The following is a 113806-nucleotide window of genomic DNA, read 5'->3' as shown; positions in this document are numbered from 1 at the left end:
AGCAACTAAGCGTGACATGCAAGTGCTTGATGTCGGTGATATGAACTGTGTCGGAGCTTTGACTAAGTTCGTCTATACAGATACCGGACGCCTGTTTGAGCATACTCAGACTAGATATGTCCCTAATCACTTTTCTATGGTAGACTTCAAGTCATTTTAACGGAGAACGGGATTGATGTCATCTTCAGGTTTGTAACCCCAGATGATGATCATCGTAAAGGTGATGATCAAGGTCACAAGGTGAGCCACGACATAGCCTAGTAGATTAGACGTCACACCCACATCGGGATTGATAAAGGCTGGGAAGCCGATGAAGGAGCCGGAAAGGGCATAGGCATCGACTTTGAAAAATCCAGTTAAGAATCCACCGATAGCACTACCAATGTTCGATAAGAAAAATATTCGCTTATATTTAATCGTGATACCGTAGATTGCTGGTTCAGTAACGCCACAGAAGGCTGAAATCGTTGCTGCCCAAGACAAATCACGGTATTTTTTGTCTTTAGTTTTCAAGGCGACTGCCATTGCGGCTGCACCTTGAGCGACCATCGTGACTGAGATCATAGCATTCAAATAGCTATGACCACTGATTGCTAAGTCGTTGACCACGATAGGGATGATGATCCAATGCAAGCCAAAGACCACGGCTACTTGGTATAATCCCGAAACTATCAGACCTGTCAGTGCGGGATTTACGAAGTATATCGATTCAATGCCATGAGATAGAAATCTACTCAATGACAAGACGATCGGTCCGATGCCGATGTAGATCAAGAGACTGAGAATAATGACTTCGATGATCGGCAGGAAGATCGAGCGGAGAATTGAAGGGATGATTTTTTTGAGCCACTTTTCCAAGTATTTCCCGACCCAAGCAGCGAAGATGATCGGAAAGACGGAGGAGGTATAACACATGATGTGTGCTGGAACTCTGAAAATCGTCAATTGAATCGACTCATGACTGGCAGCGATCATCGCTGGATAGGTCAGGACACTGCCGACTACCGCGATCGTGACTGGATTGGAACCCAGTTTTTTGGCAGCCGTGAATCCAAGAATGACCGGGAGAAAGTAATACAGCGAGTCAGCGATCGATGAAAAAATCAAATGAGTACCACTGTTTTTTTCCAAAATACCATAACCGACCAGTGCTCCCAAGATACCCTTGAGAATTCCAGAACCACCTAACAAACCAATAATAGGAATCATCGAGTCAGTTAAAACGCCAATGAAGGCACTGAAACCATTTCTAAGGTGATCCCAAATCGTTTTTGGCTCAGCAGGCGTTTCACTTGTGTCAGTAGATGAATTGTCAAACTTCGTTCCCAGTTCTTCCATTAGTGCATCATACACTTCAGAGACTGCCGAACCGATGACGACTTGATATTGTCCGCCAGCCCGAGCGATGTCGATCACACCATAGAGATTTCTTATGGCGCTGTCATCAGGCAATTGGTCGTTTTTTAAATAAAAGCGCAATCTTGTAATACAGTGGATGACTGACTTGATATTTTGTTTACCGCCGACATCTTTGATGATCTCAACGGCCATTTCTTGATAGCTGATCTTAATATTTTTTTCATCCTCAAGATCATCGATCTTAGGTTCAACTACTGCTGCTGTCGTCCCTGAGGAAACATCGCCCTGTTTGAGGGTGATACTTTTCAGATAGTCAGCGGTATTCGTCACTGCCACTACTACCGTCGTCTCTTTGCCAGCTCTAGTTATTGCATCCAGATCCATATTGCCGATAACTTGAGCGGCTGTGACATTATCGCCAACTTTGATCGTCAAAGAAAAGGGTTCCCCATTCAGTGAGATCGTATCGATCCCCATGTGGACCAGTATTTCTGCACCATCGTCAGTCGTGATACCGAAGGCGTGCTTAGTTTCGGCGATGAACGATACATTGCCTGCGACGGGGGTACATATTTGACCACTGGTAGGGTCAATTCCGAATCCTTCTCCCATCATTTTTTGGGAGAAGACAGGGTCATTTACAGTTGATAGTTCGATAATATGTCCCGAAACTGGGGCAAGAATGTCTAACGCATCTGCCATAGCTAATCCTCCCAATTAGTTAATAGAAATATCGTTATTTTGTTATAAAAAACAAAAAATATTTCAATTATTTACCCTATTGTATAACCTTTAAAGAAAATATGGTAGTAAAACATGTTTAAACAAAAATGACCGAGACAAATTAACATTTGTCTCAGTCATTTTGTAAAATTATTGTAATTTTTATTGAACCACTGGTGAACTACTCAACGTCCATGTAACCACAGCGTTGTATTTTTTAACAGTTCCATCAGAGGCGCCATCTTGATTTGGTAAGGTTAGGCTAGCTGAATCTGGTGTATTGAAGTTGGCTTGGATAACACCAACTCTGTAGGATCCAGAAGCCAAGTTGATCAATGTTTTGGACTCCGTATCTTCACTTGAAAGGTTTTGTTTTTGAGTTGAAAGGTCAGTTCTAGTAGTGTTAGAAATGTTGTTTTTGTCTTGGTCAAGCAGTGGCATTGAGCTTAGGTTCAAGATTGCGTTCAATGAAGCGTCACCGCTGATATAAGGATTTAATTGTGACATTTTGGCACTCAATGAGAATCCGGGTCCAGTACCGTCATTATTAACAGCAGTCCGAGAATCGATCATCTTGAGGACACCTTGAGAATTACCATCTTTTCCGTATTGAAGATCAGGATTATCTTCTAATTCTTCATCACTAATTGCGACGGTGTTGGACTTCAAGTCTGCAGTCCCGCCGAAAGTCAGAGAACCAAAACTGAAGTCAGGAACGGCTTCGAGTGTTAGGATGCCTGATAAGATCTGAACGGAGACGTTAGAGGTATCTGGTATGGGATCGGTCGTAGTCGTAGTTGTATTCTCTACTGTCAAAGCATTATTGGTGGTTTCTGCACTCACGGGGGTAGCGGATGCACTCAAAGCGCCAAAGATTATACTGGCTACAAATAATGATTTAGCAATCACTTTTTTGTATGATCTCATTTGTTTTCCCCCTTTTTATTATTTCAAACGTGGCAATATTATCTACTCAAATAGTATCAAAAAATCAGGCCGATATATTTCTATATTCATAAATCTTTCTTTCAAAATTTGGGCCGTTCAGTATTTACTTGCTGGAAACGGCTTAAAATTAGTTTTTTCATCCGCCAAATCGCTAAAAATTGGTAATAAAGGACAGAAAAATAAAAAAGACTCGTCACGAGCCCTTTTTTGGATGAAAGTCATAGTAAATTATTTTAACTAACAGATGGTTTGGAATTCAACGTCCAAATAATAGAACTAGAATATTTATCGACGGATTTTTGAGAGCTATCGGCATTTTGTGGAATATACAAATTAGCTGAGTCGGCAGTGGTGAAGCTCGTCGTGATCGTACCAGCTTTATATGTGCCAGCTGCTAGATCCATAACGGCTGTCTCGTGATTACTACCGGATGTCAATTTAGCTTTGTTAGTCATGAGCTTTTCAGATCCAGTGCTAATGTTTTCGCCATCACTACTAGATAGTTCCTGTGGGTTAAGCGTCATAATGAAACCATCCACGGTGTCGCCGTTGACAGTGAAGTTATTGAGACGTGCGAACAAACTGAATCCTGGTGTCTTGCCATTGTCGTCTTGGCGAGATTCGGTTACTTGCAGGATACCTTGGGAATTCCCGTCAACGATGATATTGCCGTTACTAGAATTGTCCTTGAGTTTGACAGTTGTATCAGCAGCTCCATTACCAAAGTTGAAATTAGGTACGGCGTCTAATGTCAATAGGCCAGTCAGAACGTTGACGCTGACGCTAGACTGCGCAGTCGCACTACCAGCATTGGCAATGGCGACATTACTCGAATCATCTAGCGATCCTACATCGACAGATATCGAGCCATCATTATTGATCGTATCACTAGTTGCAGCTTGAGCTACTGAAGGGAAGGCAAATGAGCTTAGACCGACTATTAAAGTAGAAGCTAGAGTTAAAAATTTCATAATACCCTCCCGTAACTCAATTAATAACCTAATAATATCACGAATCACAAAAATATACATTTTTTGTGTCAACTTTTGTAAAAATAATTTACAAAATGTGGGATACGTCCGAAATACATCGATATTTGAGTGTGATATTATAGGAAGAAATGGCAGAGGTGAATCATGAAATACGAATGGCGCAAGCAAGAAAAAGAGCTCTATCTTCCTAAAACTAAGGCGATTCAAGTCACTGTACCTGAGCAACGTTTCGTTTCACTGCACGGAGTAGGTGACCCAAATAAAGATGAGTTCAAAGAACGTCTGACAGTGCTGTATCCGATCTCTTATGGTATCAAAGCGGGTTACAAAAAGTATTGCCAAACACACACTGCAGATTATGATGATTACGTCGTCTTTCCGCTCGAAGGAGTGTGGTCGCTGACGTCGAAGGGGCAACAATTGGATCATCTCGATAAAAATGAATTCGAGTATGACGTCATGATGCGTATCCCTGATTTCGTTCCTGATTCAGTGATCGAAAGTGCGATTGCGACTGTCAAAGAAAAGAAATACCAACCACTGATGGATGAGTTGCAGATTATCGAGCGATCGAGTTATGAAGCGATCGAGATCCTGCATGTTGGTAGTTATGATACAGAACCTGGTAGTTTTGAATTGATGGACGAGTTGGCAGATAAGATCGGTCGAGTGAGAAAGTCCAAGATTCACCGTGAGATTTATTTGTCAGATGCGAGACGAGTGGATCCGACGAAGCTCAAGACAGTTTTGAGATATGAAATCAAATAATTTGATAATTGATTATTAATTTGTTAATGTGTAAAACGATTCTAAAAATACTAACGTTGACTTCCTATATTAAGAACTGACAAGAATATGGAAGGTTAGGTACAAGATATATGGCACGTAAAGCAAAAATCGAACGCGAAAAAAGATTGCAAAGAACGGTTGAACGTTATGCAACCTTACGCAAGGAATTAAAAGCGGCAGGTAATTATGAAGAATTGAGTAAATTACCTCGAGATTCATCAGCCACCAGATTACATTCTCGTGACTTGATCGATGGTCGTCCGCACGGATATATGAGTAAATTTCAGATGTCTAGACTGAATTTTCGCAAATTAGCTCATGCTGGACAAATACCTGGTGTAAAAAAAGCCAGTTGGTAGAAAAGTCGTCGTTTATTCGGCGGCTTTTTTGGGTACAATAGTAGTAAGGTGAGTGGTGAAATGACAGAGATAACGTATTATTCAATTTTAAAAAATAATCAGTTGTGTCTACCATGGAGTAACAGCGATCGTACGGTACAAGATAAGCTACAAGATGATAAAGAGGCACAACTCGCTACAATGTCCGGCAAGGAGAAACCAGGCGAAAAGATATTCGACACCGGGGTAATAACTATTTATACACAAGACTTATTGGAGAATTTTATCAATAAGCAAAAAAATAAAAGTTACTATCTCCAAAATGCTTTCTTCTTGATCGATGACTTAGATAAACGTTTCAAATTTAAAGATGCCAAGTATTTGCGCATCATCTATTTAGTTGCGGCTTTATCGCAAAAGAATGCCTTCACACAAAAAATGAACTGGTTATTAAATTTTGCAGCTATTTTTGATGATCTGAAGGATATTAAAATGTTAGTCAAAGAGTACGATCTCAAGGGTTGGACAGACTTTGACTATGATTTCTTGGGCACATTATTGAGCGGTTCATCTGAGGCTCCTAACTGGAAAAATCGAAGAGTGGATATCCAATTCACTTCAATGCGTTATCAATATTATTTTGAAGTTTCACAGTCATTTCAAGACATCAATGAACTGTTGAAAGTAGACACTGATGAATTAAAATTATCTAAATTACAAAATGAACATTCACTAGAATTACTACATATGAACTACGAATTATCCAAATTTTTTCCTGATACGAAACAATAGGATCATCTAAAAAAGATGATCCTATTTTAGTATTTTGGAGTGATTAAAGCGTAATTTAGTCTATCTGGATAATTAAGTAGACTTATAGCGGTGTATTTATTTATAGGAGAATTAATTAAATGATCAATTATCGAGAAGCAAAACTGACAGATTTGGAAGCAATCGCGGAGCTAGAAACGAATGCTTTTTTTGATTATCCGCTCTACTGGGATGTGCTACGACACAAGTTTCATAATGATGCTGAATATCGTAAGTTCTTACGATTGATTTTGACGATCGAACTGAAAGCCGATCTCAAACGTGGGCATGGGCAGGTCGCTCTCGTGGATGGTGAGATTGCCTGTGTGGCGTTCGGCCATTCTTTGACCGCCAAGCCAGTTGGTTTATTTGAGTATGTGCGGTCAGGTGCACTCAAATTACTTCCATATTACAAAAAACTTAACTTACATACTTTTTTAAAGGAAATGGGTCGGGCTGAGAGCGCAAGTCTAAAGCCATCAAGTATCCCATCCTGGTATCTGAGTATTTTAGCCGTCAGTCCGCAGTTTCAAGGAAAGCATTTAGGCAGCGGGATACTAGAAGATCTAATCTTTCCAACGTTGCAACAGCAGGGAATTAGTCGGATCACTCTGATGACTAACACAGCCGCCAACTGTCATTTTTATCAACAAAACGGCTTTGAGAGTTACCAACACATTGTTTTGGATTTTGATGGTAAAGCGATCGACAATTGGACTTTCAGTAAATCATTAGCCGATTAATCTTACAAAAATGTAAGACAGATGTAAGGAAAAATAAGCGACTATCAAAAAATAAAAACCTATGATAATAAATGTACTTTAATTCACCGAGGTGGACTAAGTAATGATTACTAACAAAATTAATTCTTAGTTAAGCAATCAAGATTAATGTTATCGAATTAATATTTCATGCACATGAATATTTTTAATTATCAAAATATATAAAATTTGTATATATAATTTTCGAATATGAACTTTTTAAAAAAATCACACTTCTGTGAATGACTCACTGAATAATATTTGAGCCAAAGTGGGACAGTGCGATATAAATTTACTATTTTCTTCTAAAAATATGTTTAAACAAATATACGATAAAACACTTATGGCTCTATGTTTTGGTCAAAAAGGATAAACTTTTTTTACAAAAATAGCTAAATATGTTTAAACATCCGTTATTATAATACTTATAAAAGTTATATAGATAAAAATGTAATTTATGAAGTCTATTAATTTTTTTGTTTGACACCCATATTTGGGAATGATTATATAAACCTTACGTAGCGAAATGATCCAAGAGGTGTAAATTATAATGAAAAATTTACTTATTTTTTTAAGAAATCCGATCAACTTATTTATAATTAAAACTATCGCTTTTTTCACTATCTTCTTAGTTCTCTTATACATCTATGGATACAACGGTGTAGGTAGTGCCAAATTTATTTACAACGATTTTTAATTGAAAATGAGAGAAGGAAATTATCATGAATTCAATTATTCAAAGGATTACAGAAGTCATTGATGAATCACCTGATAAAATTTGTTATAGGAACGGTCCCATAACTGCCACTTATCGTGATTTAGGACAAAAATCTGATCGCATAGCTAATTTCCTGCAGGATAAGTTTTTGCCAGAAAAAAGTCCGATCGTGATTTATGGCGGACAACAATTCGAAATGTTAGTGATGTTCATAGGTGCCATCAAGGCAGGACATCCTTATATTCCGGTAGACGATGGTTCAGATTCACAACGAATCATCCAGATCGAAGCAGTCGCAAGACCTTCGTTAGTATTGAACTGGAGCGGTGTTCAAGATTTAGGCGTTGAAACACCAGTTGTTTCTCAAGCAGAATTGATCACGACGATGAATTCCGAAAACGACATTTATGACGCAGATCAGAGTATCGGACCAACCGATGATTTTTATATTATCTTTACTTCGGGAACGACCGGAACTCCCAAAGGAGTGCAGATAAGCACTGACAACCTAACGGACTTCGTCACTTGGGTTCACAGCAAATTTGATTACTCTAATGAAACTAACTTGTTACTACAAGCCCCATTCTCATTTGACTTGTCGGTCTTTGATATTTATCCGGGTTTGACTAGCGGTGCCACATTGACGGTCGTTGATAAGGATACGACTAAGAACTTCGGCAAATTACAAGATGCAATCGTCGATTCTGAGTTTGACACTTGGATCTCGACCCCGTCATTTTTCGAAATGTGTCTCTTATTCAGAGGTTTCGACAGTATGAACATGCCTCATCTCCAGAAGTTCATCTTCTGTGGAGAAGAATTGACACACGCCACAGCTACTAAGTTGTTGAAGAAGTTTCCTAAGGCAAAATTATATAACACCTATGGTCCGACTGAGAATACCGTTGCAGTGACCTCGATACTGATTGACCATGCGCTATTAGCTAAGTACGACCGACTTCCAATTGGTTATCTCAAATCAAATATGAATCATATTATTTATAATTTTGAAAAAGGTCTCGACGGATATTTGACTGGAGAGTTGTTGGTCAGTGGTCCAGATGTATCCAAAGGCTATTTGAACAATCCAGTTCAAACTAAAAAAGCCTTTGAAGTTATCAATGATGAGACCTTCTATCACACTGGCGATATGGTCAGTGAGGCGCCGGATGGTCTGTTATTTTACAGAGGTAGAACTGATTTTCAAATCAAGATGCATGGATATCGGATCGAATTAGAAGAAGTCGACGCGATGCTAGGTAATTTGGATCAAGTCAAGCAATCATGTACGGTTCCGCTATATAACAACAAGAAGCAAGTAAGCAAGATGATTGCACACATTGTTTTGGAAGATCGCTTCAAGTCCGTAGATGAGCTTGAGTTGAATTCTGAAATCAAAAATGAATTGAAGACTACAACTATGGATTACATGATTCCAAACGTCTTGAAGTTCGTGGAACAATTGCCGATCAGTAAAAATGGAAAAATAGACAGAAAGGCACTAATAGGCGAGATTAATGCATAACATCACACCATACAGTTCCCCGCATTATTTCATCTATCTTTTTGTACTATTACTTCCAATAGTTATTGGTCTACTATACGGCAAACGTTTCAAAGTGTACGACTTCTTTGCGACAGTTATTATTTTGGCAATTACCTTTTTTGGAGGTGATGCTAGACAGGGTATTTCATTAATATTTTATATATTATTTGAAATGATTATTGTGTTTGCATACAAGCAGTATCGGAAAAAATACAATAATTTTTGGATATTCAGCCTTGCGGTAGTTCTAGCGATCATTCCACTGGTTTTTGTCAAGCTAGATCCAATTATGAATAACGCTACATTGTCGTTATTCGCATTTATGGGAATAAGTTATTTAACTTTCAAAGTAGTAGAAATCATCATGGAGTTGCGTGACGGCACGATCAAGGAGATCAAACCGACCGAATTCATCAGATTCCTGCTCTTCTTCCCAACCATTTCCTCAGGACCAATCGATCGTTTTCGTCGTTTTCAAAAAGATGTATTGAAAGTACCAAGTCGTGAAAAATATTTGGAATTACTACACCTCGGTACTAACAGATTAATGTTGGGATTAGTTTATAAGTTCATTTTGGGTTACTTCTTCGGGACCTTGCTATTACCGAAAATATCGATCTTAGCATTGTCATACGGAGAACAAGCACCACTTGGGATTTCCTGGGCATTACTTGCTTACATGTACACATATAGCATGTATCTATTCTTCGACTTCGCTGGTTACTCGTTGTTCGCCGTTGCCATCAGTAACTTTATGGGTGTAGAAACACCGATGAACTTCAAACAACCATTCAAGTCAGTCAACATCAAGGACTTCTGGAATAGATGGCATATCACATTATCATTTTGGTTTAGAGATTTTATTTATATGCGTTTGATTTTTATGATGATGAAGAAAAAATGGATTAAAAATCGCGTAACGATGGCTAACATCGGTTACTTTACGCTCTTTCTCATCATGGGATTCTGGCATGGTGTCACTTGGTATTATATTGTTTACGGTATTTTCCACGCCGGTGCCATGATCACTAATGACGCATGGTTGAGATACAAGAAGAAGCATCGTCAACAGATTCCTAGCAACAAATTTACTAAGGCTCTAGCAATCTTTATAACTTTTAACGTAGTTTGCTTCAGTTTCCTGATTTTCTCAGGATTTTTAAATACATTATGGTTTAGCTAATCGAAGGAGAATATAAATTATGAAAAACACAGATAAGATCGTAGACATTTTAAAAGACGTAACAGGACTAGACGATATTGGGAATGATTTAGATCAAGATCTATTCGCAACGGGTATCCTAGATTCAATGGCAACAGTTGAAGTTCTAGTGACTTTACAGGATGAATTCGGTATTGAAGTACCAGTTTCAGAGTTTGACCGTACACAATGGTCGACTATCAATAAAATTTCAGATCGTGTCACAGAATTGGCATAAACTATGAAAAAAAAGTTATGGATGATTTTTGGACCTGTAATAGTTGCGATTGTTGCGTTATTGATTCTTTTATGGACTCCGATTAATTTCAAAACAGTTACTTCACATAAGATAGATCAAGCATCTACTTCACTAGATGTGAGAGTTCTCAAGGGTGAAAGTGTTAAGAATGCGGCTGAAAAAGAAAATTACATTCCTATTATTGGATCATCTGAACTTTCTAGAATGGACCCATTTCACCCATCCTCAATGGCACAGAAATATCACTGGAAAAATAAGCCTTTTTTGTTAGGTAATCCAGGGACGGCATCGCTGACACAAGCGATGAATGTCAGTGGTATCAATGGATTGAAGAATCAAAAGGCGGTAGTTATCATTTCACCGCAGTGGTTTACCAAGACAGGGGTACCTGCGGATGCTTTCAAGTATTTTCTCTCACCACTACAATTGAGTGGTTTTATCGTTGATTCCAATCATGGTGATAAGAAGATGAACAAATATATCGCCAATAGGATCCTTGATTTAGATGATAGCTTAGGTACGATCGAAACCGACGCCTTACTCAGAATTGCCGATGGTAAACAGATCACTAGCTTTCAACGCTTATATATCAGCACGTTAACACGCAATAGCTTGAAGAATCAAGATAGCCTGTTTGGAACTATTTCATTGAATGATCATCAAGATAAAATCGATAAGGCAGTATCCAAACTACCAGATGATTATGACTACAAGGATCTGAACAAACTAGCGGTGAAGATGGCTAAGCATCATTCCCGTGAAAATGACTTGCAGATCGGTGATTCTTACTATAAGAAACAATTGTACCGACGGATTCATCGTTATAAGAATGCGCACCGACATGTGGATTACAAGCATTCTCCTGAATACAACGACTTTGAAGCCATGTTGTATTTGTTCAACCAGAATCATACTGAAGTCATGTTCGTCATTCAGCCAGTAAATCCTAAGTGGATCAAATATACCGGTATGCCGAAGAATGCTCTGTCTGACTTCGACAAAAAGATCAAGTACCAATTGCAATCTCAAGGATTCAACAACATCGTCGATTTGACGCATGAGAAAAATCCTAACTATATCGCTGAAGACACTATTCATATGGGATGGCGTGGTTGGTTGATCTTAGATAAGCATTTACAACCGTACTTCAAAGATAAAAAAGCCGATCATAATAAAACGAATTATAAGATGAACAGCTACTTCTTAACTAAGAAGTGGGCTGACAATGTTGACTTTTAAAACTTCCCAAACCTGGCAGGCGAGGGAAGTAAACCGTAATACCTTTTCCGTAGTACTGTTTCCCCTCAAAAAACAGTACATGCCCGCAATCGAGACTTCTACAATAAAAGTAGAGTCTCGATATTTTTTTGTCCAAAAATGTAAGCCTTATAAGTCTTATTGTGATAGGGGCTGAAGCCTTGTGAAAAAATCAGTCGAATGCCCGTATATCGGCATTTATAAGCCACATAGTTTGCAAAAGATAACTATTTTTGTTACGGTAAGTGATGTCTTTTAATTATTTTTATTTAATGGATAGTATCCTTTTTTGAAAATTTAATCGTTTTATATTGGCAGGCTCTTGAGTGTTAGATTTACTCAGGAGCTGATTTTATTCGCTATATACACAGTAAGGGCGACCTTACACTATTCTAGAATGGGGGATTTGATGACTGTAAAAGTTGAAGTTAAGAACTTGACTAAGATTTTTGGAAAACATATCAGTCGAGCTAAGGAATTAATCAAGCAAGGCAAGACTAAGCCAGAGATTCTCAAGGAGACTGGTGCCACTGTTGGTGTCGATCAGGCGAGTTTTGAGGTGAATGATGGTGAGATATTCGTCATTATGGGCTTGTCAGGTAGTGGTAAGTCAACGATGGTCCGAATGATCAATCGTTTGATCGAACCTACTGATGGTTCAGTGTTGATCGACGGTGAAAACTTGATGGAGATGGACAAAAAATCACTTCGTGAAGTTCGTCGTAAAAAAATGAGTATGGTTTTTCAGAATTTTGGATTATTACCGAATCGGACGGTTTTGGAAAACGCTGAATATGGATTAGAGATTCAAGGTGTCGATAAAGAGACCCGTGAAAAAAAGGCTAACGAAGCACTCGAACAAGTTGGTATCACAGGATACAATGATGAATATCCAGATCAATTATCCGGTGGTATGCAGCAACGTGTTGGACTAGCCCGTGCATTAGCGAGCAATCCACAGATCTTGTTGATGGATGAAGCGTTCTCAGCGCTGGATCCTTTGAACCGGACGGACATGCAAGATCAGCTTCTGGATATTCAAGAGAGATTACACAAGACGATCATCTTTATTAGTCATGACTTGAATGAGGCTCTGAAATTGGGCGACCACATTATGATCATGCGTGACGGTGAAGTCGTCCAGACAGGTACGCCTGAAGATATCTTGACGCATCCGGCCAATGAATACGTAGAAGAATTCATCGAGAATGTCGACCGGAGTAAAGTGCTAACAGCTGGAAATGTCATGATTCGTCCAGTTACGATCAATATCGACAAAGCTGGTCCAAGATTGACTCTGAAACGGATGAAGAACAATGAAGTTTCGACTGCTTATGTGGTTAACAATAAGCGGACATTGATCGGTATCGTTGATGCTAACGATGTTATTGGATTGGTACGAAAGGACAGTAGTGACCTCAGGTCGGTCATCAAGACAGACGTGCCAACGACACACGAAGATACACCAATCAATGATTTGATGGATGAAATATCTCAAACGGGGATTCCTTTTGCCGTGGTCAATGACGACAAGCAATTGAAGGGAATAATCGTCCGCGGAGCTGTTCTTGGTGCTCTAGCAGGAAATGAGGTGAGTGATTTTGAATAATATTCCACAAATACCATTAGCACATTGGATCGACAATTTTGTCGATTGGTTGGTTTCATTCACTGGCTTCTTTAACGGAGTGACTAATTTTATCGGTGGTATCAACAATGCCTTTCAGTGGGTCTTTGACCTCATACCTATCTGGTTGTTCATCGTCATTGTCTTGGCGCTGACTTACTATATGAATCGTGATGCTCAGAATTGGAGCTTATTGATTTTTGAATTGCTGGGATTATTGTTGATCTGGAATTTGGATTTCTGGCGTGATATGACCCAGACCTTGACCTTAGTCTTGACGTCGAGTTTGATCGCCTTAGTCATTGGTATCCCACTGGGGATATTGATGGCGAAGAGTCGAGTGGCAGAAATAATCCTGAAGCCGATCCTTGACTTCATGCAGACTATGCCAGCCTTTGTTTACTTGATACCAGCAGTAGCACTGTTTGGTATCGGGATGGTACCGGGAATCGTTGCCTCTGTTATCTTTGCCATGCCTCCAACGGTCAGGATGACCAATATGGGGATTCGTGAAGTTCCAAGTGAGTTGATCGAAGCGTCAGATTCTTTTGGTTCGACTGAATGGCAAAAACTTTTCAAAGTTGAATTGCCATTAGCCAAGACGAGTTTGATGGCCGGTGTTAATCAAAGCATGATGCTGTCACTGTCAATGGTCGTTACTGCCTCAATGATCGGTGCGATGGGTCTTGGTACCAAAGTTTACTTCGCGGTTGGTCGAAATGACGCTGGTGGTGGTTTTGCTGCTGGTCTAGCGGTCGTTATCTTAGCAATTATCTTGGACAGATTGACGCAGTCATTGACACATGATCGTAGGAAAGGATAGGAGGGATTGTTTGAAGAAAAAATTAAGATATTTAAGTCTTTTCTTTGTAGCATTACTGATTATTCCATTGCTTGCGGCATGTAGTTCACAAACACAACCTTATGACAGTAGTAAAAAACTGGGATCACAAATAAATTACACTATCACGGGGATAGATGCTGGTGCGGGTATCATGTCATCGACTCAGACGGCTTTGAAAAAATACGGTTTGAGCGATGCCAAGTGGCAATTACAAACTAGTTCGACAGCTGCGATGACTAGTACCTTGGACAAAGCAATCAAAGAAAAACGTCCGATCGTTGTCACCGGTTGGCAACCACATTGGATGTTCACTAAGTTTCCTATCAAGTTTTTAAAAGATCCTAAAAATGTTTACGGTAAAGCCGAGAGTATCCATACGATCGTCAGATTGGGATTGAAAAAGGATGATCCGGAAGCATATACCATCCTAGATCGTTTCCACTGGGAACCTGAGCAAATGTCGGACGTCATGTTGAAGGTCAATGATGGAATGGATCCACAAAAAGCTGCTAAACAGTGGATCAAAGCTAATCCTAAACAAGTGAGCGAATGGACTAAAGGTGTCAAAAAAGTTCATGGGAAATCACTCAAAATGACCTATGTAGCTTGGGATTCGGAAATCGCCTCAACTAACGTCGTTGCGCAAGTCCTCCGTGAGCAAGGTTACAAGGTAACGATTCAAGCCATGGAACAACAACCAGTTTGGGCTTCGATCGCTACTAAGGCCGCCGATGCGCAAGTTTGTGCATGGTTGCCTAAGACTTCCGGCCTGTATTACAAAGATTATAAAGGCCGTTTTGAAGATTTAGGACCTAATTTGAAGGGTGCCAAGGTTGGATTGGCAGTTCCAAAATACATGAAGAATATTAATTCGATCGAAGATTTAAAGAATAAATAAAATTCTAAAATAATATAAAAAATAAGCTGAAACAAAATAAAATTGTTTCGGCTTATTTTTTTCACAAACTTTACTTGAACAAATTGAATCTTTTGATAACGGTCACATGAATCCTTGTGAAAAAACATTATTTATATATTAAAGGAATATTTTTTATATAAAATAGTATTTACAAATTCGGCGAATCCTATTAGTATAGGAATATAATCAGCTTTGAAAATTACCAAAAAATTTCCTTATGTTGGTAAGGGGGGCTAGATGAGTATATAATTCTATTCATGAAGATATTTATATTTTATATAGGAGTGCTCTCATGAACATACAGAGTTTTGTGAATCGAAGAAAGCAATTAGGTTTGTCACAGAAGGAATTGAGCAACGGTATTTGTACTCAAGCTACCTTAAGCAAATTTGAAAATAATGGTAAGATTCCATCACTAAAGATTCTAATACAATTATGCAATCGACTCGATCTTTCACTTGATGATGTTATGGGTGTAAACGATAGTCGTTCTAAAAAAATAGTTATTGCGATGAATAAAGTTGAATTCAATTTAATAACTAGTGAATATAAAGAATCATGGGATATTATCAAAAAAATCGATCAAAATTTGCTCAAGGATGATGCCGATGCCTTGATGCAATATTATTATCTCAAAGGTTATTTGAATGTTTTGGATGGCGGAGATTTGTTCGAAGCAGTGTTTGATTTTAATCAAATATTAACGAGCTTGGATTCCGATGGAAAAACTATTTTTACCTTTTTAGCATACACCGGTATGGGGATGGTTTATGCCAAACAGAAGGATGCCGCCAAGAGTGAATATTATTTCAACAAAGTATTCAACGATATTTATGGAATGTCGATCGAAAATATCAATCAGATCTGGCGTTACATCAGTATTATTTTTTATTGTGCAATTTATTATTCAGATCAACACGATTATGAAACTGCCAATACATTGCTTAACTATGGGGTAAAGATTTGTTCAGATAACCACGTGACTTATTACATTGCTAGATTATACGCTCAATTAGCTATCAATGACTGTGCTGTGAATGGTTCTAGTGACCAAACGACAGAGTTTTTGACGAAGGCTCGTGTTTTTTCCGAGTTCAATAACAACCAAAATGAATTGGTAACGATCAAGGGGCTGATTAAAAACTGTAAGTAGGGGGAAATCTCATGACTTCTTACAAGAAGCTGAATAAGATTTTACTTTGGGTTTTAATCATCGCTTTCTCGATCTTGATTGCTGGGGGACTTCTGATTTTTAAGAACGAAGCCCCACGTCCGTCTAAGATTGTTAACGAATCTGGCACTACGGTCGTCACTAAGGGTGAACTAGTGTCAGGACAAGCTGTTTTTGAAAAATACGGTCTGACAGATTATGGTACTTATTTAGGAAATGGTACTTATTTTGGACCAGATTATACAGCTGAAGCATTACACATTTATTTGAAGGGCATGCATGAATACTATGCCCAAAAAGAATTTTCTAAAGATTTCAAATCCTTATCAACTGAACAAAAGTCAGGAATCAAAGGTGTCGTTAAAGAGGAGATCCGTAAGAATCGCTATAACTCTCAGAATGATCAATTGGTACTGACGGATGCTCAAGTTGCGGGACTGAATCATTTGACGAAATACTACCGTCATGTATTCAAGAACAATCCCGACGAAGCGGGACTGCCTGAAAACATGATCAAAAATATGACGAATGATTTCATGGAAAACGGCGACAAGGTCGACCAATTGACTTACTTCTTCTTCTGGGGAGCTTGGTTATCTTCGACTAATCGTCCCGGACAAGAATATTCTTACACGAACAACTGGCCTTACGACCTGGATGCCGGTAATATCATGACCTCAGATGCAATGGTCTGGACGGCCATGTCAGTGGCGTTACTAGTCGCAGGTGTAGGTCTAGTTATTTACGTGTACAAAAAGTACCACTTCGATATGCAATATACTGAAGATTTTTCGGAAATAAAAGGTATCAAAACAGATGAACCAATCACTAGTTCACAACGTAAGGCCGCTAAGTATTTCTTGATCGTTATGTTGATGTTCTTCGTGCAAGTACTGCTGGGAGAATTGCTGGCCCATTACTATGTGGAAAACTCCTTCTTTGGAATTCCACTGCAAAACATCTGGCCGTTCAACTTAGCGAAGACTTGGCATTTACAATTAGTGATCTTTTGGATCGCAACCGCTTGGTTGGCAACTGGTATATATATAACGCCAAGGATAATTGGACGTGAACCTAAGCGTCAAGGATTACTAGTCGACATCTTGTTCTACGCTCTGTTAGTAGTTGTCGGCGGCTCCATGCTTGGTGAATGGGGCTCAACTTTAGGAATCATCAATGATAAGTGGTGGCTATTTGGTCATTATGGTTGGGAATACGCTGAAATGGGTAAGTTTTGGCAAATCCTATTCATCATTGGTATGGTCTTGTGGGTTATTATTTTACTACGAGGCTTCCTACCTGCGATCAAGATCAAAAAAAATCTCGACCGTTCAAGATTGTTACAATTGTTACTCTGTGGTTCCATCGCCATTCCCGCTTTTTATCTAGCTTCACTATTTATTTTGCCTAACTCACACGTTACTTTCGCCGATTACTGGAGATGGTGGATCGTTCATCTGTGGGTCGAAGGTATCTTCGAATCATTCGCCGTCATCTTGATCGGTTACTTGATGGTCGATATGAAATTAACTACTATCAAGTCAACGATCAGAGCCTTGTACTTCCAGTTGATCCTATTACTGGGTACAGGTGTCGTCGGTATGGGGCATCATTATTTCTGGGAAGGTGACCATTCGATCTGGTTAGCATTGGGTTCTTGTTTCTCCGCCCTAGAAGTTATCCCACTCTGTCTGTTAGTTTGGGAAGCTTACACGCACTACCGCGTCTACAAGGATTCAGCCGTTGATTTCCCATACAAGGGGACCTTCATGTTCTTAGTTTCGACCGGATTATGGAATGCAATCGGTGCGGGAGCTTTAGGATTCTTGATCAACGCTCCAGCAATCAATTACTTTGAACACGGGACACAGTGGACTTCAGCTCATGCACACGGTTCAATGGCGGGAGTATACGGCTTCTTCTCTGTTGCAATCATGTTATTCGCCATGCGTCATCTGACGAAACCAGAGTTCTGGACTAAAAAAGTCGAGAAATGGATCAAATGGGCTTGTATCGTCATGAATATCGGCTTAGCCGGAATGACGTTTATTACCTTGATGCCAATGGGCTTCTTGCAACTTAAGGATGCATTGGAGCATGGATATTGGCATGCAAGATTAGCCAGTTTTTATCAGGATCCAGTCATCATGGGGTTGACGATCGCCCGTTCAGTACCAGACATTATCTTTACCGCCGGTGTCGTTATCCTTCTGGTAGTGTTCTTCAGAGGGATGTTCCACTTGAAACCAGCTTCTGAAAAGATCAATTCGATTGATTATGATATTAAATAAAAAAATTAAGACTCACATTTGTGGGTCTTTTTTGTTGCTATAAAGGCTTTCGTTGAGTTTTAAAATGTGAAGATTGTTAAGTAAATTAAAAAAAGATTTGTATATTCTAATTTTGAGTGCTAGTATTACCACTATCAAATCAAGGAGGTTACGTATATGTCTAATCAAAGTCGAATTAATAACAAAATGATCAACACATCCGTAACTTTCTTATCAGCCTTGCTGCTCTGACCTTAGGACTCTGACAAATTATGTCGAGCCCTTTTTGCGTTAGGAATGGGGCTTGGCGGATTACTTTCTTCGTAAACACCTCATTCAGTCGATGAGGTGTTTTTTTATATCCAAAATAAAAAAAGTTCGAGAGGAAGATAATTATGAGTAAGCAAATTCAATTTTTCGATACAACATTACGTGATGGAGAACAAACGATCGGAGTTAATTTCAGTATTGATGAAAAAATCAAAATTGCTAAGCAACTTGAAAAATGGGGTGTAGATGTGATCGAAGCTGGCTTCCCAGTTGCATCACAAGGTGACTTCGAGGCTGTCAGTGCAGTAGCTAGAGCCGTCAAGCATACTCGAGTGACGGGTCTTGCTAGAGCAAGGAAAGGTGACATCGACGCTTGCGTTGAAGCTACCAAAGATGCCGCACACAAACAAATCCATGTTTTCATTGCAACTAGTCCGATTCATCGAGAGTCCAAGCTACACATGACAAGAGCTCAAGTTATCGAATCTATTAAAGAAAATGTTACCTATGCGCATAAGTTCTTCAAGATCGTTGAATTCTCACCTGAAGATGCCACTAGAACTGAGCCTGACTTCCTAGTTCAAGCCATTCAGACAGCAATCGATGCAGGTGCCACGGTCATCAATATTCCTGATACGGTCGGCTACACCAATCCGGTTGAATTCGGCGAACTATTCAAAAATCTTCGAACTAACATCCCTCGCTTCGATGAAATCACATTCTCTGTTCACTGCCACGACGACCTAGGAATGGCGGTCGCAAACAGCCTAGCATCGATCGAAAATGGTGCTACTCGTATCGAAGGTACTATCAATGGTATTGGCGAACGTGCTGGTAATGCTGCACTGGAAGAAGTTGCGGCTGCAATGTATGTTCGTAAGGATTATTATGACGCGCAATCAAATATCGACCTTTCCGAAACCAAAGTAACTAGTGATATGATCAGCAGATTCGCCAAAATGCCAGTGCCACGCAACAAGGCGGTGGTTGGTGCCAATGCCTTCGCACATGAGTCAGGTATCCATCAAGATGGGATGCTAAAGAATCCTCAAACTTACGAGATCCTAACACCAGAGATCGTTGGAGCACATAAGACGACCCTACCACTTGGCAAACTATCCGGTTCGCACGCAGTGATGACAAAGCTACAAAAGATGGGGTATCAAGTTGACCGCGATACGATGAAGATCATCTTCCCTAAGTTCAAAGCAGTCGCTGATCAAACTGATATTGTTTCTGATAACGATCTACAACAAATCATGGAAGAGGTAAGTGCTTAATGAGTGACCAATACAAAATTGCAGTTCTTGCAGGCGACTATATCGGACCAGAAATCATGTCCGCCGGATTGGAAGTCTTGGCAGCAGTGAGTGAAGACCAAGATTTCAAATATCAAATTGACCAAGTACCTTTTGGAGGAGCGGCGATCGACCAAACTGGAGACCCCTTACCAGCTACAACCTTAGAAACTTGTCAAAACAGTGATGCAGTACTGTTAGCAGCTATTGGTGGTCCGAGATGGGACCAGGCTACAAAACGACCAGAAGCCGGATTGCTGGAGATTCGTCAGAAGCTGGGACTATTTGCTAACATCCGTCCGACCGTCATCAGTTCGGCGATGAAGCCATATTCACCAATCAAATTTGATGAACCAGTTGACTTCGTTATCGTTCGAGAATTGACTAGCGGGATTTACTTTGGTACTCCAAGATCCAAGACAGCGACCAAAGCAATTGACACGATGAGTTATACCGCTGAAGAAATCACAAGGGTCGCTAAAGTAGCCTTTGAAATGGCTAGTCATCGTAGACGACACGTGACGCTAGTCGATAAGGCAAATGTTCTTGCTACCAGCAAATTTTGGCGAGAGATCACGGCAACGGTTGCTAAAGAATATCCCGAAGTCAGGTTTGATGCGAGTTATGTCGATGCGGCGGCGATGAAGATCATCGCTGACCCTGGTCAATTCGATGTCATCCTAACCGAGAATCTGTTCGGTGATATTTTGAGCGATGAAGCGGCTCAAACGACAGGCTCACTAGGGACGATCCCTTCGATGAGTAAGGGTGCCACTGGTCCAGCACTATATGAACCAATTCATGGTTCCGCTCCCGACATTGCTGGTAAAGGCATCGCTGACCCGATCTCGATGGTCAAGTCAGTTGCGATGATGCTCGAAAACTCATTTGGACGAAAAGACTTAGCTCAACAAATCAATCAAGCTGTCGATATTGCGATCAATAACGGTATCACTACCCCCGACTTAGGTGGGACAGCTTCAACTGCTGAAGTAACAACTGAAATTATTAAATCAATTAAGGAAAGCAGGAACGAATATGTCACAAGATAAACCTCGTACAATGTTTGACAAAATTTGGGATCAACACGTTATTACAGGAGAAGTAGGCGACCCACAACTAATATATGTAGATCTTCAACTGCTCCATGAAGTAACTTCCCCGCAAGCATTCGAAGGATTGCGTGAAAATGGAAGAAAAGTTCGTCGTCCGGATCGTAATTTTGCGACGATGGATCACAACGTTCCCACGGTTGATATCTTCAATGTCAAAGATGAAATTTCTCGCAAGCAAATCGACACGTTAGCGAAGAATACCAAAGAATTTGGAGTTCGTTTGGCAGGTATGGGTGATGAAGACCAAGGTATCGTTCACGTTATCGGTCCCCAATTGGGATTGACACAGCCGGGTCAAGTCATCGTTTGTGGCGATTCGCATACTGCTACTCACGGAGCTTTTGGTTCGATCGCCTTTGGTATCGGAACTAGTGAAGTAGAACACGTCTTGGCTACACAGACTATCTGGCAAACTAAACCTAAGACGATGGGAATCCATATTCACGGTGAACTACCTAAGGGTGTATATGCCAAAGACATCATCATGGGGATCATCGCCCGTGAAGGGGTCGCCTTTGGAACTGGTTACGCGGTGGAATACTACGGTGATACGATTCGCAATATGGGTATGGAAGCGCGCATGACGATTTGTAATATGTCGATCGAAGGTGGCGCAAAGATGGGGAGTATCCAACCGGATGCGACGACGTTTGAATATATCAGAGGTCGTAAATATGCTCCTAAGCAGATGGATAAAGCGATTGAATATTGGCAACAATTCAAGACTGATGACGACTCGGCCTTTGACAAGATCATCGACTTCGACGTCAGTGATTTAGCACCATTTGTTTCATGGGGAACTAATCCAGGCATGTCAGTTCCAGTTGATGAGCCCTTCCCACAGATCGATAACCAAGACGATGAAAAAGCCTATAACTATATCGGCCTCAAACCCGGACAGACGGCTAAACAGATTCCGATCGGTTTCGTCTTCTTCGGTTCCTGCACTAACGGTCGCTTATCTGATTTGAAAGTGGCGGCACATGCCATCGAAGGTCACCACGTGGCAGATGGAGTCACGGCACTAGTAGTTCCGGGCTCACGTGAGGTCAAGGAACAAGCTGAAGAACTAGGTTTGGACAAGATTTTTAAGGACGCAGGTTGTGAGTGGCGTGAACCGGGGTGCTCAGCCTGTCTAGGGATGAATCCTGATCAAGTTCCAGCTGGCGTTCACTGTGCTTCAACCTCAAATAGTAATTTCGAAGGTCGTCAAGGAGCTGGCGCTAGAACACATCTAGCTAGTCCCGCTATGGTCGCCGGTGCAGCAGTTCATGGACATTTTATTGATATCAGAAAGGAAGCTATCTAATGAAGCCAATTACAACGATTACCAATACCACTATCCCGATCATGAAGGAAAATATCGATACGGATCAATTGATCCCTAAGCAATTTTTGAAAAATATCCTTAAAACAGGTTATGGTAGAAATCTTTTCTTCGATTGGCGCTATCAAAAAGATGGCTCGAATAATCCAGATTTTATTTTGAACCAACCAGAATATCAAGGCGCCAAGATACTGATCACTGGCGATAACTTCGGTTGTGGGTCCTCCCGTGAGCACGCCGTCTGGGCATTGAAAGATTACGGATTTGAAGTAGTCATCGCTGGTAGTTATAGTGACATTTTTTATATGAATAGTACGAAGAACGGTCTATTGGCAATCACCTTGCCAAAGGAGCAACGTGATATTCTTGCGGCGATCAAACCGGATGAAGAAATCACCGTCGATCTTCCTAATCAGCAAGTGCGTTATCAGGATCAGCAATTCGATTTTGAGATTGATCCTTTGTGGAAGCACAAGTTTGTCAATGGATTAGATGATATCGCCATTACGATGGGATATGAGAAACAAATTACAGAATATGAGGCTAAAATGCCTAATTTTAATTAACCAGTAATGGAGGGATGTATTGTGGAAATTCAAGAAGGAAGTCAACTACAAGGTCGCCTAGACCGTACATATGAATCACCGTTGTTTTATAAAGTCTTTGCATTAGTTTCAGGTGGTATGCTTCTGGACGCCGCTGACGTCTACATGGCCAGTGCCGTTGCCAGCACGACTTTAAAAGATAATTGGTCAACGATTCAACAAAACTCATACTTTTTATCGAGTGGATTTCTCGGACTGTTCATCGGTTCGATCATCGCTGGATTTATTGGTGATTTGAAGGGACGTAAAGTTGCTTATCAAATCAATTTACTTCTTTTTGGAGTTTTTACATTCTTAGGGGCATTCTCTCCTAATATGACTTTTTTGATCATTTGTAGATTGATGTCGAGTATCGGACTAGGTTCAGAGATCGTTACTGGATACTCGATGGTCAATGAATTCGCTCCGATCCACAGTCGTGGCAAGTGGTGTGCGACTGTTTCATTGATTGCAAACTGTGGTGCACCGATCACGATGCTCCTCTGTACTTTGATCATCCCCAACTACGGCTGGCGTCCGATGTTTGCGGCTATCGGTGTCGTAGCTGGTATCCTCTGGTATCTACGCCGTGATATTCCTGAATCACCACGCTGGTTGATCGCTCACGGTCGTACCGAAGAAGCTCAAGATATCATCGAGAGACTAGAGGTCAATGGTAGTAGTGATATCAATAATACTTCCAAACCGCATGAACAAGTTCATCATTCATTTGCTGTCAGTTTATTCGTTGCGACAGTTGCCGTTTCAGCTACTATTATCTGTCAGTACACTTTCACCTCATGGGTACCGACGCTATTAGTTCAACGCAATATCAATATCGGTAATTCACTTGGACTATCAACCATGATGATGCTTGGTGCTCCGGTCGGATGTGCCATTGGAGCATACTTGGTCGATCGGATCGGTCGTAAACTTACGATCGTGCCAGCATTTTTCTTCACAGCTATTTTTGGGATGATCTACGCCCAACAGACACAGGTTGCGGCTGTTGTCGCAATTGGTTTTCTTTTAACTACTTGTTTTTATGTTTTGATGGCAAGTGTCGTTGCCGTATATGTAGCCGAATTATTTCCGACGAAGATTCGTTTCCGCGGTTCTGGTATCGCCAATGGGATCGCAAAACTCTTCACTGTTGCGATGCCAATCGTTGTTGCTTGGCTATTGTCAGTCACATCGACTGATGTTATCTTTTGGATCATCAGTGCCATCGCCGTATTTGCTGGAGCAGTCGTGTGGTTCTTAGGTGATGAAACTAATCAAAAAGATATCAGTTAAGAATATTCCAATGGTGTATAGTGGAGGTGACGGGGCACGGTTACATGAAAAAAATTATTACGAGATCATTTTTTAAAAATCATTTTTGGGATAGGCTCAATGTTTTGCGAGCTGGTATTTTAGGAGCTAACGACGGTATCATTTCTGTTTCAGGGATCGTTCTCGGTGCAGCTGGGGCCAATTTTGACAACAACACATTGTTGATAACAGGTATCTCAGGCATGTTAGCAGGTGCCTGCTCGATGGCGGGTGGTGAATGGATGTCGGTCAGTACGCAACATGATGTTCAAGAAAAAAAGCTTGAGTCTCAATCTGAACAAGCCAAGACCAAACTTCAAAATGAAGACATGTTAGTCCCGTTACACGCTGCTACAGCCTCGTTTTGTTCGTTCATCCTTGGTGCGATCATTCCACTATTAGCCATGAATTTGTCTAACGACAGGTGGCGGATAGTCAATACTGCTATCGCTATGATAGTGGCCTTGAGTCTGAATGCGGTCATCAGTACATCCAATACTGATATTTCCACTAAAAAAACTATTCTCCGTAATGTGTTAGTCGGAGTTGCGACGATCATTATTACTTACTTGATTGGTAGTATCTTCAATGTTTCAGTTAAATAAAACAAAGCTCAGTTAGGAGTAATATCCTAGCTGAGCTTTGTTTTGATTGTTGAAAATTACCCTGACTGTTAAAATAAAACCAGAGGTAGTGATAATTATGTTAGAGACAACCAATATTAATATAACCGACGCAGAATGGCGTATCATGCGAGTCATCTGGGCCTTAGACACTGTCACATCGCGACAATTGATCGATGTCTTGGGTGATTCTATGGACTGGAAACCCGCAACGATCAAGACACTTTTACATCGCTTAAATGATAAGGGCATCATTAAGGCCGAAAAAAATGGAAACAAGTTTGTTTATTCAGCCGTGATGGACGAAAGCCGTACCGTAGACTTAGCTTCAAAAAAATTCTTCAATCAAGTCTGCGCTAAAAAAGTCGGCTCAGCTGTGGCCTATATCATTGATGAATCAGAATTGACTCAAGCCGATATCGACAAAATTCAAGATAAACTAAATCACAAGCAAGCGGTCGAAGAGATCAACTGTAATTGTGTTCCTGGGGAATGTGACTGCGATTAGTTGAAATTTTTACATTAATTCAGTATCGGTATGTATAATATAGAATGAATAGCTCTATGGGGAGATGATTTATATCAAAAAAACAGGGAAAGTTCTTACTGCAGCAGGTGTTGGATTCTTGGCACTGAAAGAGTTCCAAGCAATCAAAGAAAAGAGAAGCTTGAGAAGTTTATTGATTGAAGAGTCATTAGATGCTGTAAATATATTTCCAACTATTCGCTCAAGTGCAGATATGGAGCACTATGTGGGGACATATTACAGACCATTCGAATTACCTGAAGAAGCAAGATTGAGATATAAGTTCAAATATCTCAAAGATTCTGATGACACGTTAGAGTATGTTCCTAAGGAACAATCTAACAAAGTTATTTTTTATATCCACGGTGGTAGTTACTGGTTTCAACCAGTCAAGTATCAGTATGCGATGGCACGCAAACTGTCGAAGCTAGCTGATGCTAGGATCGTGATGCCGATCTATCCAAAAGCACCGATCCACAATGCACACGAGGCCACAGCCATGGTATTATCCAGATACTTATCGCTGATCAACGACGAGTTGGTCGATCCGGAAAATATCATCTTATTAGGTGATTCATCGGGTGGTGGGATGGCACTGTCCTTACTTCAAGTAATGCGCGATCGGAAATATCCATTACCAAGTAAGGCCATCTTATTGTCACCTTGGTTGGATGTCTCCACCAGCAACCCAGAGATGGAAGCATTACAGAGCGTTGATCCTATGCTCCACATCGCAGACTTACAATTCGAAGGCAAAATCTACGCTGACAACTTGGATGTGAAAGACCCCTTAGTCAGTCCGATTTACGGTGACTTGACCGATTTGCCACCGATTCATCTTTTTATCGGTACACATGATATCTTCTATGCGGACGCTAAAAAATTAAATGAGATTGCTTTTGGCAAGGCTGATCTGACGATGTACGTGTATCCGAATATGGACCACGTTTTCCCAGGTTATCCTATTCCTGAAGCTAAAGAAGTTTTAAAGAAGATTGCTAAACTAATCAAATAAAAAACTGACCGAATCCACTTAAAATGTGAATTTCGGTCAGTTTTTTTGTTAAGCCTGTTTGTAATTGTCAGCTTTTAAGTTAGTGACAGTCAACATCACAATCAAGCTGATGATGTAGAGTGATGAGATGAAAATCATAACCGTCATCACGTTGTAATTATCGAGGATCCAGCCGATAGCTAAACTGGAGAATCCACCAATACAGCGACCAGTATTCATGATCACGTTGTTGGCAGTGGCACGTATCTCGGTAGGATAGAGTCTACTTACGACAGCACCGTAACCAGCAAACATCCCGTTTGAGAAGTATCCGACGATAGCTCCGACGATGATAAGTGAAATCATATTGGAAGGTAGGGTCAGGACATAGACACCGATAGCTGAACATACTAGGAAGATTCCAAAGGCCATGCGAGGTCCCAATGTGTCGAGGATCCAGCCGAATGTCAACATTCCGGCACACATACCCAGTATGGTCGCAATCATCCAGGTTGAGCTGGCAACTGTCAAATTAAGTTGTTTTTGCATGATCGTTGGTAACCAGTTCATAAGTCCGAAGTAACCAGCAATTTGTACGATAGCCATAATCATTAAGCCGATTGTTTGATGAGCGATCTTTGGCGTTGCGAATAATTCTTTGATACTACCATTTTTTTCTTTGGAGGATTTGATGAAAGTGTCACTTTCTTTTAAGTGATGTCTGATGAAGAAAGTGATAACGACTGGTAAGATACCGAATAAGAATAGTGCGTGCCAACCGAGTGTTGGAATGATAAATGCGGCTAAGAGTGCTGCCATGATAGCTCCACCTTGTCCAGCCATTCCGACCCAACTCGATACTCGACCGAGTTTTTTCTTCGAGAAACTTTCGGCGAGGACGGTCATACCGATACCATATTCACCACCACCACCGATTCCGGCGAAGAAGCGGCAGATGTAAACTGCAGTCAAACTGTGAGCGAAGAACATTGCTCCTGTTGCGATGGCGAAGATGAAGATCGTGTATGTGAATGTTTTGATACGGCCGACTTTGTCAGCTAAAATTCCAAAAAAAATACCACCTATAAGCATACCGATATTTGTGATCGTGGATATTAATCCAGCTTGTGTTCCACTTAATCCGAATTCAGCAATGATGGAAGAGAGGGCGAATGATAAAAACATGACGTCCATATTCTCTAACCCAAAACCTGCGGCTGTGGAAGCGACCACTTTAGTGCGATAGCTATCTAGATGGTTTGAATTTGTATTGTTTTCGACTATTTTCATAGTATTTTCCTCCAAAATGGACGCTCTCTGTCGTCCCTTATTTTGCTTGTGTGTATAATATCACTTGCCCAAAATATTAACAAGGGTAGGAATTTTATTGCCCAGTGTCTAAATATTGATATATCAGTATTTTAGAGCTTAAATATTTATTCTTTAATTAATTTTGAATTATTTATTATTATTCCGGTAATGGTCAATAGTGTGGCGAAGACTGCTAAGACGATCAGGATATTGGAACTACGATTCAAGAGTCCAAAACTTACTGGACCGAAGGCGGCTAATAAGTAACCAGCTGACTGTGCCATACCGGAGACATCGGCGGTCTGATACGGATTAGTTGTTTTGTTCGTGAAGAAGAAAATGGCAGTATTGAAGGCGATACCTTGAGCAAAACCGACGAAGATCGTCCATAGGATCAGATAACTAGCAGAAGTAGTCTCGACTAAAAAGGCTAAGGGGGCGATGACATAACCCAATGCTACTAATGCAGTTAATATTCGCATCCCGACTTTTTTTGGTGCCAGCATCGGGACTACAAAGGATAATGGTAATCCAGCGAGTTGTAGGATCGTCAGTAAGTTACTGGAGAAGACGGACGAAACACCATGACTATTGAGAATCTTAGGTAACCAAGTCAGGATTGAATAATACACTAGTGACTGGAGACCAAAGTACAGAGTGATCAGCCAGCCGAGTGATTGATGCCAAACACTTTGATAATTGGGAAGCTCATCCCGATTGGTACTAGAAGTTGAGTCATCTTTACGAATGTTGGGAATCCAAAATACTAAGGCGACGATTCCCACGAGTGATAGGAGGGCCAAAGTAGTGCTCAGATTGAACTTAGTGATCAAGAGGCCTGAGACAGCAGTACCGATCGCCGCAATCAGGAGCATGGATAATGTATAGAGTGCAGTACCGACAGGTAGCCGATTGGCTAAGTGATCTTTGATGGCGGCTGGAAGTAAGACGTTACCACTGTCGATACCGATACCGACTAGGGCGGTTCCAATGAACAATGCCGCAGTAGATGGGATAACGCGTAAGTAACTACCGGCTATCAGTAGGATGAAGAATAAGAAGATAGTCATTTCATTACCCTTACTTTTGGATATTTTAACGATTATTGGCGAAAAAATAGCGAATGCGATCAATGGAATCGAAGTCAATAGACCCGCCATCGAGGCTGGTATGTGTAGTTCTTTCTCGATACTATCCAGTAGTGGCGGCATGATGGTGATCGGCAGTCGCAAGTTGGCAGCTATCAGCATCATACTGAAGATAAAGTAGTTTTTTGATACAGGTTTTGCAGAACTCAAAATAGGATCCCCCTCGTAATAAAAAAGTTACCATCACAGTGTAAAACAAAAAAGAAATTGTGACAAAAGTCGAATAAGTGCACAAAAAAGGAGCCTGAAACATTGTTTCAGACTCTGGACAACTACAAGACGTCGACATCCTCATAGCGTGTCATTAATGTATTGAAATTATAATCTTTGATTAGTTGGATATGGTCTTCACCTTTGAAGAAAGCCGTCAGACTACCGGCTAACATCAGATTCAACGGTTGATCTGGTTCGAAACGAACACCGATAACGGGGATGTTGTTGGCGAAAGCATAGCCGCATTCCCAAACCGTACCGGAATCAGGTTCGAATTCGCCAGTTTCAGTTTTGTAATCGAGCATGGCAACTACTAGATCTGAAGTATTGATATTATTGATGTCATGTTTGAAGACAGCAGTTTGCCATTCAAAAGTTCCCATTTTGGCAGCTTCGTATTCATCCACTCCGGGGCGGAAAATATCACCGATCGTCGAATTATTTTTGAGTAGTTCTTCGATCTCATCCAAGCGAGCAATTTGTTCTTTACTGAAGAATGGTCCAGCTAGATATACACGGTTTTTTTTGTCCATTAAACTATTAGTTTCTCCTTAATAATTTATATTATTTATTATACGTTATAACGGCGTACAAATGCTATGTTATCGTTACATAGATGAATATTTTTGGATGAATATTTGCTTTCAATTGCTTCGAAAAGATGGTATAACAATAGTAGGCACGGAGGACGATACCATGAAAAAACAGAAGAGCTTACGCGATGATAAACGCAATGTGAGCTATCTTGCAATTGTGGGGATATTAATAGCATTTTCGCTGTTGATCTTTTAGGTATAATACGTGCTATAGATGGGTTAGATTTAGAAATTATTTTTTTAGTTCTGATTACAGGGAATGTGTGGGAGCACGTTCCTATTTTTTTACTCGAATTTTATAAATAAAAATGATATACTTTATACTCTTTTTGGTGAAAAATTACGTATATTGGAGGTTCCAAATGTCTAAGAATCAGTTTATCGAGATAGTGAATGACCGTCAAAATAATCTAAAGAACGTTAGTTTGAAGATTCCTAAGAACAAATTGACCGTTTTTACAGGAGTGTCAGGTTCGGGTAAGTCTTCGATCGTCTTTGATACCATTGCACAAGAAGCCGGACGACAACTTAACAGTACCTATAATAGTTTTACAAGATTGTATTTGCCAAAGTACAAGCGGCCTGATGCTGATGAGATACACAATCTATCTACAGCGATTATTATCGATCAAAAACCACTTGGTGGTAATGCTAGATCCACACTGGGCACGATCAGCGATATCAGCCCTTTGTTTAGGATCCTGTTTTCAAGATTTGGAACTCCCAAGTACGGAAATGCCAGTAATGCCTTCTCCTTCAATGATCCCGAGGGAATGTGTCCGCACTGTGAGGGAATCGGTCGGAGCTATGTGGTTAGATTGGATGAGGCTCTGGATTACAGCAAGTCACTGAACGATGGGGCGGTACTTTTACCGGGCTACAATGTTAATTCCTACTACTTGCAGACGCTACTATATTCGGGATTATTTGATAATGACAAACCCGTTAAGGACTTCAGTGCTGATGAGATGGAGAACTTGCTCAATGGTGAAGCTGAGATCAAAGTGCCATACAAAGGCACTGAGTTGACGACCAAGTATGAAGGAATCATCAAGAAGTTTTATCGGACTAACATTCAAGAGAATAAGACCATGTCAGATGGTGCACGTAAGAAGATAGAAAAATATGCTAAAATGTCCACTTGCGAAATGTGTCAGGGAACTAGATTTAATCAAAAAGTATTGGATTCAAAAATAAACGAATACAATATTTTTGATTTGACCGATATGCAATTGGATAAGTTGGTGACGGTTTTAGATGGATTCACCGATGAACGGATGAAGTCGATCATCAGTGATTTAAAAATCAGGATTCAAGATCTGATTAATATCGGTTTGGATTATTTGACTCTAACCCGTGAAACGGCGACCTTATCAGGTGGCGAGAGTCAACGTGTCAAGACGGTCAAATACTTGTCAAACAGCTTGACTGATTTAATTTATATTTTAGATGAACCTAGCACGGGTTTGCATCCACGTGATGTCGGTCGCTTGAACCAATTGTTATTGAAGCTTCGTGACAATGGCAATACCGTATTGGTAGTTGAGCACGATCCCGATGTGATCAAAGTCGCAGACCATATCGTCGATGTGGGTCCGGGCGCAGGTATTCATGGTGGCACGATCGACTATGAGGGGACCTATGAAGGGTTATTACAATCGGATACATTAACTGGTAAATATCTGAACCACGAATTATCTATGAAGGCGAATCCACGAGAAGCACAGGACTTCATCAAAAGTTCCAAGTCGTCGCTCCACAATCTGAAGAATGTTCAACTAACCATCCCAAAGGGCCTATTTTCAGTTATCACTGGTGTGGCAGGTTCTGGCAAGAGCACGTTGGTAGAGCAGGTTTTTGCGGAGGAGAATCCAGATGCGGTAGTTATCGATCAAAGCCCACTGCATGCTAATAGCCGCTCTAATTCAGCGACCTATACCGGAATCATGAGTGAGATCAGAAAGTTATTTGCACAGGCTAATGATGTCGAAGATAGCTTATTCAGTTATAACTCCAAAGGTGCTTGTTCGGAGTGTAAAGGCAAGGGCGTCATTGAATTGAACATGTCGTTCATGGATAATTCCGAAGTTGAATGTCCTAAATGTCATGGTGGCAGATTTGAACCCGCGGTGTTGCAATACAAGTTTAAAGATAAAAATATCGTTGAAGTAATGGATATGACGATCGAAGAAGCATTTTCGTTCTTTGATGATAAGAAGATAAATACTAAACTCAAGAATATCCACAACGTTGGTTTAGACTATTTGGCTATGGGTCAAGCCTTGAATACTTTGTCAGGTGGCGAGAGCCAGCGCTTGAAGATCGCAAAGGAATTGAATAAAAAAGGCAATGTCTTTGTTTTGGATGAGCCAACTACTGGTTTGCATGTTTCCGATACTGAGAATTTGATTCGGATAATCAATGACTTGGTCGAAAAAGGCAACACGGTAGTAGTGATCGAACACAATGTCGATGTCATGCGCAGTGCTGACTGGATCATCGACATCGGACCTGACGGTGGGGCTCGTGGTGGTAATATCGTTTATGAAGGTCCAGTAGCAGGAATCGAACAAGTGCCAGATTCAGTCACTGCGAAGTACTTGTAGAAATATTTATTTAGTAAGAACTATTTATAGAAGGTTTAATTTAAAACAGCTTAAACTCTGTATTTTGCAGAGTTTAAGCTGTTTTTTTCTCTGGCATCATGGCATTATTTCATAAATAAGTATTTTACTTATAAAAAAATGACTAAAAACAAAAATATTTATTTCCGATGCGCTGTAATCAGGCAGTTTTAGAAAAAAGATACTACGTAAGGGGTGAATAGATGAGTCGGAGTAAAAAGATATTATACGGTTTTACCATTTTGACAACGGTAATCTATCTCTTGTGGCGGATGTTCTTTACTATACCTTGGCACACGCATATCTTAGTGTTGACCTTTGCACTATTACTACTGTTGAGTGAAATAATTTTTAATTTTACAGCCTCGATCTTTATTTGGAACAAGCAACAAGTGGTTCAAATCAAAAAACCAATAAAAACCAATCGTAGAGGACTCAGAGTTTCCAGATGTTGGTGGTTTTCCGACAGATACCATCACTGAAGATTTTGAGTTGAGCATGCGTATCAATTCTGCTGGTTATCGAAATATTTCTACCATGAAAACAATGGCTAGTGGATTGACGCCGACTGATTTTAAGAGCGTCATGAAACAGCGGGTACGCTGGGCTAGAGGGGTTATTCAGAGCATTTACAATCTCAAAGTGTTATTCAATCGGAATTTGTCCCGTTCACAAAAATTTATTTATATGAACGGTTGCTTATGCGAACGTTATGGTATCTCTGGATGATAGTTAGTGTCAACATGGCGATAAATAAGATTGCTAGTACGATGAAACTAAACATGAAGAGGTCATTTAAATTATTAAGGCTGAATATGTCCTGTAACCAGAGAGCGCTGTATGGTGATAATGCAGCACCGAGATTGTAAAAAATCAAGATCAAAGAAGTAGACCAACTACTACCAGAATTATTTTCATTCACGACATTCAGCATGAAGGGTAGGAATAATCGGAAGCCAAAGCCAGTAATAAATCCGCCGATGATCGTCATCACAGTGGTGTCAGCTAAACTAATGACCAACATAGCCGAGCTTAGTAGTAATAGCGATGCCGGCAAGATGAAACGATGCAATCTATTATAGATTCTGCCGAACAAGAAACCAGAACTCATAGCACCGACACTAAGACCTAAAATAACATAACTGGCATCTGTGGCTGTACCATAGCCATTGTTAACTAGTAGAGTTGGGACTTTGATGCCCATGGTCATATACAGTGTGGCTACGATAAAGGTCAATAATAGTAGTCCTAATAAGCGACTTGAAAAGTGAAAATTATTTGAACTTTCGTCAGTGACTTTAGAGGTTTCATCTCTATTTTCTTCTGCACGAGGAAGGTCAGGGACGAATAGTAGGAACAAGATTAGTGCGGGGATGGCAATGGCATATGCTAAAAATGACCAGTGCCAACCAAACTTCAGAAGTTGTCCAGCGATAAAAGTAATGGCAATGCCGCCAAATCCTTCGAATGCACTTTGATACCCGATCAGTTGAGAGCGTTCAGTACCTTGAAAAAAGTAAGTAACTATCGCAACTAGAAGTGAGTTGAACAGGCCGACGCCAAAACCAAATAGGGCACGTGAGGCCATGATGATCGCGAAGTTGTTACTGACGACTGGTACTAGACCACAAATCATGACTAGTGCTATGCCGATAGTAATGGTCGGTTTAACGCCGATTCTTTGGGCGATCAAGTTGCTAACTAGAAGTGAAATCATCAAGAAAAATGATGGAATGGTGGTCAGCATTTCTACTAGCGCCAAAGGGACATCTGGAAAAGCTTTTGCCAGAGCTGGGATGTTGGCGTTGATTGCTGGAGCTGAGGCTGTCAAAACCGAAACTGCCAACAAAGAAAATTTCATAATACCTTTTTGTTTATTCAAAATAAAAATCCTCCACTAAATAAGATTACTTGGAGATAATAGACCTTGGAGTTCAGTCCAAGGCAAGGGAAAATAAAAAAAGATTTCAGAAATGAAATCTTTTTTTAGTTCCATAAATCTATAGAGTGGTTTATGACAATTATTTTATCCAATTAGGGCGGTCGCCATCAGTATTTGGTTTGTTCAAGCCTACACTAGTGCGTGAATATTTTTCAGGTTTCACAATCAAATTCAGAATGAAGTCAGCTACGCTGGCACGTGAAACTTCCGTACCCTTGAATGGCTCGTCAATCGTTAATTCATAGTCGATTTCAGAATTGTTGGTCAACCAAGCAGGACGTAGTTCTGTGTAGTTAACGTCTGAGTTCTCAAGCAATGTGGCAGACTCTCTAAATCCGGGAAGAAAGTCAGAGATTGCTTGTTCATTCCATTCACCAAATTTACCAAGAACCTCGTGGTGTGCGCCGAGAGCGCTCATAAAGATGAGACGATTTTTTTGAGCTTTTTGCATAGCTGTAAGTATACTCTTGGTTTGGTCAGCTAGATTTGTACCACCGGCATTAGAGTAAATGATATCAACATCTTTCATCGCCGATATCAAAGCGGATGTATCAAGGTTGTCACCTTCAATGATTGTAACTCGTTGATTATTACGATATTGATTGAGACGTTCAGAGTTGCGTAAAAATAATACAATGTTGATATTCGTTTCATTCAACAAACGTTCAGTTACTATTCTAGCGGTGGCACCATGAGCACCAATAATTAATATTTTAGACATTAAGTATCCCTCTTCGAGTTTGATTTGTATATAAATCATAAGTCCAAGTAGTAGAAATGTATAATGCTTATATTTAATGATTCATTATTCGTTTTTGTTATGGATGTAGTGCGGCTATTATCCTCTGAGTGGTCCTCTATTTGTTATCTGATGTCGTATTATATAATTGTATGTATCTAGAAGCGTGTAATGGAGGAAAATTGATGGAAACTAGAATTCTCAAATACTTTGTTTTGCTCGCCAGAATTGGAAATATTACTAAAACTGCTAATGAACTACATATTTCACAACCGACTTTGTCACGCCAATTGATGGATTTGGAAGCGGAAATAGGGACACCGCTGTTTATTCGCGGTCATAGAAATATTGTTCTAACACCTGCAGGAATCAAATTTGAGCGCAGTGCACAAAAGATTTTAGAACAATTAGAAGTCGCAAAAGTAGATGCTCGTCAAGAGTTAGCGGATATCAGCGGAAAACTACGGATTGGTTGCGTGGAAACCGATGTTTCTCATTTATTTAATGACTGGATAGCGGAGTTTCAAGAACAACATCCAAATGTTTATTTATCTATTTATAGTGGAGATGGTAATTCAATCAAATCGGAACTTGATAGTGGTAATTTGGACATGGGAATTGTTTTACAACCAATTGAAGCAGCTAAATATTATGCTCAAACAATTCCAATCACTGAAACATGGGGACTTATAATGTCCTCAAAAAGCCCCTTGGCAAAGAAGAAAGTGATAGTTGACGCTGATTTAATCGGACTGAAACTTCTTGGCCCAAGACGTAGTATTGTTCAAAGTCAAATTGCTTCTTGGCTGGGGTTAAATTTAGAAGATTTAAATTTTGTGGGTGAGCGCAATTTAGAAAATAATATTGTGTCTTTGATAAATGATCATAATTATTATGATATAGGTATTAATGGAGTTCTATATTTTTATAATCCAAAATTATTATCGTTCGTACCATTTGAACCATTACAAGAATCACAGCATATGCTCATTTGGCGTAAGAACGGACAACTTTCATCAGTGGCTCAAGAATTTATTGATTTTGCTCAAAAGAAAATCAATGGCATGTATCCATAACTTATATGAATAGCCGCCTATTCAAAATAGATATTTTACATTGATTGCAACCGAGACTATTATTGCTGTACATAAAAAAATAAATGGAGATATATAAATGTCAGAAATAAAAAAGCCTATCGTAGCAATTGGAACATGGTCTTGGGGAAGCGGTGCTGCCGGAGGAGATCAAGTTTTTGGAAATCACTTAGATGATAAGAATTTACAACCAGTAGTAGAAGAAGCGATGAAATCAGGATTGAATCTCTGGGATACAGCGGCAGTCTATGGGGAAGGAACTTCTGAACAAATTTTGGGAGAGTTACTCAAACCATACAATCGAAAAGAGTATCAACTATCGACTAAATTCACTCCACAATTAGCAGGCGATGGTCAAGATGAAATGTCTAAAATGCTAGAAGGTAGCTTGAAGCGTTTGGATACGGATTACTTAGATATTTATTGGATTCATAATCCTGCTGATGTAGAAAAATGGACACCAGAACTAATTCCTTTAGTTAAGAGCGGAAAGATTAAACGTGTCGGTGTTTCAAATCATAATTTGGCACAAATTAAGCGAGTTCAAGAAATTCTCAATGCGGCTGGAATCAAACTTTCAGCTGTACAAAATCATTACAGCTTACTTTACCGTTCTTCAGAAGAAGCAGGAATCATTGACTATTGCCATAAAAATAATATTGAATTCTTCTCATATATGGTTTTGGAACAAGGAGCTTTATCAGGTCGTTATAATTCACAAAACCCCATGCCAGAAGGTAGTGGCCGTGGAGAAACATATAATGGCGTCCTCTCACAATTGGAAGACCTCACTACGGCAATGAAGTTAATCGGTGACGAGCAAAATGCTTCTGTGGCAGAAGTCGCAACTGCATATGCCTTATCCAAAGGGACGACACCAATTGTCGGTGTAACCAAAACTAAATACATTGCTAGTGAACAAAAGGCAGGGCAAATTCAATTGTCAGATGCAGATATTCAAAAATTAGAAAAATTAGCTGCTAGGGCTCACGTTGATACACGTGGTTCTTGGGAAGAATCTATGGTATAGCAAAAGAGACTGGGATTTCCAGTCTTTTTTTGATGGAGAAATTTAAATCAACTGACTTTGTGGATCTAAGACTAATGATTCAGCTAATAATATTTCACTGTACAGATCATAAATCACATCCGAATTAATAACGTGCCGTTGCGCAAGATCATAGAGATAATTTCGTTCTGCGTCAAAGGCATGCATCAAGGCTCGTCGTTGTTCTACACTCTTGAGCACCGTGATAACGTCCTTTTGAGTGGAAGCACTCGTCCACTGTCTGACGAAGGAACCCATGCCGTTGTGTTGATCTTGATCTTTTATGTCGTAAATAACTAGATTTTTGACGTCTTCAGTCAGTGACATGTTTTGAACTGTTTGGATCCCTACCAAAACCATATCATGCCGTAAATTTTTCAGTTGTTGGTCGCGATTTTGTTCGTCTAGATCCACCGGTAACCACCAATGGAAGATGAAAGTTGGAGTCAACATGCTCAAAATGATAACGACTGTTTCGACTAAGATTATCTGTGTGAAAGTATTTGAACTCAAATGATTTCCAATCAATGAAAAAGTCATGGCTAAGGTAACCGTCCCGTGAACACCACCGAGGGCAAACAACGTAGCAGTACGACTGGTACGATCGCCTACAAATAGTCGTGCGTATCCCCAGCGGCAGACAAATAGGCTGAGATAGGCAACGATCCCGATCAATAACCAGGTAAATGATTCGGTTGCTTGAGAATAATTGTTTACAAAAATACGTTCCAGATTCAATCCTAATATGACAAAAACTAAGCCATTTAGAATTTCGTCCATAAAATTAATGATCTGAATCCCAAAATGCATTTGTCGGGGTGCCGCAAAGCGTGTTCGACTAGCCTCACTATTGTGAATCAAGCCTGCGGTAACGACGGCGATAATACCAGAGACTTCCACGGCTTCAGCAATCAGGTATATTGCTAGTGGAGTTAATATATATAGAAGATTTTGTGATGAAACCACATTTGCACTACTGTGAACGATGTATTGTCGTGACAATGCAAATAATGTTGCCAGTAGAGCACCGAGAATGGCACCACCACCAGCTGACCAAAGTAATTTACCGAAGTTTTGTAGCAGCCCTAACTGATGAGTTTGTTGCCACAACAAGGCGGCCTGCAATAAGATCAGTCCAGCCGCATCGTTAAAGAGAGATTCCATTGAAAGAGTAGTCTTGGTCGAACGTGGGAAAACACGTCCACTAATAACTGAGTCTAAGGCTGTGGCGTCAGTCGGTGTACAGATAGCAATGATTATCAGCGACATCGGTAACGTTAGAGCAAACAAATTATGTAAAATAATCGTGGCAATAGCAGCTGAGATGATAGCTAAAAAGCCGGCCGTTCCTAAAATACTCTTTATCCGTTTTCCCACCATCAGCATTGGCGTATGCTGTGCTTCGAAAAATAATAATGGCGCTAAGATCAACAGCATGAAGACGTCGCTGTTTAAGGATAAGATCAAATGATTAGTATAGGGAATCCAAGCAATTATAATTCCGACCAATACATTGATATATGTTCCAGAAATTTTGGGCACTAATCGTGCTAGTAGATTACTAACCGCTACTGCAACCAAAATCACGAAGAAAGAGAAAAATAACTGCATAAGCTAACCTCTTTGTCTAAAATGTTTTCTGATATTCACTTTACACTAACTTTTTTATTGCGAAAAGATTAAGTTACTTCTACCCCTTATTTAAAAAAATCAGCAGGAGGCTAAAATAATTGTATCTGGTAACTTTAAAGGTGGCACTGGTAAAACAAGTACCGCTGCAATGCTGGGAATTGTGTTAGCAAAACTAGATAAAAGAGCCTTATTAATTGATTTAGATCCGCAAGGAAACGCCACGGATCTTTACTTTAAAATCAAACAAAATGTAACAGACAAAGTTGTTCCATTTAATCTCACATTGATGAAATCAATAGATAAAGATGATATTACTTTAGCGGTTGTAAAATTGGATAAAAATATTGATTTCATACCGTCAAGCGTCGATTTTTCATACTTCCCAAGATTCATGGAAAAAAAGTACACAAATTACATTGATCGTGTTCAATATTTAAATGAGTTGATCGAACCTTTAAAAGAAAGATATGATTTCATAATATTAGACTTACCACCAACTATTGGCTTGATTACAGACTCCGCACTATATGCTGCTGATTGGGCAATCATAGTATTACAAATCCAAGAAAGATCGTTGCAGGGCGCTGAAGGATTCGTTAAATACATGCAGGAAACGGTTATCAATGAATATCATGCTCCAAGATTGCAAGTAGCCGGTGTTTTACCAGTTTTGTTAAAAGAAGCAGCGGCCGTTGATAGAATGACAACAGCCGATTTAAAGAAAGTAAACAAAGAGCACAACAAAGAGGCTCCCACTATACAAAAGGTAACCTCCGATGTAACTTTTAGTTCATCTATACGGGTTGATAATCACATCAAGAATAAACTACAAGCTATGTCTATAATCGGTTTAGCAACGAATGCTATTGACACTCTTTTTGACAGCTGGTTTGAGGGTCTAAATGGCTTGTTTTTTACCCCATATGAAAGCGCTATCATAATTGATAGTGTTGAGTTTATTTAAATATTTTTTTACCCTTAATTTGTTGAATATACCTTCTCGAGATGCATACTTATTATTGTAGTAAAGAACAGAAAGGAGGTGGACGGCATCGGGTCTAGGGTCAAAAGAAAAGAACAAGCCTTAAACAAAAGACGTGTAACTATCGCGTTCAGACTATCAATCATTACTTCGATAATTGCAATTCTATCTTTTTTAAGAAGCTTATTCTAAAACAGTCAAGGGCAAAATCCCTTGTGTGTAACCCTAGTATACTATGTCACGTCATGATAAAAAACAAAGAAAAAGCAACTATTATATTATGTGTGTTCTCGCTTACACTATCAATACTATCTTTAATTATAAGTTTTTTATAACATCTAAAAAGGAAGGTTACAAATAATGTCATCAACTCCAGCTAAAATAGCAGCCAACAAACGTTGGACAGAAAAAAATAGAGATAAACAAAGATATTTAAACGCTCGATCTTCAGCACGTGGGTTCATAAATAATAAAGCCACCCTTGATGATTTAAAAGAATTATCAGAGCTGATAAAGCAAAAAACTGAAGCAATTAAATAACAAAAAAAAACATTGACTTCTGCGCATTGAATGCGTATTATAATAAGAGTAGAAAGGAGTTAATAATGCATGGAACATACAGCAAAAGAAGTGCTTCAATTGCTCAAGCGCAATGGTTTCGTTGAAACTCGTGTGAGAGGCGATCACCACAGATTTAAAGATTTAAATGGTAATTATGTTTCAGTTCCATACTCAAAATTAAAAGATAGTTTACCAGACAAAACCTATAATTCAATCTTAAAACAAGCGGGCTTAAAATAAGCCTGTTTGCGCCATGCATTATTAATACGGTAGTTTTATATATGAAAAAAAGACTTGTAGCATACCCCGCTATTTTTGATGATACAGACAATAATAACCAGGTGTATAGCGTATCATTTCCAGACGTTCCCTCAGCATTAACTTTCGGTACTGGAATGGCTTCTTCGATCGACCGCGCATCTGAGGTTCTTGGATTATCGTTATTTGATATTGATGATTTACCTGAAGTATCAGATTTAGAACAGCTCAGAAAAGATAATCCCGATGTTATAGTAAATATGGTTAGTGCCGACTTAGAAGACGCTAGAATACATTCGCACGCACCTTATATTAGAAAAAACACTTCATTGCCAGCAGATTTAGCACAAGAAGCGGAAGCCCGACATTTAAACTTCTCTGAGATTTTAGCCGATGCTTTACGAAAAAAATTACAAATATAAAAAAAGCCCCTTGTGTAGTAGCAAGGGGCTTTTTATCCAAGTATGTCGCTTGGTGTAATAAAGAACCACTATTATTATATCTTTAATTTTAAGTAAAACTTTTTTGAAAAACATCCTTGCCATGAAGTAAACTCCAAGGTTTATTATTTGTTTTGTTGAAATAAACTTAAAAAATATTGAGGTGAGGTCAATGAGAAAAGGTACTTTAGCGACGATCATCATCGTACTTTTAATTATAATAGGCGGAGGGTATTATTTTATGAATCATAATAATAGTCAATCAGAAATATCAAGTAGCAAAAAAAGCAATACACGTTTATCGGATGTAATAGAGCAAACTAGCAATAACAAGTCTTTGATTCTTTATTACTCTAACTCAGGAACAACTCGTACTGCTGCAAAAGAGATTCAGAAACAAACTGGCGCAGATCTAGTGGAAATGAAAATATCATCTAATTATCCATCAAACTATAATAAATTAGTTGAAATAACTAAACGTGAAATCGACACGAATGCTCGACCAAAGATCACTAATAATATCAATATCGCAGATTATGATACGATTTTCATTGGTTTTCCCACATGGTATCATCGACCACCAATGTTTATTAATACATTTTTTGAAACATATGATTTGAAGAATAAGACAGTCATACCTTTCACGACTAGTATGAGTAGCTCGATAAGCGAAAGTACACCGTATCTAAAGAAAATGGCTGAAGGTACTGGTGCAAAATTACAAACTGGTTTCCGTGCCAATGAAACTACGAATATTACAAAATACTTGAAGCAAAATAATTTAATTAAATAAAATATCCTTGCCATGAAGCCAGCTCCAAGGTCTAAAATATGCGTTGTGACCAAGAACATATGCAAGGAGATAACATTAATGAATATTAAGCAAGCCGCCGAAAAATTTGAACTTTCAACTGACACTCTGCGTTACTACGAACGTGTAGGTGTGATTCCTCCGGTTAATCGTAATTCCAGTGGTTACCGTGATTATACGATTGCTGATCTGAATTGGATCTATTTGGTTAAAAACCTCCGTTCGGCAGGATTATCAATTGAATTATTGATCGAGTTTGCACACTTAGCGCAGATACGAGGAAAAGAAGATGTCGCCGACGCACAGAAACAAGTCCTCTACGATCAACGTGAGGAACTAGATAACAAGATTGAACATCTTCAAAAGGTTCGTGATTTGTTGAATTACAAGATAGATAATTACGATGATCATATCGCTAAATTCAAACCGGGAGATGACGGTAATAACGTCGAACCTCTATGGAAGATAAAAGAAGACAAATAAAAAGGTAGCGATGTTCGCTACCTTTTTTGATGCTTAATTCAGATAATTCGCTAATAAATGAATGATCCATAAATGAGCGGGATAGAAAATGTAAAATAAATACTTTAATTGTCGTGAGCTAGAGCCTTGCTTTCCATTGTATAAGTGAAGCATGGGGATGATCAAAATGAAAAACATACTACTGGCATTCATAGCTATACCATCAAAAACTTCTAACCAATTGCTCAAGTCCACGATAGAAAGGCTGGACGGTACTTCTAATAATGCGAAGACAGCTGCCAATCCTAGATAGGCCAAATCACGGTGTTTAACATTGTCAAAAGTTAAGTTAGTGATGAACATAAAGGGTAATAATAGATAACTTCCTTCTATTATAGGGATGCATCCAATAACTAATAGTATCAATGAGAATAAATGATTACGTCGATCAGCTGAATTCCAAAGAGCAACAATCGCAGCACCCAATGCAAGGGTGATGAAAATATTATCGCCAAGGATCGACATTTGATATTCAGATTTCAAAAATTGATTCATCAAGAAATTACCTAGGGCCATAAAAACACCCCAACCACCTAGACGTAGGAGGTAGTGCTTCTTACTGTGCGTGTATCGTAAGCCCTCAACCACTAAATAGCCAAAACCGACTGCTACTACGCGTGTTAATAAGTGAAAGGTGTCGGCAAGGTAAGGGGAAATGAAGTAAGGTATGTGATCCAAAACCATCAGTAACATTAGAATTATTTTGAACGCTTCACGATTATAATTTAGTTTATGCATGCGATTCTCCGTCTCTATATCCAGTGTTATATCTCAAAGTATTATCTAGGATAGGTAGGTCGAAGTAAATAGACCTTGCATAAACGTTAGCTGGTATTACAAAACTGTAATACAACAAAAAAACCAAAGCAAATTTGCTTTGGTTTTATTATTTTTCAGGTTTGATCAACGAGTTGTCGTTTGTACCGAACCATTTTTGATTTATTTTTTGCATTTCTCCATCATTGGTTAATTCTTGCAAGGCAGAATCGATCTTTCTCTTCAAAGTCTTGTCACCTTTACGCATACCAACGGCGAAGTCTTCACCATCAAAACCACCGACAGTAGTTTGATATGAATCAGGATCTTTTTCGTGTTGAATGTAGTATCCAGAGTAAACACTGTCGATCAGCATTCCTTGAATTCTACCAGCTTCTAGATCCATGAAGGCATTGTTGAAAGAATCATACATAACAGGAGTCTTATCCTTGATATAATTCTTCAGCATAGCGGGGTGTTCATCCAGCAAACTGGCACCAGAGGAACTGGTTTGAACTCCAAGTGTTTTACCTTTCATGCCAGCAAAACTAGTGATACCCTCGTTCTTCTTAGTTACTAACACTTGTCGATTAGCCATGTATGGACGTGAGAAGGCGATTTGCTTTTCACGTTCTGGGGTAATCGTGTATCCATTCCAGATGAGATCGATAGTACGATTACGTAGTTCAGTTTCTTTCATATTCCAGTCGATCGGTTGAAAGTCAGCTTTGATACCGTATTGTTTGAAGACAGCTTTGGCTAGGTCAATATCGTAGCCGACTAGTTTACCGTTTTTTTCACGGAATCCCATCGGCACGAAAGTATCGTCCAGTCCGATGATAACACGGCCACGTTTTTTGATGTGTGCCCAGGTGTCACTAGTGTTAGCTTCTTGAGCAACGGATTTTTTGTCCCCACAACCACTCAAACTCAATACCATAATGAAACAGGCCAAAAGCGTAACAAGTTTAATGATTTTTTTCTTCATAATATTGACCCCCCTCTAATTATTTATTGGCAATTGGTTTAACTTCCAGCAGTTGATCAGCAATTTTTTTCGCAAATTCTGGATCATGGGTAATGACGATTTGTGTGATGCCAGTTTTTTTCAAGTTTAAAATCACTTCTGCCACAGCATCACGAAGGCTTGGATCGAGCGCTGATGTCGGTTCATCGTAGCAGAGAATCTTTGGTTGCATGGCTAGAGCACGAGCAATGGCGACACGTTGTTTTTGACCACCAGATAGTTCGAATGGATATTGTTTAGCCAAATCGGTCAATTCTAGTTGTTCGAGAATCGTTTGAGCGTTTTGATTAGCGGTTTCTTTGTTTTGTTTTAGCACCATCATGGGAGCAAGTGTGATATTTTCGAGGACGGATAAGTGAGGGAAGAGATTGAAGTCTTGGAAGACTACGCCTACAACACGTTCTTTAGATGACTCGTCAGCAGGATCGAAGGGTTTGTCATTCAGCAAGAAAGAACCTGAATCGACAGTTTCAAGACCGGCGATACAACGAAGCAAGGTTGTTTTACCAGCACCGGAAGGTCCAACGATACTGAGGATCGAATTATCTTTAACTTCTAAATTGAGGTTATCCAAAATTGTTTTTCCATCAAAACTCTTAGTAATATTTTTAAGTGTAAGCATATGTTTTTCCTCCAAGTTTAGTCTCTATAATAACTGAAACGTTTTTCGAGTAGTCTCAAGACCCAAGTACAGATCAATGTTAGTAGCAAGTAAATGACACCTACTAAGACTAGTGGAACTAAAGTTACGTCACGGGAACTGGCGATATTACCAGCTCTGAGTAGGTCACCCAAACCAATTACGTAAACTAATGATGAATCCTTGACCAAGTTGATAACTTCGTTACCGATCGAAGGTAAAACAATTTTGACAACTTGTGGGACGACGATTTTACGGATGGTTTGGAAATAACTCAATCCTAAGACCTTGGCTCCTTCGAATTGACCATCACTGATAGCTCCGAATCCACCGCGGAAGATCTCGGCGAAGTAAGCCGTGTAGTTCAAGATGAAGGCAAAGAGTGCGGCGTCATATCTTTCAAAAACTATATGTGCGAATGGCAAGTTTGGTAGGCCATAGAATACGAAGATCAATTGCAATAGTAATGGCGTACCACGCATTACCCAAATATAAAATGAGATCAACCAACTTAGTGGTTTGAACTTAGAGTTCCTACCTAACGAAACGAGGATCCCTAGTGGTAATGAACAAATCAAAGTCCAAAAGAATATCTTCAATGTCATTACAGTACCGCTTAATAGTGATGGTAATATTTCAAAAACATAATTCATAATCAATTCCCCCTTAATTCAGCCTACAAAAAAATCCTCTTAGCAAATATTGCTAAGAGGACGACGTATCGTGGTTCCACCTCTGATTTGTTAATATCTCACGATACTAACCTCAGGAAGTTATGTAATAAAAAAGCCCTCTCAGTCCGAAGACTAAGAGGGCGATCATCGCGGTTCCACCTCTAATTTCTAATACCTCACGGTATCAGACTCATAAAGTTATTACATAACTTCAGTGGTAACGGAACTACCGAAATAGCTTACTTAAATTTCAACTATTCAACTTACAGATGTGTTTCATTCATCAAGTGGATTGACTCGCACCAGCGTCAACTCTCTGAACCAACTTAACGAATTACTCTTCTGTCGTCGTTTTTGTACGTGTTTAAATGTTGAAACAATGATATAGCCAAATTTATAACTTGTCAAGGAGTAATTTGAGTAAATCAATTGACAGATACTATTGTTTCGACTATATTATTGATGTAATGATATTATACATCGTATAGTATTGGTGAATCGTATAATATTAAGAAATGAGGAGATAATATGGCTATTCAAGCATCAACTGAGATTCTTGAAGGATCCGTCCTCGCCTTATTGACTAGAGAAGATTATTACGGATACGCAATAACGCGTGAGGTGCAGAAGTTCTTTCCTATTTCTGAATCGACGATGTATCCGATTCTTAGAAGGTTGAAGAAAGAAGGCTGGCTTGAGACGTATGATCAGGCTTATGAGGGTAGAAATAGACGTTACTATAAGATTACTGATCTCGGTATGAGTGAATTGATACGGATACGTGAAGATTGGCAAGAATTAAGGCACGCAACAGATGCCATATTGGAGGGTAATGATGGAGAGTAAAGCTGTTGATTCGTATATCAACGAGTTAGAAGTTTATCTAGTACAACTTGGTGACGATGAACGAAAAGATGTCATTGAATTTTATCGGGAATTCATTATAGACGCTGACTTGAATACATCAGATAAGATCATCAATGAATTGGGTACACCCAAGCATTTGGCTAGAAAGGTACTAACTGATTATTCGATAAAGATGTCTGAAGAAGACTATCAGAGTGTTGACGACGGTAACATTCCCACTGAACAAAAAGCTAAGAGAAATGTTCGGATGATTTGGCTGATCATCCTAGGACTGTTTGCGACACCAGTCGCTATTCCCGTAGCCCTGATACTGATCTTATTGTTAGCCTGTGCAGTTGGTGTGGCAATTCTTGCAGTGTTAACCTTTGTGTTCTTAGTAGCACTGTCAGTTATCATAGGTGTCGGAGCTATTTTTATGGGATTGGCAGTCGTTACCCAATCATTAGCTACGATGCTATTCTATGTCGGAGCAGGATTGATCATCTTAGGGATAGACTTCTTCCTGATTCCAGTTATCATTGCGTTGTTCAAGTGGTTCTTCCAAGTTATCGTTGTTTTCTTCCGTTGGGTCGGTAAAAAACTCCTACATGGTAGAAATATACCTAGTAAAGGGGGACAAGAATAATGCGTAAGTATTTTGTAACGGGATTTTATCTGATCATCATCGGGCTCCTTCTACTCGGTGGCGGTTTTGCGATGGGAGCAGAAAAAACAGTTCTCTGGGATCATGGATTCAAAATTTCTAAGCGAGTAGATAAGACTGAGAGTGTTGACAAGTTTGACAGTATCAAAATAGACAGCAATACTTATACGGTCAATATCGAAACTGGTGATAGATATAAGGTACACGTAGTCGGTGATGGATTACGTGACAGCAAGTATTATGTTTCTGATGGGACTTTGCACATCTCTAACCCTAATTATGACAAGTACAGTGATATCGTAGGATCAGCCAACAATCCGAGCATCACAGTTACTGTTCCTGCAGGTGCGACGATCGACAATCTAGACATGTACATGAACAGATTAGGTGCCAATTTTGACGGTCTAAAAATCAATCATTTACGATTAGCCAATGGTGCCGATGGCTCGATACTCTTCAGAAACTGTGAAATAAAGAATGCCAAAGTTAATCAGATCGATTCTAGCTATATTGAATTCCAGCAGTCTGAAATCAGTAACTTAGATTTAAAAGATTCCGATGATATGAATTTCAGCTTTGTAGAATCAACGATCAAGAATTCGACAGTTGATGCTATCAATATGGAGATGTATTTTGAAAAAGGGGTCATTGAGAATCTGAATATGAAAACCAAAATCGGTCATTCAGAAATCAATAATTCCACTCTGCGAGGGAAGAATTTCTTCGATATAAAGAATGGTAGTTTCTCAACTAAATCTGTTGATACTGAAGGCTTAGATCTCTCGACCGTCAACGGTCAAGTTACTTACTACGGCCAAAGTGAAGGTAAGAATTACCAAAACGATCCTGATGCTGAAAATCTACTGAAGGTCCAGACTACAAATGGTTCGATCGACGTAGGTAGTAACGAGTAAAAACTCACTAGTGATATGTTATAATATTCGTTACTGTGAGGGATTGGAATGAATAATAATAATCGTGTTACCTCCTTAGAAATTAGAAGGATGGCACACAAGACATTTTTCAAGGATATCAAAGGTAGTATCGCATTAAATATTTTTCCTATTTTGATGCGTTTAGTAGCAATGTACTTCGGAACACAAATCTATAATTCGTGGCTGGCACAATTAGGTGTAAGTATGGGTAATCCTGAACAAGCTAGCAAGCGACTATCCGAGATCACGCAAGAGATAGCGACTGATCCCGGTTTGGCAGCTAAGTATACTCTGAGTTTGACTCCAGGCAGTAATGTCGTCGTCTATGCTTTCTTGTTCTTCTTCGTTTTGATCTGTGCAGGTGTAGGCTATGCGTTGGTCGATAAAATGCGCAATCCGGAGTATGATCTCAATGCTTTTAGAGATAGTTTACAAGTCTTCAGTAACAAGTACTTCTTCCCAGTGCTCTTCATTGCAGCTCTGTTAGGGATTTTTGTTGAAGCAGGTCTAGCCTTTTACTTGATTCCAGGTATCTGGTTCTTCCTGATGTTTAGTCAGAGTTTTTATGTTTTCAAGGACGACGTCGATAAGACCAATAAGTGGTCGCTCGGAATGGCATTTTCAAGTTTTAGTAAGAGTGCACGTGTGATCCGTGGTCACAAGACGACGCTGTTGTTCATCTGTATCGAGTTCTTCCTCTGGGAAATCCTCAATCTGATGACACATGAGATTTTGTCGATCTGGCTACATCCATACGAACAATTAACATTGGCAGCGTTCTATACTAAGATTTCAGAATTAGATAAAGCCAAAAGTAAAGAAGCAGCAGCTTAGTGAATTTCACTAAGCTGTTTTTATTTTATTTATTTTTTGGTAAGCGGTATCATAAATTAGTACCAAAAAATGGAGGTAAGAAGATTGTCAAAATACAGTGAGAGATTAGATTCTATTCATACAAATTATGGATTAATTACTAATTTATCAGGCGAACCCGGTAAGGACTTCATGAGCTTGCACGCTTCTGCACTAAAGGACGGGGCATTGTCACACAAAGCAAAAGAATTGATGAGCTTGTGTGTTGCTATTTCTATCCGATGTGAGGGATGTATCCTAGACCATTTGAATAACGCTATCGAAGCTGGTGCAACTAAGGAAGAGATCGTAGAAACTGTCAACACAGCCTTAGTTATGAGTGGCGGACCAGCTTATGTCTATGGTGGTACGGCACTAGAAGCCATGAATGAATTGTTCGATAAGAAAAAAGAAGATGCGGAATAATGTCTGAGGATGTTTTAGCGGAGATACAAAAGATCAGTGCTGAATGGAAGCACAATGATGATCTTCGTGATTCAGGTTTGCCAACTGCTCCAGAGGATGTCATTAGATATGACGATTTAAGTTATGGGCCATATGGTGATGAAAATCTCTTAGATGTCTACGTTCCTAAAAATGTTCAGGGCAAGGTTCCAGTCATTATTAGTTGTCACGGTGGCGGCTTCTTTTATGGGACCAAGGAGACGTATCAGGCTTACGGGATTTATTGGGCCCAACAAGGTTTTGCCTTTGTGAATTTCAATTACCGTTTAGCTCCAAAAACGGCTTTTCCTGGTGCGTTGATCGATACCGACGCGGTGATTCATTGGGTCGCTACTAACGGTGCTAGATATAATTTGGATTTAGACAAGGTGATTTTGATCGGTGACAGTGCTGGTGGTACCTTGGCATTTCAATACATCACTGCCTATACACAGGACAAGTATCGTTCCTTATTTGGATTCCAAAAACCAGAACTGAATATCGTTGGCGTATTGATGAACTGCGGTGCTTATTTCTTAGATCACAGTGGACATATGAGTGGAGGTATGTCTGCTTACTTCACGACCGAGGTACAACGCAAGATGCAGTCAGAATTGTCACCAGAAAACTATATTGATGAGACAGTTCCTCCATTATCGATCGTGACAGCCAATCGTGATTTTTTACATGATCAAGGTGTCAGGATGGATCAATTTTTGACCGATCATAAGATCGCACACGAATTTCATAGCTATGGTGATGATGAGAATATTCGGACGCATAATTTTGAATTGAACGTTCGGGATAAAGTGGCGATCGCCTGTAATACTGATGAAAAAGCATTTTTTCACGAAGTTATCAAATAAAAGGGCAATATAAAAAGGCAACCGTGATGGTTGCCTTTTAGCGTTCTTCGACGAAAATGTAATCAATGGCTTTTGCGCCAATGGTCAATTTTGAACCGTCTTTCTTTTCGACGACTAGTGAGTTATCGAATTTTTCATGTTTGATGATCTTAATGATATCGTCGATCTTCATATTTAGACTACTGAAGTACTGTAGGAAATCGTAGTTGTCAGAGATGCGGACGATTTGGACGGTATCACCATCAGGAATCATACTCAAGAGCTTGTCGTCAGCGTCAGTCTCACCCTGACCGTTGCCGGGGATGATACCACCGTGTGGGCAACGTTGAGGATGACCGAGGAAGTCGTTCAGATGATCCATCAAGTCCTTATCTGACGAATGCTCCAAAGCATCAGCGTGATTGTGAACGTTGTCAACTGGGTAATTGAGACATTGATTGAGGAACACTTCCCATAGTCGATGAGTTTTGACTAGTTTTTCTGATACGTGATTACCCTTAGGTGTAAGAGTGATCTTGTTGTAAGGAGAATGCGTCAAGTAGCCCTCTGAGGCTAGAGAGTTCAGCATTTCGGTTACGGATGGTGCACTGACATTCATGATTTCTGCGATACGCTTATTAGTGATTTTAGTGAAGTCATAGTTCAGTTCGTAGATAGTCTTAAGATAATTTTCTTTGTTAGGAGACAATATTTTGACCTTTCGTTTCAACTAAAAAATATTATTTATTATATTAACATTATAACGCATTTGATTAAAGTTTGAGGACCAATAATGTTAAAATATGTAGTATAGATAAGTGTGAGAGGGAGTATGTGTATGAATTATTCCAAACGACGTTTTGATTGGTTTGGTTTTATTATTGGGTTGATTTCGCTTTATGCAGGTTATTTAGTGTTGTGGTACCCGCTGAATAGTCTATCGACCGTGGCAACGATTTTTGGAGTCTTTGTTATCCTACGTGGAGTTTATCAGTTGTGGTTTGGCTCACAAATGACCAAGTTCTTAGGAGTTCGTAGTGGCTGGACGATTCTTTCATCTATATTAAATATTATTATTGGTATTATTTTTATCGCCAACTTAAAAGTCGGCGTGATGACGATTGTTTATATGTTCGCGATTTGGTTTTTGTTAGATGCAATATTCCAACTGATAACTTCTCGTTTTTATCATTTTTTTGGTAAGAAGTATTATTTATTAATTGTTATTTTAGCACTGCTTAACTTAGTTTTTGCGATCGTATTGTTATTCAACCCAGTCCTTGCTGGAGGAGTTATTGTTTTCTTATTAGCATTCTTCTTCTTTGCAACAGGAGTTGCTGAAATAATCGAAGCATTTTAATTTATATATTTCATCTCTATTGTACATTTGGTAGAATAGTAGATGAAATTGCCGTCTTAGCTCAGTTAGGTAGAGCATCACCATGGTAAGGTGGGGGTCGTCGGTTCAAGTCCGATAGACGGCTTATCGAGCGTTTCACAGAGTTTCAAGAATAATCATAAAAGGTCTCTAGGTACTGGTATAACAGTATTTAGGGGCCCTTTTCATTTTCTCAAAAATATCAGAATTTCATATAAATGCAAAGCCATTTGCATTTGGTTTGCATCTTGCCTAATTTTTGATGATCTAAAAAAGTACCCGTGCAAAATAGTACCTCGAAAATGCTGGTTTAATAGGTTCTTTGCACGTACGGCTGTTGACTCAAAATAGGCACAAAAAATGTACCCTACTTATCAAATAGGGTACGAAGTTGGCTATTCTCTTTATCATTTAATGCACTCATCAAGTGAGAATATATTTTTAACGTAGTAGCTGGATCAGCATGACCGATCCGATGAGATATAAACACAATGTCATATCCGTTGGCGATTAAATAAGAAACATGGGTATGCCGTAGATCATGAACAGATACTTGTTTCTTAGCTTTAATTTCGTTGAGCATATCTGTCAGCATTTCATTAACTGATTTATTGCTAGGATTTTCTAATCGCTGATTTCTAAATACAAAGTTATGCACATTTTCTTTCTTATTAGCTTTGTAATATGCTTCTTGAACGTCTTTAAGCTGCTGCAACAAGCTGGTTAATTTCGGACTAATAGCGATTGTTCGATATGATGAATTATTTTTAAGTGGACCAAGCTCACGAGGATTTATCTTATAGGCTTTTCGGAAGCTTATAAGGTTATCTTTAAAATTGATGTCCTCCCAAGATAGGCCACTAGCTTCTTCATAACGAGCACCAGTCTGGCAAATGAAAAATATAATAAGTGGGGAAGTGTTTGAGAACGAATAACGGGCGATAGAGTAGTTCATCAACTTTTCAAAGTCATCAAGTTCTAAGAACTTTGCATCTGGCTCTTTGGCTTCCTTTCCATAAGTTATTTTTGCTTTTCTAGTGAAGTCTGTATGTATTATCTGCTCATCGATTGCATCTAAGCACATAGCTCTAATATACGAATTTAGACGTGACACAGTTTCCTTTGAGTAATCTTGACCATACTTATTCAGAAATTCCTGATACATCGGTTTAGTTATGTCAGTTAGTAGAATATCACCAAAGTGATCTTTTATAACTTTTCCATATCGTTTGTATCTTAATACACCGTCATGAGTAATGTTCAATATTCGGTATGTTTTTATCCACCACATATAGTAATCGTAGAAACCGGTATTTAATTTAGATAGATCAGTTGTACTTTTTTCAATTTCAATCTTTCGAGACCATTCAACCGCTTCATTTTTTGTTTTGAAAGATAGTGATTTTGTTTTATTTTTACCAGCCGGATTTTTATATGAAACTCTAGCTTGCCAATTGCCGGTATCTTGTTTTTTAATTGATGCCATAACTGATACTTCCTTTAAATTTATAGTATATAAACTTACATTTTGTTATCAAATATAAGCCTTATAGGGGCACATATGTTCTCTTGATGTTAAAAATAAAAAGCCAATTAAGGCTTAATATTTGTCATCATTATTCCAAGCCTGATTGACTTTCACCACTTACAGCACCGTTTGTAATGGTAACGGTAGCGTTTGAACCGAGACTACCTTTAAGGCCTGATGTATAGGTAAGAATCGTAACTGTAGTACCTGCAATTGTAGATGTGTTAATACCATTTGGATCACCGAGCGTTTTTTTAACATCATCTTCAGATTGTCCGTTTTGTACTTTACCAAAACTATCTAATGTAATTTTATTTTTTCTATTTACTTTTAGTCCGTTAATATGTTTGCTAATAGCATGCCCATTTGAGAATCCAACGGCTAATGAATTACCTAAACCTTTTGACCAAGTATTTAAGTCAACTGTTTGTGTTTGAACAGTGCTTGTTGATGTGGAGGAAGGTTTCCCTAATTCCTTTTTTAAATCATCAAGAGATGTACCATTATTTTCGTCAAGATTAATCTTGTTAAATTGGTCCATCGTAATTCCAGCTTCCTTTTTGGCTGATGAGTTTGAATTGTTAGAACTACTTGTTGAACTTCCACTTGAGCACCCTACTGCTGTTGTAGCTAGTAAAATCGTTACTAGTCCTAAAACCACACTTCTTTTCTTCATCATAAATATCTCCCTATAACATATTAATCAGCTTTTAATGTCGTCCGTATCTGGACAAAAATTAGTTTCCTAAAAATGGTAATCCATAATTGTATCTTAAATCTTTATAAGTATCAGGTAAATGGCCGTTCTCTTCTATATAGAGATTAGTTACGACTGCCACAGCAAATGCATCCGCTTCACGTTCAGTTCTGCGTTCATGTACTTTATTTGATATGTAGTAGGCTGCTAAGCCTTTATGTTCAAGAACATGTCCAATTTCATGTGCCAAAACAAAATAACGTTGATTTGAATATTTGATATTATTTGACATCATTATTACTGGCTCATCAAAAAAATAGACCGTTTTTGCCAATGGCTTTGGTAACAGTTCTTTCCATTGAATATCTAAATTTAACTTGTCTGCCCAAACGAACGGGTCAAAAGTACCGTAGCGTTTTCCAATGGCAAAGACAAGTTTATTTAAGTCGCTTGTTTTCCCCATTTTCTTTCGCTTCCCTCATACGAATTTTCTTTAGTTTATCCCAAAAAATTTGAGTCATGGCAATCTCAACCTTTTCTTTTTCTTCTCTAGTAAGGTCTTCACCATCAAAAGTCATTCCACCTTCAGAATTTTCATCGATGAAATTTCTAAGCTCAAGGGTATCTTTTTGTGTTGCCCATTCGGGAGTCTGATTACGTCCGTAAAGATAATCGACAGTGACATTAAAGAGGTTAGCAAGTCTAATGGTAGAGTCTTGATCAGGTTCCGACTTCCCATACTCCCAATTAGCATAAGTCTGCATGTTTTTTAGTCCTATGTGATTAGCCACGTACGTCTTACTCCAATCATGGCTTTCTCTTAGATTGACCAGTCTTTTAGAAAATTCACTCACAGTTATCAGCTCCTATACTCACAGTATACTGTTGTTAAATAAAATGTTTAGTATTTTAAATAAAATATTTAACAAAAACTATTGACTTAAATAAAATATTTAGTTATTATATATTCATAAAGTTAAACAAAATATTTAACAAGAAAGGAAGTAAATAATATTGTCAAACTTTAAACTGGCACCTGATGCCTATGAAATTCTTAGAAAAGAAAGAAAAAATGCTGGCATGACACAAGTTGCACTAGCTAAAAAGATGGGATTTAAAACATCTCAGCAAATTTGGAACTTAGAAAATGAAAAAAATCGTTTAACTTTAGAAATTGCAATTAAAGCAGCTAATGCGTTAGGTTTACCACTGGATATTTTTTTATGCCAAAAAGTTAAATAAAATATTTAACTAATAATTTTAATTAAATTATATAAAAATACAGCCTGTCAAAGTTAGATATTTTTGACAGTTTAAGGAGGTGAGATTTATGAACAAAGACAAATTGAAACAAATTGCAGAAATCACTCAGGGGCTTGCATTCAGGGATTGGATACAGATAAAAGATCAAATTGATTATATCTATTCAAAAAAAGCCGCCAAGAATACTCTTGACGACAAAGATGAAACATTCAGAATTTTAAAAGCAAATATCATTCTCCCAAAATCTGAATTTGCGAAGGGAAAACACGATAAGTAGTTCCTTTGTAGGAGAGCATTACATAAGGCTATTGATACAAAGTGTTTTCATCGGTTTGAGCTCTTGGATACCACATGTCGGCGCCCTCTTCCCACCAAGTAGAAGGGTTCTGACGGTTGTTTCCAATAACGCAATCTGGGTCACTACTTAAGTCAGTCCACACACCAAGCAAATTAGCATAAACGCGTGTCATATATTTCACCACCTTTCAAATTAATTATAAATGAAAGGTCCATAAGGAGGTGATAGAAATTGAACAATGTAAATATTTTTAGAGAGCTTGAGGATTTACGTTATCGAAAAAATATAAGTCAAAGAAAAATAGCAATTCTATGTGATGTCAAACCACAATCTGCACAAGAATGGTTCACTAAAAATTTTGTTGATGACAAATACTTATGGATTATAGCTAATTCAGAGTATAGCGATGATCGTTTCATACTTGCACTTCTATGTTATGAGCTGAGATTGCCGAGTCAGTATTTAAATACACTGCGCAAAACTAACGAAGATAACTTGTCAATGCTGCTAGGTGCTCAGCGAGAAGACACTGAAAGTGACACGGCGATATTAGATTTAATAGGACAACTGATCTTGCCAAAACCAGATTTAAAGTTTGTTGGGCCAAATGCCCTAGAGATGATTGATACAGGCTTGAAGATGATTCTAGCGGGTACGGGAGTACTTAAGAGTTTAAATATTCCAGTTATCACAGCTTTATTGGAAAGGAGTGAAGAATATGCAAGAGCCTAAAACTATCTCAATGGATGCAGGAAATGGGATTGAAAATTATGTATTAATTCCTAAGCAGCAATGGGAAAAGGAACACCTGCAAAAGGTTACGGAAGATAAAGAGATTAAGTTAAGACCTTGGGCACACGAAATAACCGGTATCAAGTCGTATAACAAGTTGATTCCTTTATTGAATCATTACCGCAAAGATTTAGATATTAATAATGGTGGATGTGTTTATTTTCCTAATAAGCCGGGAGTTCCATATAAGTTTGTTGCAGGAGAGTTTAAGGATTTCGTCATTCGGCATAAAAGAGTTTTTACAAAAGCAAAAATTTAAGGAGGATTCAAATATGTTTGAACTAATTGATCCAGAAGCGTTCAGAGAAGAATGCAGACAAGAAAGTATTCTAGGCCGTCAGCAACGTGAGCTATCTAAGTTGCCACTAGAAATTAAATTGGCTATCCGTCAGGGATATCGTTCAATTCAAAAATCTTACATGATTCCAATTTCTAACAGTGATTTAGATAAATTAGAAGATATGGGAATTACTACTGAATTGAATTATGACGATGATTATTCACCGCGGATTAGCTACACATTCCGCTTTAGTGAGCTGGTTTCAAGATGAGTTATCTAATAGTAATTGGGGTCTCACTCATAATTGGCTACTTGATCGCAACTTTCGGTGGCGTGCTTGAGCTTTTCGATGTTAACGAAAGGTGGGTGAGAAAGCAGCATGAAATTCTTAAAGATATTATCAATTCATTTTTCAACTAAGAATTACGTGACCGATACGTATACTGATTGGACTCCTGAGGTCATAAAAAAAGACCTGCTATCCATCAAATAGCAGGTCGAGATATTTACAAAAAATTTTTATACCTAAATTATATCACGTTAAGAGGTTTTTGAAATGGATGATTTTAATTATGATAATTGGCTATCTGATGAAGATGGTGAAATTAATAAATATTCGTACCTTGAAAACAATGAAGATGAACTAATTAAAGAAGATTTATCGGAGGAATACTAGAAATGACAAATGAAGTCCAAAAAAACAATGAAAAAATGGAAGTTACTTATAAGGTTAATGGTGAGCCGATAAGATTGACGGCTAACATGGTTCAAAGCTTTCTAGCAAATGGAAACTCAAGAATTACTCAACAAGAAACAATGATGTTTCTATCTCTTTGCAAGTATCAAAAGCTAAATCCATTCACTAAAGACGCGTACATTATCAAGTTTGGTAGTAGCCCAGCTCAAATTATCGTATCCAAAGAAGCATTTATGAAGCGTGCAGAGGCAAATCCAAATTTTGATGGGCTTAAGGCCGGCTGTATTGCTACGAATGTAGATAGCATTGATCCACGATACACAGAAGGAGCATTTATTCTACCTGATGAAACTTTATTAGGTGGATGGGCAGAAATATACCGGAAGGATAGAAAGATTCCTACAAGAGTGGAAATATCACTAAGCGAGTTTCAAAAAATGAAAAACGGCCATCCATCATCAACATGGGCTTCAATGCCAGCAACAATGATCCGTAAAACAGCGATTGTTAATGCTTTGCGTGAGGCATTTCCTAATGACTTAGGAGCAATGCAAACCGAAGACGATAAAGAGGTAGAGGATGAAACACCAAAGGCCGTTAATAAAGTACCTCAACAACCTACACCAGCTACAAATATCAACGAGTTAACGGGCAGTAAGCAGGAAGCTCATGAGCCAGTTAAGGAACCTGCTAAAGAGCCAGCAAAGAAAACCGTTAAAGTTAAGAAGCCCATCAAAGATGTGACTCCTAAACCTCAACCGATTCCACAAGATGAATTACCTAAAACAAGTAAAAGTATTAGTGCTGATGAGGCTAAGAAGGCTTATGAGGAAATCAAGAATGGGGGTATAGACGACGATGCTGAAACAGAAAAGCAACCAGAACAAACAGAGGCAGACGGACAAACAGGCCTATTTGACGGAGAGTAATTACTACGACACTGAAACGGACAAAGTATTTCAATCACCAACGTTTTTCAAAAAATTTATAGCTTGCGAAGCTGAAACGATGGCAGAAATTAATGGGACTTGGAAGCCTGACTTTCATGAGGCTTTATTGATGGGTAACTACTTGCATAGTTACTTTGAGAGTCCTGAAGCACATCAGAAGTTCATTGAAGAAAATAAATGGGAAATTTTTGGCAAAAAGAGAGCTACTAAAGCGGACAAAGCAGCCGGTTTAGATGTAAATGGTCAAGTTTTAACCAACAAAATGCTTGCTGCTTATACGCAAGCTGATGAAATGATTCGGACACTTGATACAGACGAGAACTTTAAAGATTTATACCAAGGAACCAAAGAAACAATCGTAACAGGTCAAATTGATGGTGTTCCTTGGAAAGGTAAAATTGATTGTTTGAACCTAGATAGAGGCTACTTCATTGATTTAAAGACTACTCAAGACATTCATAAGAGATATTGGAATGCTAAAGATCGTGAGTGGGAGTCATTCATATCACATTGGAATTATCAACTTCAAATGTATGTATATCAACAGCTTATCTATCAAACGTTCGGAGTCATGTGTGAGCCTTATATCGTGGCCGTATCAAAAGAAAAGATACCAGGTAAAGCTATCGTATCAATTTCAGAATATCGAATGATTGAAGCCGAAAACCAATTATATGAATTACAAGATCATATTGAAAAAGTTAAAAAGGGTCTGGTTGAGCCTAAGCGTTGTGGATTCTGTGACTACTGTAAATCAACCGCAAAACTATCCAATATCGTGGATATGGACGATTTAATAAGTTAGGAGGTGACTTTATGAATTACCTAAAACAGTTACAGGCGTTTAGAGATTATCAAATGTTTGAAACCGAGTTATCCAGTGGGCAAATTGCTTTATACTACGCACTTTTGCAGATAAACAATAAATGTTCATGGATAGAATGGTTTACTGCTGCTAATCAAACGCTTGAAACACTTTCGGGATTGAGCCGGTCAGGTATCAATAAGAACAGGAATGTTCTTAAACAACTTGGACTAGTCGATTTTGAGAGTAATGGCAATCGTAAAGCCACGTCTTATAAGATATGTGTACTTTATAACGAAGATAGTACACATAATAGTGAACATAGGAGTACACATAACAGTACACATAACAGTACACATAAGGGTACACATAACAGTAGCACATTAATTAAACAAGACAGAAACATAAACAAAACTAATAAAGATAGTCACGACTCGACACCCGCAAAGCGTGTTTACGAGCCGGACGACCTTAACTTGAAACTAGCCAATTACTTGCTAACTAAGATCCGTGAACGTAACTCTAGTATCTATCCGACTGATTCTAAGAACCCACCTGATACACAGAAATGGGCTAATGACATCAGACTAATGCACGAACGTGATGCACGTTCTTACGACGATATCAAGCGAATTATTGAATGGTGTCAACAAGACAGTTTCTGGCAGAACAATATCTTATCTGCTTCAAAACTTAGAAAGCAGTTTGGCAAGTTGATAGATAAAGCAGACGCACCAAATAATTTTAATGGCAACAAGGGTGGTAGAAAACCACTCTATGACTTGCCGTACTAGGGGGTAGCTATGGAATCAATGTTTGGATTGGATAAAGTTTCCCGTGAAATAGCCTTAAAACACGGTGTTGACTATTTAGGAATTGACTTCAAAAAAGTTATTTCTGAGCGTGATAAACGAGAACAGCAACGATCTATCGAATTCACTAAAAAAAATATCCAAGTTAAGCGTGAGGGAATATTTAGAAGCTCTTTAGTGAGTGATTTCAGCGACCTACAATACAATTTTGCAGATTTTAGGACTGATACACCTAATCAAGCAAGTGAGCTTAAACAGGCTAAGAATATTGCTAATAGGATCTATGTCGGTGAAACGGGCAACTTTCTTTTCACTGGTGAGCCAGGACTTGGTAAATCTATGTTAGCTATTATCATTTTGAATGGTTTGAACAGTCAAGATACCTCACTATCATGTTATTTCTTGAGTTTTGCAATGTTCGTCAATAATTCTCAAATGGCATTTAAGGACGAGTTTTTAAAACGTGATAACTACAAGGTGGAAGAGTGTGTTAAGAACTGTGACGTGCTTGTTATTGACGACTTGGGCAGTGAATCATCGCTAAGATCCGAAACGAACGAAGCAACTAACTATGCTCAGCGAATACTTTTTAGGTTTGCTGATTATCGAAAAAATAAAACAAATATTATAACTACGAACAATACAGGACGTGAGCTACAGCAATTATACGATCCAAAAATTATTAGTCGCTTAATGACAAAAAAAGCCGCTAACACAATCAGGTTTAGCGGTAACGATATGAGAAATAATTAGGAGATATTAAAATGCTAAAACAAAAAAATATGGAATTAACACCGGAGCTAAAAATGCTTCTGCTTCCCACAAGTCGAAGCTATTCACGTGACAGCATCGATAACTTGAATCAAACATTGATTGTTGCCAGTGATGTTGTTGAATCAGCTTATAGCCAATTATATGGCACTCTTGAGAATCTAACAGCCTTAGACGATGAATGCTCAATTTATCAAGGCGATATAAAACTTAATAAAGATATCATTTTAGCTGCTTCGTTGATTAATCATATTCAAAGAAGTATTGATAAAAAGCTTGTTGATGCTAATCCACATATTTTGGACGTGCAACTTGACTAATCAACTGAAATTAGTGATTGACGGTGAACCAGTACCTGCCTCACGTCCTCGTTTTAGCTCATTTGGTGGCAAAAAGAGAGCATATACAGATAAAAAATATCGGATTTACAAAAATGAAATCAAAGTATTGTACTGGGATAAGTACCATAACAAACAGCTTTTTAAAAAAGGTGCTCCTCTCGTTGCACACATACGTTTTTACAGAAGAATCCAAAAAGGATTATCCAAAGCAGAGTATAAGAGACGTGCTAACCATGAGGTAAAGCCGACTGTGAAGCCCGACTTGGATAACTATGAGAAAGCTGTTTTTGATGGATTAGCAAAGGCCTGGTTTGATGACGGGCAAATTTGGAAACATGATACTGAAAAAAATTATGATGAGCACCCACGTACTGAAATACTAATCGAGGAGTGGAAAAAATGAATAACTTACAGGAATTTAATTTTAAAGGAAACAATGTACGAACAATTTTGCTTGATGGAGAACCAAGTTTTATCGGAATTGATATTACTAAAGCACTCGGATATTCAAATGGTAGAGATGCACTAAAACGTCATGTTGATGATGGAGATAAAAATACCGTCGTGATACCCGACGGTACCTCTGGAAATCCTTATAAAACAGTCATTAACGAGTCTGGATTATATAGTTTAATTCTTTCTAGTAAATTACCAGCTTCAAAAGAATTCAAGCATTGGGTTACATCAGAAGTTCTACCGTCAATACGTAAGCACGGGGCTTACATGACTGATCAGAAAGCCTATGACATAACTCATAATCCTGATTCACTTGCTGATCTATTAATGCAAGCAGGCGAACAGCTCAAGCAGAAAGATATTCGAATTTCAGAATTGACCCCAAAAGCACAATTTGCTGATCAGATTTCAAAAAGTGATGACACCATTCTGATTAGGGATTTAGCAAAATTACTTTTCAAGAATGGTATCGCTATTGGTCAAAAAGAACTGTTTAGATGGCTAGTTGAAAAAGGTTATTTGATTAAGCAGCACAACGGTTATACGCCAACTCAAAAAGCCGTTAATTTAGGAGTATTCGAGGTTAGAGAAACGCCAGTGATCCATCGATACACAAACCCAACAGTTAGTTTTACAACGCTTGTTACGACTAAGGGACAAAAATACTTTATTAAGAAGTTCTTAGATGTTAATCAGGAGGTTCAAGCATGATTAACACCGTAGCGTTAACAGGACGCCTGACACGTGATCCAGAACTTAGATACACATCAAGCAATAAACCGGTAGCAAGCTTCAAGCTGGCAGTTAACAGGCAATACACCAACTCAAACGGTGAACGAGAAGCCGACTTTATTGATTGTGTTATCTGGCGTGGTGCTGAGGCATTAGCCAACAACACGAGTAAAGGTTCATTGATTGGCGTTGAGGGACGTTTACAAACACGTTCTTATGAGAATCGGCAGGGTACACGTGTATTTGTGACTGAGGTTGTATGCAGCAGTTTTTCATTTTTGGAGTCTAAGTCAGAGAACCAGCAGAAAAATAACACTGATACCAACAGTTCCAGAAATAAACCAGCAGAAAAGTCGAAAACACCTACAGCAAATAAGAATGCCGATCCATTTGCTGATAACAGTAAACCAATAGATATTTCGGATGACGATTTGCCATTCTAATTAGGAGTAAGACATGAATAAATGTGAGTTATTTAATGACAATTTCCAGAATTATAAAAGGTATGGAATTCCAAAAGCTCAATTAGTGATCGCGGATATTCCATATAATCTTGCTAATAACGCTTATGCATCCAACCCCGTGTGGTATGTCGATGGCGATAACAAGAATGGTGAAAGTGATAAGGCGAACGCTACATTCTTTGATACAGACGTTAATTTCAATATAGCCGAGTTCTTTCATTTCTGTAGCCATATGTTAGTCAAAGAGCCGAAACAGTCAGGAAAGGCTCCGGCAATGATTGTATTCTGTTCCTTTCAACAACAAGAAATGGTTATCAAATATGCAAAAAGATATGGATTTGAACATTATATTCCGATCACATTCGTTAAGAAGACATCAGCACAAGTGTTGAAAGCTAACATGCGGATAGTAGGTGCATCAGAGTATGCGCTTGTCTTATATAGGGATAAGTTACCAAAATTTAATAACGATGGGTTGATGGTCAAGAATTGGTTCGAATGGGAAGTCGATAATAGTTATCCCAAGATACACCCGACACAAAAGCCCATTCCAGTTTTGAAAAGATTGATCAGAATATTTACAGATAAAAATGATGTCGTGATTGATCCTGTTGCTGGTAGTGGATCAACGTTATTGGCTGCTGCCGAACTGGAACGGGAATCATTTGGATTTGAGATAAATAAGAAGACGTGTAGGGAAGCAAATGAAAAAATGCTAAAGAACATATCATTGTCCTTACTTTGATGGGAGGGATTCCGATGAATTACAAACAGATTTACACGGCTAAAATAGATGATCTGTTTAAGGATCAATGCTATTCGATTATTAAAATGGTCGTCTATATTCACAAACACTATGACAAGATGCCCGATGACTTTAGAGAGGCATCGAGAGAATTAAAAGATTGCGATAAAAATGAAATTATCTCAAGAGCATATATCAATCACGAATTTGAGAAACATGCTTGATTTTAGGAGGGTAACAATGACAGTTAGAGAATTGAAAGACTATACAACTAAGGAACAAGAAGAACTTGAAATAATTGGAGCGTTAGTTCCAGTTACCGACTTCTTAGATTCAACATTTAACGATAGATATCCAAACTTATCCAAGAAAATTAGGGACGCACGGCCAAATGGAGAAAAACAAATATTGTATGATCTTGCTGATTATTTGAGAGGTTATGCAGAATTTCCTGAAAGAAAGTATTACGTGCAATTAATTAATCAAAAAAACGGATTTCTTAATAAATATATTGATTCAGACATATGTACCGTATCTGGTATTGATACCGAATTTAATCTGTTTCAAACTCAATTTACTATGGACGAAATTAAAGATATTGATAAAAGATACGTGCCATTCGCTGTGCCTGCTGATGAGGTAGATATAGATGAATAAACAAAAAGTATTAGACAAATTAGATGAGATTCATGACGTATATGAAGCAGCATACGATCCATCATCTTGGCCAAGTATTGAAGACCTCATCAATTCGATATCAGATATCAATGACATCGCTAAGGATATTCAAAAAGAGGTTAATTCAAAAGTTAAGATGCCTAAGGTGTTTGATGACTGGTATAAAGATGTAATTGAATCATATGGTGGACCAAACACTAGAAAAACTCTTGCCATAGCTTTTAATACTTTATTAACTGTAGATGCTAGTATCTATGACGAATCCGAATTAAGTCTAAAAGACTGGTTTGTAGAAAGTAATTCAATAGAGGATTTAGATAGAATTTCAAAATGTATTGATGCAATTAGATACGGTTACAAGGTGGAGAAATGACCGAAAAACAAGAAGTAATATTATATGCAATTAAAGACTTAATAATATTTGTATCTCTTACATTTGCAATGTTTTATGCAAGAGACTTAATGCAAACCGTCAAATGGGGATTCATGCTAGTAGCAATGACGATAATTAATAAAAAGTAAGGAGGTTAAAAATGATTAAAGAGCCTGATTATAGCGACATAGCTATTTAGATTATCGATAAATTGGAGGATAACGATGAAATATAAATTAAAACTAGATTACACGGAAGAAGAACTAAAGGAGTTAAGAAGACTCAGGAAAGATTACAAGAGTCCTATAAATGCAATACACCAGATAATCATAGTAGCAGGTTGTGATGATCCACTCAGAAACTTGCGGGCAAAATATTTTGCAATTGGACATGAAGACGAATTTAATTTTATGGCAGACATTAATAATGTGGTAATGGGAACTGCTATTTTTCCAGAGAAGAAATATGTTGTTCATGATAAAGTTACAGACCAGTGTATTTATTACAGTGTGAAAAAGTGTGGCTTATTCTGGAGGCAACTTGAAGTAGCGATACCATATAAAAATACCCAAAAGTGGTGGTTAGCAATTAACCCAGCTTATGAACCAATGTTAGAAATGGTAGAAGACTAATGAATGAAGCAAAAATGATAGGTCTTTCATAAAAAGAATTAAATAAAAAAGCCACCCACAAAGTGAGCAGCTAATTAATTGGTTCCAGCAAATCAATTATATCACAAAAGGGGATTGATCAGGATGGGACTACTACCAGAAATCAATGAGGAAGAAACAATCGAAAACGTTAGATATTATTTTGAACATGACTTTCCACGTTTGGTGGCACAGTCTCATATTAATTTGAATTATATTCAATCCCCAAGTTTTGACAGTATGGGAGGTGGAACGAGTGTAAGAAATAGCCAAGAAGATAAGATTGTCGGCAAGATTAGTGCTAAGGAATACGTTGCATTAACGATGAGGTTGATCAGCAACTTCCCAAGGGAATACAAAATCATCATTAAAAATGGGTTTATTAACCATCAGGATAATTACACATTGTGCGATGGCATTGGTTGCTCAACTACGAAGCTTAATGATCTGAAGAAGAAAGCTTTATTGTATTTTGCGGACGCATTCCAAGAGTTCGAAGACTTACATATTTATCCAGATAGTTTCAAAAAAGGTCAAATAGCGTTCAACTAGCGTTAATATCGCGAATCAAATCGCATAGATTGCGTATGAATTCCGTATGACTGGTGACGTATATTGGTATCGTACTAAAATTTTGAAAAAGGAGAAATACCTTTTTCAAGTGAAAATAAAAAATAGAAAAGAGGTTTGAACTCCAATCGAATGTGATTACAACCTCGGTTACTCTACCGAGTTATAAAAAGGAGCTTTTTACATTTTGATCCCCTTGATATACAAGAAACAAACAACGCTATATTGCTGCTGATGATAAAGGCAGCATGGTGGTATGGTAAAAGCTATGCCAGCAAAGACATTGAATCGCTTATGATAACGGCGATTCTATACGTGGGTGTTGGTCAAATATTAGATAAATATACAACAACTTTAGTCATGAAATTCCCTTCATAAATACACTCTACAAATTCATCTATCTAATATTGTAGGTTCGATTCCTACTACCCACATTTAAATACTAGTGGTGGTATCTCTACGGAGACCATTGCGGAGATCAGTCAATTATGACTGGTCTTTTTATTTTGGAGGAGAAAATATGACATTTAGTAAAGCATTTGAAGAAGTTAAACATGGCAAGGCAATGCGATTACCACAATGGAATAAGGATGTATCTATTAAGGCTCAGTATCCGGATGAGCACAGTAAAATGACAGCACCGTATTTATACGTTGAATCAAGATTTGGACGTGTCCCTTGGAAAGAAACGAATATTGAACTATTTAGCAACGATTGGGAAGTAGTTAATGATGGCTAAGATGATTCACACAAAGGCTGGTTACATGACTGCTCAAGAAGCCAAGATAATTGGCGACATTGCTAGAGATGAAAAGAAACAAAAAAAGAAGTACCTTAACAGACCAAAAACAGTTAGAAATTAAATAAATAATTTTAGAAGGAGGTAGGTGCCATGTAATGAAAAAATGGGAAGAAGCTGAAAAAGATTATTTAGCTGGAATGAAGTACAAGGATATTGCTACTAAGTATGATGTTTCGGTTAATACAGTTAAATCTTGGAAAAGTAGACATGGGTGGGCAAGAGGTGCACCAACTAAAAAAAGTGTGCACCCTAAATCCAAAAAGGTTGCACCAAAAATCGTTGATGAATTAGAGGCAAATGGTGAGCTTAATGATAAGCAAAAACTGTTCTGTTTGTACTATTTACAACGATTTAATGCAACTTGGGCATATCAGAAAGTTTATGAATGTACTTATGATGTTGCTAATGCTAGTGGTTCACGATTGTTAGTAAATGTTAGTATCCAGCAACAATTGGCTACTATTAAGAAACAGCTGCATTCAGAAACATATTTGACTATTGAAGATATTATTAGTGAATACAAGAAACAGGCATTTGCCAGTTTGGGTGATGTCCTAGATTACAAGGTTCATAAAGAGTTGGTTATGGATAATGAGGGCAATGTATTTTTAGATACCGAAGATAATCCGGTTGAAAAACATGTTGCTGATATATTCCTGAAGCCAAGTGATCAGATTGATTGGTCATTAGTACAAGAGTTACATCGAGGTAAAGATGGATTAGTGGTCAAACTTTATGATAAGCGAAAGGCATTAGATAGTTTAGCTAAGCTGATGGATACACGCAAAGATAAAAATGATAATAATGCTGTTCAAATTATAGATGACGTTGAGGGAGATGATGAAGATGGTCCAAAAGGTAACGTTGAAAAGTAAAATTGCACCATCGTTCAGACAACTTCATGTAGATATCAAGAATCGTAGACATTCAAATTATTGGCTTAAAGGTGGACGTGGTTCAACTAAATCTAGTTTCGTATCAATTGAAGTTGTGCTTGGAATCATGCGAGATCCAGAAGCTAACGCAGTTGTACTCAGAAAGGTTGCAAATACTTTGCGTGATTCAGTTTATGATCAGTATCTTTGGGCAATCGATGCTTTGGGAGTTGAAGAGTATTGGAAAGAGTCAGTTAGTCCTATGACGTTGACCTATATTCCTACAGGACAACAAATCCGATTTAAAGGTGCAGATAAGCCAAGAAAGATTAAATCGCAAAAGTTTAGACATGGTTATACAAAGTTTAAACATTATGAAGAAACTGATGAATTTAAAAATTGGGCTGAGATACGTTCAATGAATCAATCTCTAAATCGTGGTGGTAGTAATATCATTACTTTCTATTCGTACAATCCTCCTGCCAGCCTTAATAGTTGGGTTAATCAGACAACGGCTAAAGAAGGCACTCGTGATGATACTTTAGTTCACTCATCTGATTACTTGTCGGTTCCTAAAGAATGGCTAGGAAAAGAATTCTTGGCTGATGCCGAGCAATTGAAGAAGGATAATCCTAAGGCGTTTAATCACGAATACTTAGGTGAAATAACTGGTACTGGTGCAGAAGTTTTTAACAACATTACATTAAGAAAAATTACCAAAGAAGAATATCAACTATTCGATAATATAAAAAGAGGCCTCGATTTTGGTTTTGCTCATGATCCATTAGCATATGTCGAGACCTTTTTTGATGTCGCAAGACACCGACTATATATTTTTAATGAAATTTATCAGGTTGGGTTGAAGAATAGAAATGCTGTTGATTTGATTAAGAAACTTGATCCAGAAAATAAGCAGGTGATTGGTGATTCAGCGTCTCCTGGTACAATTGCTGAATACAGAGATATGGGATTGAACGTCTATGGTGCTATTAAGGGACCAGGTAGCCGTGATCAGGGCTATAAATGGTTACAGGATTTACGTGAGATAGTCATTGATTCTAAGAAATGCCCGAATGCAGCAAGAGAATTCAGCACTTATGAATTAGAAAGAGATTCAAATGGAAACTTTAAGGCTGGCTATCCTGATGGTAATGACCATGCTATGGATGCCACAAGATATTCACTTGAATCAACTATTAGGAAAGGAGGATTTAAACCTTGGAAGTCAAAGAGATGAAGAACTTATTACAATTGACCGATCCACGTAGAACCGAGTTTATCAGTAGTTTTCAAAAGTCTTTGAACTATTACTTTAATAAGAATGACATCACGAACCGTAATAATGGTGAGTCCAAGACGAATGACAATGGTAAAGACGAGCCACTGAGAAAGGCTGATAACCGTGTTAGTTCCAATTTTCATCAATTACTCGTTGATCAGGAGGCTGGCTACTTAGCAACTATTCCTCCTGCAATTGATGTTGAGAATGATACTCTGAATGAGAAAATTAAATCTACTTTAGGTGATAATTTTAATCTTAGACTGAATCAGCTAGTTGTGGATGCTGCCAATGCTGGCGTTGCATGGGTTCATTACTGGATCGATAAAGATAATCAATTCAGATATGGCATTGTTCCTCCAGGCCAAGTAATACCAATTTACTCAAATGATTTGGATAAGAAGTTATTGGCAGTTCGAAGAACATATCAAGAATTAAATCCAGATACTGGCAAGAATTATAGTGTGCATGAGTATTGGAATGATAAAACAGTAACAGTATTTAAATCGGAAACCTCTAATTATGATAATTTATTGCAAATGAATGATCGTTTTCCTATTTTTGATGCTAGTACAGGGGATGAATTAGGGAGTAGCAATGTTCTTGAACATCATTTTGGTAGAATTCCTTTTATATCGTTTCCTAAAAATAAGTATGAACGTCCTGATTTGTTTAAATACAAAGGATTAATTGATGTTTATGATAATGTTTACAATGGTTTTGTTAATGATGTTGATGATGTACAGCAAGTCATCCTTGTCCTTACCAACTATGGTGGAGAAGATATTAGTGAGCTGATGGATACCATGAAAGAATACAAAGCTATCAAACTTGATAACATTGGTACTGGTGATAAATCAGGACTGGACAAGTTAACGATAGATATTCCAACTGAAGCTAGGAATTCATTACTTGATATAACCAAGTCTGATTTATTTGTTGAAGCACAAGGAATTGATCCAACAGATTTTGCTACTAACAACGCAACTGGTACAGCTATTAAAATGTTATATAGTCACTTGGAACTCAAGGCCTCAATGACTGAATCATATTTTAGAGATAGCCTAAATGAGTTGGTTAGAGCAATTATGCAATGGTTAAATGTATCGGACTATGAGGGTCGAAAGATTAACCAAAAATGGACTCGAACAGCCATTCACAATAGTTTGGAAGATGCACAAGTTATTTCACAAGTTGCAAACTATTCATCTGATGAGTCTATTGCTAAGGCCAATCCAATCGTTGATGACTGGCAAGAGGAAATGAAGAATCGTCGTGATGATGAAGTTAATCGAGATGGCTATTCTAATCCTGACAATCTTAATAATCTAAATGGTAATGAAGATGACTAAGCTCAGTTATTGGGATAAACGTTATCTTAGGATTAAGGCCCGTGAACTTCAGAATACTGCCGATTATGAGAGTAATTTAAAATCGAGATTATCTGGTTTAGAGTACGAGTTAGAGCAAGAAGCTAATATCTGGTATTCAAAATATGCTGACAATCATGATATTAATCCAGACACTGCCAAAAAATTATTAAGTACTGTTGGCAGTACCAATTGGACCATGACTCTTGAAGAATTCAAACGTAAGGCTATTAAAGGTGGTTACACTAAAGAACTAGATTCAGAGTATTTTAAAAGTAGAATAGCTAGGCTGCAGGATTTAGAAGAGCAGCTTGAAGAAATTAGTAGTCGTTTTGCAAGTGATGAAACGGACAGTTTATCTAATAGGTTAACTGATCAGTTTCAAGATACTTACATGACGACTATTTTTAATACTCAGATTCAGCAAGCTAAATTAACCAGTGAGTTTGCTAGGTTTAATGAAGACCAGATTAAATATATTGTTAATCAGCCTTGGCACAAAGAAGATTTCTCTAAACGTGTTTGGAAAAATTATCATGAAGAACTTCCAAAACAATTAGTTGATGTGATGTTACGTGGAACGTTCATGGGTTATAGTCCTCAACGTATTACTAAGATGTTTCAGCAAAGATTTGAAGGTATTCGTAGACATCAAATACACCGCTTGGTTATTACCGAAATGGGACACATTGCTGAACAAGCTACTTCAAAGGCTTATGAAGAATCAGGTATTGAAGAGTATGAATATATGGCTACCTTGGAATCACATACTTGCGATGTGTGTGGTCACTTAGATGGCAAGATATTTAAGATGTCTGAAAAAAAGGAAGGTATTAACTATCCTTTGATTCATCCACATTGTCGATGTACAACCGTTCCACATATTGAAGGACTTCCTGATGTTAGAGAGCGTTGGATGCGTGATCCTGAAACTGGTAAAGGTAAGACTATTAAGAATATGAGCTTTGATGAATGGAAGCAAAAATACTGCTAGCCAGAAAAGAATACTAAGAAGTTAGTTAAAAATATGGTTATTGGTATCAATCCTTTGGATAAATCAAATTGACCTGAGCAAGTCGTAAAAGTGCTTATTTTTTATACCTCAAATGTGGCCGTTCCACGTAAATCTAACGAGAGAGGATTTTTAATTATGAAACGAGAATTTTTAAAAGGTTTGAACTTAGAAGACAAGGTTATTGATCAGATTATGTCGGCTAATGGCGTTGATATTGAGAATACCAAGAAGTCATTTGGAGATGTTGATGCTATTAAACAAGAGAATGAATCTTATAAAACTCAATTGGCCGAGCGTGATAAAGATATTAAGTCACTGTCAAAACAGGTTAAGGATAATGATGATTTATCTAGTCAACTTAAGGATTTACAAGATAAATACAAAACCGACACTAATAATCTTAATGAGCAATTAAGTCAAACTAAATTGAACAGTGCTTTGAATGAAACCCTAACTGCCGCTAAGGTTCGCAATCCTAAAACTATTAAAGGATTATTGAATATGGATGACATCAAATTAAATGATAAAGGCGAATTAATTGGTGTTAATGATCAAATTGATTCACTCAAAAAATCAGATGCCTATCTATTCGATGAAGGTCAACATCAAGACTACAGCCCTGCTGGCGGTAATGGTTCCAATGATAAGAATGATGTTCAAACATTAACTAATATATTTAAAGGAGAGTAATAAACAATGTCAACAATTAACTATGCTGAAGCATATCAACAAGCTATTCAAGAAGGTTTCTATGATGGTCATTTGTTTTCAGCTGCATTATGGAATTCACCATCTAACTCATTAATTAAATTTGATGGAGCAAAACATATTAAACTACCACGTTTGACAATCGATTCAGGCCGTAAGGATAGAAGCCGTAGAACAATCACAGAAATTGTTTCTAATTATTCCAATGATTGGGATTCATATGAATTGAAGAATGAACGTTATTGGTCAACATTAGTTGATCCATCTGATATTGATGAATCTAATATGGTTATTTCACTAGCTAATATCACTAAGCAATTTAACCTTGATGAGAAGCTACCAGAAAAAGACCGATACATGTTCAGTAAACTCTATAAAGAAAAGGTAGCTGCTGCAGATGGCGGTATTTCAACCGATACGTTAGATGAAAAGAACATCTTAGGGGCTTTTGATAACATGATGGCTAACTTTGATGAACAACGTATTCCACAATCAGGACGTATTTTGTATGTCACACCTAAAATTAATAAGATTTTAAAGAGTGCAGATGCTATTAATCGTTCAATTAGTTTAAGTGATTCAGCTAATATCAAACGTTCTGTATATAGTCTTGATGATGTAATTATCAATGTTATTCCATCAGATTTAATGCAAACTTCATTTGATTTTACAGTTGGTTCAAAGCTAGAGGACGATGCTAAACAAATTGAGATGTTTTTAATTTACAATGGTGTTCAAGTTGCACCTGAAAAGTATGCCTTTGCTGGCTTTGATGCACCATCTGCTCAAAACAGTGGTAACTATTTGTACTATGAAGATTCTTATGATGATGTACTACTTTTGAAGACTAAAACTAAGGGAATTGAGTTCGTTATTGCTGATAAAGCCCCAAAAGCGTAACCCCTAAACTGAATAAGCCAACTAGTTCAAATACGATAGCTGAAATAACAGCTTGGTTAGATGCTAATAACATTGATCATACTGGTAAGACTGCTAAAGATGATTTGTTGGCCTTAGTTCCAGTGAATTAGGGGTGATTAAATGATCGAATTTCCAAGAAAGGAAAAAATTACAACTAAGTTAGCTGTATTAGTTCCTAATAATGGTGATAAAAATTATTCAAGCGTTATTGATTTTGTGGTTGATAAAGTGGTTAGTGATATTAGTAATTACATTCATATCTCTATTGATTCGATACCTGAGGAACTTGATATGACAATCATTTCTATGTGTGTACAAGTAATTGATACTCATGAATTATTAACGCCTATTGAAGATAGAAATGATGGTGTTTCTTCTTTATCTGAAGGAGATGTTTCAGTATCGTTCAAGACACCGGCAGAGGTATATTCCACACTCCAATCTGTTAATTCGATTACTGATAATTTTATTGCTCAACTTAATAGTTTTAGGAGAGTACAGCGATGAAATCAGTATTTAAAAAGATGAATGGTGTGATTGAACGTGTCTGGAATGACCGAGTTACTATTACCGGCGTTAAGAATGGTAAACATGGTCCTTTCAGTGAAGATGAGGTTGTTACTATTTGCGAGAATCGACCAGCTAAGGTGATTTTGGGTGGTCAAAAAACTAGTAATCAATCTGAATTTGGAACTGATCAGTATGATGCTAAATTATTGATTGATAATGAAGTTTCTATCCCTGCTGGAGCTAACATTACTGTAACTGATGTAAATGGTCATGTTACTGAATACAAGCGCTCTAGTAAGGGATATCGTGGCTATGTTAGTCATCAAGAAGTTGCCATGATTCGTGATGAGAAAGCTAAGGAAGTGATTGATGATGGCTTGGGGAACAGTCGATGATGCTCAATTTCAAGAATTTGCTAGTAAGGTGAAAAATAAAATTGATTCCGGATTAGTAAAACAAGGGATTGAGAAGACTGCTCTTAAAGTTGGTACTCAAGCTATGAGAAATGTTAAATCAATGACTCCTGTTAAAGAAGGTACTTTGAGAAGACAATGGTCTGTAGTTGGACCTTCCTATGCAGGCAATGTATTCGTAATTGAACTTCAAAATAATACTGAGTACGCATCGTACGTTGAGGACGGACACAGACAAACACCAGGTCGATATGTTCCGGCCATTGGTAAACGCTTGAAGGCTAGTTGGGTTCCAGGTCAACATATGCTAATGAAGACAATGTTTGAAGTTGATGCTCAAATGCCACAATTACTATCACCTGTCTTGAGAGATTTAGGAGGGCTTTTTGATTGAAAGAAAGCATTGTTGAACTTATCGGGAATGAACTTGTTGGGTTGTTTCCAAACGTTCAAATTAATAGAGAAAACCGTAAAGGTGGCTTTGAAGAGCCATCTTTTTTTGTACAAAAAGTAGATACAGGTGTGAAACCTGAATTATTTAATATTCAAAATCGTAAGTATATCTATCAGGTTGTTTATTTTCCTAAGGTTGATAGGCCAAATGAAGACATGGAGTCAGTTGAAGAGATTCTTTTAGATAATTTCACATCTTTAAAAAGCTATGCAACGATTCGCAATCGAGATTTTAAACAATCTGATGACAATACCTTACAAATGACTTTTGAAGTATGGATTCGTGCTCATGAAGTCGATAACACCCCTAAACAGGAGAATATGAAATTTAAAGGAGGAATTGCTAATGGAAAGTGAAAGCTATAGCAAAGAGTCTTTAATCAATAGCACAGGTTTTAGTCCGATGGATAGAGATATTTTGAAGATTGTCTTAGATGATTCAAAAAAGTATTCGTTGGCGAGTGCTAATCGAGAAATTATTAAGTTTAAAGGAGGAATTAAATAAATATGGCTGGAACATGGACAACACAGAATAAACGTCGTCCTGGCGCTTATATTAATACGGTTGGTGCTTCACAACCTAAAGCAGATACTAGCTTAGGTAGAACGCTTTTAGTTAGCGACGTAACTCTTAACTGGGGAGCAAAAGGAATAATTGAATTGAACTCTAATTCTGATTTTAAGGCATTGCTTGGTGAACCATTGAATACTCCTGAACTTGGAGCATTGAGAGAAACGCTAAAAGGTGCATTAACCGTATTATTTTTAAATAATAATGATGGTGATAAAGCAACAATCGCTAATGATGCTCTACCTTGGACTTTTACAGCAAAGTACCCTGGTACTAAAGGTAATGACATTCATGTATCTGTGGTTAAGGATCCTAACGATGCTACAAGAATCACTGTATCAACGATTTATGGTACAGAAGTTGTTGACCAACAGGTCATTAGAACAACAACTGCAAGTGGTTTGAAATCGAATGAATACATTGATGTGGTAAATATTTCTGATACGGTTCCCGGCGTTGATGATAAGCCATCTACTAATAAATTAGATTCTTTGGCCAATTCCACAACTTATGATTTGGCTGGTGGTACTACTAAATCAGTTGAGATTACCGATTTATTGAATGATGTTCTTGAAACGGCACAATTTAATGTTGTGACCGCAGCAGGATTTGAACCTAAGAACAATATTCATCAATTAATTGCCACAGCAGTTCAACGTTTAAGGGATGAAGAAGGTTATAAGGTTCGTGCAGTTGTTCCTGTGTATGAAGGCGGGTATGACTACGATAACGAAGGCGTTTCAGTTGTGGCTAATGGAGTAATTCTTGAAGATGGAACTTTAATTGATACAACCACTGCAGCTGGTTATTTTGCAGGTATTTCTTCAGCAACCGACTCAAGTAAGTCATTAACCTATTCAGAATACCCTGGAGCAGTCTCCACCTATCCATCACTAAATAATGAATTAACAATTAAAGCACTGAATAGTGGTTGGGTTGTCTTTACTGCTAAGCGGGGTGGAAGAGTAGTTATTGAACAAGATATTAATTCGTTAACAACGTACTCAGATGATAAACCCAAAGAATTTAGCAAGAATCGTATTATCAGAACGCTTGATCAAATTGCTACTGATACTGAAAATATTTTTGAAACTATGTTTATTGGAAAAGTCAATAATGATTCAACTGGTCGTGACTTATTTAAGGCTAATCGTGTTGCATACATGTCTAATCTAATGAAGGCGGGTATTATCGCAGATTTTGATTCGTCCGATTTAACGGTTGATCCTGGTGACGATAAGGATTCAATCTTAGTCAATCTGGCAGTAACACCAATTGATTCTATGGAAAAATTATATATGACAATTGTTGTCGAATAGAGAGGAGCAATTAAGTATGGATAAATCAACAAGTACTATTGGTAGTTTTTTAAATGGTAGAGATACTATTTCAACAAAGGACGCCAAACTATATATCACAATAGATAGAAAAGTGATTCCTTTGATTGAAGGTACTAAATTTACAGCGAAGTTAGAGAAAAATAAGGAAGATGTTCAAACTCTTGGTAGTAGATGGAAACACAAGAAAACAACAAGTGTCGAAGGTACCGGTACTTTAGGTGGGTATGTAATCAGTTCAGCGTGGTTGAAATATGCTTTACCTTACATTCAAGGTGGCAAAGATTTATACTTTGAAATCACGTTGTCAATTGAAGACCCTACTTCAAGAGCTGGAAAACAAACAGTTCACTTAGGCGAAGTTAACTTAGACGATATTCCTATTGGAGACTTTGAAGCTGATGACGGCGTAATGGAATGGGAATCAGACTTTACGTTTGAAGAAGTTGACTTAGTAACACCATTTACAGGATTTGAAATTTAGGAGGAATTATATTTTGGCAGATGTTAAAGATTTTTTAATGGAAAATGTAGATGCAAAACCGGAAACAAGGGAGGTTAAGTTTCCTCGATTTAAAGCACCATTTGTAATTAAATCAATTACAGAAGATGAAAACTCAGTTCTTCAAAAACAAGCAACGACAAAGACTAAGGACAGACAAACACGTCAAATTACGTCAAGTGTGGATCAATCTAAATATGTTGATCTGTTAGCAGCGACATGTGTTGTGTCTCCCGAACTTGATAATGCTGATTTACAGAAGAGTTGGAACTCAATTGCTAATCCAGTGGGACTTTTGAAAAAAATGTTAAAAGTTGGAGAATACGCCGAATTACTCAACCAAATTCAAGATTTATGTGGTTTTGATTTAGAGGATGTGGATAATCTTCGCGAAGAAGTAAAAAACTAGCTAATTCTAGTGATACAGGTGATTTAAATTACTATTTCTATGCAATGAACGAATATCACTGGACACCTCAAACGTGGCTTTCGTTCTCAAATAGAGAAAGAGCATTAATTATCGCTGGAATTGAAATAAGAATCACTGAGGAAAAGAAACAACAAAAAGAGGCAGAAAGAAAGGCTAAGTCCAAAGCACATCGCTAGGATTTAGCCTTTTTTGCTAGAAAGGAGGTTAATATGGCTACTATAAGTTCAACAATTAAAATTTACGATGGTTTTTCTTCGACATTAAGTAAATTAGGCTCTGGCCTAAGTAAAGGGGAATCAGGTTTTCAACGTTTTAAATCAGTTTTAAACGGTGGTGGTGCGTTTAGCGGACTAACTAAATCAGCTGGACAAGCTGGTGGATTGTTCAAATCTGTTCTTGGTGGAACTGTTGTCGGTGCTGGAATCACTAAAGGTATTGGACTGGCCACTGCTGGAATTACTTCTATGGTAGGTGAGTTGAACGAGTCAAGTAAGGCATGGCAGACATTTGATGGTAATATGCAGATGATGGGTAAGTCACCTAAGCAAATAGCTGTTGCTAAGGGTTCCATGCAAAAATTTGCTCAACAGACTATTTACTCTGCTTCCGATATGGCCTCTACTTATAGTCAATTAGCGGCCGTCGGTATCAAGGGTACTGGAAAGCTGGTTAAAGGTTTTGGTGGATTGGCCGCTGCGTCTGATAACCCGCAACAAGCTATGAAGACACTTAGTCAACAAGCTACTCAAATGGCTGCAAAACCAATGGTACAATGGCAAGACTTTAAGTTGATGTTGGAGCAAACACCTGCTGGTGTATCTCAAGTCGCTAAGACGATGGGAATGTCGACCAAAGATTTAGTTTCAAGTGTTCAAGATGGTAAAATTGCAACTCAAGACTTCTTTAATGCTATTTCTTCTACGGGTACTAATAAGTACTTTTCAAAAATGGCTACACAATATAAGACAGTTGGTCAAGCTATGGACGGTTTAAAAGAAACTGTTGCTAATAAGATGCAAGGTGCATTTGATCGGGTTGGTAAAGTCGGAATTAAGATGGTAAGCAATTTAACTGATTCAATCGGGAATATTAACTTTGATGCGTTCGCCGACAAAGCAATGATAGTTATTGGAAAGATTAAACAAGGTATTGGCGATATGTTTGGTGGTTTTAAATCTACTGGGGCTTTGGATAATATTAAAACTATGTTTGATGATTTGGGTAATGCGGGAAGTAAGATATTTGGAAAGATGTCTGGTGGAAAAAATAATATGTTTTCACAATTAGGGGCATTTGCCGGCAGCTCTTTATCAGGAGTTGTTAAATCTATTTCTGCCATTGCAAAAGTTATTAGTAGACTGAGTCCTAGTACTATCACAGCATTAGGCAGTGCTTTTGTAATCCTAAAAGGCGGTTTAAAAGGTCTTGTGTTTACAGCCATTATCAATGGAATTAGTAAATTGAAGCCAAGTACTATAACTAAAATTGCGGGAACAATTAAAAATCTTGCAGTTGCATTTATAATTTTGAAGGCAGCTATGAAAATTGGTAGTGGAATATCAAATTTTTCAAAGATGTTTAAAAAAATGAAGACTCCTAAGACACCTAAAGTTCCTGAAACACCTGAGTTACCTCAAACTCCTAAGACTGGTGGAATTGTTCAATCAGCTGGTGCTTACATGAAATTAGGAGCAGCTTTGATGATGGTTGGTGCAGGTGTTGCTCTAGCTGGTGGTGGAATGTTGCTTATGGCTATGGCAACTCAAAGAATTGCATCATCTGGTGGTGCAGCAATAGCTGTATTCTTTGGTATGTTTGCAGCAATTGCCATACTTGCCGTTGTGGTCAAACTACTAGGGCCTGAATTTATCGTGGCCGCTGCTGGATTTTTAGTATTTTCAGCAGCCTTGTTATTGATTGGTGTGGCTATTTTCATTGCTTCTGCCGGTATAGCATTATTAGCTACTCAATTGCCTTTAATTTCTCAATATGGTGTTAGTGCAGCTGTTGGATTATTGGCTTTGGCTGGTGCTATTGCGGTATTTGGATTAGCGGCTATTGTTGGTGCTGTTGGTGTGTTAGCGCTAGGAATTGCCATTGCAGTTCTCGGAGTAGGTTTTGTAGTAGGTGCAATTGGAGCCATTTTATTTGGTGCAGCTTTATTATTAATTGGTGTCGGTGCAATGGTTGCTGCAGTTGGTACTTTATTGCTAGGTGCTGGATTAATGATTGTTGCGGTTATGTCAATGCTGGCTGCAGTTGGTTTGTTATTGATGGCAGTAGCTTTGATTATGATTGCAGCTGTTGCAATTGTTGCTGGTGTTGGAATGATGATATTTGCTGTCGCTTTAATGATGGCTGCACCGCTTATGATGATTGCAGCTGTTGGAGCATTGTTACTTGGAGTCGCAGCTATTATTTTGGGAGTTGGACTACTTATCGTTGGCGCAGCACTTATGGTTGTCGCTAGCGGGTTAACTATGGTAGCTTCAGCAGTTATCGCATTGGCAACGGCTTTTATTATGGCCGGAACCATGATGGTATCGGCAATTGTTAGTGCAATGTCAGGAGTTGTTAGCGCTGTAAGTAGTGGTATTCAAAGTGCTGTGAGTGCTGCACAAGGTTTTGTAAATAGTCTGGTAGATGTAGGTAGAAATCTTATCCAGGGATTGATAGATGGAATTGTTGGAATGGCCAAGAGTGCTGTTAAGGCAGTTCAAGATGTTGCTGGAAAAGTTGTTGATGCCGCAAAGAGTATTTTTAAAACACATTCACCATCACGAGTCTTTAATCAAATTGGTAGATATGTTTCTCAAGGTTTATCGAACGGTATTAACAAGGATTCAGGTTTAGCTATCAATTCTTCAGCTAATATGGCTCAAGGAGTAGTTGATGCTGCCTCTAATATGAATCCTCAAATTGGTCATATGACTATGGGTGGTTTTAATGGGAGTAACCCTGGCGATATGTTAGCTAATGGATTTCAGCGCGCGTTAGATTTATTAACTGCATTGATGTCAACGTTCCAAGGTTTCAGTGGTACTAATTTAGGAGTTAACAGTACGATTCATCATGATGATAATACCGGAAACGATGATCTTGGCCTCGGTGGTGGAGCTGGATTTAACGGTTCAGATTTTACTAAGGGTAGTTCATCATCAGGTAATCAAGTAACTGTTAACTTTGGTGCTGGAGCAATTCAGATTCAAAGTACTGGGAATGTTGATTATGATGCTGAAAGATTAGTAGCAAAAATTGAAGAGTATTTAATGAATAGAAATAATGCTTCATTAAGTTAGGAGGTGATGGATATGGATAATCATTTAGGATTTTATTTAACCAATGATTTGAATGAAACAATTGAATTGCCGGTCAATCCGGCTGAAGTCACTGTTAAGCGTGAAAGTGATGATAAGTCTGAAACAGTTATTAAACTCGGTGAAGTCAATTTATTGGGTGAGGATAAACTTCAGGAAATCAGTATTGAAAGTTTATTGCCGTTGGATCCAAAGGAAACACATTATGCAACAGCATTAGAGTTTTTAAGTAGTGCTCAAGATTATATTGATTGGATTGAGAATGCTAGAAAGTTGAAGAAACCAATTCGTTTGGTTATTTCAAATACTAAAATTTCTTTGAAATCAACGATTGCCAGTTTTGAGTACGGTATGAAAAATGGTTATGATGGTGAGTATATTTACACGTTATCATTGAAGGAATTCAGACCGTTTGAAGCAAAAAAAATAGGCATTAAACAACAGCCAGAAAAGACTGTTGAAGAACGTCCCAGTCCACCTAAAAAGGTGGGTATGGGTTCAACTGTGATTGTTAACGGCCAGTTACATCGGGACAGTCAAGGCAATGGTCCTGGTCAAACTGAACAGAATGCTACTAGAAAAATAACTTTAGTAGTACCTGGTGCAACTTATCCATATCATGTAACTACTTTGGATGGTGGTGCTCGTGGCTGGGTCAAAGAAAGCGATGTGAGATCAGCATGATTACTAAATTTACTATTGGTCGCAGACACAGTGGCGATACTTGGGATGTTGCTAATTTGGTTAGTAACGTTAAATGGGTAACTGATTTAAACTTTGCTGCAGGCACATTTACGTTTGATTTATTGTTTGATGATTCGTTTTATCCTCAAAGTGGCGATGTGGTTGAGTTTCAATGGGATGAGCAGAAGGTTTTCTATGGTTATATTTTTAAAACTAGTTTCAAGGATGACCATAAATTCAGTATCACAGCATACGACAAGATGAGATATTTAAAAAATCAAGATTCATTAGTGTGGCCAATCTCAACTATTTCTCAACGGTTCGAAACAGTCTGCAAAATGGCTGAGATTACTCATAACGTTGTGAATGGTTCTGATTATAAATTACCTGCAGAGGTTGCAGATTCCAAGACTTACTTTGATATGTTGAAATCAAGCATTGATAAGACTCAGAAAGCTACCAATCAAATGTATTACTTGTTTGCTAATTATGATGTGGTTGAGTTGCGTAAGGCACCATATAACAGTTTGAATATCATTGTCGGTGACCAGTCATTGTTGACTGGCTTTTCTTTTGAAAAATCGATTGAAGATGCTGCTAATTCTGTGAGGATAATTAAAAAGAACCAGGCTGAATCACAACAAACATCATCAACTGCTGTTTCAACGGATACAGAATCAAGTGGTGATGATCCAGATAATACGAGTTTTAGTTATACGGATAGCAGTGCTAGTAATGTTCAAGATTGGGGTAAACTTCAGACCGTTGAGAATGCCAAGGATAAAGCTAATGATGCTCAAATGAAAGAGCGTGCTGATGAGTTGTTGAAAGAAAAAAATAGAGAAACATATACATTGAGTTTAACTTGTTTGGGAGATGTTTCTTTGATTGCTGGAAATTCGGTCAATATTAACATCAGTGATTTATCTAAAGCTGGTTTTTGGATTAATAACACAGCAATCATGAAAGCAACTCATAATTTTGGAACAGCATATACTTGTGATTTGGAAATGAAGGTGAATGAACCATGGCTGGAGAACAGCTCCTCAACATGATGAATAGTAAGGGTGGTAAAGAATCCGACTATGCCGATATCATGTATGGAAAAGTAATTTCAATAAATCCTTTGAAAATTCAATCGTCAAATAATATGCCACTAACTGAATCTTTTTTGATTTTGGGACGTAATGTTAAAAAACATAAAGAGCGAATTAGGGTATTATCCCATAATGATTCCATTGGTGACATATCAGGTAATAGACCGGATGTTTATGAAACAATTGAAATTGATGGGACTTTAAAAGTTGGTGATTCAGTCAATATGATTCGAATGAATGGTGGCCAACAATTTTTCGTTTTTGAACGTTCAAATGACAGGAGGGATGTTGATGGATAATCCTACAAAAACATACCAGGTCAAAAATGGACGGATTTTAAATAAATTTGATGAACATGATGCAATGGTTCAAGCAGTCGATAAGATTTTGAAGACTGAACGATTTGTTTATCCAATTTATGATAATCAATATGGAAATGACTTTTTTGAATTGTTCGGTAAAAACTTTGATTATGCGACTGTTGAGGTTGAACGAATGGTTAAAGAAGCCTTATTAGCTGATAGTCGTATTTTGACTGTTACTGTTGATGATATTGAAGTTTTGGATAAGACGATTCTTAAAGTTCATGGATCATGTACAACGATTTACGGTGATATTCCAATTGAAAGTGAGGTGAGTGTCAATGACTCCTGAAGATTTATCGAGCAAGATTGAAAGGCAGAACTTTGAGTTTTACCTCAATCAGATGATGAGCAAAGTTCCTGATGATATTGACAAGAGACAAGGCTCAATTATATATGATGCCCTGGCACCAGCAGCAATGGTCATGGCCAATCAATCACTAATGATGGCCAACCTGGTCAGGGAGACATACATCAAGACTGCCGACAATGAATTTTTGGACTATCGTGCTGTTGAGCATGGAACTTCACGACAGTTGGCCACATCGGCACAAGTTAAAGCTAAGTTTCTGGACACGAAGGGCAGTCCTATTGATAACGTTGAAGTTGGTGACAGATTCGCTTCTCTAGGAGATTCGCCAATTTTTTATAATGTTACTTCTATTAATGATGATCAAACTGGCATGTTAATTGCCGAAGAAGTGGGCACACGTCCCAATGGCTATCTTGGTCAAATATTACCAGTCACACCCAATGATATATTGTCCTGGGCAGAAATCATTGAGGTGTCAGTACCGGCCAAGGATAACGAAACTGATGATCACTTGCGTGAACGGCTGTTATCTGCTGATTCTTGGATAGCTTATGGTGGTAATATCGCTGATTACTTAGATATGCTTTCAAAACTTGATTCTGTTGGCTCTGCTCAGGTTTATCCAACGTGGAATGGTGGAGGTACGGTTAAACTGGTCATTCTAGATAATGATTTGATGCCGGCTAGTCAAGAGCTCATTGACCAGGTTAAGAATGAAGTTGACCCAATCGATGCAGAAGGTGAAGGCTATGGCTTGGCACCAATAGATCACACCGTGACTGTAGTGGCTCCTAGATTAATGTCAATCGATATAGATTTAACCATTCAAGTTGATGTTCAAAGTAATCTGGAGATTGTTAAACCAAAAGTGGAGGGAGCAATTAATGACTACTTCTACCTAAAGAGACAATCATGGGACGATATTAATCAACTGACTGGACGAGGTTATGCAATGACCATTTATAGGTCGCAAATTCTGAGTGCAGTCATGAAAGTTGACGGCGTAGTAAATGCCTCAATTCCAACGCTGAATGGTTGGGGTGAAGATAAGGCGTTAGTATTTAATAACGATATTTCTCAACTTCCTGTAGTGGGTGAGGTGACCATCCATGGTTAAACTTCAAGACTACCTGCCAGATTACTACGGTGATGTTTATGAGATGCAAAAGTTGGTAGCAGCCGAACAAGTCGATTTCACTAAGTTCGATGATTTAGTTCTCAGAACGTTAATGAACCAATTTGTAACTCAGACTGATTTGGAAGGCATCTCATTATTTGAGAATCAGCTAGGTATTGACCCTAACCCGAATGATAGCTTAGAGACACGTCAATATAACGTACTAATGCGAATGCTACCGCCCAAGCCAATAACTCTTAGATACTTCAAAGAACTACTTAGAACCTTAGATATACCAGCCTCAGTCAATGTTGAATACGCTGTTAGAAATGTTGTCACGACAGCAAAAAGAAGTGAAATTAGCAAAGATCAGATCAAACGTTTGAAGTATCTACTTAACGTTTATCTGCCTGCCAATCTCACTTTTGATATTATTACGACTTCTGAGACTGATACTGAACAACGGGAATATTTTAGCACGGTTGTGGATAAATATATTGTCACTAGCGCTATGCCTAGATTAAAAACTGAATCCAGTTCAACAAATAAGCAGTATTTTGGAGTTTTGAATTTTGGTAATACTACCGGTATCAATTCGCCAGCGAAAACAACTTTCAATAATAAATTGAACTATGCTACCAAATATTTTGGGTCAACGGGTGTACAAACTACGCTGAGGACCGTCAGCCGAGCAATATTAGCAATATCAACTACCACAAATATCAACAAGAAATTGGGGACAATCAAACCTCAAATTAGCGTCAATTTAATCGTAAAGGAGAAAAAAGTGCATGTCTAAATATAATGAATCAATCTTGACCACGGCTGGATTAGATTTGGCCAGTCGTGCGGCCAATGGAAAAGTTAAGTTCACAATCACGAGAGCGGCATCGACGTCGGATGATTTAAGCAAGTTATCAGAATCGGAATTACAATCACTTGTGGAATTACCAAAGGAAGTTCAGCAAGGAACGATTACCAATCAAAGCGAAAATGTTGCTAACAGCAACGCAGTTATCGGTACTGAAATTTTATTCACCAATAAAGGTTTGACTGAAGAATATTCGATCAATGCGGTCGGTGTTTATGCCAGGGAAGATGATTCTGATGAAGAAATTCTATATGCCATAACTACCGCCCAAGAACCAGAATTCATTCCTGATTTTGCAGACCAAGTACTGTTAAAGTTTACGTTTACCATTTACGTTATCGTAGGTCGTACTGAGAATGTCACAGTTTTGATTAACGAAACCGGCATGGCATCAAAAGACTATGTTGATAGCAAAATCACAAACGCAATCGCAAATGCTAACATGGACGATTTGATTGAAGATTCAGAAGTTTCTTCTGAGATTAATCAAATGATGGTATACACAAAAGAAACGGATATTCCCGAAGAAAATGATTTGACTAGAACTGCCAGACTAGTTAGAAATTTGCCAATGTCATTGAAACTGAAAGATAAGGATGACAACTTAGTAACCTTAATGCCGGATAAGGACCACGCAATCGATATTTCTAAAGTTGGCACACTAACTGGAGGTACGGTAATTGATCCGAGCGATACACATCCAAGTTCAGGTGTGGACTATTATGCTGGGTCGCTGCAAAATGGAGAAATAACTGAACGTTATCTGAGATATCAAGGAGCTACTAATCCTGATGAAGTTACTAATGTGACTTTTAATGCCGATGTAGGTTCAAAAATGAATATGGTTGGCGAAGGACTAACATTCTTAATGGGATTAAACCGAACAACGCTCACAAAAGGAGTGGTTGGTGAGACCGTTGAGTTCCCTATTAAATATGATCCGAAAAATAAGCAAAGTGATGGGATGTTTGTGACAACAGCACCAGTTCCGATGTACATTAAAGCCACTGATTTTGTTGTAGATCAAACTAATGAAGTTACATTTGGTGGTATTGGTGAAGGTCTAGAATATACAAATACTAAAAGCCCTAGCATTAAATTAACCTTTAAATCAGATAAGACGCTTGATGTTGAATCTGTGTCCGGATTTGTGAATGATGCTGCGGATGATGGTGCAACAGGTTATATATATAAAGTTTATATTCATGTGATTGCAACATTTTCCACACAAAGTGCAGTAATGCAAATTCCACCTTCAGTTAACTTTTTCGCGGGAATATCAACGGAAAATATAGTATTATCTGGAGCAGGAGACTTCTTCGAAAATACTATGGACGGTATAGAAATAACAATGGAAGATTATATTTATTATACGACTTCAAACATGACGAGATATGAAGATAGAGTCCTAGCTACTAAGGTTATGAGTTCAACTGTATTTAGAGTTCCTAAAGAGCAACTGATTAATAATTCAGACATTAAAATGCCTTTAGAGATTGTTGCTGAAATCGGTAAAAGCATAACTATTGCGGAAAATCATGAGACTAACTTTTCTAAAAATGCTACGGAGACTCATTGGTGGGCAAAAGAAGAAACTTTGCAAGAAATAACTAATCCAACTTTAACTATCGGTTCAGGAAGTATTACTAGTAATATGAAAATTAATATAAGTAATGCTCCCTATCCGTGGTTTTGGCAGGTAGTCAAAATAACTTCATATAAAAATTAAAGGAGGAATCTAATGAAAATAGCTGTTAAATTAAGCGATGATAGGAGTATTGTCGGTGTTAATAACACCAATGAAGAAGCCGCCAATAAGCAAGCCAAAATTAAAGGTTGGGAACTCGTTGAAAGCGACCCAGCATTTTCGATTTCAGAAATGTCTATCTGGACAGTTCGGGAATCAGATAATAAGTTAGTACACACTGCAACCGGCATGACGCCTGATGAAGAAAAGCAAAAAAGCATAACAGAACTAACGTTACAAAATCTGCAACTGACTTCAGACGTCACTGATTTAAAGAAAGTGGCCACTGAACTAACTAAACGGAACTTAGCATCAACTCAAGCACAAACGGAACTACAAAGTGGTATTACAGAGCTAACTAAACAGAATTTGGATTTAACACAGCAACTATTAACACTAAAATCAAACACAACAACAGAATAGGAGAGACTAATCATGATCAATTTACTTAAAATGGAATTCGGCTGGGGCTTCTTAAAAAAAGAGGATATCGTAGACTACGTACCATCAATCATTTCAACTGAGGATTTTAAGGATATTACCGGAGAAGAATATAAGAAAGAAGGTTAGCAGATGCTAGCCTTTTTATTTTGGAGTGATGCGAATTGAAATATTTAAAACAGAATCACTTTTGGTTTATCACAGGAGCAGAAACATTCACTCTTGGAATCATTTTTATTTTGACTGGCAACTTCATTGATAGACCGCCTAATGCACCAGGATTCATTGCTAATGTAGATGATCCACCATTTGCCATAGCGCTAATAATTATCGGTCTGTATGTGATGTTCTCGTGTTTTGACGAATTACGTAAGTCCAACAAAGACTTAATCGTATTCCTTTTATTATTTGTGTGGACATTCTACTTAATAATTTTCTCAATACATGATTTGACTGCACCGGTTTTGTTACCAAAGTTCACAACTCTTTTTATTCTATTTATTAACATTCGAATTCTTTTAGAAGCATTTTTGAGTGATCCAGGATAAATGGAACAAGAAACAATCAGAATTTTGATATCAGCTATTGGTGGTGCAGTCATAACTGGTGTCTTTGGAGTTTGGTTGCAACGTTTAAAGAATCAAGGTTCAAATGAAAATGTTTATGCGGATCATACTAAAGAGTTATTTGATCGTTTAGATCAGATTACGCAGGAACGTGATGATTTAAAGGTACAGGTTATTAAGTTACAAGATCAGGTTTCAAAGCAGAATAATACCATCGATGCACTAAATAAACAGGTTGGGGTATTAAATAGTAAGTTCGACAAATTTAATGAACTAGAAGAGGAAAAATAGATGAAAATTATTGAAGGATTGCAATTGATTGATGTGGCACAGTTAATGATTATTGCTATCTTGTGTTATGTTCTGACAAATTCAGTTAAGAATACCAAGGTGATTGAAACTAAGTGGATGCCATTTGTTTCAATGCTTCTAGGTCTGATTTTGGCAATCGTTACAGCATTAGTTTTTCATGATAAGGAAATTGGAAAAGCTATTATTGCTGGGTTGCTTGTAGGTGGTTGGACATCAGGAATGTTCGATGGTATCCAGGGATTTTTAAATGATGGAGGTACATCAGAATGAAAAAAAGATTAGTCTATATCGTAAGTCTGCTGATTGCAGGCTTATTTTTTTTCGGTGGTAAAGTTGATGCAGCTAATACCGATATGGTGGATGTATCTAACCACAATGGCTATATGACTACAGCTAATTTTGTTGATATGCGCAATAATTACGGTGTGAAGTCAGTAGTTACAAAGATTTCAGAAGGTACTTACTACGCCGATTACACAGCATCTAACAACATTACAACCGCACAAGCGGCAGGGCTGTATATTAACGGCTACCATTTTGCACGTTACACAACTCAAGCTGGAGCAATAGCGGAGGCAGATTACGCTGGCAAAGTGGCCAAGTCCGCAGGCTTGCCAATAGGCGCCGTCCTAGTAACTGACGTGGAAGCGCAACAACAAAATGGATTGTCACGTTCAACTAATAATGCTAATAACCGGGCATTCATGGATGAAATTAAAAAGTTTGGTTATCGTTCAGATATCTACACTATGTCGAGCTGGTTAGGCACTAAAATGGATATTGCTAGCGGTCAAGGCTGGATTGCAAGTTATCCATACAACGCAAGTGGCAAGCAATGGTATTCAAATAATCACGCATGGCAATGGGGAAGTACGTACAATTTCCAAGCCAGTTACGGGAATTTTGATGTGTCACAACTCTACGATAACTTCTATACTGGAGAGCTAGCTCCACAGACTGATCCAAGCTCTACAATTTCTAATGTGATTTCAGTTAAAGGTAATTCTTACAAAGCGTATACAACTTATCATTCAGATGGTTCTGCTAATATTGGAACTGATGTTATTTCTGGTAGTGACTGGCAATCTAACAAGATTATCGCTATCAATGGCAAGCCATATTATAGAATCGGCGTTGATACGTACGTTCCACAATCGAGTACGACATTTAAAGGTATCGTCGTAGTGAACTATTCTTCAAATTACGGGATCAATGCCTATGATTCAAAAGGGAATTCCATTCCTGATTCAAATCTAACGTTTAAAGGTGGATCAACATGGAAGATAGCTGATAAGTTAACTAATGTTCCAAACCTTGGTTTGTGTTATAAGGTAGCTACGAACATATATATTCCTGCCGAATACACTCAAGGTTCAGGATTCAACGGGTAACGATATTTAAATATACTGAATTGCTGCTAAAAAATTGTAGTAAATCTATACATTGATAATAGTAAACTATAAATACGCCTCTAACTCATTTCTGGTTAGAGGCGTATTTTGTGTTAGTATAAGATTAGAGATGAAAAAAAGACCCACTGCAATGAGTCTTTCCTCTTGTTAATAGAAACAATCATGGACAACTTTTATAAAAACCGCTACAGCCTTAATAAAAGGTGTGATGATCTTGATTCTATCGTTGAAATTGTTATTTTTCTTGATGAGGGTCATCCTTTCTGGCGAAAATACTATTTCGTTAAAGATAGTTGGCCCGCTTGCTGGCGCTAATTTAAAAATTGTTGCGTATTAACACCATTATTAATAATAGAGTAATCTTGACAAAAAATAAAGAACCATGATAGTATAAACACTGAAATTGTTATTTATTGATAATAGTGGTCGTCCTTTAAACACTACTGCAATAGTGTTTAAGTTGTTGTATTCCCATTATTTATTTCTCCTTTCTCACTCGGTATTTTACCTAGAAATAGGGTTTTGACTGGGGAAGGGGTTTTTTTGTGTCTTTTTTTACTTGCCTAACAGGGTATTAATTCCAGAGGTTATTTTTGTCATTTTAACAAATATGATGTTATTGCCACTAATGTAACAAAAGTATTTTCCATTAAGTTCGAAGTCTTTTTTAGCATGAACAATATATTTACCATCGAAGAAATCAACAAATGCTGATCGGCCAGTATACTCATTTGGTAATGCTGCTATTTGAACGCTATTAATTTCATCGCTGCTGATTACATAGAAGTACAACCAACGTGCCATTGATCCGGTAGGTATCTTAATATCATATTCCAGCGTTCCATGAGTAGTTTTAAAATGCGAAGAATCATTTCTCTTATAACCAATACTTGTAAAAATCCTGCTACTTCCATCAGAATATTCAACTTCAATTTTATTCTTCATAGTGATCACTTCTATTTTTAGCTTCATGATAATCTGATCGGACATACAATAGAAGAAAAGTGATTCGACGTGTTATAATACACGTAAATGGTAAACAAAACATAATTAATATCGATGTTACGAAATTATCACATCTTTACATAAATGAACACCGTTTGCACCAGATTTGCACCAAATGGCTATGAACGTTGATATAAAGGCATCGGATAATCCGATAGACGGCTTACATAGGATACGTTCAAAATAATAAAAAGGGATATAAACGTTGATGTAGTGACGTTTATATCCTTTTTTATTATTTATACAAATCATAGATATGGTGAACCAGCAGGTACTAAGGGATTAATTGCTGGAATGAGTTATGAATGAGTTTCAACAAACTCATTAAAGTATCCCGATTAAAAGCAGGATATTGAGAATTACAAAGCTCAACAGCAACAAAGATACTTAGAGCGCTCTATTCGTAAGGATAGGAAGTTAAGTATCCGGATAGTGCACTAGAAAAATTGCCAAGATATACAAGTAATAAACCCCTTTATTTTGATAGTGATACAAAATTGCAAAAGATAAGAATTTAGGAAAAACATTCAATAATAAGGATTATACATCAACGGGGGATGTTGGCTTTAATGAAAAAGAAAATGTTAGGTTAATTATTAGAGATAGTAAAAATGGCCGTCAACTGGGTAATGTAAATACTGTAGAAAATGATGTATTATTTAAACGTAGTACACAGTTTCAGGTATTAGATAGATATATTGATAAGAATGAATTACCTATTTTGGAGATTAATGAATATGTCTCAAAGAAGCGAAGAGGATGAAGAAAAGTTAAGACTTTTTAAAATGCGCCTTAGGGGAAATACATCTAGTTGGGAGAATATAGGAAAAGCTCCTGAACCCACTGGAGAAGCTAAAAAGAGAGATGACGAGTTCGTTAAAGGATTATTCGCGAGAGCAAAATTCTTGAATGAGCAAAAGAAGAATAAGGAATAATTTTTTTATTTTGTCCTAAGTAAGACACTAAAAGGCTTATTTTTTATGCAAAAAAATTCTGTCGGTGTCGTTGCACTGTAAAAAAATTCGTAAGGATAAGAAGTTATTAGCCAATGCTAAGAAAATAGGTAACGAGGTTGATATAGGACGCTATCAGACTATGTTAGGTGCCCACAGGAAGAAACTACGCGGCTTGATTTCTGAGCATTATTTCTTGAATCGTGATTATAGCAGGGAAAAAATTTATACATTACCTAATCGTACCCAAGACGATGAATATAAATACTCTGGTGCAATAAAAAAACGATCTGAGCATATCAATAATTTTAATGCCATTAGTGAAAGTGAAAAAAGCCAAAGATTTGTATTTGGAATTTTCTCAAAGAGATCCAAAACGGTTAGTTGATAGAATTTCAGAAGTTGGTAATTTATCCGAGGAGGATGCGCATCGAATTTATGACCATGTGTCTATTAACAAACATATGATGACTGGTGAAAATGATATAGATTATTTTGCCCCCGATATAGATATGGCTCAAGCCTTTCAAAGAGTATTCAACAAACAAAAGCTAAAAGAATCTGATATAATAATGTTGAATCATGAGAATATTGAAAGTAAATTAATGGAAAAATTAAATCTTACTTATGTTCAAGCACATAGGCAAACTAATAAACTATATAATTTTCAAAAGAAACTAAGGGGGTAAGTTCATATGATTACCGTGCAATTATTATTAAATACTGATGATGTCGTTAGATATAGATATTATATTGAGGGTAATCATATGGATTATGGGGATGTTGAGGTAAATAAACATACCAAAGAATACTCCTTTGTGACTAAAGATACTGAGCCCTATGAGGGATATAGAAATACAGCGATACGTTTAGTTTGGAAATATATTGATAAGAATCAATTTCCTGAAACAGGAGCAAAGGGTTGGTATTAACCTAGTCACAGAAATGTGGCTTTTTATTTTGTCCTAAGCAAGACATTAAAAGGCTTATTTTTTATGCAAAAAAATTCTGTCGGTGTCGTTGCACCGTAAAAAATCCGTAAGGATAAGAAGTTATTAGCCAATGCTAAGAAAATGGGTAACGAGGTTGATATCGGACACTATCAGACTGAGTTAAGTGCCCACAGGAAGAAACTACGAGGATTGATTTCTGAACATGATTCTTGAATCGTGATTATAACTGGGAAAAAGTGGTTATACCTGATACTCTAAAGAAGATTGCAGAGTTAACAATTGATGAAAAAAGAGCAGTTACTAATTATGTTGGAACTGATTTTATTGGAATTAACAATAGTTTAAGAAATGGCTATAAAATGACTGATTCTCAAAGAGAGACAGTTAAGTATCTGGATAGTGCACTAGAAAAATTGCTAAGATATACAAGTAATAAACCCCTTTATAGATCTCTTTATTTTGATAGTGATTCTGACATTACAAAATTCGCAAAAGATAAGAATTTAGGTAAAATATTCAATAATAAGGAATATATATATCAACCGGGGATGTGGCTTTTAACGAAAATGAAAGTATAAGAATGATTGTTAGAGATAGTAAAAATGGCCGTCAACTTGGGAATTTAAATACTGTGGAAAATGAGGTATTATTTAAACGTAATACACAGTTTCAGGTATTAGATAGATATATTGATAAGAATGGATTACCTATTTTGGAGGTTAATGAATATGTCTCAAAGAAGCGAAGAGGATGAAGAGAAGTTCAGACTTTTTAAAATGCGCCTTAGAGGGAATGTATCTGATATGATAAATGTTGGTCCCCCCACTAAATCAACTAAAGAAAGTGAAAAGGAAGACGAGGAGTTTATTAGAGGGGTACTGGCGAGAGAAAAATTCTTGAATGAACAAAAAAAGAATAAGAAATAGTTTGTTCATTTTGTCCTAAGCAAAAGGGAGCATTGATTAGATATATTTCACCAGATTCTTATATGCTTAATGCTTCATTGCGTGAAGGAATAATTTCTGAAGAACAAAAAGAATGGGCAAAAAATTTAGATTCGGCAATCGGCCGGTTACCGAAGTATAAGTCTGATAAGCCACTGTATAGATCGTATCAATTTACTAAGGATCAACTGATAATGTATATCAAAAATAAGCAGGTCGGGGATGTTATCTCTGAACCTGCTTGTTTTTCTACCAGTAAGAATATTTATGATAATCAAGACAACTTTCGTATAATTATCAATAAGAGTAATAGTGGTGCTGATCTTAGAGGTTATAATGACGCAGAGCAAGAAATATTATTCAAGAGAAGTACACCTTTCTGAATAGTTGATGCGTACATGACTGACCAAAATATGCCAATCTTGGAGGTGGAAGAACTTGAACGAAGAAAGAAAAAATAAACTCTATTCCGATAAACGCTGGTACGGGCAACTAAGTGATATGCGTACAATTGAAAAAGGACATCCCACTAAGAAACAGCAAGCCCGTTGGGATAAGTTTACGGAAGATTGCTTAAAACTGATAGAGAAACGTGAAAGACAAGGGAAGCCTTAATTTATTTGTCCTAAGTAAGACATTAAACTGCTTATTTTTTATGCAAACAACTCTATCGGTGTCGTTGTACCGTAAAAAAAATCGTAAAGATAAGAAGCTCTTGGCCAATGCTAAGAAAATGGGTAACGATGTTGATATAGGACACTATCAGACTAAGTTAAGTGCCCACAGGAAGAAACAACGCGGCTTGATTTCTGAACATGATTTCTTGAATCGTGATTATAGTCGTGAAAAGATAGCAACAACGATTGGATTTGACTATAATGTAGATAGGTTAAAGAATAGTCAGTATCATACTTATTCTAAAATACAGATTGGTGAATGGGGAACAAAAATCAACGATGATAAGCAATCACCTCATATGGAATCTACCAAAATAAAAGGTAAGAGTTATATATTTGATAGTGAAGATCCCCAGCTATTACTAGATAAGTATTCTGGAAAGGGTACTTTGAACTTTAATAAAAATGGTGAATACGGTAATAAAGAAACTGTTGAAGTAGACCATGTTATTGGAATAGATATTAGAAGCAACAGAGAAACAAATTGGATAAAAATACATCATTCTAAGAGTAGAACTCATATAGTTCCTATACTAAAGGATAGAGGAGAGGAAAATGAAATCTGACATAACTGACTTTTTTGGATTTAATGTAGTGGTTAAAACCGATGATAATCAAATTTTTGATGGCTTTGTTGAGTCTGTTGAAGTTGCTGGTGATTCTGATGATGGGGTGTCCAGTATTGATATTATTAAAACCAAACAATTCCCGGTAGACACATTAACCTTAAGGGATGATGAAATTATAAGTATTAGGAAGAAATAGGAGGGTAGGTTCATATGATTACTGTGCAATTATTATTAAATACTGATGATGTCGTTAGATACAGATATTATATTGAGGGTAATCATATGAATTATGGGGATGTTGAGGTAAATAAACATACTAATGAATACTCTTTTGTAACAAAGGACACTGAAAATTATAAGAGTTATAGAAATACTGCTGTTCGTCTACTCTGGGGATATATTAAAGATAATAAATATCCTGAAACTGATGCAATGGGTTGGTATTAATCTAGTCACAGAAATGTGGCTTTTTATTTTGTCCTAAGCAAGACATTAAAAGGCTTATTTTTTATGCAAAAAATTTCTGTCGGTGTCGTTGCACCGTAAAAAAATTCGTAAGGAGAACACTAGCATGAAAAGAGAATTTCTAAAGAGTTTAGGTTTAACGGATGAGATTGCTGATAAGGTAATTGCTGAACACGGGAAGGACGTTCAAACGGCTAACTCAAAGATTGCGACCGCGGAACAAGAACGAGATAGCTATAAAGAACAAATTACTGAGCGTGATAAGCAACTTAAAGAACTTAACGACAATTCAGGAAATAACAAAGAACTTCAAGAGCAGATCAAACAATTGCAAGAAGACAACAAGACGGCATCAAGCAAGTACCAAACCGAATTAGCAAACGTCCAAAAGGATAATGCTATTAAATTAGCCCTCAAGGATAGCAAGGCTAAGGATGCTGATATGGTCTTTAGGTTTCCTAAACTTTTTGTAAGTGTTAGTAAATTTCATTTCATGCAAGCAAGAGATAACAAAAATCCCCAACGGTTCCAATTCATTGGGGATTTGTTAAATGATACTCACTTTTTTGCGAAACAAGCATAATATGTATTGTCGAAAAATTGAATCGTATTGCTACTTATTGAACATCATGAAGCTCTTCTTTTCTCGCTGCTATCAACCCTTCTAATTCGTTGATGTCGTCAAGTGTGGCGTCTTTCTTTACAAAGTTCCTAGCCGCTGATCGATTTCTTAGATACCGAGTGCGATTTCTGTTTTTTCTTGCCAGCGTTTATTAGCTTCCGTTTGTTTGTTTTCAACCACGTTTATCACCTCTCAAATCCTTAATGGCTGAGAATACACATACTAGCGATAGAAGTGCTAATGTTAAAGTCTTTATTGAGTCATCAATAAAGAAGTAAGCCATTATGATTAGTAATATATATATTAGGTACTTTACTATTTTGCTGTTCATTTTTTTTTAAGATGTTAGAATTAGGGTATAAGAAAGCAAGGGGCAAGCCCCTTACTAACTTATTTCTGGGTATCATTTTTGTGATTACCAAGTTTGGTCAAGCTGTAGATTGTTACTATATTCAATATCGTGCTGGATATTCCTAGTAATATGTCTACAGCTTTTTTTATATCTCCTAACATCTTTCCACCTCCTTATAACTATTATGACACTACCGATAGTATGAAAAGTCAACCTTTTCATTACCTCTTTTAGTGAAATAATGCTGATGTATCAACGTTTTAAAGCATGATATCGAATTATATTCGTTGCTTTATTAACTGAGAATAAAAATAAATCAATGTACTAAAAAAGCCCTCAACAGTCACAACCTGTTGGGGGCTTTGGTGTCAAATTCACTCACTTTTTTGCAACATAATTATAGCACGTGTTTAAGAATATTTGAAGCGTGTTGCTACTTATAGAGCATTGGAAGAATCTTTCTCACGTTGCTTTATTAATTCTTTGAGTTCGACAATATCGTCTGCGGTAGCATATTTCTTAATGAAGTTTCTGGCCGTTGATCGTCTGTTAATATAAAGTTTTCTTTCTTTATTTTTTTCGTCCCATTTTTTGTTTGCTTTGATTCGTGAAGCTGATAATTTTTCAGTCATAGAAGATACTCCTTAATTAAGGTTAAAATTATTAATACAATGGATATGGAAAATAAGGTTATAGTTATCTTTCTTCTATTTTTTTTCATTGGTATTTGAACATGGTATAATGAGTACACAAACAAAGGCTCACGCCCCTGTATGTTAGAACCAACTTCTTATAAAAACGATTATTGAAATTATTGAGCTTATCACTGAAATGTAAAATTCAATAGTTTCGCGTCTTTCTTTTTTGAGTTGGTTCTTTTTTTGTACCATAGAACTCATGTCCTTATCTCCTTTCTATACTTATTATAATACACGCAAACGCGTGTAAAGCCAATGGTTTCTACTACTTTTTTAGTGAAATAATGCTGATGTATCAAGGCTTTGAAGAGTTAGCCTTGCTTATAGCTCACTGAAAATATACGTAAGTTAATGCACTAAAAAAGCCCACACATATTAGAAAGTGGGGGCATTGTGATACTAGATTATTGATCATCGTTAAGCTCTTTTTCACGTATTGTTAGTAACTCTCTTAGTTCAGCAATATCGTCAAGCGTGGCCGCTTTTTTTACAAAGTTCCTAGCTACCGATCGCTTGCTAATATATTTTTTTCGTTCCTTGTTTTCTTCGTCCCATTTTCTGTTTGCTCTAATTCGTGCGTCAGTCAATTTTCCAGCCAAAGTGTTCACCCCTTAATTAAAGATACCTATTAATCTAATAATGATAGATATGATTGTCACTGCTATAAAGATTATTAGTAACGATATTATAATTGTATATTTGTTTTTTTTCATTTCAGTTTTTGTGAAAGGTATGTTAGACTTATCGTACACAAAGTAAGAGGCAAGCCCCTTACAACTTGTTTAAAAGTATTGATATATTGAAAGTAGCTTATCAATTATTTCTAAAATCACGGCTATGATTGTTAGAAATTCGGCTACTTTTTTATTATCAATGCTTTTTTTGTGTCTACCTTTCACTTTTTCACCTCCTCTCTATACTTATTATAATACACTGTTTTACGTGTAAAGACAATAATTTCTGCTATTTTTTAGTGAAATAATGCTGATGTATCAAAGCTTGGAAGAGTTAGATTGAATTATAACTCACTGAGAATATACATAAGTTAATGCACTAAAAAAAGCTCTAACATATTTAATATGTTTATTAATCTAATAATGATAGATGCAATCATTACTATGATAGCTAGTATTAGTAATACTATAACAAGCCTGTACTTATGTTTTCTCATATGAGTTTTGTGAAAGGTGTGTTAAAATATTCGTACACAAAGTAAGGGGCAAGCCCTTACATATTGTTCAAAAGTGTTGATAAGATTGAAACTACTCTATCAAGTACATCTAGTATAACCACTACTAATGCTAGATGTGTTGTAAGTTCCTTCCCATCAATGCTTTTTTGTATCTACCTTTCACTTTTGCACACTTTATATTTACAAGCATTGGTTTGACAGGCTTTAGAAGTCCGATAGACGGCTTAAACAATAACTAAGAGTCATGATCATATACACGATCATGGCTCTTTTGATTTGCCAGACAATATTATTAACATGAATTATTTATTGGCAAGTATAATTGTAGTAGTACTTTTCTTTATTAAGGAGCAAGCAATGAAAAAAATCGTAGCAGGAATTGTCGCCCACGTTGATGCTGGCAAGACGACTTTGTCCGAAGCCATGCTGTATCAAGCAGGTGAATTGAGAAGGCTCGGTCGAGTAGATAACGGCGATGCCTTCCTAGATTCGGATAAATTAGAAAAAAAACGTGGTATCACGATATTTTCACATCAAGCAAACTTGAATTATCAAGATTTACAATTAACGATGATAGATACTCCAGGACATATGGATTTTGCTGCAAGTGTTGAACAGATTCTTAGCGTCCTCGACTACGCTATTTTGGTAGTATCCGCAACGGACGGTATCCAGGGTTATACGCGTACGCTATGGCGACTACTGGAACACTATAATGTACCAGCGTTCATCTTTGTCAATAAGATGGATGTGGTGGGAGCGAATAAGGAGCTGGTCCTGGCTCAATTACAAGAGACTTTTACAAGCGGTTGTACAGAATTTGGCGTAGAAATTTCTGACAAATCTTATGAAAACATTGCCATGCAGGACGATGAGGTCCTCGAAGGTTTTTTGAATTCGGGAAAAATAACAGATGATACTGTTCGTTCACTGATTAGTCAACGAAAAATTTTCCCTTGTTATTTCGGATCGGCTTTGAAATTAGAAAGCGTGGATAATTTTCTCGGTGGTATGGAACGCTGGTCAACTGAAAGAAATTATTCATCGAGATTCGGAGCAACGGTTTTTAAAATCTCGTATGACGAAAAGGGCGAACGATTGACTTGGGTACGAGTCACAAGTGGGAGCCTATCTTCTAAGGAAGTGATTGTTGATGAACAAAAAGCAAACCAATTGCGAATATATAATGGCGACAAGTTCACGCTCACTCAAAAGGTCACGGCTGGTGGCGTCTGTGCGTTAACTGGCTTGACTTCCACATATCCGGGACAAGGATTAGGCGTGCAGGATGATGCACGATTGCCTGAGATCAGACCCGTCCTCAACTATGCGCTTGATCCCAAGGGCAATGATATTCACGCGTGTCTAGTAGCTCTGCAACGATTAGAGGAGGAAGATCCGATGCTCCATGTTGCTTGGTCGGCACACTTGCAAGAAATCCACGTGCAGATCATGGGAGAAATACAGTTAGAAATTCTCCAACAATTACTAAAAGAACGATTTCACTTGGATATCGGCTTTGACGAAGGACAGATTCTCTATAAAGAGACTATCACCAAGACAGTCGAAGGAGTCGGACATTTTGAGCCGCTTCGGCATTATTCAGAAGTTCATTTATTAATAGAGCCGGCGGCACCAAACAGTGGTGTGGTTTTTGATTCACAGTGCAGTTTAGAAGTCTTAGAAAAAAACTGGCAACATCAAGTGCTGACGAATCTGGGTTCTAAAGAACAACTGGGAGTGATGATAGGAGCACCACTGACCGATGTGCACATCAGTCTAGTTAGCGGTCGTGCTAGTAATGTTCACTCGGTCGGTGGGGACTTCCGTGAGGCGACTTGGCGTGCCGTTAGACAGGGACTGATGGAATTGAAAGAGAATGGCTGTCAGTTACTGGAACCTTGGTATAGATTCAGATTGGAAGTATCTTCAGACAAAATTGGTCGGGCGATGAGTGATATTCAACGGATGAAGGGAAACTTTGACGAACCGATAACCGAGTCAAATATGACGATACTCACGGGAACAGCACCGGTATCAGAGATGAGAAGTTATGCTCAAGAGGTCAATGCCTATACTCACGGTGAAGGATCATTGGACTGCGTGATCGATGGTTATCGACCTTGTCATAACGCCAATGAGGTGATTTCTAAATCTGATTATGATCCAGTAGCAGATCTTGACAATACACCGGATTCGGTCTTTTGTGCACATGGTGCGGGCTATCCCGTTAAATGGGATGAGGTACCACAAATGGCACATGTGCCGTATTTATTTAAAAAATCATAGTTTGATCAGGACACTACAACTACCAGTTGTGGTGTTTTTTGTATATCAAATTGACGGAAAAAAGCATTAGAGTGATAATGAAATTGTTAACGATATTTTTATATTTAGCATTAATATGCTCGAAGATAAACGACATATTAGTGCGCTCGAGGGGGATTTATATGAATAGTAAAAAGGGCACCAAATGGGCTTTGTCATGCGTGGCAACTAGCGCAGCTGTACTTTCATTTCTCGTAGTTTCTAATAATGTGTTAGCCGATTCAGCTGACACGACACAGACTGATGGTACTAGTCAAGTTGCACAATCGAGTAATAGCGCTCAAGCTGTTACGTCCGCAACACAAAATTATTCTGGAACGTATCAAAAAATGTACGAGCAGAATAATCAAACGGCTCAAGCCGTCCCAAGTTCTAATAATAATCAAAATACCACTGCGGAAAATAACACGAATCCTGTTAGTCAAGCGGCGGTTACTAATGCTTCAACTTCGCGACCTATTACAAGAGCTACCAATAATCCGGATGTAAAAGATGGTGGCACTTTCGCTAATGATATTGCTAATTACAGTAGTAGTAACAATACTGGCTACGATCTACATCCCGAAAATAATGAGTTAGGATACGCGGCTTATTTTCATATTTTTGCCAATGAAGCTCATCTAAATGCTCATACTAACGGTAACGTGGCAGTGGGGACACTGAACGGTGGCGTAAATTTCGGTACGAATATTAAAGAGGAACTAGTCGACTATGATGTCTCATATATTCAAAACATTTTAAATATCGCAAGTAGTTCATTTGTTTCTGGTGGAGATACCCGTACTAACAAAGTGGTTTTTGGACAAAATGTCGATGTTGACGTAACTGATACAAATAGACCAACGGTTGATGGAACAAATATCGATCACCTGTTAGCAAGCGAAACGTATCAAGATCATAACGGCAATTTCTATATCGACTTCTCCAAGTTGTTCAATGAATTGGATAACAAGTCTACATCATTGACGCAACTGGACCCTAGCAAGGTAGTGGGGTCAGACGATTATGTAGCTGAAATCAATAATAGCATGTTCGATGATATGAATAATCGTGTCATCGACTTGAGCGATTATCAACCTAATGATGACAATCAAATCGTGATTTACTTGTCGCCAGAAGTTTTACAACAAGCACAACCATTGACGATCAAGGGTATTTCCAAAGATGGTGATGGGACCAATGTTGTTATCAACGTTGATACTCACGGTAAAAATCCATACTATATGACATCACCGATCAAGATAATTTATAGTGATGGCTCTGATCGTAATAGCCAAGAGACAGAATACTTCGGTGACAATCATTTGTTGTGGAATTTCTACGATAGTACAGCATCTGATAACTTGTACAAAGGCGAGATCAAGATAAATGGTGTCTTCCAAGGTAGCTTATTAGCACCGGAAGCAACAGTTACTGTTAACCAAAATCTCGATGGCAACATTGTGGCTGACAAAGTAAATGTTAATGCTGAGACTCATAGATGGGACCTTCAAGATAACAATGACAAGGATACTGACTATGAGTACGAAATCGCTGTTCCGATCCCAGGCGAAGTTCCCGGTTTACCAATTATCGACTTCCCAGATCCTGGCGATACTGACGGTTGGGAATTACCTACACCTCCAGATGAGCCGGGCAATGAGGACAACGGTGACGGTAACGAGACTGACACTGATGACAATGATAATGGCGACGGCAATGAGACTGACACTGATGACAATGATAATGGCAATGAAATTGATACTGATGGTGATGGAATACCAGATACACCAGGCGTCGATACTGATGGAGACGGAATACCAGATACACCAGGCGTCGATACCGATGGAGACGGAATACCAGATACACCAGGTATCGATACTAACGGTGATGGAATACCTGACAAACCAGTTACGTTACCAGGTACAGAATTACCGACAAAAGATGTAAACAATGCTACTTCAAACAAGAAAACTTTCCCTCAAACAGGTGCTAAGAGTTCAGCGTGGTTAAGTGCCTTAGGGTTAGCATTATTGTCATTCCTAGGAATCAAAAAACGTAAAGAAGACTAAGTAGCTACGAAATATCTGCCACCGGCCTTAAACCAATTGACGAGATCTATCATGGCTTGGAATCAGGTAAGTTTATTTTGAAACATGTAGAGTTACTATAAAAAAAGCTGAAGCGTTTTGGTCAAATATATCAGACCAAGGCGCTTCAGCTTTTTTAGTATAATGAAGTTTTGAAATAGCCAATTATCTCTTGCGGGATTTATTTCCAGTTAATAAGTAATTGATACCTGGTATCAAGCTGATGATCCAGATAATCAAAGTTGATGCAGCTGCAACAGCAATGTAACGAATAAAAGTTGCTCCGAGCCCCGCAAATGGCAAGATAGAAGTGAACCATGGCTCCATATAAAGGATCAGTAAATTGTGAATCAAATAAATTCCGAATACCAGTGGTGAAAGGAATTCAAAAGTTTTGATCGCGCTATTGGAGTGAATCCGTTCGCCCCATTTTTGTAGCAGGATAAAGGCAGCAATCGACATGATAGGTATAAAAATAGAAGTAACATAATATCCATTATAAGCGTCGAATATTTTTGGAAAAACTTCTGAAACATAATTCCCCGCAAAACCGGCGATCAAGGCTACGATCCAGAGCCAGAGATTGCTGATATCGTGAATATTGATCTTTGTCAGCAAGTATCCCAAGATGAAGTAGCCAGTAAATCCACCAACGAGATAAAATTGCGCTACCGGGTAAATGGTCAGAGCGTTTACCCAGTTTTTGGGCATGACGTTTGCCATTGATGGCAGCAGGGAATTAGTCACCAGCCAAATGAGTGTTACATACCAGAGCATCTGTCTGTTCGCATTTTCCACGAATACGCGAATGACGGGTGATAGAATGTAGATTCCAATCAAGGGGTACATGAACCATAGGGTTGGGGATGTAGGTTGATAGAGCATCATTTTTACAGCCGATAATACATTGTGTGCTGAGAGTGAATGTGCATAGATACCAACGACGATCGGTGAAATTATCGACCAGAGCACAAAAGGAATAACGACCCGTGGCATTCTTTTTTTCCAAGTGTAGCTGATAGACTTGGTCTTTTTGCTATTCAACAAGAGCGAGCCAGAGATCATGAAGAAGACGGGAACGCTGATGTGTGCGAAGTAATTCAAGATCTTGGTTATTTGCCATTGAGTACTACCGACATGTAGCGTCGTATCAATGGCGGAGACGTGGATGAAGATGACCAAAAAAATTGCGATAACACGAATAAAATCTAAGTAAAAAATCCGTTTGTTTCTATTCATTATGAAAATTCCTCCGTATACCTAACTAATAATAGAGGAAAAGCGCACAAAATTGAAGTATTCGTATATGATATAATAGCAAAGTAAAATTATTGATTGGAAGATATTAATTATGCGAGTAGGAGAATCTCCGGGAACAGATTTAGTCAGATATATAATTTGGATTATATTTTCTATAATCACATTGAGTTTAAAGAACATTGTCGCTACTGATAAAGGATTAAATGTTATCCTGGCTGTAATATTTTTTGTAGTTGGATTAGCATTTTTATTCTTAATGATCAGACGCTACTTACGTGAGAGACGTTCATTCTATGACAATCCCAGCGGATTCATGAGTTCATTAGTTTCAAATATCGGTTTAGTAACATTGATGATCATCTTGGTTTGCGCGATGAGAATCATGATCAGCTATTTGCAAGTCACCGGTAAGCTACCACAGTTCAAAAATGATGACGTGGTCAGCTCCGATCAAAAAGTGTTTATCTTTAATATAGTTGCGAATGTATTGATCATCACGGTGCAGCAACAGTTAGTCCAAACAGGATTTTTCTTCAATTATTTCTTCAGAAAGAGCACTGCTTCTAATGCAATTATCGGCATCATCTTCAGTGGTGCTATCGCTGGAGCATTGAGTTTGCCCGGTTCATTGCTACAATTCTTTATGATGATGGCATTGGGTTGGTGCTATGCTCTGACTTACCTCTATACTCAAGATGAGAAGATGGCGATGTTAGTGGCTATCATAAGTTCGATCGTTGGAACGATATTGATCTAAAAATATACTAAAAAAGATTCTGAGAAAAATCTCAGAATCTTTTTTAGTTTTGAAAAATTTTTTTGATATATTGTGAACTGATTTCTTTTGGTAAGTGAGAATCCACCTCAACTTGAAAATCAATGATACTTGCGACTGATTTTGGCGTTAGGATCGGTTCTAATATGCAACGAATGACCATTAGTTGTTGCCCTCTAAAGGTTCTATCTTCTATTGGCATGAAATATTGCCTCCAGTTTCATTGGAATACTGGAGTATAGATCCTTTGACTTCAAAAATGAAGTTATATGCATATTTATTTTTTTATTTACATAAATTTTACAGTAATTTTATTATTTTTTTACATTGCTTCGTTACCATTTTGGTGAGAGGGTGATGGAATGGGATTATCGACTATATCTATTGTATTGTTCTTATTTCAAATTTTTGAGGCCATCTTAATAGTCAATATTTCTAAGTCACGCATGCTGATGACATTATTATTTTTATTGATGCTGGACGCACTCTTTGTCGACGACGTCTTGATGCCATTAGTCGTGATTTTTGTGATGGGAGTTATTTTGATATACCTCGGTTACACTCGTCGCAGTAAGTTACAGTTAGTTTTTGGATTGGCAACTTGTGCCTCGTTAGCTAGTATCTTACTGTATGAGACTTACTTGATCGCAGAGGAAGTTTCGTAGTTTGAGACGTGTTCTAGTAATGGTGAGGGGGCTTTTTCGATGCAAAGCGTCAGGCTGTGCATTGCGCGGGTACAGATCGTATAGAGCGTATCGCGACTGCGGGCGTCAGGATAATTGAGTGCAGAAATGTTATGTCCGATCACAGCATCGAATTCTAGACCTTTTGCCAAGTATATCGGCATGACGAGGATACCCTTGGGGACTGAACGGAATCCAGCGTCCACCAAGGTGACGATCGACTCATCACTGAAGTGTGTATAAACTTGCTCTGCCTGCGCTTGGTTTCTCGTCAAGATCGCCACAGTTTCATATTTGTCAGTCAGTTCACGAGCTGTCGCTTTCAGTCCTTGATAGTACTCACTCTCATCCTCAAAGACCTTGACCGTAGGAGTTTCTCCTTTTCTAGAGAAGGATTTGACTTCATCAGCGTTAGGCAAGAGTGATTTGGCGAAGTCAGTGATCTCAGCCGTAGACCGATAGCTCTGATTGAGTGTGATAGTCGTGACTTTTTTACCTTGATATAATTCACAAATAGCAGTGATCACGTCCTTATCGCGGTACGAGCTAGTCAGGACATCTTGAGCACGGTCACCTAACAAGGTCATTTTGGCATTAGGAAATGAATGGGAGATGTATTTTAGTTGGGCCATAGTGTAATCTTGGATTTCATCGATGAAGATGTGTTGAATATTGTGATTGATACCATTGTCGGTAATAAAATCACGCAAGTACAAGATGGCAACTGCATCGCTTAATCCTAATCTGTGGGCTTCAACAGCGTGGTCGATCGATTCGATCATCGTCTGCCAGACGTTTTCGGAGACGATTGTTTGTTTCATATTGGACAGCAAGAAGACGTATTCCTTGTAAGGGTCGAAGAAGTAATTGTTGATCAGAGCATTGTATATCGGAGCGTAACGCTCTCTGAGGAATTCTTCAGCAATGATCGAACGTTGATTGGTTGATTCCTCAATATTATTATCGGTGATGATTTGTTGGAAGTCTTCATCTGACAAATTATCTATTTCTGCTTGGACCCAGTCTTCGTCACGATCATTGTGGATTCTTTTTTTGAGGCGTTTGATCAGGATGTTCTTCGTTTTGAGAAAACGGTCAGGGATGCTGAAGGCAGGATTTTGACGGTCATAAATCTCAGAGATTTCTTCTTTAGTGAAGAATGGCTTGCCTTCAAAGATTATATCTTCGAAATACAAAGTACGATGTTTATTTTCTTTTTCAGTTTGTTCCAGCGATTCGAGGAAGGCAGCACTTTCCTTGAACAGTCGGATATTTACTGTCGTCTGCGGTAAGTTGCGTTCATCTTTTTCGTAGCGATCGAATAAGGTTTCGACTTGGATACCGGTCAGACGTAGTGAGATGAATTCATTGAGTGTCACTTGGCGCATGTTACGCTCACCTAGACTAGGTAGGACTTCAGAAATATAATTGCTGAAGAGTCGATTGGGTGAGAACAAGACGATCTTATCTGCATCCAGAGTTGAGCGACTGTGGTATAGCAAGTAGGCCACACGTTGCAAGATTGCGGAGGTTTTTCCACTACCAGCGACACCTTGGACTAATAAAACATCTGAGTGTGTGTCCCGAATAATCGTATTCTGCTCATGTTGAATCGTTGCCACGATATTTTTCATGTACTCGTCACTGTACTCACTCAGGACGGATTGAAGGATCTCGTCGCCAACGGTTTCATTAGTATCGAACATATTTTTTATTTTATTATTAATGATTTGAAATTGACGTTTTTTCTTTAAGTCGACCTCAGCTGTACCGTTAGGGGTAGGATAGCTGACTTGACCGAGGACACCGTTATAGTAGATTCCAGATATTGGAGCGCGCCAATCGTAGATCAAGAACTCACCATCGTCATCTTGTAAGGTTGAAGTTCCAATGTACAAAGTATCTTTCTCGCCATCTTCAACGATATCGATCCGACCAAAATAAGGAGAACCTTGAAGGTTTTCCAGCTTTAGTTTATTGGATTCTAGGATATTTTCGTTTTCAACGGCTAAGGCAACTAATTGTTTTTGTTGCTGAACAGAAGCGTTAGTTTCCATTTGGTCATCGACTTCAAAAGTATTAACTTTGGTATTCTCACCATAGTTACGATAAATATTGTGAGTCTCAGTATGAGCCTTGGCGAGATTTTCAGTCGCCAGATTGATTTTGTCATCGATCTTTTGAGCTATTTGATCAACTCGTGTTTGTTCTTGTTCTTTGGTTTCATTCACGGTCATAAATTACCTCTCGTTGACAATTTGGATGTTTTTAATTATGCTTATAGCAATTGGGTACATTAAAGCATAAGCATTTTTTAGTACTAATTCAAGTAAGTTGAATCAGAGAATGACCTCATAGCTGAAAGGGTCATCGCTCTTGGATTGGGAATTGGATCATGGGTAGTCACCTTACAACTAATGAGTGGTAGAGTAATTCTACAAAACAGGTGGCACCACGTGCAAGCGTCCTATTGATATTTAATATCTTTAGGCGCTTTTTTTATTGCTTTGATGTAGATAAAAAGGAGAAATACTATGAAAACTAATACAATTCTAACAGGTGATCGTCCAACTGGTAAGCTGCACATTGGACACTACTTAGGTTCATTGAAGAACCGTGTCAAATTACAAAACGAAGGTAAGTATAACATGTTTATCATGATTGCTGACATGCAAGCTTTGACAGACAATGCTAAAAATCCTGATAAGATCCGTAATAGTTTGATCGAAGTAGCGTTAGACTACTTGTCTGTTGGAATAGATCCAGCTAAAACGAATATTTTAGTACAATCACAAATTTCAGCATTGAATGAATTGACGATGTACTATTTGGATATCGTTAATGTTTCACGACTAGAACGAAATCCAACCGTTAAGTCAGAAATCAAACAAAAAGCGTTTGGTCAAAGTATCCCAGCTGGATTCTTGACTTATCCTGTCAGCCAAGCTGCTGACATCACTGCGTTCAAGGCGGATACAGTTCCAGTCGGTGATGACCAAGAACCAATGCTTGAACAAACACGAGAAATCGTTCGTACTTTCAACAACACCTACAATACGGATGTGCTAGTTGAGCCAGATGGTGTCTTCCCACCTAAGGGACAGGGACGTCTACCCGGAACTGATGGCAATGCTAAGATGAGCAAGTCACTCGGTAACTGCATCTATCTATCAGATCCAGCAGATGTGGTAACTAAGAAGATCATGTCAATGTATACTGACCCAGACCACATTCATGTTGAAGACCCTGGTAAGATCGAAGGCAATACAGTCTTTACTTACTTAGATGCATTCGCTGATGACAAGGCCAAAGTCGCTGAATTAAAAGAACAATATCAAGCCGGTGGTCTAGGTGACGTTAAGGTCAAACGTTATTTGAATGATGTCCTACAAGGAATCCTCGAACCGATCCGCGCTCGTCGTGCTGAATACGAAAAAGATATCCCAAGTGTCTACCAGATCTTGAAAGACGGTAGTGACAAGGCTAATGAAGTCGCTAACCAGACTTTATCAGAAGTTAGAGCTGCCATTGGTGTCAATTACTTTGATGATTTGAAATAAAATATACTAACAAGTGTGGAGAATTCAACATTCTTCGCACTTTTTTTATTGGAAACAGTTTCATAAAAATAAGCTATACTTAACTCTTGATTTTATCAACAGTTGGGTATAGCATATTTTTTGTTGCTATTTAGAAATAAATTTTTGATTTTATGAGGAGAAAAATGGACGAATACGATTTGATAGGTTTTGCAGTAAGATTCATGATGCAACGCAAACGAATCTTGACGATGTTTTTGAAGGGAAGGGATTTGAATTTAGCCGACAGTATAATCTTGATGTCGATCCTCAAGCATCCTGATTATAATCAAGAAAAAATCGGTGAAATCACCTTATTTGATGGAGCAAGCATTGCCCGATCTCTGAAGAAGTTGGAGAATCAAGGATTAGTCCTTCGAAAAGTAGATGAAACTAACCGCCGTAAGAAAATTATTCAAATTACTGAGGCGGGTAGAGAACTCAGTAGAGGAATTAAACGTACTTTTAAAGATGCGAACGAAACGATATATTCGGGCATCACAGCAGAGGAACAAAAACAATTGCGCGCAATCATGGCAAAAGTTTATGCAAATCTCGATAAAGTAAAAATACCTGATAGTAATAAATAATATATATGGAAGAAGGAAATTACTATTATGCAAAATAGTAATACACATTTGGACGTAAATGGTAAACCGTTTAATCGGAATTTACTAGTTATGGTTCTGTTGGTAGGAACGTTTTGTACAGTCTTAAATGGTACGATTTTAACGACAGCATTCCCTACCTTGATGAAAGAATTCAATGTTACGACATCGGCCGTTCAGTGGTTGACGACTGGATTCTTGATGGTCAATGGTATCATGATCCCTGTTACAGCTTGGCTGAGCAATAATTTTAGTAACAAAATCTTGTACATTATTGCAATGTCAACGTTCTTGATCGGAACAATCTTGTGTTTCACCGCTCCAAACTTCGGTACTATCCTTGCTGGACGTCTGATTCAAGCCGTTGGTGTCGGTATCACAATGCCACTTATGCAAGTTATTATGCTTTCGATATTCCCAGCTAATCAGCGTGGTACTGCCATGGGATTAGGTGGATTGGTTATCGGACTTGCGCCTGCCATTGGACCTACATTGTCCGGATGGATCATCGATAACTTCTCATGGCGTGATCTCTTCGGCATGATTATCCCTATCGTTGTGATCGTTCTTATTCTAGCCTTTATTTATATGAGACCAGTTATTCAGACGAAGCGTTCTAAACTGGATGTTTTATCACTAATCTTATCCACAGCCGGTTTCGGTGCCGTCTTGTACGGATTCTCATCTGTTGGTGACGATGGCTGGGGTTCACCAATCGTATTGAGCTCTATCATTGGTGGAGTCATCATCGTGATCTTGTTTGGTTATCGCCAACTAAAAATGAAAACACCATTCTTGGAACTACGTGTTTTCACTGAGAAGAAGTTTGCCGTGGCGGCCGCATTATCATCTGTAACTAATATGGCGATGGTCGGTGTCGAAATGATCCTACCATTGTATCTCCAGATCGTTAAAGGTATGAGTGCTTTCCATTCAGGATTGACATTGCTACCAGGTGCTATTTTGATCGGTATTATGAGTCCTATCACTGGTCGAGCTTTTGATAGATTCGGACCTAAAGACTTAGCACGAATGGGTATGTTCTTATTAACAGCCGGAACGATTCCGTTCTTATTCTTGACTAAATCAACTCCAGTTTTAGACATCGTAGTCTTGTACATGGTTCGTATGTTTGGTATCGCTATGGTCTTGATGCCAGTTACGACTGATGGTATGAATGCTTTGCCATTAAATCTGATGAGTCACGGAACGGCCGTTAATAACACTGTCCGTCAAGTATTCAGTTCAATGGGTACGGCGATACTAGTCAGTGTTCTAACCAACGTTACGAATAACTTGAAACCAGGTAAGAGCTTGTTAGCTCAAGCACCACTCAAGTATCAAGATAATTACTTGAATGCAACTTTGAGTGGATACCACGCCGCTTTTGGCGTTGCCATTCTCTTCTGTGTCATCGCACTCGCCATCACCTTTATGGTCAGAAATGATACTAAGTCAAAAGATGTTGATTTGAAAAAAATGAATGTTGAAACGGCAGGTGACAAATAATGGTTATCGTATCAATTATTATCTGTGCTGTTCTTTCATATTACTTCGCAGTATTCATCCAAAACAAAAGAGTCGGTTATAGTTTAGCCGGAATCTTCATTGTATTGTTTATCGGTAGTATCGTCTTGCTAGTATCAAATGAATATGGTCATTTGGGTATGCGCAAGGTAACTAGTGAGAAGACAGTGCAAATCCAAACCGTTCAAAAGGGTACTAATGTTTTGTTGTACAAAGAACTAGGAACCGATAGTAAGGAAGACGTGTATATTTATCGGACGCCTGAAACTGCTAAAACTAAGAATCCAACTCACACTAAGGCAAAACTAAATGTCACTAATAGTGTTAAAAAGGGTGCTGACTCAAACGTCTTGACACAAAAGACAACTCGTTGGGAATACAAGAATGGTTTTTACTCATTCTTATTCAGCATTTCTGGTAACGACAAAGAATTCATCAAACAGTCTAATACATTCCACATTGGTGATGATTGGTTAGTCCTATCGACCACTCAAGCTCAAAAATTGAGTAAAGAACTGAAGAGTAAGAAAGTTCAAACTCAAATGAAGACTGAAGGGGAGGCCTATGTCAAAGCCGCAGTAACTAAAGCAATGACAGTCAATCCTTCAATGAGTGCTGCTCAACAAAAACAAGTGGCACAACAAGCTCAAAAGGAATTCAAGGCCCAAGCTACGGCTAAGATCGTTGAAGAAATAACTAAGTAAAATATTTTTAGAATTGAAAAAAGTCAATCTCATCGTTGTTGAGATTGACTTTTTATGTATTTAGAATTTTAAGGATTTTATTAAATTGTTAGTTATATATATTTTCGAAGGATTGTGTAATGGTATTTGGAGCAAGAGATTATTTGACGTCTAGGTCGACATTACCTAGACCATTGTCGAATTTAGCTTGCCATGCCCCCTTTGTTAATGATGGTGGTAGTACGAAGGTACCTGACGATACGCGTTGGTCTTTCAAGAGCGTCTTATTTTGAGTAGCTAATTTATCTACTAGCCACTTGAGAGACTTGAGGGGATTACCTAGTACTTCAGTTGATTTACCAGATTTGAGTTCCTCGCCGTCGTGGAGAAGCGTGCAGTTAACATTTTCTAGTGCATCGACCGTCTTGAATAGTTTAGTATCGAATTCATCTCCGTAGACTACTAGACCACCGACTGCTGCGTCCGACATTACCATGTATTTTGATAGGCTAGGGAACCAATCTTTGAAGCGAGAATCAGGAACTTCCAGAGCTGGAGCGACGGCCGTCTTATTGAGTAGATCTTCCAATGTGTCGTCAGGACTCAGGTCTTCTTTGGCGCGGAAGCACAGCTCTACTTCAACGAGTGGTTCCATTAGATCACTAAGATTTACGGTTGTTGGAGCGTGTAGGAAGTGGCTAGCTAGTTGAGCACCATATAGAGGCTCGTCTGAATCAAACATGTCTTGAGTCTGTTTGCTGGTAAGAGAAACCTTATACCCGCCAACCGCTTCGTTTTTCAATCTCGTCAATTCATCTTGAACACGATAGGCAGTCTCGTCATCAGTGGCGTAGCCTGACCAATCAGCTTCTGTAAGTGGGTTTTGTGTTCTCCAGGAGTTATATAGAGCTTGAGTCAATTCAGCTTCTTTTTCTGTTAGTCGAGTGTTGGGTAAAGTTTCAGTTGTATTTTGTGTCATAGGTGGAGCCTCCATTTATTTTATTTGTATTTGAATTCTTAATCTGACCCTTAATCTGAGATTCACTAATATTTTCTTCCATAGAGACTCACCTCTTTTAATGTTTTTTTAATTAATAAAAACAAAAAACGCCCTAAGATGAACTAAGTTCATCAAAGGACGTTTCGGACGTGTTACCACCTTTATTTACACACGCATCACTGCGAGTGCCTCAAGCAAACTAAATAATTTGCTGGCACGATAATGGGTGCAACCAGTGACCTCTACTACGGTTAATCGCTTTGAGGCACGACTGTCAGGTGATAATGACCATTCAGGTAATGTGTTGTCTCGCATCAACCGACAACTTTCTGAGATACCATAAATACTCAAGTTCCTGATAAACGTCTTTTTCGTTTGTTATTGATTGGTTGCTAATTTAGACCCTTTTATTAAGCTTGTCAACACTAAAATTAAAATAAATTAGTTTTATTTTAATTTAAAGCAATATAAATCCTTTTATATCAAGGGATTCAATCCTTAAAAAAATATCATAATTTTTTTAACGTTCGGAGGCTTCCTGAGTCAACTATTGGCAATTTGTGGTCAAATGAAAGATAATTCTTGTTAATATTAATTTATGTTAGTGTTTTCAAAAAAATGATATGGGGTGAAATATTTGAGTAATATTTTTGAATTGAACAATCTTTCTTATCAAGTAGACGATAATAAGATTTTGAAGAATATTGATTTGAACATTGAACAGGGGAAATATATCACGGTGGTGGGACCGTCCGGTAGTGGAAAAAGCACTTTGATGCGTATTTTAGCATCAATGATCAGTGCAACTTCCGGTGAAGCATTGTTTAGGAGCAAAAAAATCAGTTCATACGAACCGACCGATTATCGCCGCCGCGTGTCGTATGCGTTCCAACAACCTACATTGTTTGGCAAAACTATCAAGGACAATCTGGAGTTCCCTTATTTAGTCCGTGGTAAGGAGTTCGACCGTGATCAAGTCATCAGCTTTTTGAATTACGTCAACCTGGATGAAACTTATATCGATAAGAGTGTCAACGATGTTTCCGGTGGTGAAAAACAACGGATCGCCTTATTACGAAATTTGATTTTCACGCCAGAAGTTCTGATCACTGATGAAGTCACCACTGGATTGGATGCGGAAAACAAGCAAATAGTGCATGATATTTTGAATCGCTTCAATCGAGATGATAACTTGACGATTTTACGCGTCACTCACGATGATTCAGAAATAGCACAGGCGACTGATAAGATTACGATCAAGAATGGTGAGGTGATTCCAAATGTCTAATTTAACAGTTTCTAATTCTACATTGTCTCTAGGTTTTATTTTGGTTGTAGTTGCATTGGTGATCGGTTATTGGCAGAAACTTCAGATCGATAGGGATATTATCATCGGTGTAGTTAGAGCAATCGTACAATTAACGATCGTGGGATATGTTTTAAAATTCGTAATCAAGGCTAATGACGCTTGGTTAACGATAGCGTTCTTCGTCGTGATCGTGATCAATGCCTCATGGAATGCAGGTAAACGTGGAAATGGTATACCAAAGGCCTTTCAGTTCTCACTGTTGGCGATCTCAGTTGGTACGGTTATTACTTTAGGTACGTTAGTTTTGACAGGCTCGATTCAATTTATTCCCGAACAGATCGTACCGTTCACGGGAATGATCGCAAGTAATATCATGGTGGCAATCGGGTTATGTTACCGCAATATGAAGCAGTCTTTCACTGATCGTCATCAACAGATCCTAGAAAAACTAGCATTAGGTGCGGATGTCAAATTAGCTTCTGAAGATATCATTCGTGAGAGCATCAAGAGTGGGATGCAGCCGACGATCGACTCGATCAAGACGTTGGGATTGGTAGCATTACCCGGAATGATGTCCGGTCTTATTATTGCTGGAGTGGATCCAGTCAAGGCTATCAAGTACCAGATCATGGTCACATTCATGCTGTTAGCTTCGACAAGTATT

At 38.0% G+C, this 113806-nt stretch carries 137 protein-coding genes, 1 tRNA gene, 1 pseudogene and 1 other annotated feature (2 of these 140 only partly in view); of the genes and pseudogenes, 113 read left to right on the top strand and 26 right to left on the bottom strand.

Going from position 1 to position 113806, the window contains the following annotated elements; all coding sequences use genetic code 11:
- Positions 1–160, top strand: the final stretch of a protein-coding gene (locus AC27FM_RS05185; protein WP_487086455.1) for a GntR family transcriptional regulator. Its footprint begins 572 nt before the window's first position; only the last 160 of its 732 coding nucleotides appear in the window; the start codon falls outside the window, past its left edge; the stop codon is at positions 158–160.
- On the opposite strand, the gene AC27FM_RS05180 is transcribed toward AC27FM_RS05185, so the two are convergent.
- The 3 genes from AC27FM_RS05180 to AC27FM_RS05170 form a co-directional block, all read right to left on the bottom strand.
- Entirely contained in the window at positions 157–2061 is a 1905-nt protein-coding gene (locus AC27FM_RS05180) for a PTS sugar transporter subunit IIABC (protein ID WP_487086454.1), read from the bottom strand. The two genes, AC27FM_RS05185 and AC27FM_RS05180, sit on opposite strands and share 4 nt — an antisense overlap.
- A 183-nt stretch (positions 2062–2244) precedes the next feature.
- On the bottom strand, positions 2245–3009 hold the full coding sequence (locus tag AC27FM_RS05175) for a WxL domain-containing protein (RefSeq protein WP_487086452.1): 765 nt from the start codon (positions 3007–3009) through the stop codon (positions 2245–2247).
- A 254-nt stretch (positions 3010–3263) separates the two neighbouring features.
- Complete coding sequence (locus AC27FM_RS05170) at positions 3264–4001, bottom strand: WxL domain-containing protein (RefSeq protein WP_487086451.1); 738 nt, start codon at positions 3999–4001, stop codon at positions 3264–3266.
- Positions 4002–4166: 165 nt separating this feature from the next.
- Here AC27FM_RS05170 and AC27FM_RS05165 point away from each other — a divergent pair, with 165 nt between their 5' ends.
- The 22 genes from AC27FM_RS05165 (at position 4167) to AC27FM_RS05060 (ending at position 26604) form a co-directional block, all read left to right on the top strand.
- Entirely contained in the window at positions 4167–4790 is a 624-nt protein-coding gene (locus AC27FM_RS05165; RefSeq protein ID WP_487086449.1) for a GyrI-like domain-containing protein, read from the top strand.
- Positions 4791–4900: 110 nt separating this feature from the next.
- The gene (gene rpsN / locus AC27FM_RS05160; protein WP_487086447.1) at positions 4901–5170 is read left to right on the top strand and encodes a 30S ribosomal protein S14; all 270 of its coding nucleotides are present in this window, start codon (positions 4901–4903) and stop codon (positions 5168–5170) included.
- A 60-nt stretch (positions 5171–5230) separates the two neighbouring features.
- Complete coding sequence (locus AC27FM_RS05155) at positions 5231–5941, top strand: hypothetical protein (RefSeq protein WP_487086445.1); 711 nt, start codon at positions 5231–5233, stop codon at positions 5939–5941.
- A 119-nt stretch (positions 5942–6060) separates the two neighbouring features.
- Positions 6061–6702 (top strand): GNAT family N-acetyltransferase, encoded by a 642-nt coding sequence (locus AC27FM_RS05150; RefSeq protein ID WP_487086444.1) that lies wholly within the window; start codon positions 6061–6063, stop codon positions 6700–6702.
- Positions 6703–7270: 568 nt separating this feature from the next.
- Positions 7271–7417, top strand: a complete 147-nt coding sequence (locus tag AC27FM_RS05145) for a teichoic acid D-Ala incorporation-associated protein DltX (protein ID WP_487086443.1) — start codon at positions 7271–7273, stop codon at positions 7415–7417.
- A 25-nt stretch (positions 7418–7442) separates the two neighbouring features.
- The gene (gene dltA, locus AC27FM_RS05140) at positions 7443–8963 is read left to right on the top strand and encodes a D-alanine--poly(phosphoribitol) ligase subunit DltA (protein ID WP_487086442.1); all 1521 of its coding nucleotides are present in this window, start codon (positions 7443–7445) and stop codon (positions 8961–8963) included.
- Positions 8956–10167 (top strand): D-alanyl-lipoteichoic acid biosynthesis protein DltB, encoded by a 1212-nt coding sequence (gene dltB / locus AC27FM_RS05135; RefSeq protein ID WP_487086440.1) that lies wholly within the window; start codon positions 8956–8958, stop codon positions 10165–10167. Before dltA ends, dltB begins: the two co-directional genes overlap by 8 nt.
- 19 nt (positions 10168–10186) lie before the next feature.
- Entirely contained in the window at positions 10187–10423 is a 237-nt protein-coding gene (gene dltC / locus AC27FM_RS05130; RefSeq protein WP_487086438.1) for a D-alanine--poly(phosphoribitol) ligase subunit DltC, read from the top strand.
- 3 nt (positions 10424–10426) lie between these two features.
- Positions 10427–11683, top strand: coding sequence for a D-alanyl-lipoteichoic acid biosynthesis protein DltD (dltD, locus tag AC27FM_RS05125; RefSeq protein ID WP_487086436.1), 1257 nt, complete (start codon positions 10427–10429; stop codon positions 11681–11683).
- A gap of 427 nt (positions 11684–12110) precedes the next feature.
- Complete coding sequence (locus tag AC27FM_RS05120) at positions 12111–13310, top strand: quaternary amine ABC transporter ATP-binding protein (protein WP_487086434.1); 1200 nt, start codon at positions 12111–12113, stop codon at positions 13308–13310.
- The gene (locus AC27FM_RS05115) at positions 13303–14151 is read left to right on the top strand and encodes an ABC transporter permease (RefSeq protein ID WP_487086432.1); all 849 of its coding nucleotides are present in this window, start codon (positions 13303–13305) and stop codon (positions 14149–14151) included. The genes AC27FM_RS05120 and AC27FM_RS05115 overlap by 8 nt, the downstream gene beginning before the upstream one ends.
- 10 nt (positions 14152–14161) lie before the next feature.
- Positions 14162–15070, top strand: coding sequence for a glycine betaine ABC transporter substrate-binding protein (locus AC27FM_RS05110; RefSeq protein WP_487086430.1), 909 nt, complete (start codon positions 14162–14164; stop codon positions 15068–15070).
- 313 nt (positions 15071–15383) lie between these two features.
- A complete protein-coding gene (locus tag AC27FM_RS05105) occupies positions 15384–16244 on the top strand; it encodes a helix-turn-helix domain-containing protein (RefSeq protein ID WP_487086429.1) in 861 nt (286 codons plus the stop codon).
- A gap of 11 nt (positions 16245–16255) precedes the next feature.
- The gene (locus AC27FM_RS05100) at positions 16256–18553 is read left to right on the top strand and encodes a nitric-oxide reductase large subunit (RefSeq protein WP_487086427.1); all 2298 of its coding nucleotides are present in this window, start codon (positions 16256–16258) and stop codon (positions 18551–18553) included.
- A 374-nt stretch (positions 18554–18927) separates the two neighbouring features.
- Positions 18928–20082, top strand: coding sequence for a 2-isopropylmalate synthase (locus tag AC27FM_RS05095; protein WP_487086426.1), 1155 nt, complete (start codon positions 18928–18930; stop codon positions 20080–20082).
- On the top strand, positions 20082–21152 hold the full coding sequence (gene leuB, locus AC27FM_RS05090; RefSeq protein ID WP_487086424.1) for a 3-isopropylmalate dehydrogenase: 1071 nt from the start codon (positions 20082–20084) through the stop codon (positions 21150–21152). The genes AC27FM_RS05095 and leuB overlap by 1 nt, the downstream gene beginning before the upstream one ends.
- A 10-nt stretch (positions 21153–21162) precedes the next feature.
- On the top strand, positions 21163–22524 hold the full coding sequence (gene leuC, locus AC27FM_RS05085) for a 3-isopropylmalate dehydratase large subunit (RefSeq protein ID WP_487086881.1): 1362 nt from the start codon (positions 21163–21165) through the stop codon (positions 22522–22524).
- Positions 22524–23108, top strand: coding sequence for a 3-isopropylmalate dehydratase small subunit (gene leuD / locus AC27FM_RS05080; protein ID WP_487086422.1), 585 nt, complete (start codon positions 22524–22526; stop codon positions 23106–23108). The genes leuC and leuD overlap by 1 nt, the downstream gene beginning before the upstream one ends.
- A 6-nt stretch (positions 23109–23114) precedes the next feature.
- Positions 23115–24422 (top strand): MFS transporter, encoded by a 1308-nt coding sequence (locus tag AC27FM_RS05075; protein ID WP_487086421.1) that lies wholly within the window; start codon positions 23115–23117, stop codon positions 24420–24422.
- Between the two features lie 44 nt (positions 24423–24466).
- Positions 24467–25045, top strand: coding sequence for a VIT1/CCC1 transporter family protein (locus AC27FM_RS05070; RefSeq protein WP_487086419.1), 579 nt, complete (start codon positions 24467–24469; stop codon positions 25043–25045).
- Between the two features lie 97 nt (positions 25046–25142).
- On the top strand, positions 25143–25571 hold the full coding sequence (locus AC27FM_RS05065) for a CopY/TcrY family copper transport repressor (RefSeq protein WP_487086417.1): 429 nt from the start codon (positions 25143–25145) through the stop codon (positions 25569–25571).
- A gap of 64 nt (positions 25572–25635) precedes the next feature.
- On the top strand, positions 25636–26604 hold the full coding sequence (locus AC27FM_RS05060; RefSeq protein WP_487086415.1) for an alpha/beta hydrolase fold domain-containing protein: 969 nt from the start codon (positions 25636–25638) through the stop codon (positions 26602–26604).
- 48 nt (positions 26605–26652) lie between these two features.
- Here AC27FM_RS05060 and AC27FM_RS05055 read toward each other — a convergent pair whose 3' ends face one another.
- The 3 genes from AC27FM_RS05055 to AC27FM_RS05045 form a co-directional block, all read right to left on the bottom strand.
- The gene (locus AC27FM_RS05055; protein WP_487086414.1) at positions 26653–27873 is read right to left on the bottom strand and encodes an MFS transporter; all 1221 of its coding nucleotides are present in this window, start codon (positions 27871–27873) and stop codon (positions 26653–26655) included.
- Between the two features lie 146 nt (positions 27874–28019).
- Positions 28020–29192, bottom strand: coding sequence for an MFS transporter (locus AC27FM_RS05050; protein WP_487086412.1), 1173 nt, complete (start codon positions 29190–29192; stop codon positions 28020–28022).
- 122 nt (positions 29193–29314) lie between these two features.
- On the bottom strand, positions 29315–29788 hold the full coding sequence (locus AC27FM_RS05045) for a nucleoside 2-deoxyribosyltransferase (protein WP_487086410.1): 474 nt from the start codon (positions 29786–29788) through the stop codon (positions 29315–29317).
- A gap of 425 nt (positions 29789–30213) precedes the next feature.
- On the opposite strand from AC27FM_RS05045, the gene AC27FM_RS05040 reads away from it, so the two are divergent.
- From AC27FM_RS05040 to AC27FM_RS05030, 3 genes and pseudogenes are all read left to right on the top strand, one after another.
- On the top strand, positions 30214–32457 hold the full coding sequence (locus tag AC27FM_RS05040) for an ATP-binding cassette domain-containing protein (RefSeq protein ID WP_487086408.1): 2244 nt from the start codon (positions 30214–30216) through the stop codon (positions 32455–32457).
- Between the two features lie 221 nt (positions 32458–32678).
- Positions 32679–32957: a hypothetical protein gene (locus AC27FM_RS05035; protein ID WP_487086406.1), complete on the top strand. Its 279-nt coding sequence runs from the start codon at positions 32679–32681 to the stop codon at positions 32955–32957.
- Positions 32923–33177, top strand: a pseudogene (locus AC27FM_RS05030) (glycosyltransferase family 2 protein); the annotation flags it as partial. The gene AC27FM_RS05035 and the pseudogene AC27FM_RS05030, both read left to right, overlap by 35 nt.
- On the opposite strand, the gene AC27FM_RS05025 reads toward AC27FM_RS05030, so the two are convergent.
- A complete protein-coding gene (locus AC27FM_RS05025) occupies positions 33155–34336 on the bottom strand; it encodes an MFS transporter (protein WP_487086879.1) in 1182 nt (393 codons plus the stop codon). The pseudogene AC27FM_RS05030 and the gene AC27FM_RS05025 overlap by 23 nt on opposite strands.
- 160 nt (positions 34337–34496) lie before the next feature.
- Positions 34497–35138, bottom strand: a complete 642-nt coding sequence (locus tag AC27FM_RS05020; protein WP_487086404.1) for an NAD(P)H-binding protein — start codon at positions 35136–35138, stop codon at positions 34497–34499.
- A gap of 203 nt (positions 35139–35341) precedes the next feature.
- On the opposite strand from AC27FM_RS05020, the gene AC27FM_RS05015 reads away from it, so the two are divergent.
- Together AC27FM_RS05015 and AC27FM_RS05010 are read left to right on the top strand one after the other, a co-directional pair.
- Positions 35342–36232, top strand: coding sequence for a LysR family transcriptional regulator (locus AC27FM_RS05015; protein WP_487086403.1), 891 nt, complete (start codon positions 35342–35344; stop codon positions 36230–36232).
- Between the two features lie 97 nt (positions 36233–36329).
- Positions 36330–37280 carry an aldo/keto reductase gene (locus AC27FM_RS05010; RefSeq protein WP_487086401.1) on the top strand — a complete coding sequence of 317 codons (951 nt, stop codon included), beginning with the start codon at positions 36330–36332 and terminating at the stop codon, positions 37278–37280.
- A gap of 42 nt (positions 37281–37322) precedes the next feature.
- Here AC27FM_RS05010 and AC27FM_RS05005 read toward each other — a convergent pair whose 3' ends face one another.
- Positions 37323–38909: a cation:proton antiporter gene (locus AC27FM_RS05005; protein WP_487086400.1), complete on the bottom strand. Its 1587-nt coding sequence runs from the start codon at positions 38907–38909 to the stop codon at positions 37323–37325.
- A 115-nt stretch (positions 38910–39024) separates the two neighbouring features.
- Between AC27FM_RS05005 and AC27FM_RS05000 the strand changes: the two genes are divergently transcribed.
- The 6 genes from AC27FM_RS05000 (at position 39025) to AC27FM_RS04975 (ending at position 42465) form a co-directional block, all read left to right on the top strand.
- On the top strand, positions 39025–39894 hold the full coding sequence (locus AC27FM_RS05000) for an AAA family ATPase (RefSeq protein WP_487086877.1): 870 nt from the start codon (positions 39025–39027) through the stop codon (positions 39892–39894).
- A 378-nt stretch (positions 39895–40272) separates the two neighbouring features.
- Positions 40273–40452, top strand: coding sequence for a hypothetical protein (locus tag AC27FM_RS04995; protein ID WP_487086398.1), 180 nt, complete (start codon positions 40273–40275; stop codon positions 40450–40452).
- 69 nt (positions 40453–40521) lie between these two features.
- Entirely contained in the window at positions 40522–40713 is a 192-nt protein-coding gene (locus AC27FM_RS04990; protein ID WP_487086396.1) for a type II toxin-antitoxin system HicA family toxin, read from the top strand.
- A gap of 41 nt (positions 40714–40754) precedes the next feature.
- Entirely contained in the window at positions 40755–41153 is a 399-nt protein-coding gene (locus tag AC27FM_RS04985) for a type II toxin-antitoxin system HicB family antitoxin (RefSeq protein ID WP_487086395.1), read from the top strand.
- 259 nt (positions 41154–41412) lie between these two features.
- A complete protein-coding gene (locus AC27FM_RS04980; protein ID WP_487086394.1) occupies positions 41413–41964 on the top strand; it encodes a flavodoxin in 552 nt (183 codons plus the stop codon).
- A 78-nt stretch (positions 41965–42042) separates the two neighbouring features.
- Positions 42043–42465, top strand: a complete 423-nt coding sequence (locus AC27FM_RS04975) for a MerR family transcriptional regulator (RefSeq protein WP_487086393.1) — start codon at positions 42043–42045, stop codon at positions 42463–42465.
- Positions 42466–42498: 33 nt separating this feature from the next.
- Here AC27FM_RS04975 and AC27FM_RS04970 read toward each other — a convergent pair whose 3' ends face one another.
- The 4 genes from AC27FM_RS04970 to AC27FM_RS04955 form a co-directional block, all read right to left on the bottom strand.
- Entirely contained in the window at positions 42499–43242 is a 744-nt protein-coding gene (locus tag AC27FM_RS04970; protein ID WP_487086391.1) for a TraX family protein, read from the bottom strand.
- Positions 43243–43390: 148 nt separating this feature from the next.
- Positions 43391–44248 (bottom strand): amino acid ABC transporter substrate-binding protein, encoded by an 858-nt coding sequence (locus tag AC27FM_RS04965; protein ID WP_487086389.1) that lies wholly within the window; start codon positions 44246–44248, stop codon positions 43391–43393.
- A 19-nt stretch (positions 44249–44267) separates the two neighbouring features.
- Entirely contained in the window at positions 44268–44909 is a 642-nt protein-coding gene (locus tag AC27FM_RS04960; RefSeq protein WP_487086388.1) for an amino acid ABC transporter ATP-binding protein, read from the bottom strand.
- Positions 44910–44926: 17 nt separating this feature from the next.
- Complete coding sequence (locus AC27FM_RS04955) at positions 44927–45580, bottom strand: amino acid ABC transporter permease (RefSeq protein WP_487086387.1); 654 nt, start codon at positions 45578–45580, stop codon at positions 44927–44929.
- A gap of 154 nt (positions 45581–45734) precedes the next feature.
- Positions 45735–45959 (bottom strand) — a binding site (T-box leader).
- A gap of 170 nt (positions 45960–46129) precedes the next feature.
- On the opposite strand from AC27FM_RS04955, the gene AC27FM_RS04950 reads away from it, so the two are divergent.
- The 6 genes from AC27FM_RS04950 to AC27FM_RS04925 all read left to right on the top strand — a co-directional run bounded on the left by AC27FM_RS04950 (position 46130) and on the right by AC27FM_RS04925 (position 50208).
- Entirely contained in the window at positions 46130–46447 is a 318-nt protein-coding gene (locus AC27FM_RS04950) for a PadR family transcriptional regulator (protein ID WP_487086386.1), read from the top strand.
- Positions 46437–47093 carry a DUF1700 domain-containing protein gene (locus tag AC27FM_RS04945; RefSeq protein WP_487086384.1) on the top strand — a complete coding sequence of 219 codons (657 nt, stop codon included), beginning with the start codon at positions 46437–46439 and terminating at the stop codon, positions 47091–47093. Before AC27FM_RS04950 ends, AC27FM_RS04945 begins: the two co-directional genes overlap by 11 nt.
- On the top strand, positions 47093–48025 hold the full coding sequence (locus AC27FM_RS04940; protein ID WP_487086383.1) for a DUF4097 family beta strand repeat-containing protein: 933 nt from the start codon (positions 47093–47095) through the stop codon (positions 48023–48025). The genes AC27FM_RS04945 and AC27FM_RS04940 overlap by 1 nt, the downstream gene beginning before the upstream one ends.
- A gap of 48 nt (positions 48026–48073) precedes the next feature.
- The gene (locus AC27FM_RS04935) at positions 48074–48880 is read left to right on the top strand and encodes a DUF975 family protein (protein WP_487086381.1); all 807 of its coding nucleotides are present in this window, start codon (positions 48074–48076) and stop codon (positions 48878–48880) included.
- Between the two features lie 84 nt (positions 48881–48964).
- Positions 48965–49324, top strand: coding sequence for a carboxymuconolactone decarboxylase family protein (locus tag AC27FM_RS04930; protein WP_487086379.1), 360 nt, complete (start codon positions 48965–48967; stop codon positions 49322–49324).
- A complete protein-coding gene (locus tag AC27FM_RS04925; RefSeq protein ID WP_487086377.1) occupies positions 49324–50208 on the top strand; it encodes an alpha/beta hydrolase in 885 nt (294 codons plus the stop codon). The genes AC27FM_RS04930 and AC27FM_RS04925 overlap by 1 nt, the downstream gene beginning before the upstream one ends.
- A gap of 37 nt (positions 50209–50245) precedes the next feature.
- On the opposite strand, the gene AC27FM_RS04920 is transcribed toward AC27FM_RS04925, so the two are convergent.
- Positions 50246–50896 carry a metal-dependent transcriptional regulator gene (locus AC27FM_RS04920; RefSeq protein ID WP_487086376.1) on the bottom strand — a complete coding sequence of 217 codons (651 nt, stop codon included), beginning with the start codon at positions 50894–50896 and terminating at the stop codon, positions 50246–50248.
- A gap of 129 nt (positions 50897–51025) precedes the next feature.
- On the opposite strand from AC27FM_RS04920, the gene AC27FM_RS04915 reads away from it, so the two are divergent.
- Both AC27FM_RS04915 and AC27FM_RS04910 read left to right on the top strand, forming a co-directional pair.
- Positions 51026–51547, top strand: a complete 522-nt coding sequence (locus AC27FM_RS04915) for a DUF308 domain-containing protein (RefSeq protein ID WP_487086375.1) — start codon at positions 51026–51028, stop codon at positions 51545–51547.
- Between the two features lie 50 nt (positions 51548–51597).
- A tRNA-Thr gene (locus tag AC27FM_RS04910) sits at positions 51598–51671 on the top strand.
- 261 nt (positions 51672–51932) lie between these two features.
- Here the strand turns inward: AC27FM_RS04910 and AC27FM_RS04905 are convergent.
- The 4 genes from AC27FM_RS04905 to AC27FM_RS04890 form a co-directional block, all read right to left on the bottom strand.
- Entirely contained in the window at positions 51933–53051 is a 1119-nt protein-coding gene (locus AC27FM_RS04905; RefSeq protein ID WP_025025261.1) for a tyrosine-type recombinase/integrase, read from the bottom strand.
- Between the two features lie 130 nt (positions 53052–53181).
- Positions 53182–53772 carry a DUF3862 domain-containing protein gene (locus AC27FM_RS04900; RefSeq protein WP_487086374.1) on the bottom strand — a complete coding sequence of 197 codons (591 nt, stop codon included), beginning with the start codon at positions 53770–53772 and terminating at the stop codon, positions 53182–53184.
- 58 nt (positions 53773–53830) lie between these two features.
- Positions 53831–54253: an ImmA/IrrE family metallo-endopeptidase gene (locus AC27FM_RS04895; protein ID WP_487086372.1), complete on the bottom strand. Its 423-nt coding sequence runs from the start codon at positions 54251–54253 to the stop codon at positions 53831–53833.
- On the bottom strand, positions 54228–54644 hold the full coding sequence (locus AC27FM_RS04890; protein WP_487086370.1) for a helix-turn-helix domain-containing protein: 417 nt from the start codon (positions 54642–54644) through the stop codon (positions 54228–54230). The genes AC27FM_RS04895 and AC27FM_RS04890 overlap by 26 nt, the downstream gene beginning before the upstream one ends.
- Positions 54645–54804: 160 nt before the next feature.
- Here AC27FM_RS04890 and AC27FM_RS04885 point away from each other — a divergent pair, with 160 nt between their 5' ends.
- The 50 genes from AC27FM_RS04885 (at position 54805) to AC27FM_RS04640 (ending at position 88871) form a co-directional block, all read left to right on the top strand.
- On the top strand, positions 54805–55032 hold the full coding sequence (locus tag AC27FM_RS04885; RefSeq protein ID WP_487086368.1) for a helix-turn-helix domain-containing protein: 228 nt from the start codon (positions 54805–54807) through the stop codon (positions 55030–55032).
- A gap of 88 nt (positions 55033–55120) precedes the next feature.
- The gene (locus AC27FM_RS04880; protein ID WP_119325672.1) at positions 55121–55330 is read left to right on the top strand and encodes a hypothetical protein; all 210 of its coding nucleotides are present in this window, start codon (positions 55121–55123) and stop codon (positions 55328–55330) included.
- Positions 55331–55582: 252 nt separating this feature from the next.
- Positions 55583–56083 (top strand): hypothetical protein, encoded by a 501-nt coding sequence (locus AC27FM_RS04875; RefSeq protein WP_487086366.1) that lies wholly within the window; start codon positions 55583–55585, stop codon positions 56081–56083.
- Positions 56070–56402 (top strand): DUF771 domain-containing protein, encoded by a 333-nt coding sequence (locus tag AC27FM_RS04870; protein WP_487086364.1) that lies wholly within the window; start codon positions 56070–56072, stop codon positions 56400–56402. The genes AC27FM_RS04875 and AC27FM_RS04870 overlap by 14 nt, the downstream gene beginning before the upstream one ends.
- A gap of 13 nt (positions 56403–56415) precedes the next feature.
- Entirely contained in the window at positions 56416–56694 is a 279-nt protein-coding gene (locus AC27FM_RS04865) for a hypothetical protein (protein ID WP_487086363.1), read from the top strand.
- A 407-nt stretch (positions 56695–57101) separates the two neighbouring features.
- Positions 57102–58049 carry a phage recombination protein Bet gene (bet, locus tag AC27FM_RS04860; RefSeq protein ID WP_487086362.1) on the top strand — a complete coding sequence of 316 codons (948 nt, stop codon included), beginning with the start codon at positions 57102–57104 and terminating at the stop codon, positions 58047–58049.
- Complete coding sequence (locus AC27FM_RS04855; RefSeq protein ID WP_487086360.1) at positions 57979–58875, top strand: PD-(D/E)XK nuclease-like domain-containing protein; 897 nt, start codon at positions 57979–57981, stop codon at positions 58873–58875. Before bet ends, AC27FM_RS04855 begins: the two co-directional genes overlap by 71 nt.
- Before the next feature lie 11 nt (positions 58876–58886).
- Positions 58887–59669, top strand: coding sequence for a DNA replication protein DnaD (locus tag AC27FM_RS04850; RefSeq protein WP_487086358.1), 783 nt, complete (start codon positions 58887–58889; stop codon positions 59667–59669).
- 9 nt (positions 59670–59678) lie between these two features.
- Complete coding sequence (locus AC27FM_RS04845) at positions 59679–60440, top strand: AAA family ATPase (protein WP_487086357.1); 762 nt, start codon at positions 59679–59681, stop codon at positions 60438–60440.
- Between the two features lie 11 nt (positions 60441–60451).
- Positions 60452–60778 carry a hypothetical protein gene (locus AC27FM_RS04840; RefSeq protein WP_487086356.1) on the top strand — a complete coding sequence of 109 codons (327 nt, stop codon included), beginning with the start codon at positions 60452–60454 and terminating at the stop codon, positions 60776–60778.
- The gene (locus tag AC27FM_RS04835; protein WP_487086355.1) at positions 60771–61202 is read left to right on the top strand and encodes a RusA family crossover junction endodeoxyribonuclease; all 432 of its coding nucleotides are present in this window, start codon (positions 60771–60773) and stop codon (positions 61200–61202) included. The genes AC27FM_RS04840 and AC27FM_RS04835 overlap by 8 nt, the downstream gene beginning before the upstream one ends.
- Entirely contained in the window at positions 61199–61966 is a 768-nt protein-coding gene (locus tag AC27FM_RS04830) for a phage antirepressor KilAC domain-containing protein (protein WP_487086354.1), read from the top strand. The genes AC27FM_RS04835 and AC27FM_RS04830 overlap by 4 nt, the downstream gene beginning before the upstream one ends.
- Entirely contained in the window at positions 61963–62430 is a 468-nt protein-coding gene (ssb, locus tag AC27FM_RS04825) for a single-stranded DNA-binding protein (protein ID WP_487086353.1), read from the top strand. The genes AC27FM_RS04830 and ssb overlap by 4 nt, the downstream gene beginning before the upstream one ends.
- A 13-nt stretch (positions 62431–62443) precedes the next feature.
- Entirely contained in the window at positions 62444–63196 is a 753-nt protein-coding gene (locus tag AC27FM_RS04820) for a DNA-methyltransferase (RefSeq protein ID WP_487086352.1), read from the top strand.
- A gap of 14 nt (positions 63197–63210) precedes the next feature.
- The gene (locus tag AC27FM_RS04815; protein WP_464237760.1) at positions 63211–63420 is read left to right on the top strand and encodes a hypothetical protein; all 210 of its coding nucleotides are present in this window, start codon (positions 63211–63213) and stop codon (positions 63418–63420) included.
- A 16-nt stretch (positions 63421–63436) separates the two neighbouring features.
- Complete coding sequence (locus tag AC27FM_RS04810) at positions 63437–63853, top strand: hypothetical protein (protein ID WP_487086350.1); 417 nt, start codon at positions 63437–63439, stop codon at positions 63851–63853.
- Positions 63846–64247, top strand: coding sequence for a hypothetical protein (locus AC27FM_RS04805; protein WP_487086349.1), 402 nt, complete (start codon positions 63846–63848; stop codon positions 64245–64247). The genes AC27FM_RS04810 and AC27FM_RS04805 overlap by 8 nt, the downstream gene beginning before the upstream one ends.
- Positions 64244–64396: a hypothetical protein gene (locus tag AC27FM_RS04800; protein ID WP_487086348.1), complete on the top strand. Its 153-nt coding sequence runs from the start codon at positions 64244–64246 to the stop codon at positions 64394–64396. The genes AC27FM_RS04805 and AC27FM_RS04800 overlap by 4 nt, the downstream gene beginning before the upstream one ends.
- A gap of 75 nt (positions 64397–64471) precedes the next feature.
- Complete coding sequence (locus tag AC27FM_RS04795; protein ID WP_487086347.1) at positions 64472–64879, top strand: hypothetical protein; 408 nt, start codon at positions 64472–64474, stop codon at positions 64877–64879.
- Positions 64880–65002: 123 nt separating this feature from the next.
- On the top strand, positions 65003–65449 hold the full coding sequence (locus AC27FM_RS04790; RefSeq protein WP_125588576.1) for an ArpU family phage packaging/lysis transcriptional regulator: 447 nt from the start codon (positions 65003–65005) through the stop codon (positions 65447–65449).
- 538 nt (positions 65450–65987) lie between these two features.
- A complete protein-coding gene (locus tag AC27FM_RS04785; RefSeq protein WP_010019138.1) occupies positions 65988–66206 on the top strand; it encodes a Thoeris anti-defense Tad2 family protein in 219 nt (72 codons plus the stop codon).
- Positions 66196–66330 (top strand): hypothetical protein, encoded by a 135-nt coding sequence (locus AC27FM_RS04780; RefSeq protein ID WP_487086346.1) that lies wholly within the window; start codon positions 66196–66198, stop codon positions 66328–66330. The genes AC27FM_RS04785 and AC27FM_RS04780 overlap by 11 nt, the downstream gene beginning before the upstream one ends.
- Before the next feature lie 34 nt (positions 66331–66364).
- Positions 66365–67144 carry a terminase small subunit gene (locus AC27FM_RS04775; protein ID WP_487086345.1) on the top strand — a complete coding sequence of 260 codons (780 nt, stop codon included), beginning with the start codon at positions 66365–66367 and terminating at the stop codon, positions 67142–67144.
- Positions 67116–68381, top strand: a complete 1266-nt coding sequence (locus AC27FM_RS04770; RefSeq protein WP_487086343.1) for a PBSX family phage terminase large subunit — start codon at positions 67116–67118, stop codon at positions 68379–68381. Before AC27FM_RS04775 ends, AC27FM_RS04770 begins: the two co-directional genes overlap by 29 nt.
- Complete coding sequence (locus AC27FM_RS04765) at positions 68363–69775, top strand: phage portal protein (RefSeq protein ID WP_487086342.1); 1413 nt, start codon at positions 68363–68365, stop codon at positions 69773–69775. The genes AC27FM_RS04770 and AC27FM_RS04765 overlap by 19 nt, the downstream gene beginning before the upstream one ends.
- Complete coding sequence (locus AC27FM_RS04760; protein ID WP_487086341.1) at positions 69768–70787, top strand: minor capsid protein; 1020 nt, start codon at positions 69768–69770, stop codon at positions 70785–70787. Before AC27FM_RS04765 ends, AC27FM_RS04760 begins: the two co-directional genes overlap by 8 nt.
- Positions 70788–70943: 156 nt before the next feature.
- Positions 70944–71498, top strand: a complete 555-nt coding sequence (locus AC27FM_RS04755) for a phage scaffolding protein (protein WP_487086340.1) — start codon at positions 70944–70946, stop codon at positions 71496–71498.
- Between the two features lie 6 nt (positions 71499–71504).
- Positions 71505–72416, top strand: a complete 912-nt coding sequence (locus AC27FM_RS04750) for a capsid protein (protein WP_487086339.1) — start codon at positions 71505–71507, stop codon at positions 72414–72416.
- A 141-nt stretch (positions 72417–72557) separates the two neighbouring features.
- Positions 72558–72944 carry a head-tail connector protein gene (locus tag AC27FM_RS04745; RefSeq protein WP_487086338.1) on the top strand — a complete coding sequence of 129 codons (387 nt, stop codon included), beginning with the start codon at positions 72558–72560 and terminating at the stop codon, positions 72942–72944.
- Positions 72941–73342 (top strand): hypothetical protein, encoded by a 402-nt coding sequence (locus tag AC27FM_RS04740; protein WP_487086337.1) that lies wholly within the window; start codon positions 72941–72943, stop codon positions 73340–73342. The genes AC27FM_RS04745 and AC27FM_RS04740 overlap by 4 nt, the downstream gene beginning before the upstream one ends.
- On the top strand, positions 73320–73754 hold the full coding sequence (locus AC27FM_RS04735) for an HK97 gp10 family phage protein (protein WP_487086336.1): 435 nt from the start codon (positions 73320–73322) through the stop codon (positions 73752–73754). Before AC27FM_RS04740 ends, AC27FM_RS04735 begins: the two co-directional genes overlap by 23 nt.
- Complete coding sequence (locus AC27FM_RS04730; RefSeq protein WP_487086335.1) at positions 73751–74170, top strand: phage tail terminator family protein; 420 nt, start codon at positions 73751–73753, stop codon at positions 74168–74170. Before AC27FM_RS04735 ends, AC27FM_RS04730 begins: the two co-directional genes overlap by 4 nt.
- Entirely contained in the window at positions 74160–74318 is a 159-nt protein-coding gene (locus AC27FM_RS04725) for a hypothetical protein (protein WP_487086334.1), read from the top strand. Before AC27FM_RS04730 ends, AC27FM_RS04725 begins: the two co-directional genes overlap by 11 nt.
- A gap of 2 nt (positions 74319–74320) precedes the next feature.
- Positions 74321–75703, top strand: a complete 1383-nt coding sequence (locus AC27FM_RS04720; RefSeq protein ID WP_487086333.1) for a phage tail sheath family protein — start codon at positions 74321–74323, stop codon at positions 75701–75703.
- A 16-nt stretch (positions 75704–75719) separates the two neighbouring features.
- Positions 75720–76205 (top strand): phage tail tube protein, encoded by a 486-nt coding sequence (locus AC27FM_RS04715; protein WP_487086332.1) that lies wholly within the window; start codon positions 75720–75722, stop codon positions 76203–76205.
- Between the two features lie 13 nt (positions 76206–76218).
- Complete coding sequence (locus tag AC27FM_RS04710; protein ID WP_487086331.1) at positions 76219–76632, top strand: phage tail assembly chaperone; 414 nt, start codon at positions 76219–76221, stop codon at positions 76630–76632.
- Between the two features lie 230 nt (positions 76633–76862).
- Positions 76863–79952 carry a tape measure protein gene (locus AC27FM_RS04705; RefSeq protein WP_487086330.1) on the top strand — a complete coding sequence of 1030 codons (3090 nt, stop codon included), beginning with the start codon at positions 76863–76865 and terminating at the stop codon, positions 79950–79952.
- 12 nt (positions 79953–79964) lie between these two features.
- A complete protein-coding gene (locus tag AC27FM_RS04700) occupies positions 79965–80654 on the top strand; it encodes a hypothetical protein (RefSeq protein ID WP_487086329.1) in 690 nt (229 codons plus the stop codon).
- Entirely contained in the window at positions 80651–81709 is a 1059-nt protein-coding gene (locus AC27FM_RS04695) for an XkdQ/YqbQ family protein (protein WP_487086328.1), read from the top strand. The genes AC27FM_RS04700 and AC27FM_RS04695 overlap by 4 nt, the downstream gene beginning before the upstream one ends.
- Positions 81682–82050 carry a DUF2577 domain-containing protein gene (locus AC27FM_RS04690; protein WP_271792905.1) on the top strand — a complete coding sequence of 123 codons (369 nt, stop codon included), beginning with the start codon at positions 81682–81684 and terminating at the stop codon, positions 82048–82050. The genes AC27FM_RS04695 and AC27FM_RS04690 overlap by 28 nt, the downstream gene beginning before the upstream one ends.
- A complete protein-coding gene (locus tag AC27FM_RS04685; RefSeq protein WP_487086326.1) occupies positions 82043–82405 on the top strand; it encodes a DUF2634 domain-containing protein in 363 nt (120 codons plus the stop codon). Before AC27FM_RS04690 ends, AC27FM_RS04685 begins: the two co-directional genes overlap by 8 nt.
- Positions 82406–82457: 52 nt before the next feature.
- Positions 82458–83543 carry a baseplate J/gp47 family protein gene (locus AC27FM_RS04680; protein ID WP_487086325.1) on the top strand — a complete coding sequence of 362 codons (1086 nt, stop codon included), beginning with the start codon at positions 82458–82460 and terminating at the stop codon, positions 83541–83543.
- Positions 83536–84342: a putative phage tail protein gene (locus AC27FM_RS04675; protein WP_487086323.1), complete on the top strand. Its 807-nt coding sequence runs from the start codon at positions 83536–83538 to the stop codon at positions 84340–84342. The genes AC27FM_RS04680 and AC27FM_RS04675 overlap by 8 nt, the downstream gene beginning before the upstream one ends.
- Positions 84335–86143, top strand: coding sequence for a phage tail-collar fiber domain-containing protein (locus tag AC27FM_RS04670; RefSeq protein WP_487086321.1), 1809 nt, complete (start codon positions 84335–84337; stop codon positions 86141–86143). Before AC27FM_RS04675 ends, AC27FM_RS04670 begins: the two co-directional genes overlap by 8 nt.
- 12 nt (positions 86144–86155) lie before the next feature.
- Positions 86156–86584, top strand: a complete 429-nt coding sequence (locus AC27FM_RS04665; RefSeq protein WP_487086319.1) for a hypothetical protein — start codon at positions 86156–86158, stop codon at positions 86582–86584.
- Between the two features lie 12 nt (positions 86585–86596).
- Positions 86597–86731 carry an XkdX family protein gene (locus tag AC27FM_RS04660; protein WP_487086317.1) on the top strand — a complete coding sequence of 45 codons (135 nt, stop codon included), beginning with the start codon at positions 86597–86599 and terminating at the stop codon, positions 86729–86731.
- A gap of 35 nt (positions 86732–86766) precedes the next feature.
- Positions 86767–87150: a hypothetical protein gene (locus tag AC27FM_RS04655; RefSeq protein WP_487086315.1), complete on the top strand. Its 384-nt coding sequence runs from the start codon at positions 86767–86769 to the stop codon at positions 87148–87150.
- Positions 87151–87459: a hypothetical protein gene (locus tag AC27FM_RS04650; RefSeq protein WP_202240307.1), complete on the top strand. Its 309-nt coding sequence runs from the start codon at positions 87151–87153 to the stop codon at positions 87457–87459.
- The gene (locus AC27FM_RS04645) at positions 87460–87750 is read left to right on the top strand and encodes a holin (RefSeq protein WP_487086313.1); all 291 of its coding nucleotides are present in this window, start codon (positions 87460–87462) and stop codon (positions 87748–87750) included.
- Positions 87747–88871, top strand: a complete 1125-nt coding sequence (locus AC27FM_RS04640; RefSeq protein WP_487086312.1) for a GH25 family lysozyme — start codon at positions 87747–87749, stop codon at positions 88869–88871. The genes AC27FM_RS04645 and AC27FM_RS04640 overlap by 4 nt, the downstream gene beginning before the upstream one ends.
- A gap of 576 nt (positions 88872–89447) precedes the next feature.
- Here the strand turns inward: AC27FM_RS04640 and AC27FM_RS04635 are convergent.
- Positions 89448–89864, bottom strand: coding sequence for a hypothetical protein (locus AC27FM_RS04635; RefSeq protein WP_487086311.1), 417 nt, complete (start codon positions 89862–89864; stop codon positions 89448–89450).
- A 770-nt stretch (positions 89865–90634) separates the two neighbouring features.
- Between AC27FM_RS04635 and AC27FM_RS04630 the strand changes: the two genes are divergently transcribed.
- From AC27FM_RS04630 to AC27FM_RS04580, 11 genes are all read left to right on the top strand, one after another.
- Positions 90635–90832: a hypothetical protein gene (locus tag AC27FM_RS04630; protein ID WP_487086310.1), complete on the top strand. Its 198-nt coding sequence runs from the start codon at positions 90635–90637 to the stop codon at positions 90830–90832.
- A gap of 329 nt (positions 90833–91161) precedes the next feature.
- Positions 91162–91539 (top strand): hypothetical protein, encoded by a 378-nt coding sequence (locus AC27FM_RS04625; protein WP_487086309.1) that lies wholly within the window; start codon positions 91162–91164, stop codon positions 91537–91539.
- A gap of 6 nt (positions 91540–91545) precedes the next feature.
- Positions 91546–91782, top strand: coding sequence for a hypothetical protein (locus tag AC27FM_RS04620; RefSeq protein WP_487086307.1), 237 nt, complete (start codon positions 91546–91548; stop codon positions 91780–91782).
- A 230-nt stretch (positions 91783–92012) separates the two neighbouring features.
- Positions 92013–92381 carry an ADP-ribosyltransferase gene (locus AC27FM_RS04615; protein WP_487086305.1) on the top strand — a complete coding sequence of 123 codons (369 nt, stop codon included), beginning with the start codon at positions 92013–92015 and terminating at the stop codon, positions 92379–92381.
- Between the two features lie 150 nt (positions 92382–92531).
- A complete protein-coding gene (locus tag AC27FM_RS04610; protein ID WP_487086304.1) occupies positions 92532–92729 on the top strand; it encodes a hypothetical protein in 198 nt (65 codons plus the stop codon).
- Complete coding sequence (locus tag AC27FM_RS04605) at positions 92726–93130, top strand: ADP-ribosyltransferase (RefSeq protein WP_487086875.1); 405 nt, start codon at positions 92726–92728, stop codon at positions 93128–93130. Before AC27FM_RS04610 ends, AC27FM_RS04605 begins: the two co-directional genes overlap by 4 nt.
- Positions 93131–93185: 55 nt before the next feature.
- Positions 93186–93362 carry a hypothetical protein gene (locus tag AC27FM_RS04600; RefSeq protein ID WP_487086303.1) on the top strand — a complete coding sequence of 59 codons (177 nt, stop codon included), beginning with the start codon at positions 93186–93188 and terminating at the stop codon, positions 93360–93362.
- 100 nt (positions 93363–93462) lie between these two features.
- Positions 93463–93990 (top strand): polymorphic toxin type 50 domain-containing protein, encoded by a 528-nt coding sequence (locus tag AC27FM_RS04595; protein ID WP_487086302.1) that lies wholly within the window; start codon positions 93463–93465, stop codon positions 93988–93990.
- Positions 93980–94189 (top strand): hypothetical protein, encoded by a 210-nt coding sequence (locus tag AC27FM_RS04590; RefSeq protein WP_487086300.1) that lies wholly within the window; start codon positions 93980–93982, stop codon positions 94187–94189. Before AC27FM_RS04595 ends, AC27FM_RS04590 begins: the two co-directional genes overlap by 11 nt.
- A 14-nt stretch (positions 94190–94203) precedes the next feature.
- A complete protein-coding gene (locus tag AC27FM_RS04585; RefSeq protein WP_487086298.1) occupies positions 94204–94440 on the top strand; it encodes a hypothetical protein in 237 nt (78 codons plus the stop codon).
- Positions 94441–94564: 124 nt separating this feature from the next.
- Positions 94565–95041: a phage scaffolding protein gene (locus AC27FM_RS04580; RefSeq protein WP_487086296.1), complete on the top strand. Its 477-nt coding sequence runs from the start codon at positions 94565–94567 to the stop codon at positions 95039–95041.
- An 828-nt stretch (positions 95042–95869) separates the two neighbouring features.
- On the opposite strand, the gene AC27FM_RS04575 is transcribed toward AC27FM_RS04580, so the two are convergent.
- Positions 95870–96064 carry a hypothetical protein gene (locus AC27FM_RS04575; protein ID WP_487086294.1) on the bottom strand — a complete coding sequence of 65 codons (195 nt, stop codon included), beginning with the start codon at positions 96062–96064 and terminating at the stop codon, positions 95870–95872.
- Between the two features lie 470 nt (positions 96065–96534).
- Positions 96535–96729: a hypothetical protein gene (locus tag AC27FM_RS04570; RefSeq protein WP_487086293.1), complete on the bottom strand. Its 195-nt coding sequence runs from the start codon at positions 96727–96729 to the stop codon at positions 96535–96537.
- 950 nt (positions 96730–97679) lie between these two features.
- Between AC27FM_RS04570 and AC27FM_RS04565 the strand changes: the two genes are divergently transcribed.
- Both AC27FM_RS04565 and AC27FM_RS04560 read left to right on the top strand, forming a co-directional pair.
- Positions 97680–99611 (top strand): GTP-binding protein, encoded by a 1932-nt coding sequence (locus AC27FM_RS04565; RefSeq protein WP_487086291.1) that lies wholly within the window; start codon positions 97680–97682, stop codon positions 99609–99611.
- 161 nt (positions 99612–99772) lie between these two features.
- A complete protein-coding gene (locus AC27FM_RS04560; protein WP_487086289.1) occupies positions 99773–101701 on the top strand; it encodes a collagen-binding domain-containing protein in 1929 nt (642 codons plus the stop codon).
- A gap of 183 nt (positions 101702–101884) precedes the next feature.
- Here the strand turns inward: AC27FM_RS04560 and AC27FM_RS04555 are convergent, their stop codons facing one another.
- A complete protein-coding gene (locus tag AC27FM_RS04555) occupies positions 101885–102958 on the bottom strand; it encodes an acyltransferase (protein WP_487086287.1) in 1074 nt (357 codons plus the stop codon).
- Between the two features lie 112 nt (positions 102959–103070).
- Here AC27FM_RS04555 and AC27FM_RS04550 point away from each other — a divergent pair, with 112 nt between their 5' ends.
- Complete coding sequence (locus tag AC27FM_RS04550; protein ID WP_487086285.1) at positions 103071–103736, top strand: CPBP family glutamic-type intramembrane protease; 666 nt, start codon at positions 103071–103073, stop codon at positions 103734–103736.
- Positions 103737–103779: 43 nt separating this feature from the next.
- Here the strand turns inward: AC27FM_RS04550 and AC27FM_RS04545 are convergent, their stop codons facing one another.
- Positions 103780–103956: a hypothetical protein gene (locus AC27FM_RS04545; RefSeq protein ID WP_487086283.1), complete on the bottom strand. Its 177-nt coding sequence runs from the start codon at positions 103954–103956 to the stop codon at positions 103780–103782.
- A gap of 160 nt (positions 103957–104116) precedes the next feature.
- Between AC27FM_RS04545 and AC27FM_RS04540 the strand changes: the two genes are divergently transcribed.
- The gene (locus tag AC27FM_RS04540) at positions 104117–104419 is read left to right on the top strand and encodes a hypothetical protein (protein WP_487086281.1); all 303 of its coding nucleotides are present in this window, start codon (positions 104117–104119) and stop codon (positions 104417–104419) included.
- On the opposite strand, the gene helD is transcribed toward AC27FM_RS04540, so the two are convergent.
- On the bottom strand, positions 104392–106674 hold the full coding sequence (helD, locus tag AC27FM_RS04535) for an RNA polymerase recycling motor HelD (protein ID WP_487086280.1): 2283 nt from the start codon (positions 106672–106674) through the stop codon (positions 104392–104394). The two genes, AC27FM_RS04540 and helD, sit on opposite strands and share 28 nt — an antisense overlap.
- A 297-nt stretch (positions 106675–106971) precedes the next feature.
- Here helD and trpS point away from each other — a divergent pair, with 297 nt between their 5' ends.
- The 4 genes from trpS to AC27FM_RS04515 all read left to right on the top strand — a co-directional run bounded on the left by trpS (position 106972) and on the right by AC27FM_RS04515 (position 110854).
- Positions 106972–107997, top strand: a complete 1026-nt coding sequence (trpS, locus tag AC27FM_RS04530; RefSeq protein ID WP_487086278.1) for a tryptophan--tRNA ligase — start codon at positions 106972–106974, stop codon at positions 107995–107997.
- Positions 107998–108161: 164 nt separating this feature from the next.
- On the top strand, positions 108162–108605 hold the full coding sequence (locus tag AC27FM_RS04525) for a MarR family winged helix-turn-helix transcriptional regulator (RefSeq protein WP_487086276.1): 444 nt from the start codon (positions 108162–108164) through the stop codon (positions 108603–108605).
- 27 nt (positions 108606–108632) lie between these two features.
- A complete protein-coding gene (locus tag AC27FM_RS04520; protein WP_487086275.1) occupies positions 108633–110132 on the top strand; it encodes an MDR family MFS transporter in 1500 nt (499 codons plus the stop codon).
- Complete coding sequence (locus AC27FM_RS04515; RefSeq protein WP_487086273.1) at positions 110132–110854, top strand: DUF4811 domain-containing protein; 723 nt, start codon at positions 110132–110134, stop codon at positions 110852–110854. The genes AC27FM_RS04520 and AC27FM_RS04515 overlap by 1 nt, the downstream gene beginning before the upstream one ends.
- 139 nt (positions 110855–110993) lie before the next feature.
- Here AC27FM_RS04515 and AC27FM_RS04510 read toward each other — a convergent pair whose 3' ends face one another.
- Positions 110994–111812 carry a 2-keto-4-pentenoate hydratase gene (locus tag AC27FM_RS04510; RefSeq protein WP_487086271.1) on the bottom strand — a complete coding sequence of 273 codons (819 nt, stop codon included), beginning with the start codon at positions 111810–111812 and terminating at the stop codon, positions 110994–110996.
- Positions 111813–111998: 186 nt separating this feature from the next.
- Positions 111999–112148, bottom strand: a complete 150-nt coding sequence (locus tag AC27FM_RS04505) for a hypothetical protein (protein WP_487086269.1) — start codon at positions 112146–112148, stop codon at positions 111999–112001.
- Between the two features lie 322 nt (positions 112149–112470).
- On the opposite strand from AC27FM_RS04505, the gene AC27FM_RS04500 reads away from it, so the two are divergent.
- Positions 112471–113121, top strand: a complete 651-nt coding sequence (locus tag AC27FM_RS04500) for an ABC transporter ATP-binding protein (RefSeq protein ID WP_487086267.1) — start codon at positions 112471–112473, stop codon at positions 113119–113121.
- Positions 113114–113806 carry the 5' portion of an ABC transporter permease gene (locus AC27FM_RS04495; RefSeq protein ID WP_487086265.1) on the top strand. The gene runs 81 nt beyond the window's last position, so only the first 693 of its 774 coding nucleotides appear in the window; the start codon lies at positions 113114–113116; the stop codon falls past the right edge of the window. The genes AC27FM_RS04500 and AC27FM_RS04495 overlap by 8 nt, the downstream gene beginning before the upstream one ends.

The sequence above is a fragment of the Companilactobacillus sp. y65-5 genome (assembly GCF_057541095.1).
Note: the sequence above shows the minus strand (reverse complement) of the source record. Positions and strands in the feature narration are given on the sequence as shown.

Excerpts from the sequence above, each read along its gene's own strand:
- AC27FM_RS04625 (WP_487086309.1), top strand. The coding sequence starts at position 91,162 with ATGCCATTAGTGAAAGTGAAAAAAGCCAAAGATTTGTATTTGGAATTT.
- AC27FM_RS05055 (WP_487086414.1), bottom strand. The coding sequence starts at position 27,873 with ATGAAAATAGTCGAAAACAATACAAATTCAAACCATCTAGATAGCTAT.
- AC27FM_RS04870 (WP_487086364.1), top strand. The coding sequence starts at position 56,070 with ATGCAAGAGCCTAAAACTATCTCAATGGATGCAGGAAATGGGATTGAA.
- AC27FM_RS04695 (WP_487086328.1), top strand. The coding sequence starts at position 80,651 with ATGATTACTAAATTTACTATTGGTCGCAGACACAGTGGCGATACTTGG.
- AC27FM_RS04750 (WP_487086339.1), top strand. The coding sequence starts at position 71,505 with ATGTCAACAATTAACTATGCTGAAGCATATCAACAAGCTATTCAAGAA.
- AC27FM_RS04880 (WP_119325672.1), top strand. The coding sequence starts at position 55,121 with ATGAACAAAGACAAATTGAAACAAATTGCAGAAATCACTCAGGGGCTT.
- AC27FM_RS04555 (WP_487086287.1), bottom strand. The coding sequence starts at position 102,958 with ATGAATAGAAACAAACGGATTTTTTACTTAGATTTTATTCGTGTTATC.
- AC27FM_RS05105 (WP_487086429.1), top strand. The coding sequence starts at position 15,384 with ATGAACATACAGAGTTTTGTGAATCGAAGAAAGCAATTAGGTTTGTCA.
- AC27FM_RS04690 (WP_271792905.1), top strand. The coding sequence starts at position 81,682 with ATGGCTGGAGAACAGCTCCTCAACATGATGAATAGTAAGGGTGGTAAA.
- dltA (WP_487086442.1), top strand. The coding sequence starts at position 7,443 with ATGAATTCAATTATTCAAAGGATTACAGAAGTCATTGATGAATCACCT.
- AC27FM_RS04820 (WP_487086352.1), top strand. The coding sequence starts at position 62,444 with ATGAATAAATGTGAGTTATTTAATGACAATTTCCAGAATTATAAAAGG.
- AC27FM_RS04965 (WP_487086389.1), bottom strand. The coding sequence starts at position 44,248 with ATGAAGAAAAAAATCATTAAACTTGTTACGCTTTTGGCCTGTTTCATT.
- AC27FM_RS04635 (WP_487086311.1), bottom strand. The coding sequence starts at position 89,864 with ATGAAGCTAAAAATAGAAGTGATCACTATGAAGAATAAAATTGAAGTT.
- AC27FM_RS04915 (WP_487086375.1), top strand. The coding sequence starts at position 51,026 with ATGAATTATTCCAAACGACGTTTTGATTGGTTTGGTTTTATTATTGGG.
- AC27FM_RS04815 (WP_464237760.1), top strand. The coding sequence starts at position 63,211 with ATGAATTACAAACAGATTTACACGGCTAAAATAGATGATCTGTTTAAG.
- AC27FM_RS04620 (WP_487086307.1), top strand. The coding sequence starts at position 91,546 with ATGATTACCGTGCAATTATTATTAAATACTGATGATGTCGTTAGATAT.
- AC27FM_RS05155 (WP_487086445.1), top strand. The coding sequence starts at position 5,231 with ATGACAGAGATAACGTATTATTCAATTTTAAAAAATAATCAGTTGTGT.
- AC27FM_RS05150 (WP_487086444.1), top strand. The coding sequence starts at position 6,061 with ATGATCAATTATCGAGAAGCAAAACTGACAGATTTGGAAGCAATCGCG.
- AC27FM_RS05065 (WP_487086417.1), top strand. The coding sequence starts at position 25,143 with ATGTTAGAGACAACCAATATTAATATAACCGACGCAGAATGGCGTATC.
- AC27FM_RS05060 (WP_487086415.1), top strand. The coding sequence starts at position 25,636 with ATGATTTATATCAAAAAAACAGGGAAAGTTCTTACTGCAGCAGGTGTT.
- AC27FM_RS05075 (WP_487086421.1), top strand. The coding sequence starts at position 23,115 with ATGGAGGGATGTATTGTGGAAATTCAAGAAGGAAGTCAACTACAAGGT.
- AC27FM_RS05145 (WP_487086443.1), top strand. The coding sequence starts at position 7,271 with ATGAAAAATTTACTTATTTTTTTAAGAAATCCGATCAACTTATTTATA.
- AC27FM_RS05020 (WP_487086404.1), bottom strand. The coding sequence starts at position 35,138 with ATGTCTAAAATATTAATTATTGGTGCTCATGGTGCCACCGCTAGAATA.
- AC27FM_RS04575 (WP_487086294.1), bottom strand. The coding sequence starts at position 96,064 with ATGACTGAAAAATTATCAGCTTCACGAATCAAAGCAAACAAAAAATGG.
- AC27FM_RS04680 (WP_487086325.1), top strand. The coding sequence starts at position 82,458 with ATGATGAGCAAAGTTCCTGATGATATTGACAAGAGACAAGGCTCAATT.
- AC27FM_RS04685 (WP_487086326.1), top strand. The coding sequence starts at position 82,043 with ATGGATAATCCTACAAAAACATACCAGGTCAAAAATGGACGGATTTTA.
- AC27FM_RS04900 (WP_487086374.1), bottom strand. The coding sequence starts at position 53,772 with ATGATGAAGAAAAGAAGTGTGGTTTTAGGACTAGTAACGATTTTACTA.
- AC27FM_RS04670 (WP_487086321.1), top strand. The coding sequence starts at position 84,335 with ATGTCTAAATATAATGAATCAATCTTGACCACGGCTGGATTAGATTTG.
- AC27FM_RS05100 (WP_487086427.1), top strand. The coding sequence starts at position 16,256 with ATGACTTCTTACAAGAAGCTGAATAAGATTTTACTTTGGGTTTTAATC.
- AC27FM_RS04855 (WP_487086360.1), top strand. The coding sequence starts at position 57,979 with ATGCTGAAACAGAAAAGCAACCAGAACAAACAGAGGCAGACGGACAAA.
- AC27FM_RS05010 (WP_487086401.1), top strand. The coding sequence starts at position 36,330 with ATGTCAGAAATAAAAAAGCCTATCGTAGCAATTGGAACATGGTCTTGG.
- AC27FM_RS04705 (WP_487086330.1), top strand. The coding sequence starts at position 76,863 with ATGGCTACTATAAGTTCAACAATTAAAATTTACGATGGTTTTTCTTCG.
- AC27FM_RS04780 (WP_487086346.1), top strand. The coding sequence starts at position 66,196 with ATGATGGCTAAGATGATTCACACAAAGGCTGGTTACATGACTGCTCAA.
- AC27FM_RS04775 (WP_487086345.1), top strand. The coding sequence starts at position 66,365 with ATGAAAAAATGGGAAGAAGCTGAAAAAGATTATTTAGCTGGAATGAAG.
- AC27FM_RS04760 (WP_487086341.1), top strand. The coding sequence starts at position 69,768 with ATGACTAAGCTCAGTTATTGGGATAAACGTTATCTTAGGATTAAGGCC.
- AC27FM_RS05095 (WP_487086426.1), top strand. The coding sequence starts at position 18,928 with ATGAGTAAGCAAATTCAATTTTTCGATACAACATTACGTGATGGAGAA.
- AC27FM_RS04850 (WP_487086358.1), top strand. The coding sequence starts at position 58,887 with ATGAATTACCTAAAACAGTTACAGGCGTTTAGAGATTATCAAATGTTT.
- AC27FM_RS04790 (WP_125588576.1), top strand. The coding sequence starts at position 65,003 with ATGGGACTACTACCAGAAATCAATGAGGAAGAAACAATCGAAAACGTT.
- AC27FM_RS04510 (WP_487086271.1), bottom strand. The coding sequence starts at position 111,812 with ATGACACAAAATACAACTGAAACTTTACCCAACACTCGACTAACAGAA.
- AC27FM_RS04585 (WP_487086298.1), top strand. The coding sequence starts at position 94,204 with ATGATTACTGTGCAATTATTATTAAATACTGATGATGTCGTTAGATAC.
- AC27FM_RS04960 (WP_487086388.1), bottom strand. The coding sequence starts at position 44,909 with ATGCTTACACTTAAAAATATTACTAAGAGTTTTGATGGAAAAACAATT.
- bet (WP_487086362.1), top strand. The coding sequence starts at position 57,102 with ATGACAAATGAAGTCCAAAAAAACAATGAAAAAATGGAAGTTACTTAT.
- AC27FM_RS04545 (WP_487086283.1), bottom strand. The coding sequence starts at position 103,956 with ATGCCAATAGAAGATAGAACCTTTAGAGGGCAACAACTAATGGTCATT.
- AC27FM_RS04810 (WP_487086350.1), top strand. The coding sequence starts at position 63,437 with ATGACAGTTAGAGAATTGAAAGACTATACAACTAAGGAACAAGAAGAA.
- AC27FM_RS04980 (WP_487086394.1), top strand. The coding sequence starts at position 41,413 with ATGAATCATAATAATAGTCAATCAGAAATATCAAGTAGCAAAAAAAGC.
- rpsN (WP_487086447.1), top strand. The coding sequence starts at position 4,901 with ATGGCACGTAAAGCAAAAATCGAACGCGAAAAAAGATTGCAAAGAACG.
- AC27FM_RS05015 (WP_487086403.1), top strand. The coding sequence starts at position 35,342 with ATGGAAACTAGAATTCTCAAATACTTTGTTTTGCTCGCCAGAATTGGA.
- ssb (WP_487086353.1), top strand. The coding sequence starts at position 61,963 with ATGATTAACACCGTAGCGTTAACAGGACGCCTGACACGTGATCCAGAA.
- AC27FM_RS04580 (WP_487086296.1), top strand. The coding sequence starts at position 94,565 with ATGAAAAGAGAATTTCTAAAGAGTTTAGGTTTAACGGATGAGATTGCT.
- AC27FM_RS04720 (WP_487086333.1), top strand. The coding sequence starts at position 74,321 with ATGGCTGGAACATGGACAACACAGAATAAACGTCGTCCTGGCGCTTAT.
- AC27FM_RS04805 (WP_487086349.1), top strand. The coding sequence starts at position 63,846 with ATGAATAAACAAAAAGTATTAGACAAATTAGATGAGATTCATGACGTA.
- AC27FM_RS04845 (WP_487086357.1), top strand. The coding sequence starts at position 59,679 with ATGGAATCAATGTTTGGATTGGATAAAGTTTCCCGTGAAATAGCCTTA.
- AC27FM_RS04565 (WP_487086291.1), top strand. The coding sequence starts at position 97,680 with ATGAAAAAAATCGTAGCAGGAATTGTCGCCCACGTTGATGCTGGCAAG.
- AC27FM_RS04970 (WP_487086391.1), bottom strand. The coding sequence starts at position 43,242 with ATGCATAAACTAAATTATAATCGTGAAGCGTTCAAAATAATTCTAATG.
- AC27FM_RS04985 (WP_487086395.1), top strand. The coding sequence starts at position 40,755 with ATGAAAAAAAGACTTGTAGCATACCCCGCTATTTTTGATGATACAGAC.
- AC27FM_RS04515 (WP_487086273.1), top strand. The coding sequence starts at position 110,132 with ATGGTTATCGTATCAATTATTATCTGTGCTGTTCTTTCATATTACTTC.
- AC27FM_RS04590 (WP_487086300.1), top strand. The coding sequence starts at position 93,980 with ATGAAATCTGACATAACTGACTTTTTTGGATTTAATGTAGTGGTTAAA.
- AC27FM_RS04925 (WP_487086377.1), top strand. The coding sequence starts at position 49,324 with ATGTCTGAGGATGTTTTAGCGGAGATACAAAAGATCAGTGCTGAATGG.
- AC27FM_RS04785 (WP_010019138.1), top strand. The coding sequence starts at position 65,988 with ATGACATTTAGTAAAGCATTTGAAGAAGTTAAACATGGCAAGGCAATG.
- dltC (WP_487086438.1), top strand. The coding sequence starts at position 10,187 with ATGAAAAACACAGATAAGATCGTAGACATTTTAAAAGACGTAACAGGA.
- AC27FM_RS05005 (WP_487086400.1), bottom strand. The coding sequence starts at position 38,909 with ATGCAGTTATTTTTCTCTTTCTTCGTGATTTTGGTTGCAGTAGCGGTT.
- leuD (WP_487086422.1), top strand. The coding sequence starts at position 22,524 with ATGAAGCCAATTACAACGATTACCAATACCACTATCCCGATCATGAAG.
- AC27FM_RS04665 (WP_487086319.1), top strand. The coding sequence starts at position 86,156 with ATGAAAATAGCTGTTAAATTAAGCGATGATAGGAGTATTGTCGGTGTT.
- AC27FM_RS04735 (WP_487086336.1), top strand. The coding sequence starts at position 73,320 with ATGGCTTGGGGAACAGTCGATGATGCTCAATTTCAAGAATTTGCTAGT.
- AC27FM_RS05070 (WP_487086419.1), top strand. The coding sequence starts at position 24,467 with ATGAAAAAAATTATTACGAGATCATTTTTTAAAAATCATTTTTGGGAT.
- AC27FM_RS04905 (WP_025025261.1), bottom strand. The coding sequence starts at position 53,051 with ATGGCATCAATTAAAAAACAAGATACCGGCAATTGGCAAGCTAGAGTT.
- AC27FM_RS04630 (WP_487086310.1), top strand. The coding sequence starts at position 90,635 with ATGTCTCAAAGAAGCGAAGAGGATGAAGAAAAGTTAAGACTTTTTAAA.
- AC27FM_RS04740 (WP_487086337.1), top strand. The coding sequence starts at position 72,941 with ATGAAATCAGTATTTAAAAAGATGAATGGTGTGATTGAACGTGTCTGG.
- AC27FM_RS04550 (WP_487086285.1), top strand. The coding sequence starts at position 103,071 with ATGCGAGTAGGAGAATCTCCGGGAACAGATTTAGTCAGATATATAATT.
- AC27FM_RS05040 (WP_487086408.1), top strand. The coding sequence starts at position 30,214 with ATGTCTAAGAATCAGTTTATCGAGATAGTGAATGACCGTCAAAATAAT.
- AC27FM_RS04975 (WP_487086393.1), top strand. The coding sequence starts at position 42,043 with ATGAATATTAAGCAAGCCGCCGAAAAATTTGAACTTTCAACTGACACT.
- AC27FM_RS05170 (WP_487086451.1), bottom strand. The coding sequence starts at position 4,001 with ATGAAATTTTTAACTCTAGCTTCTACTTTAATAGTCGGTCTAAGCTCA.
- AC27FM_RS05165 (WP_487086449.1), top strand. The coding sequence starts at position 4,167 with ATGAAATACGAATGGCGCAAGCAAGAAAAAGAGCTCTATCTTCCTAAA.
- AC27FM_RS04755 (WP_487086340.1), top strand. The coding sequence starts at position 70,944 with ATGAAACGAGAATTTTTAAAAGGTTTGAACTTAGAAGACAAGGTTATT.
- AC27FM_RS04800 (WP_487086348.1), top strand. The coding sequence starts at position 64,244 with ATGACCGAAAAACAAGAAGTAATATTATATGCAATTAAAGACTTAATA.
- AC27FM_RS04700 (WP_487086329.1), top strand. The coding sequence starts at position 79,965 with ATGGATAATCATTTAGGATTTTATTTAACCAATGATTTGAATGAAACA.
- leuB (WP_487086424.1), top strand. The coding sequence starts at position 20,082 with ATGAGTGACCAATACAAAATTGCAGTTCTTGCAGGCGACTATATCGGA.
- AC27FM_RS04525 (WP_487086276.1), top strand. The coding sequence starts at position 108,162 with ATGGACGAATACGATTTGATAGGTTTTGCAGTAAGATTCATGATGCAA.
- AC27FM_RS04840 (WP_487086356.1), top strand. The coding sequence starts at position 60,452 with ATGCTAAAACAAAAAAATATGGAATTAACACCGGAGCTAAAAATGCTT.
- AC27FM_RS04945 (WP_487086384.1), top strand. The coding sequence starts at position 46,437 with ATGGAGAGTAAAGCTGTTGATTCGTATATCAACGAGTTAGAAGTTTAT.
- AC27FM_RS04640 (WP_487086312.1), top strand. The coding sequence starts at position 87,747 with ATGAAAAAAAGATTAGTCTATATCGTAAGTCTGCTGATTGCAGGCTTA.
- AC27FM_RS04990 (WP_487086396.1), top strand. The coding sequence starts at position 40,522 with ATGGAACATACAGCAAAAGAAGTGCTTCAATTGCTCAAGCGCAATGGT.
- AC27FM_RS04725 (WP_487086334.1), top strand. The coding sequence starts at position 74,160 with ATGGAAAGTGAAAGCTATAGCAAAGAGTCTTTAATCAATAGCACAGGT.
- AC27FM_RS04995 (WP_487086398.1), top strand. The coding sequence starts at position 40,273 with ATGTCATCAACTCCAGCTAAAATAGCAGCCAACAAACGTTGGACAGAA.
- AC27FM_RS05025 (WP_487086879.1), bottom strand. The coding sequence starts at position 34,336 with ATGAAATTTTCTTTGTTGGCAGTTTCGGTTTTGACAGCCTCAGCTCCA.
- AC27FM_RS04540 (WP_487086281.1), top strand. The coding sequence starts at position 104,117 with ATGGGATTATCGACTATATCTATTGTATTGTTCTTATTTCAAATTTTT.
- AC27FM_RS05175 (WP_487086452.1), bottom strand. The coding sequence starts at position 3,009 with ATGAGATCATACAAAAAAGTGATTGCTAAATCATTATTTGTAGCCAGT.
- AC27FM_RS04895 (WP_487086372.1), bottom strand. The coding sequence starts at position 54,253 with ATGGGGAAAACAAGCGACTTAAATAAACTTGTCTTTGCCATTGGAAAA.
- AC27FM_RS04505 (WP_487086269.1), bottom strand. The coding sequence starts at position 112,148 with ATGCGAGACAACACATTACCTGAATGGTCATTATCACCTGACAGTCGT.
- dltB (WP_487086440.1), top strand. The coding sequence starts at position 8,956 with ATGCATAACATCACACCATACAGTTCCCCGCATTATTTCATCTATCTT.
- leuC (WP_487086881.1), top strand. The coding sequence starts at position 21,163 with ATGTTTGACAAAATTTGGGATCAACACGTTATTACAGGAGAAGTAGGC.
- AC27FM_RS04675 (WP_487086323.1), top strand. The coding sequence starts at position 83,536 with ATGGTTAAACTTCAAGACTACCTGCCAGATTACTACGGTGATGTTTAT.
- AC27FM_RS05180 (WP_487086454.1), bottom strand. The coding sequence starts at position 2,061 with ATGGCAGATGCGTTAGACATTCTTGCCCCAGTTTCGGGACATATTATC.
- AC27FM_RS05120 (WP_487086434.1), top strand. The coding sequence starts at position 12,111 with ATGACTGTAAAAGTTGAAGTTAAGAACTTGACTAAGATTTTTGGAAAA.
- AC27FM_RS04560 (WP_487086289.1), top strand. The coding sequence starts at position 99,773 with ATGAATAGTAAAAAGGGCACCAAATGGGCTTTGTCATGCGTGGCAACT.
- AC27FM_RS04610 (WP_487086304.1), top strand. The coding sequence starts at position 92,532 with ATGTCTCAAAGAAGCGAAGAGGATGAAGAGAAGTTCAGACTTTTTAAA.
- helD (WP_487086280.1), bottom strand. The coding sequence starts at position 106,674 with ATGACCGTGAATGAAACCAAAGAACAAGAACAAACACGAGTTGATCAA.
- AC27FM_RS05045 (WP_487086410.1), bottom strand. The coding sequence starts at position 29,788 with ATGGACAAAAAAAACCGTGTATATCTAGCTGGACCATTCTTCAGTAAA.
- dltD (WP_487086436.1), top strand. The coding sequence starts at position 10,427 with ATGAAAAAAAAGTTATGGATGATTTTTGGACCTGTAATAGTTGCGATT.
- AC27FM_RS04770 (WP_487086343.1), top strand. The coding sequence starts at position 67,116 with ATGGTCCAAAAGGTAACGTTGAAAAGTAAAATTGCACCATCGTTCAGA.
- AC27FM_RS04950 (WP_487086386.1), top strand. The coding sequence starts at position 46,130 with ATGGCTATTCAAGCATCAACTGAGATTCTTGAAGGATCCGTCCTCGCC.
- AC27FM_RS04795 (WP_487086347.1), top strand. The coding sequence starts at position 64,472 with ATGAAATATAAATTAAAACTAGATTACACGGAAGAAGAACTAAAGGAG.
- AC27FM_RS04865 (WP_487086363.1), top strand. The coding sequence starts at position 56,416 with ATGTTTGAACTAATTGATCCAGAAGCGTTCAGAGAAGAATGCAGACAA.
- AC27FM_RS05035 (WP_487086406.1), top strand. The coding sequence starts at position 32,679 with ATGAGTCGGAGTAAAAAGATATTATACGGTTTTACCATTTTGACAACG.
- AC27FM_RS04830 (WP_487086354.1), top strand. The coding sequence starts at position 61,199 with ATGAATAACTTACAGGAATTTAATTTTAAAGGAAACAATGTACGAACA.
- AC27FM_RS04955 (WP_487086387.1), bottom strand. The coding sequence starts at position 45,580 with ATGAATTATGTTTTTGAAATATTACCATCACTATTAAGCGGTACTGTA.
- trpS (WP_487086278.1), top strand. The coding sequence starts at position 106,972 with ATGAAAACTAATACAATTCTAACAGGTGATCGTCCAACTGGTAAGCTG.
- AC27FM_RS04940 (WP_487086383.1), top strand. The coding sequence starts at position 47,093 with ATGCGTAAGTATTTTGTAACGGGATTTTATCTGATCATCATCGGGCTC.
- AC27FM_RS04520 (WP_487086275.1), top strand. The coding sequence starts at position 108,633 with ATGCAAAATAGTAATACACATTTGGACGTAAATGGTAAACCGTTTAAT.
- AC27FM_RS04645 (WP_487086313.1), top strand. The coding sequence starts at position 87,460 with ATGAAAATTATTGAAGGATTGCAATTGATTGATGTGGCACAGTTAATG.
- AC27FM_RS04650 (WP_202240307.1), top strand. The coding sequence starts at position 87,151 with ATGGAACAAGAAACAATCAGAATTTTGATATCAGCTATTGGTGGTGCA.
- AC27FM_RS04715 (WP_487086332.1), top strand. The coding sequence starts at position 75,720 with ATGGATAAATCAACAAGTACTATTGGTAGTTTTTTAAATGGTAGAGAT.
- AC27FM_RS04935 (WP_487086381.1), top strand. The coding sequence starts at position 48,074 with ATGAATAATAATAATCGTGTTACCTCCTTAGAAATTAGAAGGATGGCA.
- AC27FM_RS04660 (WP_487086317.1), top strand. The coding sequence starts at position 86,597 with ATGATCAATTTACTTAAAATGGAATTCGGCTGGGGCTTCTTAAAAAAA.
- AC27FM_RS04745 (WP_487086338.1), top strand. The coding sequence starts at position 72,558 with ATGATCGAATTTCCAAGAAAGGAAAAAATTACAACTAAGTTAGCTGTA.